This window comes from Plantactinospora sp. B24E8, from assembly GCF_039871735.1.
Classification (GTDB): domain Bacteria; phylum Actinomycetota; class Actinomycetes; order Mycobacteriales; family Micromonosporaceae; genus Plantactinospora.
Genome location: NZ_JBDPMH010000008.1, coordinates 171,745 through 269,520, shown reverse-complemented (window position 1 = coordinate 269,520; position 97,776 = coordinate 171,745). Strand labels below are relative to the sequence as shown.

Annotated in this window: 90 protein-coding genes and 4 pseudogenes (1 of these 94 only partly in view); 41 read left to right on the top strand and 53 right to left on the bottom strand. The window is 71.5% G+C overall.

Going from position 1 to position 97,776, the window contains the following annotated elements; all coding sequences use genetic code 11:
* Positions 1 to 120: 120 nt before the first annotated feature.
* Both ABGB21_RS15880 and ABGB21_RS15875 read right to left on the bottom strand, forming a co-directional pair.
* Entirely contained in the window at positions 121 to 792 is a 672-nt protein-coding gene (locus ABGB21_RS15880; protein WP_347652148.1) for a response regulator transcription factor, read from the bottom strand.
* Complete coding sequence (locus ABGB21_RS15875) at positions 789 to 1,925, bottom strand: sensor histidine kinase (protein WP_347678338.1); 1,137 nt, start codon at positions 1,923 to 1,925, stop codon at positions 789 to 791. Before ABGB21_RS15875 ends, ABGB21_RS15880 begins: the two co-directional genes overlap by 4 nt.
* Before the next feature lie 221 nt (positions 1,926 to 2,146).
* Here ABGB21_RS15875 and ABGB21_RS15870 point away from each other — a divergent pair, with 221 nt between their 5' ends.
* From ABGB21_RS15870 to ABGB21_RS15860, 3 genes are all read left to right on the top strand, one after another.
* Positions 2,147 to 2,461, top strand: a complete 315-nt coding sequence (locus ABGB21_RS15870) for a hypothetical protein (RefSeq protein WP_347678336.1) — start codon at positions 2,147 to 2,149, stop codon at positions 2,459 to 2,461.
* Positions 2,449 to 4,674, top strand: a complete 2,226-nt coding sequence (locus ABGB21_RS15865; RefSeq protein WP_347652151.1) for an MMPL family transporter — start codon at positions 2,449 to 2,451, stop codon at positions 4,672 to 4,674. Before ABGB21_RS15870 ends, ABGB21_RS15865 begins: the two co-directional genes overlap by 13 nt.
* Before the next feature lie 66 nt (positions 4,675 to 4,740).
* Entirely contained in the window at positions 4,741 to 5,790 is a 1,050-nt protein-coding gene (locus ABGB21_RS15860; protein WP_347678334.1) for an alpha/beta hydrolase, read from the top strand.
* Positions 5,791 to 5,934: 144 nt separating this feature from the next.
* Here ABGB21_RS15860 and ABGB21_RS15855 read toward each other — a convergent pair whose 3' ends face one another.
* The 3 genes from ABGB21_RS15855 to thyX form a co-directional block, all read right to left on the bottom strand.
* Positions 5,935 to 7,623 (bottom strand): ribonuclease J, encoded by a 1,689-nt coding sequence (locus ABGB21_RS15855; RefSeq protein ID WP_347652153.1) that lies wholly within the window; start codon positions 7,621 to 7,623, stop codon positions 5,935 to 5,937.
* A gap of 141 nt (positions 7,624 to 7,764) precedes the next feature.
* The gene (gene dapA / locus ABGB21_RS15850) at positions 7,765 to 8,691 is read right to left on the bottom strand and encodes a 4-hydroxy-tetrahydrodipicolinate synthase (RefSeq protein ID WP_347652154.1); all 927 of its coding nucleotides are present in this window, start codon (positions 8,689 to 8,691) and stop codon (positions 7,765 to 7,767) included.
* A 46-nt stretch (positions 8,692 to 8,737) separates the two neighbouring features.
* Positions 8,738 to 9,481: an FAD-dependent thymidylate synthase gene (gene thyX, locus ABGB21_RS15845; protein WP_347652247.1), complete on the bottom strand. Its 744-nt coding sequence runs from the start codon at positions 9,479 to 9,481 to the stop codon at positions 8,738 to 8,740.
* A gap of 172 nt (positions 9,482 to 9,653) precedes the next feature.
* Here thyX and ABGB21_RS15840 point away from each other — a divergent pair, with 172 nt between their 5' ends.
* From ABGB21_RS15840 to ABGB21_RS15830, 3 genes are all read left to right on the top strand, one after another.
* Positions 9,654 to 13,022, top strand: a complete 3,369-nt coding sequence (locus tag ABGB21_RS15840; protein WP_347678332.1) for a S8 family serine peptidase — start codon at positions 9,654 to 9,656, stop codon at positions 13,020 to 13,022.
* 186 nt (positions 13,023 to 13,208) lie between these two features.
* Positions 13,209 to 13,682 carry a DUF6153 family protein gene (locus tag ABGB21_RS15835; RefSeq protein WP_347652248.1) on the top strand — a complete coding sequence of 158 codons (474 nt, stop codon included), beginning with the start codon at positions 13,209 to 13,211 and terminating at the stop codon, positions 13,680 to 13,682.
* A 98-nt stretch (positions 13,683 to 13,780) separates the two neighbouring features.
* Positions 13,781 to 14,404 (top strand): DUF305 domain-containing protein, encoded by a 624-nt coding sequence (locus tag ABGB21_RS15830; protein WP_347652156.1) that lies wholly within the window; start codon positions 13,781 to 13,783, stop codon positions 14,402 to 14,404.
* A gap of 216 nt (positions 14,405 to 14,620) precedes the next feature.
* On the opposite strand, the gene ABGB21_RS15825 is transcribed toward ABGB21_RS15830, so the two are convergent.
* From ABGB21_RS15825 to ABGB21_RS15815, 3 genes are all read right to left on the bottom strand, one after another.
* Positions 14,621 to 15,250, bottom strand: coding sequence for a DUF2752 domain-containing protein (locus ABGB21_RS15825; RefSeq protein ID WP_347652157.1), 630 nt, complete (start codon positions 15,248 to 15,250; stop codon positions 14,621 to 14,623).
* 94 nt (positions 15,251 to 15,344) lie between these two features.
* Positions 15,345 to 16,574, bottom strand: coding sequence for a crosslink repair DNA glycosylase YcaQ family protein (locus tag ABGB21_RS15820; RefSeq protein WP_347652158.1), 1,230 nt, complete (start codon positions 16,572 to 16,574; stop codon positions 15,345 to 15,347).
* A 60-nt stretch (positions 16,575 to 16,634) separates the two neighbouring features.
* Positions 16,635 to 17,942 carry a glycosyltransferase 87 family protein gene (locus tag ABGB21_RS15815; RefSeq protein ID WP_347678330.1) on the bottom strand — a complete coding sequence of 436 codons (1,308 nt, stop codon included), beginning with the start codon at positions 17,940 to 17,942 and terminating at the stop codon, positions 16,635 to 16,637.
* Positions 17,943 to 17,977: 35 nt separating this feature from the next.
* Here ABGB21_RS15815 and ABGB21_RS15810 point away from each other — a divergent pair, with 35 nt between their 5' ends.
* On the top strand, positions 17,978 to 18,628 hold the full coding sequence (locus ABGB21_RS15810) for a GNAT family N-acetyltransferase (protein WP_347678328.1): 651 nt from the start codon (positions 17,978 to 17,980) through the stop codon (positions 18,626 to 18,628).
* Between the two features lie 156 nt (positions 18,629 to 18,784).
* Here ABGB21_RS15810 and dapB read toward each other — a convergent pair whose 3' ends face one another.
* The 6 genes from dapB to truB all read right to left on the bottom strand — a co-directional run bounded on the left by dapB (position 18,785) and on the right by truB (position 26,312).
* On the bottom strand, positions 18,785 to 19,555 hold the full coding sequence (gene dapB / locus ABGB21_RS15805; RefSeq protein WP_347678354.1) for a 4-hydroxy-tetrahydrodipicolinate reductase: 771 nt from the start codon (positions 19,553 to 19,555) through the stop codon (positions 18,785 to 18,787).
* A 179-nt stretch (positions 19,556 to 19,734) separates the two neighbouring features.
* Positions 19,735 to 21,090, bottom strand: coding sequence for a pitrilysin family protein (locus ABGB21_RS15800; RefSeq protein ID WP_347678326.1), 1,356 nt, complete (start codon positions 21,088 to 21,090; stop codon positions 19,735 to 19,737).
* A 116-nt stretch (positions 21,091 to 21,206) separates the two neighbouring features.
* Entirely contained in the window at positions 21,207 to 23,594 is a 2,388-nt protein-coding gene (locus ABGB21_RS15795; protein WP_347652162.1) for a polyribonucleotide nucleotidyltransferase, read from the bottom strand.
* 290 nt (positions 23,595 to 23,884) lie between these two features.
* Positions 23,885 to 24,154 (bottom strand): 30S ribosomal protein S15, encoded by a 270-nt coding sequence (rpsO, locus tag ABGB21_RS15790; protein ID WP_347652163.1) that lies wholly within the window; start codon positions 24,152 to 24,154, stop codon positions 23,885 to 23,887.
* Positions 24,155 to 24,403: 249 nt separating this feature from the next.
* Positions 24,404 to 25,351 carry a bifunctional riboflavin kinase/FAD synthetase gene (locus tag ABGB21_RS15785; RefSeq protein WP_347678324.1) on the bottom strand — a complete coding sequence of 316 codons (948 nt, stop codon included), beginning with the start codon at positions 25,349 to 25,351 and terminating at the stop codon, positions 24,404 to 24,406.
* Between the two features lie 55 nt (positions 25,352 to 25,406).
* Complete coding sequence (truB, locus tag ABGB21_RS15780) at positions 25,407 to 26,312, bottom strand: tRNA pseudouridine(55) synthase TruB (RefSeq protein WP_347652165.1); 906 nt, start codon at positions 26,310 to 26,312, stop codon at positions 25,407 to 25,409.
* A gap of 141 nt (positions 26,313 to 26,453) precedes the next feature.
* Here truB and ABGB21_RS15775 point away from each other — a divergent pair, with 141 nt between their 5' ends.
* The 3 genes from ABGB21_RS15775 to ABGB21_RS15765 all read left to right on the top strand — a co-directional run bounded on the left by ABGB21_RS15775 (position 26,454) and on the right by ABGB21_RS15765 (position 28,811).
* On the top strand, positions 26,454 to 26,900 hold the full coding sequence (locus tag ABGB21_RS15775; RefSeq protein ID WP_347652166.1) for a glutaredoxin domain-containing protein: 447 nt from the start codon (positions 26,454 to 26,456) through the stop codon (positions 26,898 to 26,900).
* A gap of 212 nt (positions 26,901 to 27,112) precedes the next feature.
* Positions 27,113 to 28,102: a PASTA domain-containing protein gene (locus tag ABGB21_RS15770; RefSeq protein WP_347652167.1), complete on the top strand. Its 990-nt coding sequence runs from the start codon at positions 27,113 to 27,115 to the stop codon at positions 28,100 to 28,102.
* Between the two features lie 127 nt (positions 28,103 to 28,229).
* The gene (locus ABGB21_RS15765) at positions 28,230 to 28,811 is read left to right on the top strand and encodes a Uma2 family endonuclease (RefSeq protein WP_347678322.1); all 582 of its coding nucleotides are present in this window, start codon (positions 28,230 to 28,232) and stop codon (positions 28,809 to 28,811) included.
* Between the two features lie 22 nt (positions 28,812 to 28,833).
* On the opposite strand, the gene ABGB21_RS15760 is transcribed toward ABGB21_RS15765, so the two are convergent.
* Positions 28,834 to 29,703 (bottom strand): hypothetical protein, encoded by an 870-nt coding sequence (locus tag ABGB21_RS15760; RefSeq protein ID WP_347678320.1) that lies wholly within the window; start codon positions 29,701 to 29,703, stop codon positions 28,834 to 28,836.
* Between the two features lie 228 nt (positions 29,704 to 29,931).
* Complete coding sequence (locus ABGB21_RS15755; RefSeq protein WP_347652170.1) at positions 29,932 to 30,237, bottom strand: hypothetical protein; 306 nt, start codon at positions 30,235 to 30,237, stop codon at positions 29,932 to 29,934.
* Between the two features lie 32 nt (positions 30,238 to 30,269).
* Between ABGB21_RS15755 and ABGB21_RS15750 the strand changes: the two are divergent.
* The 3 genes and pseudogenes from ABGB21_RS15750 to ABGB21_RS15740 all read left to right on the top strand — a co-directional run.
* Positions 30,270 to 30,428: pseudogene (locus tag ABGB21_RS15750) on the top strand (GntR family transcriptional regulator); the annotation flags it as partial.
* Between the two features lie 72 nt (positions 30,429 to 30,500).
* Entirely contained in the window at positions 30,501 to 30,629 is a 129-nt protein-coding gene (locus tag ABGB21_RS15745; protein ID WP_347678356.1) for a hypothetical protein, read from the top strand.
* A gap of 97 nt (positions 30,630 to 30,726) precedes the next feature.
* A complete protein-coding gene (locus ABGB21_RS15740; protein ID WP_347652172.1) occupies positions 30,727 to 31,014 on the top strand; it encodes a winged helix-turn-helix domain-containing protein in 288 nt (95 codons plus the stop codon).
* A gap of 359 nt (positions 31,015 to 31,373) precedes the next feature.
* Here ABGB21_RS15740 and ABGB21_RS15735 read toward each other — a convergent pair whose 3' ends face one another.
* Positions 31,374 to 32,432, bottom strand: coding sequence for a Glu/Leu/Phe/Val dehydrogenase dimerization domain-containing protein (locus ABGB21_RS15735; RefSeq protein WP_347652173.1), 1,059 nt, complete (start codon positions 32,430 to 32,432; stop codon positions 31,374 to 31,376).
* Positions 32,433 to 32,540: 108 nt separating this feature from the next.
* On the opposite strand from ABGB21_RS15735, the gene ABGB21_RS15730 reads away from it, so the two are divergent.
* Positions 32,541 to 32,999, top strand: coding sequence for an Lrp/AsnC family transcriptional regulator (locus ABGB21_RS15730; protein ID WP_347652174.1), 459 nt, complete (start codon positions 32,541 to 32,543; stop codon positions 32,997 to 32,999).
* Positions 33,000 to 33,149: 150 nt separating this feature from the next.
* On the opposite strand, the gene ABGB21_RS15725 is transcribed toward ABGB21_RS15730, so the two are convergent.
* The 3 genes from ABGB21_RS15725 to ABGB21_RS15715 form a co-directional block, all read right to left on the bottom strand.
* Entirely contained in the window at positions 33,150 to 34,109 is a 960-nt protein-coding gene (locus ABGB21_RS15725; protein ID WP_347652175.1) for a hypothetical protein, read from the bottom strand.
* The gene (locus ABGB21_RS15720; RefSeq protein WP_347652176.1) at positions 34,106 to 34,462 is read right to left on the bottom strand and encodes a PadR family transcriptional regulator; all 357 of its coding nucleotides are present in this window, start codon (positions 34,460 to 34,462) and stop codon (positions 34,106 to 34,108) included. Before ABGB21_RS15720 ends, ABGB21_RS15725 begins: the two co-directional genes overlap by 4 nt.
* A 101-nt stretch (positions 34,463 to 34,563) precedes the next feature.
* On the bottom strand, positions 34,564 to 35,766 hold the full coding sequence (locus ABGB21_RS15715; protein WP_347652177.1) for a right-handed parallel beta-helix repeat-containing protein: 1,203 nt from the start codon (positions 35,764 to 35,766) through the stop codon (positions 34,564 to 34,566).
* 143 nt (positions 35,767 to 35,909) lie between these two features.
* On the opposite strand from ABGB21_RS15715, the gene ABGB21_RS15710 reads away from it, so the two are divergent.
* A complete protein-coding gene (locus ABGB21_RS15710; RefSeq protein WP_347652178.1) occupies positions 35,910 to 36,275 on the top strand; it encodes a hypothetical protein in 366 nt (121 codons plus the stop codon).
* Between the two features lie 195 nt (positions 36,276 to 36,470).
* Positions 36,471 to 37,484, top strand: coding sequence for a DUF5954 family protein (locus tag ABGB21_RS15705; protein WP_347652179.1), 1,014 nt, complete (start codon positions 36,471 to 36,473; stop codon positions 37,482 to 37,484).
* An 86-nt stretch (positions 37,485 to 37,570) separates the two neighbouring features.
* Here ABGB21_RS15705 and ABGB21_RS15700 read toward each other — a convergent pair whose 3' ends face one another.
* From ABGB21_RS15700 to argG, 4 genes are all read right to left on the bottom strand, one after another.
* Positions 37,571 to 38,062 carry a hypothetical protein gene (locus ABGB21_RS15700; protein WP_347652180.1) on the bottom strand — a complete coding sequence of 164 codons (492 nt, stop codon included), beginning with the start codon at positions 38,060 to 38,062 and terminating at the stop codon, positions 37,571 to 37,573.
* Between the two features lie 95 nt (positions 38,063 to 38,157).
* Complete coding sequence (locus tag ABGB21_RS15695; protein WP_347652181.1) at positions 38,158 to 39,525, bottom strand: MATE family efflux transporter; 1,368 nt, start codon at positions 39,523 to 39,525, stop codon at positions 38,158 to 38,160.
* A gap of 168 nt (positions 39,526 to 39,693) precedes the next feature.
* Entirely contained in the window at positions 39,694 to 40,365 is a 672-nt protein-coding gene (locus tag ABGB21_RS15690; protein ID WP_347652182.1) for a trypsin-like serine protease, read from the bottom strand.
* A 341-nt stretch (positions 40,366 to 40,706) separates the two neighbouring features.
* Complete coding sequence (gene argG, locus ABGB21_RS15685; protein WP_347652183.1) at positions 40,707 to 42,158, bottom strand: argininosuccinate synthase; 1,452 nt, start codon at positions 42,156 to 42,158, stop codon at positions 40,707 to 40,709.
* 128 nt (positions 42,159 to 42,286) lie between these two features.
* On the opposite strand from argG, the gene ABGB21_RS15680 reads away from it, so the two are divergent.
* The gene (locus ABGB21_RS15680; RefSeq protein ID WP_347678317.1) at positions 42,287 to 44,716 is read left to right on the top strand and encodes a protein kinase; all 2,430 of its coding nucleotides are present in this window, start codon (positions 42,287 to 42,289) and stop codon (positions 44,714 to 44,716) included.
* A 63-nt stretch (positions 44,717 to 44,779) separates the two neighbouring features.
* Here ABGB21_RS15680 and ABGB21_RS15675 read toward each other — a convergent pair whose 3' ends face one another.
* The 3 genes from ABGB21_RS15675 to ABGB21_RS15665 all read right to left on the bottom strand — a co-directional run bounded on the left by ABGB21_RS15675 (position 44,780) and on the right by ABGB21_RS15665 (position 47,246).
* Positions 44,780 to 45,211, bottom strand: coding sequence for a hypothetical protein (locus ABGB21_RS15675; RefSeq protein ID WP_347652185.1), 432 nt, complete (start codon positions 45,209 to 45,211; stop codon positions 44,780 to 44,782).
* 89 nt (positions 45,212 to 45,300) lie between these two features.
* Positions 45,301 to 46,944: an alpha/beta hydrolase gene (locus ABGB21_RS15670; protein ID WP_347652186.1), complete on the bottom strand. Its 1,644-nt coding sequence runs from the start codon at positions 46,942 to 46,944 to the stop codon at positions 45,301 to 45,303.
* Complete coding sequence (locus ABGB21_RS15665; RefSeq protein WP_347652187.1) at positions 46,941 to 47,246, bottom strand: hypothetical protein; 306 nt, start codon at positions 47,244 to 47,246, stop codon at positions 46,941 to 46,943. The genes ABGB21_RS15670 and ABGB21_RS15665 overlap by 4 nt, the downstream gene beginning before the upstream one ends.
* An 885-nt stretch (positions 47,247 to 48,131) precedes the next feature.
* Between ABGB21_RS15665 and ABGB21_RS15660 the strand changes: the two genes are divergently transcribed.
* Positions 48,132 to 48,518 (top strand): hypothetical protein, encoded by a 387-nt coding sequence (locus ABGB21_RS15660; protein WP_347652188.1) that lies wholly within the window; start codon positions 48,132 to 48,134, stop codon positions 48,516 to 48,518.
* Positions 48,519 to 48,615: 97 nt separating this feature from the next.
* On the opposite strand, the gene ABGB21_RS15655 is transcribed toward ABGB21_RS15660, so the two are convergent.
* The 9 genes and pseudogenes from ABGB21_RS15655 to rimP form a co-directional block, all read right to left on the bottom strand.
* Positions 48,616 to 48,825: a DUF6186 family protein gene (locus ABGB21_RS15655; RefSeq protein ID WP_347652189.1), complete on the bottom strand. Its 210-nt coding sequence runs from the start codon at positions 48,823 to 48,825 to the stop codon at positions 48,616 to 48,618.
* Positions 48,822 to 49,229, bottom strand: a complete 408-nt coding sequence (locus ABGB21_RS15650; protein WP_347652190.1) for a hypothetical protein — start codon at positions 49,227 to 49,229, stop codon at positions 48,822 to 48,824. The genes ABGB21_RS15655 and ABGB21_RS15650 overlap by 4 nt, the downstream gene beginning before the upstream one ends.
* Positions 49,230 to 49,284: 55 nt before the next feature.
* On the bottom strand, positions 49,285 to 50,349 hold the full coding sequence (locus ABGB21_RS15645) for a bifunctional oligoribonuclease/PAP phosphatase NrnA (protein ID WP_347652250.1): 1,065 nt from the start codon (positions 50,347 to 50,349) through the stop codon (positions 49,285 to 49,287).
* Positions 50,350 to 50,372: 23 nt separating this feature from the next.
* Positions 50,373 to 50,885, bottom strand: a complete 513-nt coding sequence (gene rbfA, locus ABGB21_RS15640; RefSeq protein WP_347652191.1) for a 30S ribosome-binding factor RbfA — start codon at positions 50,883 to 50,885, stop codon at positions 50,373 to 50,375.
* 162 nt (positions 50,886 to 51,047) lie between these two features.
* Positions 51,048 to 51,341, bottom strand: a complete 294-nt coding sequence (locus ABGB21_RS15635; RefSeq protein ID WP_347678315.1) for a DUF503 domain-containing protein — start codon at positions 51,339 to 51,341, stop codon at positions 51,048 to 51,050.
* A gap of 131 nt (positions 51,342 to 51,472) precedes the next feature.
* Positions 51,473 to 54,481: a translation initiation factor IF-2 gene (infB, locus tag ABGB21_RS15630; RefSeq protein ID WP_347678313.1), complete on the bottom strand. Its 3,009-nt coding sequence runs from the start codon at positions 54,479 to 54,481 to the stop codon at positions 51,473 to 51,475.
* A gap of 93 nt (positions 54,482 to 54,574) precedes the next feature.
* Positions 54,575 to 54,920 (bottom strand): annotated as a pseudogene (locus tag ABGB21_RS15625) (YlxR family protein).
* A 15-nt stretch (positions 54,921 to 54,935) separates the two neighbouring features.
* Positions 54,936 to 55,991 carry a transcription termination factor NusA gene (gene nusA, locus ABGB21_RS15620; protein WP_347652194.1) on the bottom strand — a complete coding sequence of 352 codons (1,056 nt, stop codon included), beginning with the start codon at positions 55,989 to 55,991 and terminating at the stop codon, positions 54,936 to 54,938.
* Entirely contained in the window at positions 55,988 to 56,695 is a 708-nt protein-coding gene (gene rimP, locus ABGB21_RS15615) for a ribosome maturation factor RimP (protein WP_347652195.1), read from the bottom strand. The genes nusA and rimP overlap by 4 nt, the downstream gene beginning before the upstream one ends.
* A 239-nt stretch (positions 56,696 to 56,934) precedes the next feature.
* On the opposite strand from rimP, the gene ABGB21_RS15610 reads away from it, so the two are divergent.
* From ABGB21_RS15610 to ABGB21_RS15600, 3 genes are all read left to right on the top strand, one after another.
* A complete protein-coding gene (locus ABGB21_RS15610) occupies positions 56,935 to 57,450 on the top strand; it encodes a hypothetical protein (protein WP_347652196.1) in 516 nt (171 codons plus the stop codon).
* Positions 57,451 to 57,484: 34 nt separating this feature from the next.
* Positions 57,485 to 57,907 (top strand): ferritin-like domain-containing protein, encoded by a 423-nt coding sequence (locus ABGB21_RS15605; protein ID WP_347652197.1) that lies wholly within the window; start codon positions 57,485 to 57,487, stop codon positions 57,905 to 57,907.
* A gap of 114 nt (positions 57,908 to 58,021) precedes the next feature.
* Positions 58,022 to 58,504: a nitroreductase/quinone reductase family protein gene (locus tag ABGB21_RS15600; protein ID WP_347652251.1), complete on the top strand. Its 483-nt coding sequence runs from the start codon at positions 58,022 to 58,024 to the stop codon at positions 58,502 to 58,504.
* Positions 58,505 to 58,537: 33 nt separating this feature from the next.
* Here the strand turns inward: ABGB21_RS15600 and ABGB21_RS15595 are convergent, their stop codons facing one another.
* The 3 genes from ABGB21_RS15595 to ABGB21_RS15585 form a co-directional block, all read right to left on the bottom strand.
* Positions 58,538 to 59,248 (bottom strand): VIT1/CCC1 transporter family protein, encoded by a 711-nt coding sequence (locus ABGB21_RS15595; RefSeq protein WP_347652198.1) that lies wholly within the window; start codon positions 59,246 to 59,248, stop codon positions 58,538 to 58,540.
* On the bottom strand, positions 59,245 to 60,102 hold the full coding sequence (gene map, locus ABGB21_RS15590; RefSeq protein WP_347652199.1) for a type I methionyl aminopeptidase: 858 nt from the start codon (positions 60,100 to 60,102) through the stop codon (positions 59,245 to 59,247). The genes ABGB21_RS15595 and map overlap by 4 nt, the downstream gene beginning before the upstream one ends.
* Positions 60,103 to 60,194: 92 nt before the next feature.
* Positions 60,195 to 60,917: an SDR family oxidoreductase gene (locus tag ABGB21_RS15585; RefSeq protein ID WP_347678352.1), complete on the bottom strand. Its 723-nt coding sequence runs from the start codon at positions 60,915 to 60,917 to the stop codon at positions 60,195 to 60,197.
* Between the two features lie 218 nt (positions 60,918 to 61,135).
* Here ABGB21_RS15585 and ABGB21_RS15580 point away from each other — a divergent pair.
* Positions 61,136 to 61,420 (top strand): annotated as a pseudogene (locus ABGB21_RS15580) (metalloregulator ArsR/SmtB family transcription factor); the annotation flags it as partial.
* 158 nt (positions 61,421 to 61,578) lie between these two features.
* Positions 61,579 to 63,162 (top strand): SulP family inorganic anion transporter, encoded by a 1,584-nt coding sequence (locus tag ABGB21_RS15575; RefSeq protein WP_347678311.1) that lies wholly within the window; start codon positions 61,579 to 61,581, stop codon positions 63,160 to 63,162.
* 332 nt (positions 63,163 to 63,494) lie between these two features.
* Here ABGB21_RS15575 and ABGB21_RS15570 read toward each other — a convergent pair whose 3' ends face one another.
* Positions 63,495 to 63,791, bottom strand: a complete 297-nt coding sequence (locus ABGB21_RS15570) for a hypothetical protein (RefSeq protein ID WP_347652202.1) — start codon at positions 63,789 to 63,791, stop codon at positions 63,495 to 63,497.
* Between the two features lie 87 nt (positions 63,792 to 63,878).
* On the opposite strand from ABGB21_RS15570, the gene ABGB21_RS15565 reads away from it, so the two are divergent.
* Entirely contained in the window at positions 63,879 to 65,153 is a 1,275-nt protein-coding gene (locus ABGB21_RS15565; RefSeq protein WP_347652203.1) for a hypothetical protein, read from the top strand.
* A gap of 40 nt (positions 65,154 to 65,193) precedes the next feature.
* On the opposite strand, the gene ABGB21_RS15560 is transcribed toward ABGB21_RS15565, so the two are convergent.
* From ABGB21_RS15560 to ABGB21_RS15550, 3 genes and pseudogenes are all read right to left on the bottom strand, one after another.
* Positions 65,194 to 65,691 carry a DUF456 domain-containing protein gene (locus tag ABGB21_RS15560; protein WP_347652204.1) on the bottom strand — a complete coding sequence of 166 codons (498 nt, stop codon included), beginning with the start codon at positions 65,689 to 65,691 and terminating at the stop codon, positions 65,194 to 65,196.
* Between the two features lie 21 nt (positions 65,692 to 65,712).
* A pseudogene (locus ABGB21_RS15555) lies at positions 65,713 to 67,455 on the bottom strand (EAL domain-containing protein); the annotation flags it as partial.
* Between the two features lie 92 nt (positions 67,456 to 67,547).
* Positions 67,548 to 67,697: a hypothetical protein gene (locus ABGB21_RS15550; protein WP_347652255.1), complete on the bottom strand. Its 150-nt coding sequence runs from the start codon at positions 67,695 to 67,697 to the stop codon at positions 67,548 to 67,550.
* Between the two features lie 170 nt (positions 67,698 to 67,867).
* On the opposite strand from ABGB21_RS15550, the gene ABGB21_RS15545 reads away from it, so the two are divergent.
* Positions 67,868 to 68,758, top strand: coding sequence for a DUF998 domain-containing protein (locus ABGB21_RS15545; RefSeq protein WP_347678309.1), 891 nt, complete (start codon positions 67,868 to 67,870; stop codon positions 68,756 to 68,758).
* 290 nt (positions 68,759 to 69,048) lie between these two features.
* On the opposite strand, the gene ABGB21_RS15540 is transcribed toward ABGB21_RS15545, so the two are convergent.
* Complete coding sequence (locus tag ABGB21_RS15540; protein ID WP_347652206.1) at positions 69,049 to 69,183, bottom strand: hypothetical protein; 135 nt, start codon at positions 69,181 to 69,183, stop codon at positions 69,049 to 69,051.
* Positions 69,184 to 69,685: 502 nt separating this feature from the next.
* Between ABGB21_RS15540 and ABGB21_RS15535 the strand changes: the two genes are divergently transcribed.
* Positions 69,686 to 70,984: a dicarboxylate/amino acid:cation symporter gene (locus ABGB21_RS15535; RefSeq protein WP_347678350.1), complete on the top strand. Its 1,299-nt coding sequence runs from the start codon at positions 69,686 to 69,688 to the stop codon at positions 70,982 to 70,984.
* Positions 70,985 to 71,093: 109 nt separating this feature from the next.
* Positions 71,094 to 72,161: an NADH:flavin oxidoreductase/NADH oxidase gene (locus ABGB21_RS15530; RefSeq protein WP_347678307.1), complete on the top strand. Its 1,068-nt coding sequence runs from the start codon at positions 71,094 to 71,096 to the stop codon at positions 72,159 to 72,161.
* A gap of 21 nt (positions 72,162 to 72,182) precedes the next feature.
* Here ABGB21_RS15530 and ABGB21_RS15525 read toward each other — a convergent pair whose 3' ends face one another.
* Positions 72,183 to 73,022, bottom strand: a complete 840-nt coding sequence (locus ABGB21_RS15525) for a GNAT family N-acetyltransferase (protein ID WP_347678305.1) — start codon at positions 73,020 to 73,022, stop codon at positions 72,183 to 72,185.
* A 212-nt stretch (positions 73,023 to 73,234) separates the two neighbouring features.
* Between ABGB21_RS15525 and ABGB21_RS15520 the strand changes: the two genes are divergently transcribed.
* Entirely contained in the window at positions 73,235 to 74,749 is a 1,515-nt protein-coding gene (locus tag ABGB21_RS15520; protein ID WP_347678303.1) for a CehA/McbA family metallohydrolase, read from the top strand.
* A gap of 52 nt (positions 74,750 to 74,801) precedes the next feature.
* Here ABGB21_RS15520 and ABGB21_RS15515 read toward each other — a convergent pair whose 3' ends face one another.
* From ABGB21_RS15515 to ABGB21_RS15495, 5 genes are all read right to left on the bottom strand, one after another.
* Positions 74,802 to 76,034 (bottom strand): MFS transporter, encoded by a 1,233-nt coding sequence (locus tag ABGB21_RS15515; protein ID WP_347652210.1) that lies wholly within the window; start codon positions 76,032 to 76,034, stop codon positions 74,802 to 74,804.
* 61 nt (positions 76,035 to 76,095) lie between these two features.
* On the bottom strand, positions 76,096 to 77,124 hold the full coding sequence (locus ABGB21_RS15510; RefSeq protein WP_347678301.1) for a LacI family DNA-binding transcriptional regulator: 1,029 nt from the start codon (positions 77,122 to 77,124) through the stop codon (positions 76,096 to 76,098).
* A 93-nt stretch (positions 77,125 to 77,217) separates the two neighbouring features.
* Positions 77,218 to 78,129, bottom strand: coding sequence for a carbohydrate ABC transporter permease (locus tag ABGB21_RS15505; protein ID WP_347652212.1), 912 nt, complete (start codon positions 78,127 to 78,129; stop codon positions 77,218 to 77,220).
* Between the two features lies 1 nt (position 78,130).
* Positions 78,131 to 79,060 (bottom strand): sugar ABC transporter permease, encoded by a 930-nt coding sequence (locus ABGB21_RS15500; protein ID WP_347678299.1) that lies wholly within the window; start codon positions 79,058 to 79,060, stop codon positions 78,131 to 78,133.
* Positions 79,061 to 79,089: 29 nt separating this feature from the next.
* Entirely contained in the window at positions 79,090 to 80,388 is a 1,299-nt protein-coding gene (locus tag ABGB21_RS15495; protein ID WP_347678297.1) for an extracellular solute-binding protein, read from the bottom strand.
* A 184-nt stretch (positions 80,389 to 80,572) separates the two neighbouring features.
* Here ABGB21_RS15495 and ABGB21_RS15490 point away from each other — a divergent pair, with 184 nt between their 5' ends.
* Complete coding sequence (locus ABGB21_RS15490; RefSeq protein WP_347678295.1) at positions 80,573 to 82,630, top strand: beta-galactosidase; 2,058 nt, start codon at positions 80,573 to 80,575, stop codon at positions 82,628 to 82,630.
* Between the two features lie 137 nt (positions 82,631 to 82,767).
* Here the strand turns inward: ABGB21_RS15490 and sigJ are convergent, their stop codons facing one another.
* On the bottom strand, positions 82,768 to 83,706 hold the full coding sequence (gene sigJ / locus ABGB21_RS15485) for an RNA polymerase sigma factor SigJ (protein WP_347678293.1): 939 nt from the start codon (positions 83,704 to 83,706) through the stop codon (positions 82,768 to 82,770).
* 149 nt (positions 83,707 to 83,855) lie between these two features.
* Between sigJ and ABGB21_RS15480 the strand changes: the two genes are divergently transcribed.
* The 4 genes from ABGB21_RS15480 (at position 83,856) to ABGB21_RS15465 (ending at position 87,771) form a co-directional block, all read left to right on the top strand.
* Entirely contained in the window at positions 83,856 to 84,362 is a 507-nt protein-coding gene (locus ABGB21_RS15480; protein ID WP_347678291.1) for a carboxymuconolactone decarboxylase family protein, read from the top strand.
* A gap of 218 nt (positions 84,363 to 84,580) precedes the next feature.
* A complete protein-coding gene (locus ABGB21_RS15475; RefSeq protein WP_347678289.1) occupies positions 84,581 to 85,834 on the top strand; it encodes a hypothetical protein in 1,254 nt (417 codons plus the stop codon).
* 103 nt (positions 85,835 to 85,937) lie between these two features.
* Positions 85,938 to 86,732 (top strand): nucleotidyltransferase domain-containing protein, encoded by a 795-nt coding sequence (locus ABGB21_RS15470; protein WP_347678287.1) that lies wholly within the window; start codon positions 85,938 to 85,940, stop codon positions 86,730 to 86,732.
* Between the two features lie 91 nt (positions 86,733 to 86,823).
* The gene (locus ABGB21_RS15465; protein WP_347678285.1) at positions 86,824 to 87,771 is read left to right on the top strand and encodes a hypothetical protein; all 948 of its coding nucleotides are present in this window, start codon (positions 86,824 to 86,826) and stop codon (positions 87,769 to 87,771) included.
* Here ABGB21_RS15465 and ABGB21_RS15460 read toward each other — a convergent pair.
* Positions 87,765 to 88,697: a LysR family transcriptional regulator gene (locus ABGB21_RS15460; RefSeq protein WP_347678283.1), complete on the bottom strand. Its 933-nt coding sequence runs from the start codon at positions 88,695 to 88,697 to the stop codon at positions 87,765 to 87,767. The genes ABGB21_RS15465 and ABGB21_RS15460 overlap by 7 nt on opposite strands.
* Before the next feature lie 128 nt (positions 88,698 to 88,825).
* On the opposite strand from ABGB21_RS15460, the gene ABGB21_RS15455 reads away from it, so the two are divergent.
* Positions 88,826 to 89,434, top strand: coding sequence for a dihydrofolate reductase family protein (locus ABGB21_RS15455; protein WP_347678281.1), 609 nt, complete (start codon positions 88,826 to 88,828; stop codon positions 89,432 to 89,434).
* Between the two features lie 108 nt (positions 89,435 to 89,542).
* Here the strand turns inward: ABGB21_RS15455 and ABGB21_RS15450 are convergent, their stop codons facing one another.
* Positions 89,543 to 90,880 carry an XRE family transcriptional regulator gene (locus ABGB21_RS15450; protein ID WP_347678279.1) on the bottom strand — a complete coding sequence of 446 codons (1,338 nt, stop codon included), beginning with the start codon at positions 90,878 to 90,880 and terminating at the stop codon, positions 89,543 to 89,545.
* Positions 90,881 to 91,223: 343 nt separating this feature from the next.
* On the opposite strand from ABGB21_RS15450, the gene ABGB21_RS15445 reads away from it, so the two are divergent.
* The 7 genes from ABGB21_RS15445 to ABGB21_RS15415 form a co-directional block, all read left to right on the top strand.
* Positions 91,224 to 91,496, top strand: a complete 273-nt coding sequence (locus ABGB21_RS15445) for a hypothetical protein (protein WP_347678277.1) — start codon at positions 91,224 to 91,226, stop codon at positions 91,494 to 91,496.
* Positions 91,497 to 91,590: 94 nt separating this feature from the next.
* Positions 91,591 to 91,890 (top strand): hypothetical protein, encoded by a 300-nt coding sequence (locus tag ABGB21_RS15440; RefSeq protein ID WP_347653900.1) that lies wholly within the window; start codon positions 91,591 to 91,593, stop codon positions 91,888 to 91,890.
* A 301-nt stretch (positions 91,891 to 92,191) separates the two neighbouring features.
* Positions 92,192 to 93,799: an arabinogalactan endo-1,4-beta-galactosidase gene (locus ABGB21_RS15435; protein ID WP_347678275.1), complete on the top strand. Its 1,608-nt coding sequence runs from the start codon at positions 92,192 to 92,194 to the stop codon at positions 93,797 to 93,799.
* Positions 93,800 to 93,845: 46 nt separating this feature from the next.
* Positions 93,846 to 95,438: an arabinogalactan endo-1,4-beta-galactosidase gene (locus ABGB21_RS15430; RefSeq protein WP_347678273.1), complete on the top strand. Its 1,593-nt coding sequence runs from the start codon at positions 93,846 to 93,848 to the stop codon at positions 95,436 to 95,438.
* Between the two features lie 272 nt (positions 95,439 to 95,710).
* On the top strand, positions 95,711 to 96,316 hold the full coding sequence (locus ABGB21_RS15425) for a DUF4956 domain-containing protein (protein WP_347678271.1): 606 nt from the start codon (positions 95,711 to 95,713) through the stop codon (positions 96,314 to 96,316).
* The gene (locus tag ABGB21_RS15420; protein WP_347653895.1) at positions 96,313 to 97,251 is read left to right on the top strand and encodes a polyphosphate polymerase domain-containing protein; all 939 of its coding nucleotides are present in this window, start codon (positions 96,313 to 96,315) and stop codon (positions 97,249 to 97,251) included. Before ABGB21_RS15425 ends, ABGB21_RS15420 begins: the two co-directional genes overlap by 4 nt.
* A gap of 2 nt (positions 97,252 to 97,253) precedes the next feature.
* Positions 97,254 to 97,776 carry the beginning of a CotH kinase family protein gene (locus ABGB21_RS15415; protein WP_347678269.1) on the top strand. The gene runs 1,667 nt beyond the window's last position, so 523 of the gene's 2,190 nt are visible here — the first part of the coding sequence; the start codon lies at positions 97,254 to 97,256; its stop codon lies beyond the right edge, outside the window.

Below are 97,776 nucleotides of genomic sequence, written 5' to 3'. Positions count from 1 at the left end.
TACGCGACTTCGCAAGAGACTCCAGCAGTTCCCGCTGGCCGGGTTCGAGCACCAGTGGTGCGGCAGCACGTGTCACGTCTCGAGTCTACTCCAATGACTAGCTATTTACGAGACAGAACACTAGGTCGAGAGAGTGGCCGCCGGGGTGACGAGGCCGGTCTCGTAGGCGAGGACGACGAGCTGCGCCCGGTCGCGGGCCTGGAGCTTGGTCATCGCCCGGCTGATGTGGGTCTTGGCGGTGGCGACACTGATGACCATGTGGGCGGCGATCTCGTCGTTGGACATGCCCCGTGCGGCGAGCGCGACGACCTCCCGCTCGCGGTTGGTGAGGACCTCCAGCACGGTGGCGCGGCTGTGGTGCGGCGGTCGCGAGACGTACTCGCTGATGAGCTTGCGGGTGATGGCCGGCGACAGCAGGGCGTCGCCGCGGGCGGCAACACGGATGCCGTGCAGCAGATCGGCCGGCTCGGTGTCCTTGACGAGGAAGCCGGCGGCGCCGGTCCGCAGCGCGGCGTAGATGTGCTCGTCGAGGCCGTAGCTGGTGAGGATGACGACGCGCACGCCGGCCAGGGCCGGATCGGCGGCGATCCGACGCGTGGCCTGGATGCCGTCGAGAACGGGCATCTGGATGTCGATGAGCGCGACGTCGGGCAGGTGCTCCGCGGCGAGCGCGACCGCCTCCGTGCCGTCGCCGCCCTCCGCGACCACCATGAGGTCATCTTCGGCGTTGATGAGGGCGCGGAAGCCGGCCCGGATCAGGGCCTGGTCGTCGACGAGCAGTACGCGGATCACGAAGACCTCTCCAGCTGAGATGGCGGCCCGTCAAGAGCCGGGGACGGCCGCTCCAGCGGTAGGGTCGCCTGGACGGTGAACCCGCCGCCGTCGCGGTGGCCGGCGTGCAGTGACCCACCGAGGGCGGTGACCCGCTCCCGCATTCCGACCAGACCCGCACCCGGCATGGCGGCCGCCCGGCCGGTGGCAAGCCCGTCGTCATCGATGTGAACGGCCAACGCGTCGTCGCCGTAGCGGAGCCGGACCGAGGCGGTTGCCGGGCCTGCGTGGCGGGTCACATTGGTGAGGGCCTCCTGCACGATGCGGTACGCGGCGCGGTCGACCGGGGCCGGCAGGCTGCGAAGCCGGCCGGTGACGGTCACCGTGACCGGGATGCCCGCCCTGCGGGCGCCCTCGACGAGGCGGTCGAGGCGGTCGAGCCCACCTCCGGCCGGAGCGTCGTCGGTACGCATCACCTTGAGCGTCGCGCGGAGCTCCTGCAGCGCCTCGCGGCTGGCCTCCTGGATGGTGACCAGCGCCTCGGGGACCGGCTCGGCGCGCTTCTGGGCGAGGTGGACGGCGACGCTCGCCTGCAGGTTGATGAGCGAAATACTGTGGGTGAGGGAGTCGTGCAGGTCGCGGGCGATCCGTAGCCGCTCCTCCGTGGCGCGGCGGCGAGCGGTCTCCTCGCGCGTACGTTCGGCGTCGAGCGCACGCTGCTCGACGTGGGTGAGGTGGACGACGCGCTGGCGGGACAGCTCGCCTGCGACACAGGCGGCGACCATCCAGCCGATCAGTAGCAGCCAGCGCTGGACGACGTCGGGCGCCAGCCCCCCGGCGTCGACGCTCGCGAGTTCGTTGGCGGAACCGCCGACGAGGATGACGACGACGGCGGACCCGGCCGGCAACCGGTGCCCACCCTTCACGGCGGTGTAGAGAGCCACCATGACGGTCAGAGCGGGTGCGACACCGGGATAGCCGCGCAGCTGGTAGACAAGCACGCAGACGGTCGCGAGGCAGAGCACGACGAGGGGCAGCCGGCGCCGGGCGGCGGTCGCCATTGCCGGGACCACCAGCAGGAACGAGCTGACCAGGTCGAGCCGGATGCGCCCGGGCGGCGAGGTTACGGCGCTGGCGACGACCAGAACGGTCAAGCCGAACGCCATAGCCAGGGAACGCCCCGCACGGCCCCGCCCGCCGTCGTCGCCCATGCGCGCAATGATAGGCGACCCGGTCGCCTCGGACGTCAGCCCACGAGCGGAGCCGCCACTACCACCGTGGATGTAGCTTACGCCGGACTGCACCGTCGGAGGTATCGGCAGTTGACAACCCCGGCCTGACGACCGCGACCACCGCCGGGCGGCATCCTCATGCCGTGTCCATGGTCCGCACCGTCCGCACGCTCGCGCTGCTGTCGACCGGTCTGCTCGCCGGCGCGCTCGGCCACGGCGCCGTGAACGTCGTGGTGACGTTCAACGCCGTACCCCTCGATGTCCGCCTGACCTTCCACGCCGCGCTGATGCGGATGAACGGCCCGGTCGTCCAGACGGTGACGGCGTGCGCGGTGGTCGGTTCGGTGGCCTTCGCCGTCCTGGTCCGCGGGCGCGCCCACCTGCTCGCCGCCGACCGCGTCGGCGCGGCCGCGTCCCGCACCGCCCTCAACGAAAGGTCTGTCCCGTGGAGCGGATAACCCGCTGGATGCTCGCGCACCGGCTGCCGGTGGTCCTCGTCTGGGTGGCGCTCGCGCTGCTGGGAGGGGCGCTGTCGGGCAGCACGATCGACAGGCTCAGCTACGAGGCCCGGTTACCGGACCGTCCGGGCCAGCAGGCGAACGACGCCATCGCGCAACGATTCGGCGACACCGGTGGTCGTAACGCCCCACTGCTACTCGTGGTGACGGTGCCCGATGGCACGACCGTCGACAGGCCCGAGGTACGCCGGCAGTGGGACGCGCTACTGGAAAGCGTGACCCCGCCGGGCGGGCGGAGCGTCTCCTACGGCGGCCCCGGCAGTGAGTCGTTGGTGTCGGCGGACCGGCGCACCACCGTGGCGCTGGTCTACCCGCCAGCGACTCCCTCGAACGCTCCGTACGAGCGGTGGCTGCCTGACATCGAGACGGCGGTCGCGCAGGCCAGGATCGCGGACGCCCCGGTCGAGTTGACCGGTCAGCCGGTGCTGTCCGGACGCAACAGCGGCGCCCAGCGCAGCCCGATCTACGAGACGCTCATCGGCGCCGTAGGGGCGCTGTGCGTACTGATCCTGGTCTTCGGCAGTGGTCTCGCCATCGTGCCGGTGCTGATGGCCGCGGTGGCGATCCCGACGACGTTCCTGCTGGTGCGCGGGGTCACCGAGCTCACCGACGTCTCGTTCATCGTGCAGTTCCTGGTGACGCTCATCGGCCTCGGCGTGGCGATCGACTATGCACTGCTCGTCGTCACCCGCTGGCGGGAAGAGCGCGCCAAACCCGGCACCGACGGCCCCGAGCCCGAGGCGCGCCGGGAGGCGGTCATCAGGTCCCTGGCCAGCGCGGGCCGCGCGGTCGCGCTCAGCGGCGCCACGGTGGCTATCTCGCTTGCCGCACTTGTCGTTCTGCCGGTGCCGTTCCTGCGCAGCGTCGGCTACGCCGGGTTGCTTATCCCGCTGGTCAGCGTCGCCGTCGCCCTCACCCTCCTGCCCGTCCTGCTCTACTCGTGGGGCGACAAGCTGGACCGGCCGCGTCGTCAGCACCGCTCGGACAGCCGCATGTGGACCAGGATCGCCCGGGTCACCACCCGGCGCCCGGCACTCAGCGCGCTGGTCAGCGGACTGGTGCTGCTCGCCCTGGCCGCGCCCGTGCTGGCGCTGCAACTCGGGCAGCCGGCAACCTCGACGCTGGCCCAGGGGGGACAGCCCGCCCAGACCTTCCAACGGCTCGTCGACGCGGGCTTCGGCGAAGGCATCGCCCGCCCCGTCGAGGTCGTCGTCGCCGCCGACGCCACCGACGCCATGCAGGCCCGGCTCCGTCGCCTGGACGGCGTCGCGGGCAGCCTCGCCCCGCCGGGCTGGACGCGCGACGGTCACCAGGTCATCGACGTGTGGACCACGGAGGACCCGTCCAGCGGTGGCGGCCGGGCTGCGGTCTCGGACGTGCTGGACACCGCGCGGCAGGCTCCGGGTGTGCTGGCCGGTGGGAGTCCGGCAACCGATGCCGACTTCATCGAGGCCGTCTACGGCTCGGTCGAATTCATCCTGCTCTTCGTAGCCCTGCTCACGTTCATCGTGCTGGCCCGGACCCTGCGTTCGGTCGTCCTGCCGTTGAAAGCCCTGGCGCTCAACGCGCTGTCCACGTGCGCGGCGTACGGCGTCGTGGTGCTCATCTGGCAGCAGGGCCACGGCAGCGGGTTGCTGTTCGACTCGCCCGCCATCGGGGCGGTGACCATCTGGATCCCGATGGCGGTCTTCGCCTTCCTCTTCGGGCTGTCCATGGACTACGAGGTGTTCATCCTGCACCGCATCCGGGAAACGCACCTTGACCTGACCGCCGAGGGTGAACGGGACACCGTGGTGCCGTCCGTCGTTACGGGCATCAGCCGAACCGGACGGCTCGTCACCTCCGCCGCGCTCATCCTCTTCCTCGCCTTCACGGCGCTGGCCAGCATTCCGATCACCGACGTGAAGGTGTTCGCCACCGCGTTGGCGGCGGGCATCATCATTGACGCCACCCTGGTCCGCGGCATCCTCACCCCGGCGTTGGTCACGCTCCTCGGCCGTTCGAACTGGTGGTTCCCCCGCCCGTTGAGCCGGCTGCTCGCCGTGTCCCAGCACCGTCCTGGCGTAGGGGCAGCGGCCGTGACGGCCGATGGACAGAAGTCCGACCAGGCGATCGCCACGCCTGTGGTAACCGGCGCTGATCACTACCGCTGAACACGGCCTGAAGGTTCGGATGGTCCAGCCGGCTCTGTGACGCGGATCGAGCAATGTGGGGTGGAGATGACAGAACAGACACCGGCGCCGCGACGGCGGCGCCGCATTCGGAAGGCAATTCTTGTCACGGCGGGCGTGCTCATTGGTATTCCAGCGCTGCTTGCGACCGGCTTGACCGTGTGGGACGGCGGAGCCAACCTCGATCCGCAGCGGGAGCTGCTGCCGGGTGTCGCGATCAACCTGCGGACCGCCGAAACGGAACGAGGCCCGATTGAGTACGACCTGCACGGCACCGACGGTCCGGTCGTGCTGTCCGTGCATGCCGGGTTGGGTGGCGCCGATCAGGGCCGACTGTTCGCGAGCTGGCTGCAGGACGACGGGTATCGGATCCTCAGCCCGTCGCGTCCCGGGTACCTCGGCACTCCGTTGAGCAGCGGGCGGACCCTTGACGAGCAGGCCGATCTGCTGGCAGCCCTGCTTGACGAGCTTCACATCGACCGGGTCGGCGTCCTCGCCGTCTCGGCAGGCAGCCCGGTCGCGTACACCTTCGCCGCGCGCCATCCGGAGCGGGTGTGGGGACTGGTCTCGATCGGCGGCGTGAGCCTGCCCAACCCTGATGCCTCGGCCACCTCGCCGCTGCGGGCCGCCTTCGTGAACGCGATCGTCCAGAAGCTCGCCAAGCTGACCGCATCGGTCTCGCTTGAGTCGATCGTGTCCAGCACCCTGAACGAGACCAGCACGTTCACGGATGAACAGAAGGCGGAACGCGCTCGCTACATCATGGACACGAAGGATGTCCGGCTCTTCTTCGAGGCGATGTTCGAAACGACCTTCCCGTACGAGAAGAGAATGCCGGGCACCGCCAACGACTCGCTGCAGACGCGAGAGATGGGCATCGCGTTCGACCGCATCACCGCGCCGACGCTTATCCTCCACGGCACACAGGACGGCGACGTGCCGTTCGAGCACGGCGAGAACGCCGCCGCGCGGATCCCCGGCGCTCGGCACCACTGGATGCCGGACGAAGAGCATCTCGGGTTCTGGCTAAGCCCCCGGGCCGAGGACGCCCAGCGCGCCGCGAGGGCGTTCCTCCACGAGCACGCCCCGCGGAGATAGCGGCTTTCTCTGCCGCAGCGAGGGCCTTCCCGGCCGCGTCTACGAGGTCTACGTCAAGATGTCGACGGCGTGTGGCCACACGTGCACAAGGCGGCTCCCACGACCCTTGACCACCCAGCCCTCGCCCTAGCTGAACGGCGTTGGTTAGACCTCCACCACCGTCGGTACGATCATCGGCCGCCGCCGGTACGCGTCGTTGACCCAGCGCCCGACCGTGCGGCGGACGATCTGCTGCAACTGGTGCGGGTCGGTGATGCCGTCGGTGGCGGCCCGGCTGAGCGCCTCGGTGATCAGCGGGATCACCGGGTTGAACGCGTCCGGGTCGTCAGAGAAGCCCTTGGCGGAGACGGTGGGACCGCCGACGACCTTGCCGGTCACCGAGTCGACCACCACGGTCGCCGAGATGAACCCGCCGTCGCCGAGGATCCGGCGCTCGGTGAGTAGCGACTCGCCGACGTCGCCGACGGCCAGGCCGTCGACGTAGACGTACCGGCTCTTGACGTGTCCGACCACCCGGGCGTGCCCCTCGACCAGGTCGACGACATCGCCGTCCTCACAGAGCACCACCCGGTCGGGCGCCACCCCGGACTCGATGCCGAGTCGGGCGTGCGCCCGCAGGTGGCGCCACTCGCCGTGCACCGGCATCAGATTGCTCGGCCGGGTGACGTTGAGCAGGTAGAGCAGTTCGCCGGCCGGGGCGTGCCCGGAGACGTGCACCTTGGCGACGTCCTTGTGGATCACGGTCGCGCCGGCCCGGGAGAGCTGGTTGATCACCCGGTAGACCGAGGTCTCGTTGCCGGGGACGAGTGAGCTGGCCAGCACCACGGTGTCGCCCGGGGCGATCGTGATGTGCCGGTGGTCACCGGTCGCCATCCGGCCCAGTGCGCTCATCGGCTCGCCCTGCGAGCCGGTGGACATCAGCACGATCTGGTCCGGCGGCAACGCGGTCGCCTCGTCGAGCCCGACCACCAGGCCGGGCTGGATCCGGAGCAGGCCGAGATCACGGGCGATGCCCATGTTGCGGACCATCGACCGGCCGATGAAGGTCACCTTCCGGCCGTGCTCGGCCGCCGAGTCGAGGACCTGCTGCACCCGGTGCACGTGTGAGGCGAACGAGGCGACGATGATCCGGCCGCGCGCCTTGGCGAAGATCGAGTCGAGGACCGGCCCGATCTCGCGTTCCGGGGTGACAAAACCGGGGATCTCCGCGTTGGTCGAGTCGGAGAGCAGCAGGTCGACACCCTCGGCGCCGAGCCGGGCGAAGCCGGCCAGGTCGGTGATCCGGCCGTCCAGCGGCAGCTGGTCCATCTTGAAGTCGCCGGTGTGCAGGATCAGGCCGGCCGGGGTACGGATCGCCACCGCCAGCGCGTCCGGGATCGAGTGGTTGACCGCGAAGAACTCACACTCGAAGGGCCCCAGCCGCTCCCGACCGCCCTCCCGGACGGTCAGCGTGTACGGCTCGATCCGCCGTTCGGCGAGCTTCGCCTCGACCAGCGCCAGGGTGAACTGCGACCCGACGAGCGGAATGTCCGGCTTGTGGGCGAGCAGGTACGGCACCGCGCCGATGTGGTCCTCGTGCCCGTGGGTGAGCACGATCGCCTGGACGTCGGCGAGCCGGTCGAGGATCGGCGCGAAGTCCGGCAGGATCAGGTCGACGCCGGGTTGCTCGACGTCGGGGAAGAGCACCCCGCAGTCGACGACCAGCAGCTTGCCGCCGTACTCGAAAACCGTCATGTTGCGCCCGATGGCGCCCAACCCGCCCAGCGGGATGATCCGCAGGCCGCCCTCGGGCAGGTCGCCCGGCGGCTCCAGCTCGACACCCGGCTGGCTCATGCCCTCACTCCCACCCAGTTGTCCCCGTCCATGCTCGCCTGCCACCCGATTCCGATTCGCTCACTCATGCCGCCACCTCGCTGCGCTCGGCACCGGCATGAGCCGTCAACCTGAGCCAACCGATTCGCTCGCTCCGCTCGCTCATGCCGGCAGCTCCAGGCCGGCGGCGGCGCAGTCCTCGCGGAGCTGGGCGATCTCGGCCTCGGTGGCGTCCACCAGCGGCGGCCGTACCGGCCCGGCCGGCAGACCCTGCGCGGTGAGCGCCGCCTTGACCAGGATGGTGCCCTGGGTACGGAAGATGCCGGTGAACAGCGGCAGCAGCCGGCGGTGCAGGGCCAGCGCCTCGGCGGTCTCGCCCCGGTCGTACGCCTCGATCATCCGCTTGGTGAGCGCGCCGGTCAGGTGGGTGGAGGTGCCGACCAGCCCCACCCCGCCGATGCCGAGCGCGGCCAGGGTCAGCGCGTCCTCGCCGGAGTAGACGGCCAGGTCGGTCCGGCTGGTCACCCACGAGGTGGCGACCAGGTCGCCCTTGGCGTCCTTGACCGCCACGATCCGCTCGTGCTCGGCGAGCCGGACCAGCGTCTCGGTGGCGATCGCCACTCCGGAGCGGTGCGGGATGTCGTAGAGCATCACCGGCAGCCCGGTGGCGTCGGCGACCGCGGTGAAGTGCCGGACCAGCCCGGCCTGCGGCGGCTTGTTGTAGTACGGGGTGACCACCAGCAGCCCGTGCGCGCCGGCCTTCTCGGCGGCCCCGGCAAGCTCGATGGTGTGCCGGGTGTCGTTGGTGCCGACACCGGCGACCACCCGCGCCCGGTCACCGACCGCCTCGACCACGGTCCGGATCAGCCGTTCCTTCTCCGCGTCGGTCGTGGTGGGCGATTCGCCGGTGGTGCCGTTCACCACGAGCGCGTCGTTGCCCTGCTCGTCGACGAGGTGGGCGGCGAGTGCGGCCGCTCCGTCGAGGTCGAGCGAGCCGTCCGGGGTGAACGGGCTCACCATGGCGGTCAGCAGCCGCCCGAACGGACGGGGTGCCGCCCCGTCACCGGCGGCAGGGTGGTGGTGGGTCATGCGAACAACCTATCGGAATCGCGCCGCCGGGCCAGCAGGGAAGAGGTCAGGACAGCTGGGCGTACGGGCTGTCGGCGATCTCGGTGCCGTCCAGCAGGGTGCTGATGGTGAAGTCTGCGAAGACGTTCGGGGCGACCCGCTGCAGCTGGCGCAGGCACTCCACGGCGAGTTCGCGGATCTCCACGTCGGCACCCTCGGTGGCCCGCATCGCCACGAAGTGCCGCCAGGCCCGGTAGTTGCCGGTCACCACGATCCGGGTCTCGGTCGCGTTCGGCAGCACCGCGCGGGCGGCCTGCCGGGCCTGCTTGCGCCGCAACGTCGGGTTCTCGACGTCCGCGAACCGTCGCTCCAGCCCCTCCAGCAACTCGTTGTACGCCCGCAGGCTCGCCTCGGTCGCCTCGACGAACCGCTTGTGCAGTTCGGGGTCGTCGGCGATCACCGACGGCTCGACCATCGCGGCCTCCCGCTCCGGGACGTACCGCTGGGAGAGCTGTGAGTACGAGAAGTGCCGGTGCCGGACCAGTTCGTGGGTGAACGAGCGGGACACCCCGGTGAAGTAGACCGTGACGGTGCCGTGCTCGAGCACCGACAGGTGCCCGCTCTCCAGGATGTGGGTCAGATAACCCGCGTTGGTCGCGGTGGCCGGGTTGGGCTTGCGCCAGGACTGGTAGCAGGCCCGGCCGGCGAACTCGGCGAGCGCCTGGCCCCCCTCGGCGTCGGTCGACCAGGGTACGTCCTCCGGCGCCTCGAAGTGCGTCCACGCAATGACCTTGACCTGCGGCCCCACCATCTCCGGCATTCCTGCGACTGTAGTAGGCCGGCCCGGGCGGCCGGGACACCCTCCCCCCTCGGCGCGCCCGGTCGACGTCTCAATCTATGAGCGTCTATGTTGCCGACCCGTGGACTTTGTGTTTCGGTCATACCAGAGGTACCGGTTTGACCGGATCCAGGGGAGGTACACCATGAGTCCATATAGGAGGCTTCGGCACGGGCTACCCGGCGTCGTCCTGCTGCTCGCGATCGGCGTACCGGGCCCGGCCGGGACCGCGTCCGCCGCCCCGGCCGGCCCGGGCTCGACCGGCCCGACGACCCGGGCGGGTCTGACCGGGGACGGTCCGACCGCCGGCACCGGACCCCGGACCGTCACCCTGATCACCGGCGACCGGGTGACCGTCGTCGCCGGCGACAAGGCCAGCGTCGAACCCGGCCCCGGACGGGCGGAGATCCAGTTCCTGACCCGCCGGGTCGCCGAACGGCGGTACGTGATCCCGGTCGACGCCCTGTCCCTGCTGCGCGGCGGACAACTCGACGAACGGCTCTTCGACGTCACCACCCTGCTCGAGTTCGGCTACGACCGACGCACCGACCTGCCGCTGCTGGTCACGTACGCCGGAGCCGACGCCCGCAGTGCCGGGCAGCGCCAGGTGACGGCGGCCGGCGCCCGGGTGGTCCGCGACCTCCCGCCGGTGGACGGCCTCGCGATCACGGTCGACCGGACCGGACTCGCCGGCTTCTGGACCGGCCTGGCCGGCGGGCAACCGACCCGCCCCGCGCTGGCCGCCGAGGTCCGGACCGTCTGGCTCGACGGGCTGCGCCGACCGGCGCTCGCGGAGAGCGTCCCGCAGATCGGCGCGCCGACCGCCTGGGCCGCCGGCTACGACGGCACCGGGGTCACCGTCGCGGTACTCGACACCGGCATCGACGAGACCCATCCCGACCTGGTCGGACGGGTCGCCGGGCAGCGGAACCTCACCGAGGGGACCGAGGACGACCGGGACCTGGTCGGACACGGCACCCACGTCGCCTCCACCGTCGCCGGGACCGGCGCCGCCCGGTTCACCGGGGTCGCCCCCGGCGCGCGGCTGCTCGACGGCAAGGTCTGCGCCGGTGGTGGCTGCCCCGAGTCCTGGATCATCGCCGGCATGCAGTGGGCCGCCGAGCAGGACGCCCAGGTGGTGAACATGAGTCTCAGCGGGCCGGACAGCGTGGGCGAGGACCCGGTCGAGCAGGCCGTCCGACGGCTCACCGACGAACACGACACCCTTTTCGTGGTCGCCGCCGGCAACACCCCCGGCGCGGGCACGGTCGGCTCCCCCGCCACCGCCGACGCCGCACTCGCGGTCGGCGCCGTCTCCAAGTCCGACCGGCTGGCCGGCTTCTCCAGCCAGGGCCCCCGGATCGGCGACAACGCCATCAAACCCGACCTGACCGCGCCCGGTCTGGACATCGTCGCCGCCCGCAGCGCCGACTCCGGACCGGACGTGCCGGACGGCACCGGGATCAGCATGTCCGGCACCTCGATGGCGGCCCCGCACGTCGCCGGCGCCGCCGCGATCCTCGCCCAGCGCCGGCCGGACCTGCCGGCGGCCCAGCTGAAGGCCACGCTGATGGCCGCCGCCCGGCCCGCCACCGACCTCGACGTCTTCGCCCAGGGCGCCGGCCGGCTCGACGTGGCCCGGGCCATCGGCCAGCGGATCACCGCCGACCCGCCGAGTCTCGGGTTCGGCCGGCAGGTGTGGCCGCACGACGACAACACCCCGGTCAGCCGTACCGTCAGTTACCACAACCTCGGCGACACCCCGGTCACCCTGCGGCTCGCGGTCGACGCCACCGACCCGGCCGGCACCCCGGTGCCGGCCGGGATGTTCCAGGTCCGGCCGACCAGCGTCACCGTGCCGGCGGGCGGCACCGCCGAGGCGACGGTCACCGCCGACACGGCCGGCACCGGCGGGCCGCTCGGCCGGCTCACCGGCCAGCTCGTCGCCGCCCCGGACACCGACGAGGACAACGGCAGCATCGTGCTGACCCCGGTCGCGGTGGAACGGGAGGTGGAGAGCTACGACGTGACGGTGTCGCACCTCGGCCAGGACGGCGCACCGACCGACGGATACCTGAGCATGCTCGCCGGCCTGGACGGCACACACGCCGTCAGCGTGCCCGGCGCCGCGACCGGCAGCACCACCCTGCGGGTGCCGAAGGGCCGGTACGCGGTATTCGGCGCGATCACCAGCCCGGTCGACGGAACCTACCTGACCAGCATGGTGGCCCAGCCCGAACTGGACGTCGCCGCCGACCGGACGGTCACCCTCGACGCCCGGCTCGGCGCGCCGCTGTCCGTCACGGTCCCCCGCGACGACGCGAAACAGGTCTTCGCCGAACTCGCCGCCTCGGTGCTGGCCGCCGGACGCACCGTCGAGGTCGGCACCCTCGGCGGCACCTTCGACCGGATGCGGGTCGGCCGGATCGGACCCGACGTCGCGGTCGACGGCTTCGTCTCCCGGATCACCGCCACCCTCGGTCCCGCCGACCCGGCCGACACCTCGTACGCGTACCAGCTCTGCTGGCTCACCGAGCAACGGATGCCGACCGGGTTCACCCGGCAGGTGACCGAGACCGACCTGGCCACCGTCCGGGCCGACCACGGGCACGAGTCGTCCGGCAGCACCGGACGGAAGCTCGCCTGGGCAGTGCTGCCGGAGTCGACGATGGGCGGCTTCGCGCACGCGATGACCTTCCCGCTGCCGTCCACCCGGATCGAGTACTACACCACCGGAGGACGTGGCCAGTGGTTCCGGTCGGTCGACGAGATGACCGGGACCGGTGACCAGCAGGCGTACCTGACCAGCCTGGTGGCGCCGCCGCTGGCGTACCGGGCCGGGGAGTCGTACCAGGAACAGTGGAGTCGGGGCGTCTTCGGGCCGACGGTGGCCGCGCCGCCGTACGAGCACCAGTGGGTGACCCGGGGCGGCGACACCCTGCAGATCCAGACCCCGCTCTACGGCGACGGCTTCGGCCGGGCCGGCTTCTCGTCGATCGCCACCGGCCGGATAACCCTGGAGTCCGGGGGCCGCCCGCTGGCCGAACTCGACGGGCTGAACGGCACCGTCGAGGTACCGCCGGAGGAGGCGGACTACCGGCTGACCATGACCGCGGAGCGCGGCGGCCCGGCGACGCTCTCCACCCGGGTCGAGGTGACCTGGACGTTCCGGTCCGGCCACGTGCCCGGGGAGAGCCCGGTCCGGCTGCCGGTCTCCACGGTGCGGTTCGCGCCCCGGGTCGACAACGACAACACCGCGCCGGCCGGGCAGACCGGGACCGTGCCGGTCACCGTCACCGCCCAGCCGGACTCGCCGGCCGGGGCCAACCAGAGCCTGACCGTCGAGGTGTCGTACGACGACGGGAAGACCTGGGCGCCGGTGGAGGTCACCGCCGGTCAGGTGGTCCTGCGGCACCCGGAGGACGCCGGCTACGTGTCGTTGCGGGCGAACGCCACCGACACCGCCGGCAACACGGTCAGTCAGACGGTGATCCGGGCGTACCGGATCGGCTAGACGGCCCGTTTCGGCGGCGTACCCGGATCTCGGGTGCGCCGCCGGACCCGCCGCCCTCCGGGTTCTCCGCCCGCACCCTGCACGGCCCTCAACGGCGCGGTGCGGCCCACTGTCCTCGGGACGCCGGTGCAACCACGGTTGGTGGGCGGAGCGAGTGACCCGCCCGGTGATCCTCCGGTGGCTACCATGGCGTTGATGACAGCCGCCATTCGTGTCCAACTGCGCCGATCGCTCACCGTGATCCGCGTGGTGGCGGTACTGGTCGGGCTCGTCGGGCTGATCTTCATGCACCAACTCGTCGGTACCCCGATCATGGATGGTCACCACCCGTCGCCTGCGGCGGGTGCGGAGATGAACGATGCCGGGCTCCAGGTGGCGGGTCTGGACCCGGCGAGTGCGGTGCTCGCCGGCCCGGACACACACTGTCCGCCCGGGGATTCCCACTGCCCGGGCCTGCCACACGGGCACCCGGGGCAGGTATGCCGGGCCACCATGCCGGGTCATGGGCCGGTTGCGCCGGCGCCGGCTCTTCTCCCGGTTCCTGGCGCGCTGCCGCTGCCGGTCGCTGTGTTGTCTCCACAGACGGCGGCGAACGAGGCGGCCGACGGCAGCGGCTGTGGTCCTCCGTCGCTGTTTGAACTGTCTGTCTGGCGCGTCTAGGCCGACTCCCGGCCCGGTTACCGATCCCACCTGCTCAGCAGGCGGGGCGTCGGGCATCTCGTCGTGAACTCGAACGGCTATCAGGGAGTCGATAACCCATGCGTATCAACCGAACCATCATTCGATCCGTCGTGCTGACGGCTGCCGCGATCGGCGCCGTCACCGTCACCGCCGCCTGCGGTGGTGACGGGCACGGCAGCGGTCACACCGCCGAGCAGCCGGCCACCGCGACCAGCGCACCGGTCTCCACGGCCGGACACAACCAGGCGGACATCGCCTTCGCCCAGGGCATGGTCCCGCACCACCAGCAGGCCGTACAGATGGCCGAGATGGCGGAAAGCCGAGCCAGCGATCCGCAGGTCAAGTCCCTGGCCAGCAAGATCAGGACGGCTCAGCAGCCGGAGATCGACCAGATGACGGCCTGGCTGCGGGAGTGGGGAGCGGCGACGGCGTCCGCGTCCGCGGGCGGGCACGGCATGCACGGCGGCATGCCCGGGATGATGACCGATCAAGACATGGCCGCCATGGAACGGGCCAACGGTGACGAGTTCGACCGGATGTTCCTGGAGATGATGATCCGTCACCACCAGGGCGCGGTGCAGATGGCCAGCACCGAAGCGCAGCAGGGCCAGAACCCGGCGGCGAGGAGCCTCGCGGAGAAGATCAAGGCAGACCAGACGGCGGAGATCAGCCAGATGCAGAGCCTGCTCAACAACCGGTAGGACGGCACGGTCCGGCGTGCCGGTTCGCGGCGCGCCGGACCGCTACACCCGACACGCTGCCGGCGCTCGCCGTCGATGCCGACACGACGAGGGGTGTCCCGGCACCAGGTCGTGCCCGGGACACCCCTCGTCCCCGGGTTAGAGGACCCGCCTGACCGGGCTGGCCAGGGTCGGCTGGACGCTGGACCAGGTCGCCCAGTCAGACGTGTCGCCCAGTCAGACGTAGAGCGAGTCGAACGGGGCCCAGGGCAGGTTGCGGACCACCGAGAAGACCATCCAGACGGCGAGGAAGATGCCGATCATCTTGGGTGTGATCTGCAGCTGCGGCAGCCGCCAGCCGAACGCCAGCCGACCGGCCCAGGCGACGTAGAGGTAGAGCAGGAACGGCACCGCGAAAACGAACAGCAGGTGGTGGCGGGCGGCGGCCGGCAGGTCGGCGTGCAACAGGTACCAGGCGGCCCGGGTGCCGCCGCAGCCGGGACAGTCCAGGCCGGTGGTGAGCTTGAGAATGCAGGAGGGGATGGCATCGGGGGCGCTGCGCGCCGGGTCGGCCCAGAGGGTGTAGCCGACCGCTCCGGCGATGCAGCCGAGCGCGGCCAGCGGCGCGGCCCAACGCGGCAACCGGGCCTGCAGCCGGTTGACAAAACGGGTGATCCGGTCCGGCTCCGGCATCGGATACGGCGGCAGCGGATACGGGTACGCCCCCACCGGGTGACCGTGGCCGTCGTACGTCCCCGGCTGCCCGGGGTGACCCGCCGGCGACTGATCGGCGTGGCCCACCGGCGACACCGTGTCGGCCACCACCGGACCGGCCTCGCCGGAGCGGCTCTCGTCGCTGCCCGTCATCACATCCCACCCGTCCGTCGAGGCGCCGCTGGTCGCCGTACCCGAGGTGTCGCCGGTCGGCCCAGTATGCCGGGGCGCGGTCCGCCGGCTGGTCTCACCGTACCCCGACCACGCCGGCGAGGGCGGCGGCGAGCGGCCCGGCGAGATCGCCACCGGTCGGCGCCGCCACCGCCGCCAGACCGAGCCAGCCGGCAAGTCGGTACAGCTCGGCGGCGAGCGCGGTGGCTGTCTCCGCCCGATCGACGCCCGGCTCGACCCAGGCGGCCGGCACCAGGAGTACGCCGTTGCGGCGGTCCGCCTTCAGGTCGACCCGGGCGACGAACCGGTCCCCGAGCAGGAACGGCAGCACGTAGTAGCCGTACACCCGCTGCGGCGCCGGCACGTAGATCTCGATCCGGTAGCCGAAGCCGAACAGCCGCTCCGTCCGGGCCCGTTCCCAGATCAGCGGGTCGAAGGGGCTGACCAGGGTGGCGGCCCGGATCCACCGGGGCAGCCGCGCCCCGGCGTGCAGATAGGCCGGCAGGCGCCACCCCTGCACGGCGACCGGCCGCAGCTCGCCCGTCTCCACCAGCTCGGCGATCGCCCTCCGGGCGGCGGCGACCGGCAGCCGGAAGTAGTCCCGTAGCTCCGGCTCGGCCGCCACGCCGAGCGACCGGGCCGCGACGCCGACCAGTCGCCGGTACGCCTCCGGCCCGTCCGGGGTCGGCGTGGCCAACACCTCCGCCGGCAGCACCCGCTCCGGTACGTCGTACACCCGGGCGAACGAGCTGTTCCGGGCGGCGGCGGTCAGCTCGCCAGCCCAGAAGAGGTACTCGCAGGCCTGTTTCACCGACGACCAGTTCCAGCCCCAGTTACCGGTCCGCCGGGGCGCGTCGTGCTCGATCTCGGCGGCGGTCATCGGGCCGTTGGCGTGTACCTCGGCCAGCACCCGGGCGACCAGTTCCGGCTGCTCGACGGCGATCCGGCGCATCCCGCCCCAGGCGTCGCTGTGCGCGGCGGCCATCCGCCAGCGCAGGGCCGGCTGCAGCTCGACCGGGATCAGCGACGCCTCGTGGCCCCAGTACTCGAAGAGGTCCCGGGGCCGCCGGTAGGCCGCCCGGTCGAGCAGCTCGGTCGGGTACGACCCGAGCCGGCTGTACAACGGCAGGTAGTGGGCCCGCTGCAGGACGTTGACCGAGTCCATCTGGAGCAGTCCGACCCGGTCGAGCACCCGACGCAGGTGACGGCGGGTCGGCACGGCGGTCGGCACGGGATCGGCGAAACCCTGGGCGGCGAGCGCGATGCGCCGGGCCTGGGCCAGGGACAACGAGTCGGGAACAGCCATCGGCGACGACCCTAACCCATCTCACCGACAGCCCCGGGCGCCAGGAAGGGCGCCTTGCTATCAGCCCTCGGCGGTCAACTCGAGCGGCCGGGGCGACGGCCGGCGCCGGGGCGGCTCGGGTTCCGTCGCCGGCCCCGGTTCCGTCGCCGGCTCGGTGCCGACGCCCCGGGCCGGTCCCCGCAGCGGCAGCGCCAGCAGCAGCGCGAGACTGATCCAGACATAGAAGTTGCTGCCGAGGAAACCGAGTACGCCGTCGAACCGGCGTTCCCAGATCCAGACCAGTCGACTGATCAGCACCAGGTACGCGAAGATCGCGAAGCCCAGCAGGGTACGCCGCCGCCGACTCCCGGCCGGCGCCCGGTACGCGTTGTCGACCAGCAGGATGAGCGCCGGGATCAACCAGACCAGGTGGTGTACCCAGGTCACCGGGCTGATCAGGCTCTGCACCACGCCGGTCAGGGCCAGCCCGGTCGCCTCGTCACCGGCGGACGCGGCGGGACGTACCCGCCAGATCCAGACCCCGACGGTCGCCGCCACCAGCAGCAGCCAGGCCAGGGTGCTCGGGTGGGCCGGGTCGAGCCGGGCGACCACCCCCTGCCACGACTGGTTGGAGATGAACGACAGACTGCCGACCCGGTCGGTGTCCCAGAGCGCGGTGGTCCAGAACTCCCGCGACGCGTCGGGGGCCACCGCGGCGGCGAGCAGGGTGACGGCGGTCGCCGTACCGCTGGCCACCAGTGCGGCCCGCCAGCGTCCGGTGACCAGCAGGTAGACGATGAAGATGCCCGGGGTCAGCTTGATCGCGGTGGCCACCCCGATGCCCACCCCGGCGAACCGCCGGTAGCGGGCCGGCAGCCGCCGGCCGAACGGGGTCACCGGCGCGACCAGCCAGAGCAGGTCGGCGCCGACCAGGAAGAGCAGCAGCATGTTGACCTGGCCGAAGTTGATCGTCTCGCGCATCGGCTCGAAGGCCGCCGCCAGGCAGAGCGCGACGGCCAGGGTGAACCAGCGGGTCCAGCCGGTACGGCGGGCGATCGGGTCGACCAGCCACCAGATCAGCAGCGTGCTCGCCAGCACGCTGAGGGTCACGTGGATCACGATCGCCGTGTGCCAGCCCAGGTACGCCATCGGGTACATCAGCAGGGCGGCGAAGGGTGGGTAGGTGAAGCCGTACTTGCTGTCCGGCATCAGCCAGTCGTAGATCTGCCCGTCGGCCCGGACCCAGTGGTGTACGGCACCCCAGTACACGGCGAGGTCGAAGAAGCCGTGCCGGACGGCGGCCACCGAGAGGAATCCGGTGACCAGTACGGCCAGCGCGACCACGAAGGGCACCTGGAACCTGGCCCGGGAGAAGGCACCCTGCGCCACTACCGTCCCTCTCCCCTTGCGTAGGCTCACCACTCATGGCTCTCGGGTACGTCCGCCCGGCGCGTCCGGAGGACGTCGCCGAGATCGCCCGCATCCAGCTCGCGACCTGGCGGGTCGCGTACCGGCGGATGCTTCCCAAGCATGTGCTCGACAACCTGGACGAGGCCTGGTTGGCGCGCAACTGGAGTGCGGCGGTCGAGGCTCCGCCCTCGGAACGGCACCGCGTCCTGGTCGCCGTCGAGCAGGCCGAACAATCGTATCTGGTGGGATTTGCCGCTTCCGGGCCCCCCGACGAGCAGGCGCTGGCGCCGAACGAACCGGCGGAGGCGCTCGGTCCGACAGTGGTCGCGGTGACCGACCTGCTGGTCGAGCCCCGATGGGGGCGGCGGGGCCACGGCAGCCGACTGCTCGCCGCCGCCGTCGACCTGTGGCGCTCCGACGGCTTCGACACGGCGGTGGCCTGGACCTTCGACGGGGACGCGGCAACCCGGAAGTTCCTCGCCGGAGCCGGTTGGGAGCCGGACGGCGCCGCCCGGGCGCTGGACGTCGACGACATGCTGGTCCCCCAGCTCCGTCTGCACGTCTCACTGGAGGCCGAACCGGACATCCCGCCGCAGACGGAACCGGGCGCCCGCCAGTCCGCGCCGACCTCCCCGGCCCAGCCGGAGCCGGGGCTACCCCGTTAGGTGTGAGGGCCGAAGTCGGCAGCCGGCGTACGGCGCACCTGCCCGGCGGCCGGGGCCGGCCGGACCATCGGCACGTTGTGCCCTGACGTACGCCAGGGCACATCCTGCCGCGCTACCCGCCGAACGGGTCGCCGGACGATCGGTCGAGCGGGGCGATCAGTCGAGCAGGGCGTCGATGCCGACGGTGAGGCCGGGGCGTCGCGGCGCCTCCCGGACGGCCAGCAGCACGCCGGGCATGAACGAGGCCCGGTCGAACGAGTCGTGCCGGATGGTGAGCGTCTCCCCGGTCGTACCGAAGAGCACCTCCTGGTGCGCGACCAGACCGGCGGCCCGTACCGAGTGCACCCGTACCCCGTCGACCTCGGCCCCGCGCGCGCCCGGCATCTCGTCCTTCGTGGCATCCGGTGCCGGTCCGAGGCCGGCGTCGGCGCGCGCCTGGGCGATCAGCCGGGCGGTGTGCGTCGCGGTGCCGCTCGGCGCGTCCAGCTTCCTCGGGTGGTGCTGCTCGATGACCTCGACCGACTCGAAGAACCGGGCCGCCCGCGCCGCGAACTGCATCATCAGCACGGCACCGATGCCGAAGTTGGGGGCGATCACCACACCGACTCCGGGCTGCCGGGACAGCAGCGTACGCACCTCGTCCAGCCGCTGTGCGCTGAAACCGCTGGTGCCGACGACCACGTGGATGCCCCGGTCGACGCACCAGTTCAGGTTCTCCATCACCGCGTCCGGGGTGGTGAAGTCGACGACCACCTCGGCTCCGGCGTCGGAGACGGTGGAGAGCGGGTCGTCCTGGTCGACAGTGGCCACCAGTTCCAGGTCGGCGGCGGCCTCCACCGCCTTGCACACCTCGGTGCCCATCCGGCCCCGGGCGCCCAGCACACCGACCCGGAGCGGGGTGCCGGACCGGTCCCCCGACGGCCGCACGACCGTGGCCTCCGGCCCGCCACCCGGGGCGGCGCCCGACGACTCGGTCGACGTGTTGTTCACCGGTTCACGCTCGTCGCTCACGCGCCACAACCTATCCCAACGCGGAGAGTCGTCCGCACGCGGCATTCGTCCCGGTCAGCCACCCCGCCGCGCGGCCAGTCCGGTGGCCGGCCGAGCTAGTTGGCGAAGTCGTCGGCGTCGAACGGGCCGACCACGGCGAGCGACATCGGTCGGGCCAGCAGGTCGGCGGCGAGCGCGTTGACCTCGTCGGCACCGACCGCGTCGATCCGGGACAGCAGGGCGTCGACCGGGAGCAGGTCGCCGTAGAGGAGTTCACCCTTGGCCAGCCGGCTCATCCGGGAACCGGTGTCCTCCAGGTTGAGCACGTACGACCCCTTCGCCATCCCCTTGCCCCGGGCGAGTTCCGCCTCGGTGATGCCGTGCGCGGCGACCTGGGCCAGTTCGGCGCGGATCAGGTCCAGCACCTCGTCGACCTTGCCCGGGGCGCAGCCGGCGTAGACCGCGAACAGGCCGGTGTCGGCGTACTGGCTGGAGTAGGAGTAGACCGAGTAGGCCAGACCGCGCCGTTCACGGATCTCCTGGAAGAGCCGGCTCGACATGCCGCCGCCGAGCACGTTGTTGAGGACGCCCAGCGCGAAGCGCCGGTCGTCGAGCCGGCCGATGCCCGGGCAGCCGAGCACCACGTGCGCCTGCTCGGTCTCCTTGTGCTCGACGAGGCTGCCCGGTTTGCGGGGGCGTACCGTCGGCTCGGCCGGGCGCAGCGGTGCCGGCGGCGCGGCGTCGGTGTCGAGCGGGGTGCCCTGCAGCGCCTGCCGGACCTGCCTGACCACGGTGGCGTGGTCGAGGTTGCCGGCGGCGGAGATGACGATCGACGACGGGGTGTAGCGCCGCCGGTAGAAGCTCTGGATCTGCCGACGGGACATCGGCGTGATGGTCTCCTCGGTGCCGGAGATCAACCGGCCCAGCGGATGGTCGCCGTAGATCGCCCGGGAGAGCAGGTCGTGCACCTCGTCACCGGGCTCGTCGTCGTGCATGGCGATCTCTTCGAGGATGACGCCCCGCTCGGTCTCCACGTCGGCGGGGTCCAGCACCGAGTCGGCGACCAGGTCGCACATCACGTCGACGGCCAGCGGCAGGTCCTGGTCGAGCACCCGCGCGTAGTAGCAGGTGTACTCCTTGGTGGTGAAGGCGTTCGTCTCGCCGCCCACCGCCTCGATCGCCGCCGAGATGTCCAGCGCACCCCGCTTGTGGGTGCCCTTGAAGAGCAGGTGTTCCAGGAAGTGCGACACCCCGGACTGGGGGCGGGTCTCGTCCCGGGAGCCGACGGCGACCCAGATGCCGAACGAGACGCTGCGCATCGTGGGGATCGCCTCGGTCAGCACCCGCAGCCCGCTGGGCAGCACGGTACGTCGTACGGTGCCGCCGAGCGGGTCACTGTTGACCACCCGGGTGACCGCCCGGGCCGCCCCGCCACCAACGGCTACGGGGTTCGTTCGTTTCGCCCGGCTCACGGGACCACGGCTCCTCGGTGACGGGATCGGCGGGTCCGTACGCGTACCGCGCCGCGCCGAGCTGTCCGGCGCGGCGCGGTACGTACGGCAACCCTGTCGGGGAAATCCCCCGTGGATCAGCTGTGCCGGTTCCGACGACGACGCGGCTCGCCGCCGCCCTCGCCGCCACCCTCGCCGGCCTCCCGCTCGCCCCGGCTCGGGCCACGGTCGCCCCGGTCCCGGTCGCCCCGGTCGCGCGGGCCACGGTCGCCCCGGTCCCGACCGGCCGGCCGCTCACCGGCAGCGGCGTCCGGCGCCGCCGGGGCCTCCTCGCCCTCCGGCCGCACCTTGTCCAGGTAGATCTTGCCCCGGGCGTCGATGTCGGCGATCTGCACCTCGACCTTGTCGCCGACGTTGAGGAAGTCCTCGACCCGCTCGACCCGCTTGCCGTCGCCGACCTTGGAGATGTGCAGCAGGCCGTCGCGGCCGGGCAGCAGCGAGATGAAGGCACCGAACGCGGCGGTCTTGACCACCGTGCCGAGGAACTTGTCGCCGACCTTCGGCAGGGTCGGGTTGGCGATCGCGTTGATCCGCTCGACGGCGGCCTCGGCCGACGGGCCGTTGGTGGCGCCGACGTAGATCGTGCCGTCGTCCTCGATCGAGATCTCGGCGCCGGTCTCGTCCTGGATGGCGTTGATGGTCTGGCCCTTCGGCCCGATCACCATGCCGATCTTGTCGACCGGGATCTTCACCGTGGTCACCCGCGGCGCGTAGTCCGACATCGTCGCCGGGCCCTCGATCGCCTCCTGCATCACGCCGAGGATGACCTGCCGGGCCTCGTACGCCTGCTGCAGCGCCGCCGCCAGCACGTCCGACGGGATGCCGTCGAGCTTGGTGTCGAGCTGGAGCGCGGTCACGAAGTCCTTGGTGCCGGCGACCTTGAAGTCCATGTCACCGAAGGCGTCCTCGGCACCGAGGATGTCAGTAAGCGTCACGTACTCGGTCTTGCCGTCGACCTCGTCCGAGATCAGGCCCATCGCGATGCCGGCCACCGGCGCCTTCAGCGGCACACCGGCGCTCAGCAGCGCGAGGGTGGAGGCGCAGACCGACCCCATCGAGGTGGAGCCGTTCGAGCCGAGCGCCTCGGAGACCTGACGGATCGCGTACGGGAACTCCTCGCGGCTCGGCAGCACCGGGATCAGGGCCCGCTCGGCGAGCGCGCCGTGCCCGATCTCCCGCCGCTTCGGCGCACCGACCCGGCCGGTCTCACCCGTCGAGTACGGCGGGAAGTTGTAGTTGTGCATGTAGCGCTTGGACTTCTCCGGGGAGAGGGTGTCCAGCGCCTGCTCCATGCGGAGCATGTTGAGCGTGGTGACGCCGAGGATCTGGGTCTCGCCGCGCTCGAAGAGGGCCGAGCCGTGCACCCGGGGCAGAACCGCGATCTCGGCGCTCAACGGCCGGATGTCACGGACGCCGCGGCCGTCGATCCGGACCTGCTCGCGCAGCACCCGGGCCCGGACCTCGGCCTTGTTCAGCGAGCGGAACGCCGCGCTGATCTCCTTCTCCCGGCCCTCGAAGCTCGGCGCGAGCTGCTCGACGACCCGCTCCTTGACCCGGTCCAGGGCCTCCTCGCGGTCGGCCTTACCGGCGATCTTGAGCGCCTCGGCGACCTCGCCCCGACCCGCCTCGACAACCGCCTGGTAGACGTCGTCCTGGTAGTCCAGGAAGACCGGGAACTCGGTGACCGGCTTGGCGGCCACCTCGGCCAGCTCGCTCTGCGCCCGGCACAGCTCCCGGATGGCCGGCTTCGCGGCCTCCAGACCGCTCGCCACGACCTCCTCGGTCGGCGCCGGCGAGCCGCCGGCGACCAGCGCCACGGTGTGCTCGGTGGCCTCCGCCTCGACCATCATGATCGCGACGTCGCCGTCCGGCAGGGCCCGGCCGGCGACCACCATGTCGAAGGTGGCCCGGGCCAGCTCCTCGTGGGTCGGGAAGGCGACCCACTGGCCGTCCACGTGCGCCATCCGGGTCGCCCCGATCGGGCCGGAGAACGGCAGTCCGGAGAGCTTGGTGGACATCGACGCGGCGTTGATCGCGACCACGTCGTACGGGTGCTGCGGGTCGAGCGCCAGCACGGTCTCGACCACCTGGACCTCGTTGCGCAGGCCCTTGACGAACGACGGGCGCAGCGGCCGGTCGATCAGCCGGCAGGTGAGGATCGCGTCCTCGCTGGGCCGGCCCTCGCGACGGAAGAACGAACCGGGGATCCGGCCCGCGGCGTACATCCGCTCCTCGACGTCGACGGTGAGCGGGAAGAAGTCGAACTGCTCCTTCGGCTGCTTGCTCGCGGTCGTGGTGGAGAGGACCACGGTCTCGCCGAGCTGGGCGAGGACGGAGCCGGCGGCCTGCCGGGCGAGACGCCCGGTCGAGAAGGTGATCTCACGGGTGCCGAAGGACCCGTTGTCGATCACCGCGGTGCGGTGCTGGTTGCCCAGCGTGGTGGTGGCGTTGGAGGTTTCGGTCATGGTGCGGTAGCACTCCTTCGATCGGGGGCCCACGACTGCCCTTGCGTCGTACGTTCCGACGCGAGACCGCGGCCGGAGAGCTGCTCTGACGGCCGGTCTTCGATCGAAGCGCCCGGGGTGCCGTGGTGTCGGCCGGCCCGGGGGCCACTACCGAGGACCGGTGCGTCGACCGGCTCCCGCAGGGTGGTCGCGCTGGCCCCTGGTTGGGGGTGGTGAAACGAGGCGGGTGGAGCGGCTGCCCCGGTGTCGACGCTCAGCGCGCCGGCGGACGGCCGCTCCGCCCGCTCATCTCACCTCCGCAGGCCGAGCCGCTCGATGAGCGACCGGTAGCGGTTGATGTCCTTCTTCTGCAGGTAGTTGAGCAGCCGGCGGCGGCGGCCGACCAGCAGCAGCAGACCACGACGGCTGTGGTGGTCGTGCTTGTGCACCTTCAGGTGCTCGGTGAGGTCGGCGATCCGCTTGGTCAGGACGGCCACCTGCACCTCGGGCGAACCGGTGTCGCCCTCGACGGTCGCGTACTCCTGCCGGATCTTGCTCTTGGATTCCTGGTCGAGCGCCATGTCTCCCTGTTTCCTGGATTGTCACGTCCGCCCGCGCCACCGGTCCTGAGTCCCGGCCGGTCGCGGACGGCCCCGCACCCGCGGCGTCGTGCAGGCAGGCGGGGCCACGCCGGTAACCCGACGTCCCGGTCAGATTACCAGCCTGCCACCCCTCGGCCGAGTCAAGGGCGCGGCACGGCGGTTCGCCGAGCCGTCCGGGCCGACGTAACCGCAGCTCAGCGCGGTCACGGAAGCAAGATCGACAAGGGCTCAGCCGAGCAGCGCACGCCGGGTCTGGGCCACGTCCTCGGCAATCTGCACGACGAGCGGTTCGACGCCGTCGAACCGCCGGGTCTCCCGCAGGTACGCCACGAAGTCCAGGCTGAGCCGCTCCCCGTAGAGATCCTCCGAGAAGTCCAGGACGTACGCCTCGATCCGCCGCTCCTTGCCGGAGAACGTGGGATTCGTCCCGATCGAGACCGCGGCCGGCAGCCGTTCGCCCCGCTCCCCGGTCCGGCCGCCCCGGCGGATCAGCCAGGCCGCGTAGATGCCGTCGGCCGGCACCGCCGCGTACCGGTGGCAGAGCAGGTTGGCGGTCGGGAAGCCGATCTCCCGGCCGCGCTGGTCGCCCCGGACCACCACCCCCTCCAGCCGGTGCGGACGCCCGAGCGCCGCCGCCGCCGCGCGCACGTCCCCGGCCGCGACGCAGGCCCGGATGTACGTCGAGGAGAAGACGGTGTCGTCGGAGGCGACCAGCGGCGCACCCTCGACCGCGAAGCCGAAGGTACGGCCGAGCCGCTCCAGCAGCGCCACGTCACCGGCGGCCCGGTGCCCGAACCGGAAGTTCTCCCCCACCACCACCAGCGCCGCGTGCAACTGCTCGACGAGGACGTCGTGCACGAACGCCTCCGGCGACAGCCGGGAGAAGTCCGGGGTGAACGGCACCACGCAGAGCACGTCCACGCCGAGCGCCTCGATCAGTTCCGCCTTACGGGCCGGCTCGGTCAGCACCGCCGGATGCGAGCCGGGGCGGACCACCTCGGCCGGGTGCGGGTCGAAGGTGACCACCACCGACTGCACCCCGAGGTCCCGGGCCCGCTTCACGGCGTGCCCGATCATCGCCTGGTGTCCGGTGTGCAGACCGTCGAAGACGCCGATGGTGACCACCGAACGGCCCCAGCCGACCGGCACCCCGTGGTACCCCCGCCACCGCTGCATTCCGACTACTTCCTCTCCTGTCCGCCCTACCGACCCTGCCATCACGTCGCCCAGGTCAGGCCGGGGCGAGCACGATCTCCGCCCGGGCCCGCCCACCGCGCTCGCTGACGATCGCGATCAGCCCACCCTCCGGCCCGAAGACCGCGTACGGCCCGACGATGCCGGCCGGGTCCAGCGGACCACCGTGCGAGAGGACCTTCGCCTCGTCGGCGCTCGCCTGCCGCTGCGGGAAGAACCGCCGGGCCGCCCCGTCGAGCGGCAGGTTCACCACCTCCGGGGCCCGTTCCTCCAGTGTCGGCAGGGTCGACGCCTCGGCCAGAGTGAACCCGCCCACAGCGGTACGCCGCAGCGCGGTGAGGTGCCCGCCGACCCCGAGCGTCGCGCCGAGGTCCCGGGCCAGCGCCCGGATGTACGTCCCGGAGGAGCAGTCCACCGCCACGTCCACGTCGAGAACGGCCGACCCGTCGACGGTCTCCCGGCGGAAGTCCAGCACGTCGAACCGGGAGACGGTGACCCGGCGCGCGGCCAACTCGACCGCCTCGCCGTCCCGTACCCGTTTGTAGGCCCGCTGGCCGTCGATCTTGATCGCGCTGACCGCGCTCGGCACCTGGTCGATCTCACCGGTCAGCGGCAGCACGGCGGCGCGTACCGCCTCCTCGGTGACCCCGGCGGCGTCGGCGGTGCCGACCACCTCGCCCTCCGCGTCGTCGGTCACCGTCGACCGGCCGAGCCGGATCGTCGCGGTGTAGCCCTTGCCGGCCCCGATCACGTACGTCAGCAGCCGGGTGGCCCGGCCGACCCCGATGATCAGCACTCCGGTGGCCATCGGGTCGAGGGTGCCACCGTGGCCGACCCGGCGGGTCCGGGCCAGTCGGCGGATCCGGGCGACCACGTCGTGCGACGTCATGCCGCCGGGCTTGTCGACCACGATCAGACCGTCGGCGCCTGCGGGAGGGTTCACGGGCAACCAGCCTGCCAGATACCGCCACGATCGGCTGCGGCGCCCACGCCGGTGCGTCCCCGGCCACGGGGTGACGGTGACCGGCCCAGGTGTCCTGACCTGCTGCGTCGGAACCGGCGCGGCCGGGTAAGGTGCGGCGTCATGCTGCGCCGTTGGCAATTTGCCGGTCTCATGCTCGTCTGCGGTGCGCTGCTGTCGGCGGTGCCCTTCACCGACCACTCCCCGGTGGTCGGCGTCGCCGTGCTGGTGGTCTTCTGCGCGCTGGCCGTACGGGTGTCGCCGCTGGTCTTCCCCCGCCCGACGAGCGCCGCCGAGGCACAGGCACGCAGTGCGGACGACGGCCGGCCGATCGTCTACTGGCGGCCGGGCTGTCGCTACTGCCTGCGGCTCCGTTCCCGGCTCGGGCGCCAGGCCCGACAGGCGTACTGGGTGGACATCTGGCGCGACCCGGCCGGCGCCGCCGCCGTACGGGCCGTGACCGGGGGTGACGAGACGGTGCCGACGGTCGCCTTCCGGGGCGAGTCGTTCGTCAATCCCGATCCCGGCTGGCTGCGGCAGCAACTGCTGCTGACGACGTCGGACGGCTGAGTACCGACGCGTACAGCGGGACGGAACTGTCCGCCGCCGGCGCGGCGGCGCCGGTCGTGGTCCAGCTCATCGGGGGAAGGTCTGGCCAACCGGCGGTCAGCGGTGAGCCACCCTACGGAGGAGCCGCCGCAAGATCATCCGTGCCAGACTTCGGCGTCGCGGGCCGGAGGTCGACCGCGACCCACCGGTCAGGTACGAGGAGACGCGGCACCATGGCGCAGAGCGGTACGACAAAAAACGGGGCCGCCAAACTCGCGATCCTCCTCGTCGGCCTCGCGGTGGCGCTGCTGCTCCTGCCCGTCGCCGGGGTCGGGTGGGGTCTCTGGGTCATCGGCACCGCCATCGCCCGCCGTGGCACCGACCGCGCGCCGGGTTCCGGCCGGGTCGCCCTCGGCGCGCTCTCCGTCGTGGCCTCGATCTGCCTGGGCGCCGCCCTGTATCCGGCGGTCTTCGCGGATCGACCACCGACCACGACGGTGCCGGCCTTCGCTCTCGCCACCACACCGCCGGCCGTCCTGCGGACAGCCCAGCCGGCACCGGTGGTGGTCGTACCCGACGTCGTGGGGCAGACCCTGCCCAGCGCCGACAACGCCATCCGTGCCGCCGAGCTGCGGTCGGAGTCAGCGGACGCGTCGCCGCTGGCCAGGAACATCTTCGCCCGGGGCAACTGGACCGTCATCGCGACGAACCCGCCCGCCGGCACCAGTGTCCCGGCGAAGCGGAGCCTCTCCCTGCTCGTGCTGAAGAACGGCGAGGCCGCCTGGTTCGCCGCCCACCCCACGATGCCCAAACTGCGGAAGGGCATGCCGGCGGATGAGCTGACCGACGACGACGGCCCCCTGGCCGGCCTGCGGGAACTCGTCCTGCTCCGCTACGCCAAGGGCAAGGCACCGGAGGACGCGCTGACCCCCGACGAGCACCCGGGCCTCCGCGACGGCTTCGAGCCGGCGGACGAGCTTGCGGCGAGGGCCGGTCTGAAGGACGCGTACTGGTTCGACTCCAAGGTCGTGGGCAGCATTCCGGCGGCGGGGCAGGAGGTACGCCCCGGGCGGTTTGTCGTCGTGACGGTGGAGCGGGGGAAGCAGCCGGATCCCCCGACCGGCTCCGACGGCGGTTCGGTGCCGATTCCGCGGCTGCCCGACAACGATGACGATGACGACGTCAACATTCCCGGCTGGCTCTGCCCCACCCGCTTCTGCTGACCGGCCGACGGTCCGATGCGGTCGGCCACCGGCGTAAGGACGGGCTGCCGTGCCGCAGCACCACGCCGGGGAGGCACTCCTCGTTATGCTGAGCGTCACGGACAGGTCGACCGCAGGGGGTGAGGCGATGAGTGCCGAGCCGGTGTACGAGCGGTTCCGTCCGCCGCCCGGTGGTTTCACCGCCGATGATCTCGACCGGATCCCCGATCTTCCCCCGCACACCGAGCTCATCGACGGGAGCCTCGTCTTCGTGAGCCCGCAGAAGCTCTTCCACATGAAGGTGCTCCGGTTGTTGGAGCAGACGCTGGCCCTCGCCGCGCCGACGGACCGGTTCCGGGTCCGGCGGGAGATGTCGGTGGTGCTCGGGCCGCAGCAGCGCCCCGAGCCGGACCTGATCGTGGTGCACGCGGACGCGGACGTCGACAACGACCAGACCTGGTATCCGGCGGACGCGGTGGTGCTCGCGGTGGAGGTGGTCTCGCCCGACTCCGTCCTGCGCGACCGGGAACGCAAGCCGCAGATCTACGCCCAGGCCGGCATCCCGCACTTCTGGCGGATCGAGGACAGCTCCGGGCAACCCACCGTCTATGTCCACGCCCTGAGGGCGGCGTCCCGCGCCTACCGACCGATCGGCATCTTCCACGGCCGCCTGAAGCTTTCCGAGCCCTTCGAGCTGGACGTCGACCTCACCGAGATCGACCGGCTCTGACCCCGGGCGGCCGGGTCGGACGTCAGCCGCCCGGGGTCAGGCCGAGGGCGCCGATCGCGGCGGGCAGGGTGGCGGCGGTGACGAGCGGGCGTACGCCGTCGGGTTCACGGAGCACGATCTCGCAGGTGGTGGTGTCGGCTTCCCGCAGGCTGGTGTGCCACCACCGGCCGTCGCGCCAGATCGCCTGGGCGCCGGCGGTCGGTTCGCCGCTGCGCACGCCGACGCAGTCGGCGAGGATCCGGCGTTCGAGCTGGTCGAGGTCGACCATGGTGGGGCCGGCCGGCGGCAGGTCGGGGCAGTTCAACCGGTATGCCGGCACGGTGCGTCCGGATTCCTCCAGCCCGTAGATGGTGTCAAGCTCGCTGATGCTGATGATCGCGGTCGTCAGGTTGTCGGCGTGGCCGCGCGGGTCGGTCGGGACGGGGCTGCCGGGCAGCTCGTAGCCCAGGTGCCAGCTGAGGCTGCCGCCGCGCTGGCGGCGGGCCTCGACCACCAGGTCGAGGCAGAGCAGGTCGGCGAGGCGGCAGCGTCGGGCCAGCTCGACCGCCGGGTCGTCGGGTGGTCGGCTCGCGGTCCGGCCGAGGTAGAGCAGCCAGGCGTCGTTCGAGTGTGCGGCGATCGCCTCCGCTTCGAGCAGTTTCCGGTCGGTCGGGCAGAGGTCCGGCCGCCAGCGTGGCGGCAGCAGGATCAGCGGCCCGTCCGGCGGGCCGGGCTGGCGTACGTCGGTCCAGGAGCCGGCCGCCGACGTCGGCGGCCGGCTCGCGCAGCAGCGGGGCGAGCGGCAGATACCAGCTCGTGGTGTCGTGTGGCCAGCGCGCCGGTTCCACCACCCCGGGTACGACGTTGACCGAGGCGAGGGTGCCGGTGTCGAGGTTGGCCATGGTGAGGACAAGCTGGGCGCGGCGGCGGCCGGTCTGCCGGCAGACGTGGCACGGCCGCCCGACGGTGCCGACCCCGTCACATTCGAGGCAGTTGTGGTAGGGCTCCCCCGGTGTCCGGTCCTCCTCGCTGACCAGCAGTTTGTCTCCGTAGTAGGTGCAGCGGCACGGGACGAGGCAGAAACTCATGCCGTCGCACTCGCGGCAGAGCAGCACCGGCGGCCCGGCCGGCACGGTCCCGGTCACCGCGCCGACTCCACCTGGTCTGCCGGATCGGTCCCGTCCGCCTCCGGTTCGTCGGGGGTCGGGACCGCCGCGCACGGGGTCTCGTGTTCGGCGCGCAGCGCGCACCGCCGGCCGCCGCCGAGCAGCCGGTCACAGAAGAGCCGGGACTGCACCCCCTGGTTGTCCTCGGCCGAGACGGTCGCCTCGGCGACGTCGACCTGCGGCAACCGGGCGAGGCTGCGGGCCGCCGTCCGGGCGAGCATCCGGGCGACCGTCGGGTCCGGCGCGGCGAAGGGCACGTGTACGACGTACCGCTCGGACATCAGCGCCCCGCCAGTTCGCGGGCGGTCGGCGCCTGCCGGGACTGCCACTGCCGCAACGCGTTTACGAAGCGGGAGCGCCGCTACCGAGCGAGGTCACCCTCTCGAAGGGGTACGGCGTAGGCAGGGACGCAGTCCGCCAGGCACTCGCCGTGCTCCGCGGGGAAGGACTCGTAAGCACCGAACGGGGAGAACGTTCGCGGGTGCGGCTACCACCTGAGCGTGTCTCGATCGAGCTTCCACCGGGCGGCAGGGCAGTCGCGCGCATGCCAGCCGACCCGGAGCGCGTCGAACGCAACCTGGACGAAGGCGTACCCGTTTTCGAGGTCTTCCGCCCCGACGGCACCACCGAGATCCACCCGGTTGACAAAACGGAGCTGACCCGACCGGCTTGAGCTGGAGCATTACCAGTAATACAGCGCGGTCTTCGATCCAGCGGCTGACCGCAAGGGCGGCGATGGTCAGATCCACGCCTCGATCGAGGGAGCGCCGATGGCTATACCGCTGCACCAACAGGTCGCCAACGACATCGCTGAGCAGATCCGGAGCGGGGTGCTCAAGCCAGGTGACCGGCTGCCCACTACTCGCCAGCTCATGGAGCGCTACGAGGTGAGTGAGACTGTAATCTGGTTCGTCATGATCCAACTCAAAACCGAACGGCTTGGCTACGGTCAGCAGGGCCGAGGCGTCTACGTGGGCCAGGAACCCAGATCGAGCTGGCGCCGCGTGTCGCAACCCCGGTCGCACCGCTCGGCCGGCTCTCAAGATCTCAAGCCGTGAACAGAAACCGTCGCAGTCACGACGGTTTCTGTTCAAGATCCGAGATCTTGAAACGGTGACACTCCCCCCTGCTCGGCCTGCTTCAGCCCGGTCTTCGATGATCAAACGGGACGGCGAGCCTTGTCCGTCTCGGATAGTGTCCAGGCAGCCACGCATTGGCGATGTGCCCCAGCGGGTCATCACAGGTCAGATCCTCACTCAGCGACCGAGTCGTACTCCTCCCGCGCCTCCGCCAGCCGTTCCCTTGTCGGCACGCCAGCGGCGGCGGTACCTCCGGCGTCGGTCTCTCCAACCGCTGCCTGAACGAGTCGAGCTCCCCGGATCTTCGACGCTCAGAATGTGCTGAACGGCGGCAGGGGTCAGTGGTGGCCGTTGCGGATGAGTTGACGGGCGCGGGAACGGGCGGCGTCGGCCGGGGTCGAGCCGGCGGCCCGGGCGGTACGCAGGATGCCGGTGAGGGTGTCGGCGATGCCCCGGACCCGGGCGGTGGCCTGGGCGGAGGTCTCGTGGTGCAGTTCGACGGCGGTGGCGTGGATGATGCCGCCGGCGCTCACCACGACGTCCGGTGCCCAGAGGATGCCCCGCTGGTGCAGCAGTTCGGCGGTGGCCGGCGTGTCGAGTTGGTTGTTGGCCGGTCCGGCGATCGCGGCACAGCGCAGGGTCGGCACCGTGTCCGGGGTGAACAGGCCGCCGAGCGCGGCCGGGACGAGCACGTCCACCTCGGCGGTCAGGCACTCTTCCGGGTTCGCCCAGGTGGCACCGGCGGCCTCGGCGACCGTACGACGGCTGCCGTCGACGTCGCTCGCGGTAAGCGTCGCGCCGGCCTCGGCGAGCATCCGCAGCAGGTGGCCGCCGACCCGGCCGAGACCGAGTACGCCGAAACTGCGTGCGGAGAGGTCGGCCGAACCGAACCGCTCGGCACACAGGGCGTGCAGTGCGGCGACGACGCCGACGGCGGTGTGCGCCGACGAGTCACCGCTGCCACCGGCGCCGACCGGTCGGCAGAACACGTACGGCGTCCGCTCGGCGATCGTGACCATGTCGTCCGGGCCGGTGCCGACGTCGGGGCCGGTCGCGTAGCTGCCGTCCAGGCCGGCGATCACGTCGCCCACGTCGTGCAGCACGGCCCGACGTGCGTCCGGATCGAGCGCCCGCCCCGGAGGCAGCGCGACGACGGTCTTGCCACCGCCGTTCGGCAGCCCGGCCAGCGCGCACTTCTCCGACATCGCGGCCGAGAGTCGTAGCGCGTCCGCCAGGCCGTCCCGCCAGTCCGGGTAGTGCGCCAGCCGGCATCCGCCGATGGCCTGGCCGAGTGCGGTGGAGTGCACCGCGACGACGATCGGCAGACCCGACCGTACGCCCCGCCTGACGACGACGTGTTCGGGCACGGTCTCGGTGCTGACATCGGTCATGACCATGGTCGTTCCTCCCCCTCTGTTCGCCGAACCGGGCTGACAGTAGGCACCCAACCGGCCCCGAGCAGCCCACCGCGAACATCGTTCGGAGAAACTGGCAACATCTCGGCCGTGGACGAACTTGATTCGGCGATAGTGCGGCATCTGCAGACGGATGCGCGGCAGACCAACCGCGAACTGGCCCGCGCGGTCGGCATCGCGCCGTCGACCTGCCTGGAGCGCGTACGCGCACTACGGGAGCGGGGCGTTATCGCCGGATACCACGCCGAGGTCGACCTGACCGCCCTCAACCGTGGGGTCCAGGCCCTGCTGCACGTCCAGGTCCGGCCGCTGAGCCGCACCGTCATCGACAACTTCAAGACGTACGCGATGGGGCTGCCCGAGGTGCTGTCGGTTTTTGTCGTGGCGGGCGGCGACGACTTCCTCGTCCACGTCGCCGTGCCCAGCGTGGACAGCCTGCACGCCTTCCTGATGGACAAGTTCAGTGGGCGCCGCGAGATCGTCGGGTTCCGCAGCTCGGTGATCTACCAACATGCCCGGAAACAGGTCATCGAACCACTCGACCTGTGAACGGGCGCGATCCGAGCAGCCCGGATCCCCCGTACCCCGGCGGAAGGAACACGATCGACGACGCCGGCAAGGTGGCACGGCCCGACACGGACACGGTGCCGGCCGCCGCGCAGTCGCCTTGACGAAGGCGCTGCGCGGCGGCCGGGCCAGCTACAGGGCGACCTGCCGACGCATGCCCCTCCGGCTGATCATCAGCGTGACCGCGAGCATGGCGACCATCGCCGCGAGGAGGACACCCTGGTCGCCGAGCCACCAGGCGGCGTCCCGCTGACGGCGCACCAACTCGTAGGCAAGAGTGGTGAGGATCGGCACCAGCAGAAGCACACTGGCCACGATCGACACCCGTACGTCAAGTGCCGCGCCCACGACGACTGCCACGAGCCAGGCGGCCACGATGACCGTCTGCCCGAACCCGCCGGCCCAGCCGTTGAGCGGGTTGGGGGTCATGACCGCGACCACCACGGCCGCGCCGACCAGCCAGGTCCAGGGCCGGGCGACCCGGGGCTGCCCCGTGGCGAGCAGCGGCAGCATCGCCAGTACGGCCAACACAGCTGCCCAGGTCGAAGCGTCCAGGGCCCGGTGGACGACCACTTGGAGCACGGTCCCGCTCACCTCGGTCCCCGTCCACTGCTCCACGTACAACCGGTTGTGCACCACGGCCTGCGAGAGGTCGATGACGAGCGCGCCGATGGTCGCGGCGAACGCGAGACGGTAGCGGGCCCACGCCGCGGCGGCCAGTGCGAGCAGCCACATCACCGGCGTGACCAGGCTTCCGGCGACAATCGCGGTGGCGGCGGTGCCGGGCAGCAGCAGCCACAGGCGCCACATGACGGGCGTGGCGGTGAGGGCGATGCCGCAGACGAGCAGGGACAGTACGGTCAACCGCAGCGTCGAGTGCCGCAAGGCGGCCCGGGAGCGGAGCCGGTCCACGCCGGCGCGGGCCCGCAGCCCGCCCACCAGGAGCGCCAGGGACTCCCGGAGGTTCGGGTGCCGCCGGTCCGTCTCACCTGCGGCCAGCAGCGTTTCCAGCATCTCGTCGGCCCGGTACTGCCGGTAGGCCCGGGGGTACGCGCGCAGCAGCCACCGGTAGCGGCGCTCCAGGCCGGTCACGCCAGCACCGTCCGCGCCGTCGCCGCCTTCGGCGCCACGGACCGGGTCTGGACGACCCGGGCTGCGGTCGCCATCCGCGCCGCCTCCGCCTGCAGCGCGGCCAGGCCGTGTCCGGTCAACTCGTACGTACGGCGGGCGCGGCCGTTGACCACCGTCTCCTCGGCCACCCGCACCATCTCCTCGCCGGTGAGCCGGTCCAAGGCGGCGTACAGGGTGCCGGTGGTCAGCCGTACCCGCCCGTCGGACAGCTCCTGCGCCCGCTTGACGATCGCGTAGCCGTGCAACGCCCCGTCCTGCAGGGCGGCCAGGATGAAGTACGTGGGTTCGCGCATCGCCGGTACCGGTTTAGTCATGTCATCTACATAAGCAGATGATCGACCTATGCGTCAATCGGTTCGCTTCCCGGCCAGCCGTCAGCGTCCGGCGGCCCCGGTAGGGCCGCCGGGCGCACCAGTCAGTGGGCGTTGCCCGCCGTGATCAGGCGCGCCTCACCCGCCGGCAGGGCCGGACAGACCGGAGCCCCCTTGTACGTCGCACCGTCCGGAGTGATCAGCCATGCCGGCAGGTTGTCGGTGCTGCCGATCAGATAGGTGCCGAGGTCGTTGTAGGCAAACCGGACGTGGTACGACGCGCACTCGTCCGCAGCCTCGTTGAGCTCCTCGCGGTAGTGGACCATGGACGGCGAGGAGCGGAGGAACCCGTTGGCGCCGAACACGTTCTGCTCGAACGTGTTGAAGTTGCTGCCGTCGCGCACCTTGATCGGCTCGCTGCTCACCCCGGTCACCTGGTTGCTCACGAACCGGTTGCGGTTGCTCTTGTGGGTCACGTAGATGGCGTGGATGTAGCTGTTCTCGGAGTTCCGCAGGTCCACGAAGTGGTTGTTCTCGATGCGGTTGTCGGACGACTCGGTGAGCACGATCCCGCCGTAGCCGCACCGCAGGAAGTCGGGGTTGTCGCACGAACCGCCGGTGTAGGCGTTGCCGATCTTCGTGAAGAGCATCCCGAAGACGGTGTTGCCGTCCAGTCCCCGGGCCGAGGGCAGGCCCGGCGCCGACGTGCGCTGGTAGCCCCCGCCGCACGACCCCGCCGAGCCGTCCAGCGAGATGGCCGAGGCGGCGTAGTACTCCACCTGCAGGTAGTAGAACCGCAACCCGGACGTCCCGCCCTCCGTGAGAGGCTGGCCGGGATTACCGGGACAGGCATAGAACCACGGCCCGTCGATGTACCGGCCCGACCCGCTGGCCCGCCGGTTCTGGAAGACCGGCCGCGCCGCGATCCCGCCGATGCCCTCGCCGTACTCGTAGTCGTCCGGCATGAACGAGATCGTGTGGCCCGGACGGTAGGTCTGCCAGACGATGCCCTGGGCCACGTACGTGCCGGCGTGGATGCGTACCTCGACATCCATGTCGAGCGGGCCGGCGGCGACGAGCTGCTGCACCCGTACCAGACTCTGGACCGCGGTGGCCGGCGTCGCGCCGTCCCGGGCGTCGTCGCCGGCCGCGTTCAGATAAATGGTCTGGACGCCCTCGGCAGAGCTGGCCTGGACGTCCTCGGCCGAGCTGGCCTGGACGTTCTCCGCAGCGGCGGGCGACGTGCCCACCACCACCGCGGACAGCCCGAGAACCATCACCGCAAACAGATGTCTGAGACTTCTCACCGACGCTCCCTCCCCGTACGCGGACCCGTCGACCGTCCGGGCGGACCGACGGAGATCGATCTCCGCCCGGTCATGATGTCATGCGCGCCCTGGGGGTATGCGCCCACGACACCTGACGACCACCAAAGTCTGTGATCGTTTTCGTGATCGACAGCGCAGACGCACCCACCTACGATCCTCCGGTGTCGATCAGCCACCAGGAATTCGAGCTTGTCCGCCAGAAGTCCGCGTACCGGGCGGCGATCTGGATTGCCCGCGCTCTGTTGCTGTTGGCGGCGCCCCTGCTGATACTGCAACTCACCGGTGCTCTCGACGCGGTGCCGGCAGCGGTCGTCGCAGCCCTCTGGGCCGTGTGCTGTGCTCTGGTCATCGCGGAATGGGTTCTCTTCCACCGGGCGGGTGTCCCACTTCTCGCTGACGGTCTCCCGGGTGGCGAAGGCGTGCCGCTGAGAAGAACCCTCTACCTGGATACTCTCGGCCTCAACCGGACCCCGAGGCCGCGCCCCTGACCCGTAGCGTGCGGACCTGACGCGAGCGCAGCACTGATCCGATCGGTCGGAGATGCCGCACGGACCGTCCGACGCGGCAGCGGCCGCCTCCCTGTCGAGATCTGTGGACCGTTGTGGCGACGGCACTGACATCTGTGGACAAACTGTGGTGGTGGCGGGGCTGCGGTTCGGCGGCCGAGACAACACAATGCGTACATGACCAATCACGACAAGTCCGTACCTGATCACCTGCTGATCAAAATCGAGCAGCGGGACGACCCCGTATCGATGATCTCCGAGGACGACGCCCGACGTCGCTCGCTCGCCTACCCCAAGACCATGTGGGGCGCCCCGATCTTCGGCCTGGCCGAGGAGTTGGCCGACGGCCGGTGGCGCATCATCCGACTCGACGGCGAAGAGCCGCAGTACGCCCGGGACAGTCTCGCCCACCACCTCCGCACCCGGCACAGCGAGACACCGGACACCCCCGAGAACGCCACCGAGCGGGCCGAGTGCGAGGCCGCCTACGAACTGCTCGACTGGGAACCCGTCAACGACGTCACCGTCCACGGCTGTCGATACCGGATCATCCGCGCCCAGCCGTTCATCCGGATGGGGCCGGACGGACCCGAGCCGCCCCGGCCCACCGACCCCGACCCGTATCCGCCCGGTCAGACGGAGAAGGCCCCGTCGCAGCTGGACGGATTCATCATCGACCCGACCGCCAGCACCGGACTCACCGACGGCATCGTCCGGATCGAGATGACCTCCGCGGCGCACCGGGCACGAACCGTGCCCGCGCAGGTACGCAAGGACTCCTACCGGGCCATGGACACCCACCCCAACGTGGTGCTGCTCCCCGTCGGCTTCACCATCGGCGGGTACGTCGACGGCAGTTGGCGACCCAAGTCGTTCGACACGTACCCGACCCCGCAAGCCGCCCGGGACGCCGGCTCCTTCTCCATCGGGCACATCCCGCTGGACGACAACACGCCGATGGAGGAGTTCATGACGGCGTACCAGCGCGCCAAGGCGGCGCACAAACCGCCGACAACCGACGAGTTCGAGATGCACGGCGTGCGGTGCCGGGTCACCCGGGTCGAAACCTTCGTCCGGGTCGGCCCCGACGGACCGGAAGGACCCCGCCCCTCCGACCACGACTCCCAGCCACCGCCGGCCCGACACGTCGCCGACCTGCGCGCCCAGGGCCTGATGCCCGACCCCGACTGACCCGACGACGGGCGGGTGCGGGTACGCCGTCAGCCGTACCCCACCCGGCCGCCATCAGTTACTGTCCGCCGGTGCAGGCCGACGTCCTAACCGCAGTGGATCGGTCCCCACCGCTCCTCGGACAGGTTGCGGTACACCACGTACACGAGGATGCAGTGACCGGCGGTCCCGGTGATCTGCGCCGGGCCGGCGTAGTACTGGAAGTTGCCGTAGTCACGGTCGAAGACCAGCGGCTCACACGGGTAGCCCGGGTTGCCGGTGGCACAGCGACCGACGAAGACCTCCATGTGCTCGGACCGGTCGCGGTTGAGGTTCTTCTGCGCCCAGACGCAGTTCGTCCCGCCGTTCGCGCTGGAGTAGGAGACGAAGACCGAGATCGCCCCGCCGTAGGCGTCCCGGTGCGGCGACAGCTCCGTACCGGAGCAGGTCGCCCGGGGGCTCAGCTTGACGTGCGCGGACGCCGGCGATCCGGTCGCCAGCAGGGACGCCGCCACCACCAGCACCGTCGCCAGGAACGCGCCGACCAGGGCCCGCTTCCGTGACCAGTACGTCGTCGGAGCCATGAGATTCCTTCCCATCGGGAGCAGTTTGCCCACAACGTACCTGTCCCGCACTCCGTACGCCGATTCGACCGATGTCGGCGCTCCTACGGTGCGGGGGCGACGGACGGCACTCAGCGGATGGCGCCGAGCACCAGCCAGCGTCCGGAGCGCATCCGCAGCAGCAGGCCGACCAGCCGGATCACGATGAACAGGGTCAGCCCGGCCCAGATCCCACCGAGCCCGAGGGCGAGCAGGTAACTGAGCCAGATCGCCGGTAGGAACCCGCCGAGGGCGGCGACGATGGTGAGATCCCGCATGTAACGGACGTCACCGGCGCCGATCAGCACCCCGTCGAGCGCGAACACCACCCCGGCGAGCGGCTGCATGAGGACAAACCAGGGCCAGGCCCGCAGTGCCTGGTCGTGCACCTGCGGGTCGGCGCTGAACCAGGACGGGATGATGGTGGCACCGGCACCGACCAGCACGGCGAAGCCGACCCCGCAGATTCCGCCGACCACCGCGACCCGGCGGGCCAGCAGCCGGGCGGTCCCCGCGTCACCGGCCCCGAGCGCCGCCCCGACCAGCGACTGGGCGGCGATGGCCAGCGCGTCGAGCAGTAGCGCGGTGAAGAACCACAGTTGCAGGGCGATCTGGTGGGCGCCGACCGCAGCCACCCCGAACCGGGCCGCCACGCTGGTCGCCGACAGGAAGCTGACCTGGAACGCGGCACCCCGGATCAACAGGTCCCGGCCGAGGGCAAGCTGCTGTCCGATCACCCGGAACCGTGGGGCCAGCGGCACCCGCTCGGCGACCAGGGCACCGGCGAAGAGCAGTCCGCAGAGCACCTGCGCGGTCGCGTTCGCGATCGCCGAGCCGACCAGACCCAGCCCGGCCGGATAGACCAGTACCGGGCAGAGGACCGCGGAGAGCAGGTTGGGTCCGAGCACGAACCAGAGCGGACGTCGGGTGTCCTGCACCCCGCGCATCCAGCCGTTGCCGGCGGCGGCAAGCAGCAGCCCGGGGGCGCCGATCGCCGCGATCCGCAGCCAGAGTGTCGCGCCGTCGACCACCTCGGCGGATTCGCCTCCGGCGAGGGTACGCGCCAACGGGCCGGCCGCGAACTGCAGGACGATCGCCATCAGCAGTCCGGTGCCGAGGGCGAGCCAGGACGACTGCACGCCCTCGGCGATCGCGGCGGCCCGGTCGCCGTACCCGAAGCGGCGGGCCGCCCGCCCGGTGGTGCCGTACGCCGTCACGGTGCCGATCCAGGCGACCAAGGTCATCACCGGCCCGCCGACCGCGAGTGCGGCCAGCGGCACCGCGCCGAGGTGCCCGAGTACGGCGGTGTCGACCAGCACGTAGAGCGGTTCGGCGGCGAGCACCACCAGGGCGGGCAGGGCCAGCCCGGCGATCCGCCGCGCGGACGCCTCGACCGGTTTGCCGGACGACGCCTCGACGGGCTTACCGGAGACGGCTTCCGACTTGACTGTCTCACTCATCGCCGGCGATCGTGCCACGCGCTACGTAAGGACCGCAACCTCTCTCCTCACTTACATCTGTAGGCAGGGGGAACACGCGAACCGGGGCGGCGCCGTCGACCTGCTGTCGGTGGCACCGCCCCGGTCAGGGCGCAAGGAGCGCGATCGATCCGCCGGTCAGACTCCTGGTCAGACTCCGGCGACCGAGGTGATCCAACTACGGTTGGCCGCGACCGATCCGTAGTTCTGGTACGACGAACCGTTGCCCGTCGAGCAGACGCCGACCTGCTGGCCGTTGTAGAACTGCGGTCCACCGGAGTCGCCCCGCCAGGCGACACCGTTGCCGGGGCCGCTGCGGATCGCCGGGCCGCCGTACGCGTCCGTGGCGCTCAGGCTGGTCACCGTGACCGTGGCGGACTTCAGCTGGCTCGAGGCGGGGCAGTTGGTGCAGGTACGGCCCCAGCCGTAGATGGTGTTCGTCGAGCCGACCGGCGGGTTGCTGCTGGCCAGCGTCACGTACGTGGTGCTCACCGCGCTGTTGAGGTAGAGCAGCGCCAGGTCGTTGCGGGTCTGCCGGGACTGGACGTTGCGGGTGACGCCGCCGGAGGCGTAGTAGACGCTGCCGACCCGGACGGTCATCGTGCCGCCGACGCAGTGCGCCGCGGTCAGCACCCACCGGGAGGCGATGATCGAGCCGGAGCAGGCGAACGAGCCGTTCTGGAAGACGGCCGCCGCCCAGGGAGCGGACGAGACGGTGCCGCCGCCGATGATCGGCGCCGGGGCGGCCGCCGCCACCGAGGGTACGGCGAGGGCGCCGGTGAGTGCGGTGGCGATCGCCGCCAGCGCGAGACGGATGCGCAAAGGGGGGCTCCTTCCGAGGGGGTTACCCGGGGATTCCCGGGCCGGTCGGGCCGGTGCGCGACGGTGCTGGTCGCCCGTCGTCCGCACCACTGTTGCGGACCATCCACAGTGAACCTTGTTCCACCTGAACCGCGTGGCGTTTGCGCCCCGACCTCCCCCTGCGGCCACGACGGACCGCAGGGGGAGGTGGAAAAGGTTCAATGGATGCCAAACGAACGGCCGAGGCGCGGCCGTCCGTTTGACGAATCAGGCTAGGTCCTCCGTCTGCGGCACACAAGCCTTACCGAGTGACCACCCTCGATCAGAAACATCGATCAAGGAAGATGCGTAACCGAAACCGGTCAGTCGGTGCCGGCCTCCATCGCCGCGTGGTCGAGCAGCGCGTCCGCCTCGGAGACCTCACCCCGGGAGGCGATCGCCTCGGCACCGCCCTCGGACATCGTGCCGATCAGCCCGGTCGAGGCCGGCTGGGTGTCACCGAGCAGCGCCGGGTGCGGGGTGCCGCCGACCATGCCGAGCCGGGCGTACTGCTCGAGCTTGGCCCGGGAGTCGGCGATGTCGAGGTTGCGCATGGTCAGCTGACCGATCCGGTCGACCGGGCCGAACGCCGAGTCCTCGGTCCGCTCCATCGACAGCTTGTCCGGGTGGTAGCTGAACGCCGGCCCGGTGGTGTCGATGATCGAGTAGTCCTCGCCGCGCCGCAGCCGCAGGGTCACCTCACCGGTGACCGCCGAGCCGACCCAGCGCTGCAACGACTCGCGCAGCATCAGCGCCTGCGGGTCCAGCCAGCGGCCCTCGTACATCAGCCGGCCCAGCTTCCGCCCCTCGACGTGGTAGCTGGCCAGGGTGTCCTCGTTGTGGATCGCGTTGACCAGCCGCTCGTACGCGGCGTGCAGCAGCGCCATCCCCGGCGCCTCGTAGACGCCACGGCTCTTGGCCTCGATGATCCGGTTCTCGATCTGGTCGGACATGCCCAGCCCGTGCCGGCCGCCGATGGCGTTCGCCTCCAGCACCAGGTCGACGGCGGAGGCGAACTCCTTGCCGTTGATCATCACCGGTCGTCCCTGCTCGAACCGGACCGAGACGTCCTCGGTGTCGATCTCGACCGTCGGGTCCCAGAACCGTACGCCCATGATCGGCTCGACGATCTCGATGCCGGTGTCGAGGTGTTCCAGGGACTTCGCCTCGTGCGTCGCACCCCAGATGTTCGCGTCGGTCGAGTACGCCTTCTCCACGCTGTCCCGGTAGGGCAGGCCGTGGGCGAGCAGCCACTCCGACATCTCCTTGCGGCCGCCGAGTTCGGTGACGAAGTCGGCGTCCAGCCACGGCTTGTAGATCCGCAGCGAAGGGTTGGCGAGCAGCCCGTACCGGTAGAACCGCTCGATGTCGTTGCCCTTGAAGGTGGAGCCGTCGCCCCAGATCTGCACCCCGTCGTCGAGCATCGCGCGGACCAGCAGGGTGCCGGTGACGGCCCGGCCGAGCGGGGTGGTGTTGAAGTAGGTGCGGCCGCCGGACCGGATGTGGAAGGCACCGCAGGCCAGCGCCGCCAGTCCCTCCTCCACCAACGCCGCCCGGCAGTCGACCAGTCGGGCGACCTCGGCGCCGTACGCCATCGCGCGGCCGGGCACCGAGGCGATGTCCGGCTCGTCGTACTGGCCGATCTCAGCCGTGTACGTGCACGGCACGGCACCCTTGTCGCGCATCCACGCGACCGCTACCGAGGTGTCGAGGCCGCCAGAGAAGGCGATGCCGACACGTTCACCGACAGGCAGGGAGGTAAGGACCTTGGACACGGTCATAGTATATGCATACGACTGCATGATCATTCAAGACGGGTGGCCGACTCGCCGCCCTCCCTACCGGGCGAGGTTCTGGGTTACCGTCGGAACTCTCGCCCGGGCAGTCCCCAAAGGGAGGGTTTGTGACACTGGAGCAGGGGTCGGTCTTCGCTGGTTACTCCATCGAGCGGCTCATCGGGTCGGGTGCCACCACCGAGGTGTACGCCGCGCGGCATCCACGACTGCCACGCAGTGACGCACTCAAGATCCTGCCCCTGACCGGCGATGACGGATCCGGCTACCCGCAACGGTTCACGGACGCGGTCGACGCCGCCGCCCGACTGCGGCACCCGAACATCGTGGCGGTCCACGATCGCGGCGAGTTCGACGGACGACTCTGGTACGCGATGGACCTCGTCGACGGTCCGGCGCTGTCCGACCTGCTCCACAGTACGCCCGCCGGACTCCCCCCGGCACAGGTCGGCACCATCACCGCGGCGCTGGCCAACGCCCTGGACTACATCCACAGCTCCGGCCTGCTCCACCGCGACGTCACCCCCACCAACATCCTGGTCAACTCGCGGGGCCAGGTGGCGCTGACCGATGTCGGCATCTCCCGGCTGGGCTCCGCCGGGACGGACCCGGCTGGCGCCGGCGTGACCCTGGACGCTGTCCGCCACACCTCGCCCGAGCAGCTCCAGGACGGCCACCTCGACGGGCGGTCCGACCAGTACTCCCTGGCCTGTACGGTGTTCCGGCTGCTCACCGGCCACGACCCGTACGAGGGTGGCAACCCGGTGGCGGTCATCGCCGCACATCTCGGAGCGCCGGTGCCGTCCGTCCGACGGTTCCATCCGCACCTCGCCCCGGCGGTCGACGCGGTTGTCGGACGCGCGATGGCCAAGGATCCGGCCTACCGCTACCCGTCCTGCGGCGAGTTCGCCAACGCCCTCTCCGCGAGCCTCGCGATCGGCGGCGTTCCCGCCCCCGCACCAACCGCACCGCCACAACCAACCGGACCCACGCCGCCACAACCAGCGGGACCCACGCCGGTAACGGCCCACCCCGTCGCCGCCGCCCACCAGCCGGGACACCCGAACCAGGCGGGACACCCGAGCCAGCCGGGCGAACCGGGCCACCCCGGTCAACCTGCGTACCCGGGCCCGCTGACGCACCCCGGCCATCCGGGCTCCCGGGCGCGTCTCCGGCAGGTGGTCGCCGCCGCGCTGCTGGCGGCGTTCGTCGTCCTGGCGGTGACGGCGGTCTTCGTCATCAGGCTGACAACCGGCCAGCAGGACCTGACGGCCTGGGACGACAAGCTGTACCCGGAGGAGATCCCGTCGATCTTCCGGGTGTCGTTGCGCGACGAACTCCTCCGGTTGACGTCCCAGCCGCCGGCACCGGTGTGGACCGCCCGGGTTCAGGGCAGTCAGCCCACCGTCCTCGGTGGTGACTCCACCATCGTCCTGCTCCGCTCCGGGACATCCCTGGTCGGCCTCGACATGCGTACCGGCGACGAACGCTGGTCCCGCGTCGACCTGACCGGCCCTGTCACGTCATGCGCCGTACGGGAGAACCGGATCGGCTGTGTCGCGGGTGCCGGCAACGGCGCCGACTCCACGGTCGTCTTCCTGGACACCGACACCGGCGAGACCGTGCAGACCGTGAAGGCACCCAATCGGGAACTCACCTCGATGGTGGTCGCCGACGACCGTTTTGTCGCCCTGGGGACCCGGGCGGAGGAGGGCGGATTCGCCGCCGGATACACCACCGAGGGCGACCCGGTCTGGACCCGCGAGGGCCACGACGACATGTACGTCGCACCCACCGAGGGGCTGCTTGTCGACACCAGGTTCGACGCCGACGAGGTCGTCTTCGTCGACACCGCGGACGGCCGTGAGGTGCTCCGGTCCGCCCGGGTCAGCAAGGAACGCGATCTGACCTGGAACGTCTTCCGCGGTGGCATCGCCATCCAGAACCAGGACTGGACCGGCACCGACATCTACGACCTGGACGGCACCAGGAAGTCCTCCGTTGCCGGCTGGGAGCCGGCGGCCTACCAGAACCGGTACGCGCCGACCTCACCACTGCCGCTGCTCGTCCGACTCGGCGGCCCGGCTCCGCACCACCCGGCCCGGGACACGGTCGCCGCGGCGAACCCGAACACCGGCCACCTGCTGTGGCGGATCTCGGGGCCGGAGCTCTCCACCCGGATGGCGACGGTGGGCGAGTACCTCGTCATGAACGTCGCCGCCCCGGGAACCTCCGGCGACTCGGAACGGACCGATCAGAGCTTCGTCCGGGTGTACAACTGCGTCACCGGCGAACCCCTCTCCCCGCCGATCGACATGGCGGGGCGGAACGCGGTGGAGCCGTACTGGATCGAGTCGGACGGCTCCCGGCTCGTCTACAGCCAGATCACCGACAACGCACAGTCGCCGTACATCACGATCGGGTACGACATCTCGTCGGGACAGCGGGACTGGGAGCTACCGATGACAACCCGCCCCGAGTACGTCGGCGGTGGGATCGTCGCCGGCACCGGCCGCGCGGCGGTCAGCCTGTTCCGCTGAGGCCGGGCGGCCGTCCACGACGGCCGGGCTGCGACGGCGCACAACGGACGGCCGGCTCCCCGGTCACTGCGGGTCCGGGGTGCCGTGCTCCCAGACGCAGGGTGAGCCACCCGTGAGGTAGATGTCGACCGCACCGGAGTCGCGGTTCCACACCGCGACGGTGACCCGGAACCCGTCCTCGGGGTGCTCGACGCTGAGTCGCGGGTCACTGCGGTCGCTCAGGTCGTTGACGATCGTGTAGTTGTGCCGTCGCCAGTGGTCGGCCAGCATCGGCAGCGCCTGGTCCGCCGGCCAGTCCGCCGGGAAGACCACCTCGTACCGCTTCTCGTAGAAGACGCGACCGGCCGGACCGCCGTCGGTCGGGTCGTCACACGGCAGCGTGCCCGCGACGCCGAAGAGCTCCAGCCGCGCCCCGGGCGGAAGCTGCCCGTACGTCTCCTGGAGAAGCTCCTCCACCCGTTGCGCCGCCTGCTCGGCGGTGATGGTCGGTTGCATGCCCGGTTCCTCCTGACACCCCGCGACGGCGGGGCCGGCGACGACGACCGTCGCCACCAGCGCCACCCTCCGCCAGCCCCGTACGTCCGTCAACTGACCTTGCCCGTCTGACCCGTGACGATCAGGGCGATGTTCTCCCGGGCCAGGTTGGCCTCGTCCCAGTACGCCGAGTGGGTCTTTCCCTCGTTGTCCGGGTCGCCCGGATCACTGGTGAAGACCCGCCCGCCGAAGTCCTCCCGGGTCGGGTCGTTGCCGTGCGCGATGTCCCAGTCCGGCACCCGCCTGATGACGTCGTGTTCGGCCCGGGTGGCCCACACCTCGGAGGTCGGCACGCCCCTGAGGTCGCTCGCCGAGTTGGTGTCGACGCCGGGCGAGCCGACGAAGACCAGGGCGTCGGCGTTGATGCCGTTCCCCTGCTGGGCGGTGTGCCCGATCACCGTCGAACCGTAGCTGTGCCCGAGCACCACGTTGCGGGACGGCTCACCGTCGTGGGTGACCCGCAGCCCGTCCTGGAACCGGTCCAGGTGTGGGGCGCCGCCCTCGGCGGAGCCGTCGAACGGCGCGTTCCAGGCGATCGAGTCCGGCGCGTCGTAGCCGAGCCACATGATCGATGCGGTCTCCGCCGACGGGTCGGCCACCCGCGCGTCGGCGGCCATGTGGTCGTTCCGGTTGAGCTCGCCCCCGACTTTCGACAGCTCCACCCCGGTCCCCGGCACGTACGTCAGCACGTTGTCGGCGGCGTCCGGATTGCCCACCGACACGATCGCCCGTCCGTCGTCGGCCGTGGAGAGTCCGATCAGGTACGCCCGTGGCCGGTCCGGGTCCTCCAGCCGGTCGGTGATCCTGTCCAGGCCGCGCAGGTTGCGGTCGATCCGCTCCCGCTCCTCCCGGATCCGGTCGAGTTCCGTCAGCGCCGCACCGACCTTGTTCGACTCGCCCGGATACAGCTCCGCGCCCCGCCCCTGCTCGACCATCGACCGGATGTACGCCTCGCGGTTGTCGAGTTCGTCGCGTCGGGCGGTGAGCGCGTCCTGCTCCCGGTCCAGCACGATCCGGTTGGCCACGTCGCGGCTGGCCACCGGTACGCCGTCCAGCGCCCCGACCAGCTCGGGGTACTCGGCGGTCACGTACCGCCGCTGCGCCGGGGTCAACGAGTCCCACCAGCGCTTCACCTCGGCCGGGTCGGTCCCCTTGCCGGGCACCGTCGACCGGTCGACCTTCGACATCGGAGTGCCGGAGGCGGTCGCGGTGTTCTCCGCGATGGCCCGCGCGGCCCGCCCGTCCAGCTCCGCGGCCTGCCGCAGCAGCGCGTCCCGTTGCCAGACGAGTTGCGACATCGCGCGGGCGGTCCACTCGTTGGCGTGCGCCGGGTCCATCGTCATCGACCCGTCGGGGTTGATCGTGACGTGTGCCGCCCGCCCCTGTGTCACCAGGTCCTGTGCCCGGGTGCGCAGTTCCGAGACGTCGTTGGCGTGCTGCGCCAGCGTCTGCGCGATCGTCGACACCGGCGGGAACACGGTCTCCAGCTCCTTGCGCAGCCCGTCGCAGTGCTGCTGGGCAGCGCTCGCCGCCGGGCCGGACTCCCAGACGTCCGGGATCCGCCGTGCCGAGCTGGCGTAGTCGTCCGACCGGTCGTCGGCGCGGCGACCGAGCTGGTCCCAGCCCTGCGCCGCCCGGCGCCACACCTCCGGATCGGCGTTCAGCAGCATCTCGAAGGTGATTCCGCCGCTCATCGGGCGCGTACCCGACCCTGCCGCTGTCCCGCTCGGTCGTCCGAGGCCGTGTAGTTGTTCGCCGCGTCGATCAGCGACTGGCCGGACGCCTCGATCCGGCCGCCGAGACCGTTGAGGTACGACTCCCAGCCGTCCGCGGCCCGTTGGGTCGCCTCCGCGGTCGCCCAGCCGGCTCCGCCGGCCCCGGGCACCAGCCGGCCCTCCACCGACCTGACGTCGGATCTCAACTCGGTGCCGTGACCGACGATCTCACCGCCGAGTGAGCGCAGGCCGGGCACGTTCACCCTTACCGGTTGACTCATGTCGCCTCCCCGCAAGGCCCGCGACCGGGGTCATCCGGTCACGTTGGTCTCCCGGGGACGGAATATACCAACGTCGAACCCTTGGCGATCACCATCCGTACGGACGGTGCCGACACCACCGGACGACGTCGGGTTCGGTGCACCCCGGCCGGCGCGCAAGCCGGCGCGGGCGGCCGTCGTCCCGCCGCGGTGCGGTGCGGTGCGGACGGACGGACGGGTCGACGAGTCTGGATCGTGGATCCCGTCGTCGCAGGGCGACGACGCCCTGAGGCCCGTCCGTCAGCCCACCTCGACACCGGTCACTGACGGGTGTCCATGGAGATCTGGAGGGCGCGCCGGGCCTGCTCGCGGGCCTCGTCGGTGTTGTCGGGCTTGGGCTTGCTGGGCTTTGCCGCCATGGGATGGCTCCTTCCAGGGCACGTGGCGCGGCGTCTGCCGCACCCGCTGCGGCGGGGTCTGCTGTGGCGCCTCGGCAGCGGGTCCGGGATCGCCGGACGGTCGCCAGGCCAGGGCAGCGTGAGCCCGGGTCGGTTGACCCTGGAGGGCGGACGGTGTGCGTGGTCGTCGGGTGACCAGCTCGGGTGGAGCGCGCAACCCGACCCTAGGTATCGTTCAGTTCCACTACCCAAGTTATCGTTCAGGTCCACATCCTGTACACCATTCCCGCGATCCGGGACGCCAGTTGACCGTAACCGCAGTTCAGCGGACTCCCCTACAACGGCACCGGGCGGAGATCGGGTACGGCGCCCGTCGTACGCCGGGCTCCCGCCGGCCGCGGCGCCCCACCCGGCACCCACCGCCGGCCCGGGTCGGCCAGAATGTCCGGCAGCCACCACCGGGCCGAACCGCCCGGCCGGTCGAGGGAGGGAGGGAGGGAGGGACGACGTGTCGGAGGCGTGGGAGCGACTCGGACGGTTCGTCGGCGCGGTACGGGACAGTGCCCGGACCACCCGGGACCGGGCCCGCGAGCTGCGCGACGAGTTCCGGACGAGTGACGAGCCCGACACCCACCTGCACCTGCTGCGGATGGGGCTCCGTCCTCCCGAGGGGCGGCCGGACCGACGCCGCCCCCGGCTGCTGTGGAGCGTGGCACGCAGCCGGGCGGCCCGGATCGACTCCGAGCACGGCAGCACCCGGCTGGTGCGGTTCCCGTCCACCATCGTCTTCGACGACGGGTCGTGGATCCGGATCGTCAACCCGGCGCCCCGTGGCGACCAGGCCCGGTTCCTGGCCGCGGTCCGCGAGCTCCCCGGCCGTCGGCCGACGCTCTGACCCGGGTGCCACCCCGCCGGGGACGGACCGGGTTCGGCGCGCCCTTCGTCAGGCAGGCCCGGCGCCCCGGCAACCGTCATCACAACCGGGCGTCACGTCAGCGGGCGAAGAAATGCCAGCCCATCCACCACCAGAAGCCGATCACGGCGATCCGGCCGACCGGCACCGGGCCGACCTCGTACCGCATCACGTAGGCACAGACGTCGCCGAGGGTGGGAATCCGGGACCCTTCGCGCCGGGCCGTCCACTCCACCACGACAAGCAGCACCAGGGCGCCGACGAAGCCGGCGATCGCGAGTTGCCTCATCGGCGCACCAGCCCCCAGAACGCCGAGAGCCACGCGAAGTACGCCGCGGACCGGGCGAGCGAGTCCTCCAGCAGCGGGTCGGCGAGCTTGGAGAAGGTCGGGAAGTCGTCCCGAGAGCCGAGCATGAAGGTCGCCGCCTCGAAGACCCCGAAGATCAGGATCGGCAGCAGCCACCAGCGGGCGCCCGGTCCCAGCCGTGCCGGCACCGCCCGGCGGGGGATCCGGGGAGACAGACCCACCCAGGCCAGCGCCCCACCCAGCCCGATCGAGTAGAGGTTGGCCGCGGCCGAGAAGGAGGCGAACTGGCCTCCGATCAGCGAGAGGAAGACGAGGATCGGAACCGAGAAGACCGGTCGGTCCCAGGCCCGGGGCACATCGGCGGAGAGCTCCGGTTGCTGTTCCATGAGCCGATTGTCCCCGGGCCGGCGCCGAGCGGGAAGCGCGACGCCAGCCCCGCCACTACTGATCTTGCAGGTCAGTCCCGGTCCGCCCCGGATCGCCCGTACCCCGGGCCAACTCGGCCCGGATCGTGTCGACCACGTCCGGCACCGACCCGTACGCGGTGAACCCGGCCGCCAGCCGGTGACCGCCACCGCCGAGCGCGACCGCGACCCGGCTCACGTCCGTGGCGCCCTTGCTGCGCATCGAGACCGCCCACTCGGCCTCGGCGACCTGCTTCAGGACGAAGCTCACGTCGGCCTCGGCGGTGCAGCGCACCGAGTCGATCAGGGGTTCGAGCGTGTACGGGCGCTGCCCGTGCCGGGCCAGGTCCTCCAGCGTGGCGTACGTCCAGACCAGTCCCAGGCCGCCGACCGCCAGCGGTTCGAGCTGGGCACGCGCCAGCACGTCACCGTAGAGCCGGACGGCCCCGTACGGTCGGGTGTCGAAGATCCGCTGGGAGATCTCCCCGGGTCGCAGGCCGGTGGCGAGCAGCCGGGCGGCCATCTCGTGCACGGCCGGGGTGGTCATGTCGAAGCGGAACGAGCCGGTGTCGGTGGCGAGCGCGATGTAGAGGCACTCGGCGATCTCCCGGTCCAGCGGCGCGCCGAGCCGGTCGAGCAGCTGCTCCACCACCACCGAGGTGGCCGCGGCGAACGGGTCGACCAGGTTGGTCCGGCCGAACCGGGTGTTCGAGGCGTGGTGGTCGAGGACCAGCGACGTACCGGCCCGGTCGAGCCGGTCGACCAGGTCGCCGAGGCGGGAGACCGCCGCGATGTCGAAGCAGATCACCAGGTCCGGATCCGGGTACGCCTCGGTCGCCGGGACCAGCAGGTCCAGCCCGGGCATGCTCCGGAACGGTTCCGGCACCTCCGGTCGGCCCGGGAAGGTCGCCTGGAGTTGTCGTACGCCGAGTCGGCGCAGCCCGAGTCCGAAGCCGAGCATGCTGCCCAGCGCGTCCCCGTCCGGGTTGACGTGGCAGACCAGCAGGATCCGGCCGTCGCCGGCCAGCAGGCGGCCGACCGCGTCGACCGCCGCCGCCCACTCGGCCTCGGTCGGCTGCGGCGCCGTCGGGGTGGCTGCCACGTCAGCGAGCAGGGCGCCGCCGCTCACCGCCGGTCACCGGCACCGTCGGCGGGCGGCGGGGCGGCGGCGGTGCCCCGCTCGCCGTCCACGGTCTCGTCGCCCTCGTCCGTCTCGTCGTCCTCGTCGACCCGGTACGGCTGCGGCTCGCCCGCGTACTCCGCCTGGGCCGCCAGCCGCTGCACCTCCGCGTCCGCGTTGCGGGCCGCCGCCAGCAGGTCGTCGATGTGCTTGACCTGGTCCTGCACGTTGTCGAGGACAAACGCCAGGGTCGGCGAGTGGCGCAGCCCGAGGGCCTTGCCCACGGTGCTGCGCAGCAAACCCTTGGCGCTCTCCAGCGCGGCGGCGGTGGACGCCTGCTCGGCGGCGTCGCCGAGCACGGTGTAGTAGACCGTCGCCTCCCGCAGGTCGGGCGTGATCCGCGCGTCGGTGATGGTGATCATGCCGAGTCGGGGATCCTTGATCTGGGTACGCACCACCGAAGCCACCAGCTCCCGCACGCGCTCCGCGTGCCGGCGCACCTTGGCCGGGTCCGTCATCTCCGCACCTCCACGGCGTCCTGCTCCCGGGCCGGACCGGCGGCGCGCCAGGCGCCGCGGCCGGACCGGCCGACCTGGTGAACACTACCCGCGTGGCCGGGGGCCGCGTCGCCGCCGTCGGCATCCGCGACCCCCGCCGGCTTCGGCCCCGGGTACGACGGGTCAGTCATCTTCGCCGTGCAACCGCCGGCGCACGGAGAGCAACTCGACCTCCGGTCGTCCGGCGACCAGACGCTCGCAGGCGTCGAGCACCTCGCCGACGTGGTGTGCCTCGGAGGCGACCAGGGCGACCGCGATCCGGGCCCGGCCGTGCAGGTCGACATCACCCACCTCGGCCGCCGAGACCTCGAACCGGCGCAGGGCGGCGACAATGGGACGAACATAGGACCTCTTCGCCTTCAACGAGCGTGAGTCGCCGGGCAGGAGGACGTCAAAAACGGCGGTTCCGGTGTACACGGCGGGAACAGTACGGCATCGACCGCCCCGTGATCTCCACCTTTTCGGTGGCCCCGGGTACGCCGCGACCGGGCGTGGAAACACCGGTGGCCGGGGCCCGTACGGGTCCCGGCCACCGGTGTCGACATCGATCAGGCGCGCGGCTTCTCGCGCATCTCGAACGTCTCGATGATGTCACCGACCTGGACGTTGTTGAAGTTGCTCAACGTCAGACCGCACTCGAAGCCCTCGCGGACCTCGGTGGCGTCGTCCTTGAACCGCTTGAGCGAGCTGATCGTGACGTTGTCGGCCACGACCGCCCCGTCGCGCAGCAGCCGCGCCTTGGCGTTGCGGCGGATGACACCCGACCGGACGATACAACCGGCGATATTGCCGATCTTGGACGAGCGGAACACGTCGCGGATCTCCGCGGTGCCCAGCTCGACCTCCTCGAACTCCGGCTTGAGCAGACCCTTGAGGGCCGCGTCGATCTCCTCCAGGGCCTGGTAGATGACCGTGTAGTACCGGATCTCCACACCCTCGCGGTCGGCGATCTCCCGGACCTTGTTGGAGGCCCGGACGTTGAACCCGATGATGGTCACCGCCTCGGACGAGGCACTGGCCAGCATCACGTCGCTCTCGGTGATCGCACCGACACCCCGGTGGATGATCCGCAGCTGGACCTCCTCCGGAATGTCGAGCTTGAACAGCGCGTCCTCCAGGGCCTCCACCGAACCGGAGCCGTCGCCCTTGAGCACCAGGTTGAGCGAGGTCTTCTCGCCCTCCTTGAGCTGCTCCATGATCGTCTCGAGGCTGGGCCGCCGGTGGGAGTTGGCGAACGCCGCCGCCCTCCGTCGGGCCTGCCGCTGCTCGGCGATCTGCCGGACCGTGCGGTCGTCCTCGGCGGCCAGGAAGGTGTCACCCGCTCCCGGTACCGCGGTCAGACCGAGCACCATGACCGGACGTGCCGGACCGGCCTCGGGGACCGGCTTGCCGTTCTCGTCCAGCATGGCCCGGACCCGGCCGTGCGCCCCACCGGCGACGATCGAGTCGCCGGCCCGCAGGGTGCCCTTCTGCACCAGCACCGTGGCCACCGCGCCGCGCCCCTTGTCGAGGTGCGCCTCGATCGCCACGCCCTGGGCCGGCCCGTCGATCGGAGCGGTCAGCTCCAGCGACGCGTCGGCGGTGAGCAGGACGGCCTCGAGCAGGTCCTCGATGCCGATGCCGGGCTTGGCCGCCACGTTGACGAACATGGTGTCGCCGCCGTACTCCTCGGCGACCAGACCGTATTCGGTCAACTGCTGGCGGACCTTGTCCGGGTTGGCGTCGGGCTTGTCGACCTTGTTGACCGCCACCACGATCGGTACGTCGGCCGCCTTGGCGTGGTTGAGCGCCTCGATCGTCTGCGGCATGACGCCGTCGTCGGCGGCAACCACCAGGATGACGATGTCGGTCACCTGGGCACCACGGGCACGCATGGCGGTGAACGCCTCGTGACCCGGGGTGTCGATGAAGGTGATCGCCCGTTCCTCGCCCTCGTGCGGCACGTGCACCTGGTAGGCACCGATGTGCTGGGTGATGCCACCGGCCTCGCCCTCGACCACGTTCGCCTTGCGGATCGCGTCGAGCAGCTTGGTCTTACCGTGGTCGACGTGACCCATCACGGTCACCACCGGCGGACGGCTGACCAGCCGGTCCGAGGCGACCTCGGCGTCCAGGTCGATGTTGAACTGGGCCAGCAGCTCACGGTCCTCGTCCTCGGGGCTGACGATCTGGATGTCGAAGCCGAGGTGCTCGCCGAGAATCTGCAGGGTGTCGTCCGAGCACGACTGGGTCGCGGTGACCATCTCGCCCAGGTTGAACATCTCCTGGACCAGCGAACCGGGGTTCGCGTTGATCTTGTCTGCGACATCGGACAACGACGCACCACGCGGCAGCCGGATGACCTGGCCCTGGCCGCGCGGAGCGCCCGAGCTCATGGTCGGCGCCGACAGGTTGTCGAATTCCTGTCTGCGCTGCTTCTTGGACTTCCGACCCCGGGTCGGCCGGCCACCCGGACGCCCGAAGGCACCCGCGGCACCGCCGCCACGACCACGGCCGCCGCCACCGGGACGTCCTCCGCCACCGGCCGGTGCGCCACCGCCACCGGGACCACCCCGGAAACCACCGCCGGCACCGCCGGCGCCCCCACCGGGACCGCCACGGAAGCCGCCACCGGCACCGCCGCCGCCACCGGGACCGCCACGGAAGCCACCGCCACCGCCGCCGCCACCGGGACCGCCACGGAAGCCACCGCCACCGCCACCGGGACGACCGGCACCGCCACCGGGACCACCGGGACGGCCGGGGCCGCCACCGGGGCGACCCGGACGCTGCGTCGGCATCGACGCCGGGCTGGGCCGCGGCGGCATCGACGCCGGGCTGGGCCGCGGCGGCATGTTCGCCGGGTTGGGCCGGGGACCGCCGGAGGCGGCCGGACGCTGCCCACCCGGCGTGATGCCGAACGGGTTGTTGCCGCCGCTACGGGCCGGCGGGCGGGCACCGGGCCGGCCGGGGCCGGGGGTCGGCGCGCCGGGTGCCGTCGGACGCCCCGCGGCCGGGGAACCCGGCCGGGGCGGCATGGCGCCCGGTCCCGGCTTCGGCCGGGCCGTGCCGGTGCCACCGTCGGCCGGACGCTCCGGCCGGGCGGTGTCACCACGCTGCTGCTGTTGCTGCCGAGCCGCCTGGGCGGCCTTGACGGTCGCCTCCTGCTCGGCCTTCAGGGCGGCCGCACGCGCCTCGGCGGCGGCAACCTCGATGTCGTGCGCGCTCGCCGGCTTGGCTACCGGGGCTGCCGGCTGCGGCGGGCCCGGAACCGGACCCTTCGGCTTGGCCGCCGGCGGCACCATCCGACGCGGCGGCGCCGGCTTGGCGGAGATCCTGGGCTCGCCACCACCCGGCGTCGGGGGCGCCTTCGGCGTCGGCGGGGCCGGCGTGGCCGTGGGGGCCGCCGACTCCTGGGACGCGACGAAGGCGCCGCGCAGCCGACGGGCCACCGGGGCCTCGACGGTGCTCGACGCGGACTTGACGAACTCGCCCATCTCCTTCAACTTGGCGAGAACGGTCTTGCTTTCGACCCCGAGCTCCTTAGCCAGCTCGTGTACGCGGGCCTTGCCTGCCACTGCACTCCTCACTCCGAGGTCGTGCGGGCAGCACCCGCAGCGACCTCACTCGTGCACTTGAAGCCTGGTCATTTCTGGGACTTCATCGTGTGCTCATGTCGGTCGTCCTACCTTGCTTGCGGTCCGTTGCGTCGGTCCCGCCCGGTCGGGTGACCGGTCGGGGTGTGTCGACGCCATGGAGATGCTCGGCCAACTCACTCGCGTCGGGTACGCCAGCGATACGCAGTGCCCGCCCGAAGGCGCGACGCCGCAGTGCCAGCGTCAGGCAAGCCGGGTCAGGATGCAGATGCGCTCCCCGTCCCGGTAGCCTACGGGCCGGATCGGGTCGGAGGCTGTGATCAGCCTCATCGCCGACCGCGACGATCCGCAGCAGCTGGCCGGCAGGCGCCCGTTGCCGGCAACCCACACAGGTGCGTTCCGGCCACGCGCGTCGTACCACTGAGAAAGTCTACCCCTACCCGGCCGAGATCGCTCCGTCCGCCTCTGCCCGGTGATCAGCACCGCCCTGCCGACCGGCCGGAGCCGGACTCGGCACCGGTTCGGTGTCGGGGCGGATGTCGATGCGCCAACCGGTGAGACGGGCAGCAAGTCGGGCATTCTGCCCTTCCCGCCCGATCGCCAGGGAAAGCTGGAAATCCGGCACGGTGACCCGGGCGGTCCGGGTCGCCGCGTCGACCACCTCGACCCGCAGCGCCCTGGCCGGGGAGAGCGCGTTGCCGACAAACGCCGCCGGGTCGTCCGACCAGTCGATGATATCGATCTTCTCGCCGTGCAGTTCGCTCATCACCGCGCGGACCCGCTGCCCCATCGGACCGATGCAGGCGCCCTTGGCGTTCACCCCGGGCACCGTCGACCGAACCGCGATCTTGGTCCGGTGACCGGCCTCCCGGGCGATCGCGGCGATCTCCACCGTGCCGTCGGCGATCTCCGGCACCTCGAGCGCGAAGAGCCGCTTCACCAGGTTCGGGTGGGAACGGGACAGGGTGATCTGCGGACCCCGGAAGGTCTTCACCACGTGCACCACCACGCACCGCAGCCGCTGGCCGTGCTCGTACAGCTCGCCGGGGACCTGCTCGGCCTGTGGCAGGACCGCCTCGACCTTGCCCAGGTCGACCGAGACGATGCCCTTCTCGGCCCGCGCCTCGTGCGCCTGCACGATGCCGGTGACCAGGTCACCGTCCCGGCCGGCGTACTCGCCGAAGTGCACCTCGTCGGTGGCCTCCCGGAGCCGCTGCAGGATCACCTGCTTGGCGGTCATCGCGGCGATCCGCCCGAAGTCGTGCGGAGTGTCGTCCACCTCCCGCAGCACGGTGCCCTCGTCGTCCAGCTCCTGGGCGTAGACGGAGGCCGCCCCGGTCCGGCGGTCGATCTCGACCCGGGCATGCGCCTGGGCCCCCTCGGTGTGCCGGTACGCGGTCAGCAACGCGGTCTCGATCGCCGCGAGGATCGTGTCGAACGGGATCTCCCGCTCGCGTTCCAGGGCGCGCAACGCCGCGAGGTCGATGTTCACCGCTCCTCGCCCTCCACATCTTCGTCGTCGCCGCCGTCGACGTCTTCGGCATCGACGCCGTCGTCATAGTCATCGTCGTCGCCCTCGTCGAACAGATCGTCGTCCGCGATCTCGTCGAGTCGGTTGAATTCCACCTGGACCCGGCCCGGGCCGAGGGCGGGGTACGCCCACTCGGCCTGGCCGTCGTCGGTCCGCAGCACCACCCGGTGCTCGTCCGCCTCGACCACCCGTCCGGTCAGCTGCCGGGCCCGCCGCTCGGTCCCCTCGGTCTCCGTACCGCCCTCTCCGGCGGCACCGGACGGGTTCACCGTCACCTTGACCAGGCGTCCGACATTGCGTCGCCAGTGCCGGGGCAGGGTCAGCGGCCGGTCGACGCCGGGTGAGCTGACCTCGAGCTGGTATTCGCCGGCGACCAGGTCGCCACCGCTCTCCTCCGCCTGGTCGAGCGCCTTGGACAGTGCCCGGGAGACATCCGCCACCGCGTCCAGGTCGATCCCGCCGTCGTGGTCGACGACCACCCGGACCACGAACCGTCGTCCGGCCCGGGACACCGAGAGGTCCTCCAGGTCGTAGCCGGCGGCGGAGACCACCGGTTCGATCACGGCACGGAGCCGGAGTCGGCGGGCGGACGCGTCGTCACGGGGGCGCCCAGGGGCGCGCTGGCCCGTCCTCGGCCGGCCTGCGACACGGCCACGCTGCGTCATCTCCGCCTCCTCTCCTCACCACCGGCCACGTTCCGGTAGCCATACCAGCGTGCCACCGGACGGAAGCGTCCGGCGGCTGCGCAGAGCGTAACGCGCTGGCCCGCCCGGGGCCCGGGCGGCGCACCGACGACGGGCCTGCGCCACCAGCCCGGGCGGGGCCGAGGGGCGATCCGGGCGCCCGGCACCGACCATGACGGTGCCGACCACACCGGCGGCACCGATGGTGTTGACTGGGCCGCGTGCGGAGCACAGACACGAACCAGGACACCGGCCTGCCCGGGCGGTCCCGACGCGAGCTGCTGCGGTCGGTCGCCCTGGTGGCGCTGGTCGGCGCCACCGGCGCGCTGACCGGCTGCGGGCTCTTCGAGGGTGAGCCCGAACCCCCGCCCGCACCCGACCCGCTCGAGCCGATGATGGCCGGAGCCCTGGACCTCGCCGCCCGCTACGAGGCGGCGATCGCCGCCTTCCCCGAGCTGGCCGACCGGCTGCGCCCGGTCGCCGAGGCGCACCGGGCGCACGCCACCGAACTGGCCCGGGTGATCGGCGCCACACCGCCGCCCGCGACCGCCGCCCCCTCACCGGCCTCGATCGGCGGCGGCACCAGCGACGCCGACGTGCTGCGGGAACTGCGCAAGGCCGAGCAGGAGGGCCGCGACGCGGCGAAGAAGGCCTGCACCGAGGCGCCGGCCGACCGGGCCGCGCTGGTCGGTTCGATCGCCGCCGCCCGGGCCACCCACCTGGAGGTGGTCCGGTGACCGGACGCACCGGCCGACCGGCGGGGAGGGCCTGATGTCGGAGGAGTTGGCGGCGGCGCTCGCCGCCGAACACGCGGCGGTATACGCGTACGGGCCGATCGGGGTACGCCTCAAGGGCAAGGCGGTCGACCAGGCCCGGGACGCCGAGGCGGCGCACCGGAGTCGACGCGACAGCCTGGTCCTGCTGCTCACCGCGAAGGGCGTGGACGTGCCACCGGCCGCCGCCGCGTACGCCCTGCCGTTCCCGGTCACCGACGAGGCGAGCGCGCTCCGGTTGGCGGTCGAGGTCGAGGAGCGGACCGCGGGGGTCTGGCGGGCCGCGCTGCCGGCCACCGAGGGACCGGAGCGGACCCGGGTCCTGGACGGGCTGACCGACGCGGCGGTCCGGGCCACCCGGTGGCGGCGGCGGGCCGGGATCACCCCGGCCACCGTGCCGTTCCCGGGGCGGGCCACCTGACCCGGTCCGGATGACGCGGGCGGTACGCCGAGGTCCACGGCCGGCCCCTCGGCCCGGTACCGGCTACCGAACGTGAGCCGGCACACTATGACGATGCCCGCCCTGGAAAGACCGGTGCCCGGGTTCGGCCGTCTCATCCGCCGGATCGGGCACAGCCGCTGGTTCGCGGCCTGCACCCCGCTGGTGGTCCCGGCCGACCGGCTCGTCGCCCGGCTGACCCGGGGGCGGGTGATCGCCCTCGGCATGGTGCCGTCGCTGCTGCTCACCACCACGGGACGGCGGTCCGGACAGCCACGCAGCACCCCCCTGCTCGCGGTACCCGACGGAGACGCGTACGTGGTCGTCGGCTCGAACTGGGGCCGCACCACGCACCCGGCGTGGACGGTGAACCTGCTCGCCGACCCGGCCGCGACGGTGACCGTGCGGGGCCGGGAGATCCCGGTCCACGGCCGGCTGGCCGAGGGCGCGGAACGGGACCGGCTGTGGCGGCTGCTGGTCGGCGAGTGGCCGGCGTACCAGACGTACGTGCACCGGGCCGGCGGACGTGACCTGCGGGTGTTCCGACTCGAACCGCGGCGGCCGACGGCGTCGGACTGACGGACTCCCGGTCCGGCAGCCGGTCCGGGCGGCTCAGACGGTGCCGACGCCGATCAGCCGTCCGACCAGGTACGTCGCCGCGGTGGCCGCGCCGCCGAGCAGCAACTGCCGTCCGCCGCTGATCCACCACCTCCGGTTGGTGAACCGGGCGACGACCGCACCGGCGACGAACAGGCCGAAGCCGCCCACGCCGAGCGCCAGCCACAGGCTGTCGAAGCCGAGCAGGTAGGTGATCAGCGGGATCACCGCGCCGACGGAGAAGCAGACGAAGGACGAGAACGCGGCGGTCCACGGGCTGGGCCGGTCGTCGGCGTCGACGCCGAGTTCCTCCCGTACGTGCACCCGCAACGCCTCCTCCGGGTTGCGGCGCAGCGCCTCCGCCACCTGCTCGGCGAGGTCACGGGGCAACCCACGGTCCACCCACACGTCGGCCAGTTCGCGGGCCTCCCCCGCGGGGTTCCGCTCCAGTTCCCGACGTTCCTTGTCGACCTCGGCCGCGACCTGCTCGTTCTGCGACCGGACGCTGGTGTACTCGCCGAGGCCCATCGAGATCGCGCCGGCGACCAGGCCGGCGAAGCCGGTCAGCACGATGTTGCGGGGCGCCACCCCACCGCCACCCACCCCGGCGATCAGCGCGATGTTGGTGACGAGTCCGTCCATGGCGCCGAAGACGGCGGGGCGCAGCCAGCCGCCGGAGACGTCGGCGTGGTGGTGTTCGCTGACCGGGGTCGTGGCGTCGGTCACGGCAGCGTGAGGATCTCGTGCCCGTCCTCGGTCACCACGATGGTGTGCTCGAACTGGGCGGTCCAGCGCCGGTCCTTCGTCACCACGGTCCAGCCGTCGGCCCAGACGTCGTACTCGTGGGTGCCGAGGGTGATCATCGGCTCGATGGTGAAGGTCATCCCCGGTTCCATCACGTCGGTCGGGCGGGGGCTGTCGTAGTGCGGGATGTAGAGGCCGCTGTGGAAGGTCTCCCCGATGCCGTGCCCGGTGAAGTCGCGGACCACCCCGTAGCCGAACCGCTTGGCGTACGACTCGATGACCCGGCCGATCACGTTGATCTGGCGTCCCGGGGCGACCGCCCGGATGCCGCGCATCATCGCCTCGTGGGTCCGCTCCACCAGCAGTCGGGCCTCGTCGGAGACCTCGCCGACGCAGAACGTGGCGTCGGTGTCCCCGTGCACCCCGTCGAGGTACGCGGTGACGTCGACGTTGATGATGTCGCCGTCCATCAGCACCGTGGAGTCGGGGATGCCGTGGCAGATCACCTCGTTGAGGCTGGTGCAGCAGGACTTGGGGAAGCCCTTGTAGCCGAGCGTGGACGGGTAGGCGCCGTGGTCGACCAGGAACTCGTGCACCACCTTGTCGATCTCGTCGGTGGTGACACCCGGCTTGCAGTACTCCCCGGCGAGCTGGGTGGCCTGGGCGGCGAGCCGGCCGGCGACCCGCATCTTCTCGATCGTCTCGGCGGACTGCACGTGTGAGCCGCGGTGCTCCTTCGGCCGCTTCTTGCCGACGTACTCGGGGCGGACGATGTGCGGCGGCACCTGGCGCCACGGAGACTGGGTGCCGGGGGTCAGCGGCGCGCGGACGGTCATGACCTCCAGCCTATCGCCGCTGACCGGCCCGGTACGCCGGTGGTGACGCCGGGGCCGCTGCGCCGGCCGGTCACTCCGGGGGCGGGTACGCCTCACTGCGGGACGGGGTACGCCCCGCCGGCCCCGCCGTCGACCGCGAACCGGGCGGCGGTGACGAACGAAGCGTCGTCACTGGCCAGGAAGGCGATCGCGGCGGCGATCTCGGCCGGTTCGCCGAGCCGCCCCATCGGCACGCCGGACAGGTCCCGAACCACCTGCGCCGGGTCGGCCGCGAACAGCTCCGACAGCGCCGGGGTGGCGACCGGACCCGGGCAGACCGCGTTGACCCGGATCCCCTGCCGGGCGAGCTCGACGCCGAGTTCCCGGGTCAACGCCAGCACCCCGCCCTTTCGCCCACCGTGGTCGGGGCGGCTGCCGGCCGATCCGGTCGGCGTCGGGGTCGGGACGGTGTTGACGATCGACCCACGGCCCTGTCGGCGCATGTGCGGGATGACGTACCGGCAGCAGAGCTGGACGCCGGTGGTGTTGACCTCGTCGTCCGGCGCCGAGACGCCGGCGGTGTTGACGGCGATGTCGATCCGCCCGTGCCGGGCCGCGACCCCGTCGAGGAGTTCGCGTACGGCGGTCTCGTCGGTGACGTCGCACTCGACGAAGTCCCCGTCCACCTCCCAGGCGGCGGCCCGCCCCTCCTCGGCCGCGATGTCGACACAGACCACCCGGGCTCCCTCGACGGCGAGTCGACGTACCGTCGCAAGCCCGATGCCGCTGCCGGCGCCGGTCACCACCGCCACCCGGCCGGCCAGTCGCGCACCCATCGCCACCGCAGCCACCCCTCTCGATCTCCCACGTCCTGCCGGCATCCTCCCCGACGTACCGGGGCGTGGTCGAGACGTGTCGTCGCGCCGGGTGCTGGACCGCGTTCGCCGACGGCGACCGGCGCCAGGCAGCCGCCGGTGGACGCACCGGAGTGAGCTGGATCACGAAAACCCGACCGGCGACAATCCGGCAATTGAAAGAGTCTTCAATTGCTCACATGCAGGTTCCGCTCTACCAGGCCAAGGCCGAGTTCTTCCGGATGCTCGGGCATCCGGTCCGGATCCGGGTACTCGAACTGCTCGGCGAGGGCCCGAGACCGGTACGGGACCTGCTCACCGAGACCGGGGTGGAGGCGTCGAACCTCTCCCAGCAGCTCGCGGTGCTGCGTCGGGCCGGGATCGTGGTCTCCACCCGGGACGGTGCCAACGTCGTCTACGCGCTGGCCGGACCGGACGTGGCGGACCTGATGCGGGCGGCCCGACGCATCCTCACCGAGATGCTGCAGGGCCAGGCCCAACTGCTCGCCTCGCTGACCGTCGAGCCGACGCCGGGTCCGACCGTCGAGCCGACGCCGGGTCCGACCGTCGAGCCGACGCCGGGTCCGACCGTCGAGCCGACAGCAGGCCTGACGGTCGACGCGGCGCCAGGACCGTCCGCCGCGTGAGCCACCTCGACCTGCTGCCCGGCCGGGCCGACCTGGCCGCCGTACGGCGTAATCCCCGCGCCGACCTGCTCGCCGGCCTCACCGTCGCGGTGGTGGCCCTGCCGTTGGCCCTCGGTTTCGGCGTCGCCTCCGGACTCGGCGCCGCCGCCGGGCTGGTCACCGCGGTCGTGGCCGGCGCGCTCGCCGCCGTCTTCGGCGGCTCCAACCTGCAGGTCTCCGGTCCCACCGGGGCGATGACCGTCGTCCTGGTGCCGATCGTGGCCCAGTACGGGCCCGGCGGGGTGCTCACCGTCGGCCTGCTCGCCGGACTGATCCTGGTCGGTCTCGCGATCGCCCGGGCCGGCAGGTACGCCGAACTCGTACCGGCGCCGGTGGTCGAGGGCTTCACCGCCGGCATCGCCGTCATCATCTTTCTCCAGCAGGTGCCGGCGGCGCTGGGCGTCACGGCACACGGCGAGAAGGTGCTCCCGGTCGCCTGGCGGGCCGTACGCGGATTTGTCGCCGCCCCCGACTGGCCGGCCCTCGGTCTCTCCCTCGGCGTCGCCGCGGCGGTCCTCGTCCTGCTGGCCTGGCGCCCCCGGCTGCCCGCGTCACTGCTCGCGGTCGGCGCGGCGACCGTCGGCGCGCACCTGGCGGGCCTCGACGTGGCCCGGATCGGCGCACTGCCGGCGACCCTGCCGGAACCGTCGTTGGCCTTCCTCCAATGGGACGCGCTCGGCACGCTGCTCCCCCCGGCGATCGCCGTCGCCGCGCTGGCCGCGCTGGAGTCCCTGCTCTCCGCCACCGTCGCCGACGCGATGCGCCGAGGTGAGCGCCACCACCCGGACCGGGAACTCTTCGGGCAGGGCATCGCCAACATCGTGACCCCGCTCTTCGGCGGGGTGCCGGCCACCGCCGCGATCGCCCGGACCGCGGTGAACGTCCGGTCCGGAGCGGTCTCCCGGCTCGCCGCGCTGATCCACGCGGTGATCCTCGCGGTGCTCATGCTCGCCGCCGCTCCCCTGGTCGCCGGCATCCCGCTCGCCGCGCTCGCCGGAGTGCTGCTGGCGACCGCGCTGCGGATGGTGCAACTCGGTGTGCTGCGGGCGATCACCCGGGCCAGCCGGTCCGACGCGCTGGTCCTGGTCGTCACCGCCGGGGCGACCGTCCTGCTGGACCTGGTGGCGGCGGTACTGATCGGCCTGGTCGTCGCCGGCGCGCTGGCGCTGCGCAAGGTCGCCAACTCGCTGCGGGTCGACGAGATCCCGCACGACGAGCCGACGCCGAGGCTGACCGTGTACCGGCCGAGCGGTCCGCTCTTCTTCGCCGCCGCGCACCAGCTCCGCCGGGCGCTGTCCATCGTGGACCGCGTCGACGTCGTCCTGCTCCGCCTCTCCGGGGTCACCGCGATCGACGCCTCCGGCGCGCTCGCACTCCGGGAGGCGATCGAGGAACTGCACGACCGGAACATCACCGTGCACCTCGCCGGCATCCGCCCCGAACACCGGCGGGCGCTGACCGCGGTGGGCGTACTGGACCTGGTGGCCGACCGGGTGCACGTCGACGCCCCGGCCGCCATCGCCGCCCTCCGTACCAGCTAGGACGCAGCTGGCCAGGACTAATTGTCTTGCCTCACCGGCGCGCACGGCGCATGCTCGTAGGCGTGACAGGGCGGACGTTCCACACCGCGCGCCGTGGCCGACGACGGCGCGCAGGGTCCGACGCCTGACCGGATCTCTCCGCGCCGACGGGCGCGGTACGGGGCCGGCGAGCGCCGGACCCGGGGCCCGGAAGCGGGCCCGAGCCGGGTCCTCGGACGACCCGGCGATCGCGGCGGCGCGGGGCGCGGTCACCTCTCTCACCCCCGGTACGGGTTCCCCGTGCCAGCGCCCGCCCCGCGCCGCCGCACACCCGCACCCTGGCCCGCCTCCGGTCAGAGTTCGACGACCAGGCCCGCCTCGGCGACCGCGACCGGTCCGGCGAACCCCGCCCGCGCCGCCGTGACGAAGGCGGCCGGTTCGACCCGTGGCCAGAGGTGGGTCAGCAGGACCCGGTGCGCCGACGTCTCGGCGAGCAGCCGGGGCAGCACGGCGTAACCGGGGTCGACCAGCAGCTGGAAGCCGTCCCGTTCCACCAGGTACCCGCTGCACCCGACGTCGGCGGTCGGATACGCGGCGTGGCCACCGAAGACCGTGATCCGCACCTCGTCACCCAAGGCCATCAGGTCCACGCGACCGGGGTATACCGACCAATGTCGACCTACCGGACATCGCACCTGTGCCGATACCGTGGCTATCGGCGGGACGGAGGAGGAGCGGTGGGAACCTCGAAAATCATGGTCGATCCGGCGATCGTCGCGGCACTCGGCCCTGACGAACTCGCGACACTGAAGGCCAACCTCTGGCCGCTCGACTGTCAGACCTGTGGAAGACGGTTCCGACGATGGGACACGCCCGCACTGGTCGTACAGGCCGAGGGTGACCTGGCGGACGCGTCGCTGCACCACCGGCGCTGCCACGCCTCCGGCTGGTTCGACCGTCCGATCGTGCCGCTGACCGAGCGCCCGCATCTCACCTGGCGGGCGGGCACCTGCGTCCTGCCCAGCAGCGGGTTGCCGATGTTCCTGGTCAATCCGTCGTACGAGGCGGCGCGGCTGCGCCAGATGGCTGACGGCTGGCGGCTGTGGACCCTGGAGCACTTCGTCGACCTGGGGTTCTCCCTGGAGACGGCGCCCGAGCCCGCCGATCCGATCCCGACCCTCGTCGCAGAACTCGACCGGGACCGGATCTCCGTCGAGGTCCGGACCGACGGGGTCGTCGGGCATGCCTGGCGTGAGCTGCCCATCTCCCCCGCGACGTTCCACCGGATCTCGGCCTCCTACCAGGTCATGGTCGGGGTGACCACCTTCGAGGACGTCCACCGCCCACTCACCGAGGAGCAGATCACGGGGCTGCTGCGGCACCGCCGGATGGCTCTCGCCTCGGCCCGGATCAGCTCCTTCGCCGGCCCAGCGCAGCCACTGCGGGCCAGCGACTTCGACCGGGACATCCGCGCCGAGACCATCGCACTGACCTTCGAACTGGTCCGGCGCCTCCTGGGGATCACGGCCACCGACGCCCACCTCGACGTCTCGATCAGGCTCCTGAACGGCGAGGACAGACCGGTCCTGGCGCTGGACGGCCCTGACCGGGTCCTGGCGGTGCTCCCGGTCGTCCTGCTCTACGCGGCCCGGACGCACGACAGCTCGGGGCGGCCGGCCCCGCAGCGCGGGGTGCACGTGATGACGCCGGACACCCGGAGCGCCGACGAGTACCAAGACATGATCACGCCGATCGCCGAGGGGTTCGACCGTACGGTCGGACGCCTGGGCGCCGCGCCGTCGTCGCCGGAGGGCGCCGAGGCGTACCTGGCCGACATCGTCGTCGGTACGAGTGAACAGTTCAGCGCCGCCCACCGCTACTACCGGGACGCCGGCGCCGGGTGGAGCGGGCACGCCAGCCGGGGTGAGGTGGCCGTCATCACCGGCGACGACCCCCTGCGGGTGATGAGCGCCGACTTCGTCCGGCACTACCCGAGGGTGACCGCCGGCTGATCCGGCTACGCTGTACGGGGCCGACCGACCGGCGGGCGGCTCAGGTGACGACCAGGCCGACCAGCCAGATGCCGGTGACGATCAGCGCCGCCGCCAACTCGACGAGCAGGGCGAGCCCGACCGCCTGCAGGGCCTGCTTGGTGGAGGGCCAGGCCAGTCGCGGCTCCCGGAGCCGGGCCAGCTCGGCGAGCCAGAGCCCGAGCACAAAACCGAGGATCAACCCGATCACCGGTACGACAAAAAAGCCGACGATGCCGAGCACGCCACCGGCGAGCAGGGAGAGGTTCGACACCCCGCCCCGCCTCAGGTTGCGCCCCGGCCAGAGGTACTTCACCAGGCTGCCGAGCAGGGTGACCAGGGTCGCCAACCCCAGTACGATCCACGGTCCGACACCCGCGCCGTCGCCGAAGATCGACCACACCAGTACGCCGAGCCAGCACAGGATCAACCCGGGCACGATCGGCACGATCACCCCGACGACACCGACCACGATGGTCACGCCGCAGAGGATTGTCACGAGTCCTTCGGTGTCCGTCATGTCCACAGCGTCAAGCCTGCCCTACCGGGGCACGTCCGCACGCCGCCGGGCGGCCTGTTCGGCGAGCCGGGCGGTGACGGTCTGCTCCGGGCCCGGTGCGCCGAAGTAACGGCCCTGGGCGGCGTCGCAGCCCAGCGCGGTCAGCTGGTCGGCCTGCCCGGCTGTCTCCACCGCCTCGGCGGTCACCGACAGACCCAACGCGTGCGCGAGCCGGACCAGCGCGTCGACGATCCGGCCGTCGACCAGACCCTGCCGGTCGCTGGTCCGGATCCCGTCGACGAACGGGCCGGCGAGTTTCAGCCCGTGGATCGGCAGCCGGCGCAGGTACGCCAGATTGGAGTAACCGGTGCCGAAGTCGTCGATCGCCAGTCGTACGCCGAGCGCGGCCAGCCGGCGCAGCGCGGGCAGCGGCTCCCCGGCGGTGGCCATCAGCGCGCTCTCGGTCAGTTCGAGTTGCAGCAGTTCGGCCGGCAGACCGGTCTGCCGCAGCACCTCGGACACGGTCCCGACGATGTCGGGGTCGCGGGCCTGTCGGGCGGCCAGGTTGACGCTGATCACCAACCGGGCGTCGGGGAAGTCGCGGAGCCAGCGGGCGGCGGCCTCGCAGGCCCGCAGCAGCACGAAACGGCCGAGCGGAACGATCAGCCCGGTCTGCTCGGCGAGGCCGATGAACTCGTCCGGGCCGACCAGACCCCGTTCCGGGTGCCGCCACCGGACCAGCGCCTCGGCCGCCCGGATCGAACCGTCGGCGAGGTGCACGATCGGTTGGTAGTCCACGATGAACTCACCACGCTCGAGCCCGGCCGACATGCCGGCGACCAACTCCTCGTCGGCCTGTTCCCGGGCCCGCCGCTGCGGGTCGTAGCTGGCCACCCGACCGCGCCCGTCCGCCTTGGCCCAGTAGAGGGTGACGTCGGCGGCCTTCATCAGGTCCGCGACGCTGGTCTCACCGACCGGCCGCGAGACGACGCCGATGCTCGCCGAGACCGAGAACCGCCGTTCGCCGATCCGGACCGGCTCGGCGATCGCGGCCAGCGCCGCCTCGGCCACCTGCCGGACCTCCCGACATCCGGCGTCCCGGTCGAGCAGGATCACGAACTCGTCGCCGCCCATCCGGGCGACCAGGTGCCCCTGCCCGGCGACGTGGTCGGCGAGCCGGCCGGCGACCGTCACCAGCAACTGGTCGCCGAGGTCGTGCCCGAGGCTGTCGTTGATCGCCTTGAAGCCGTCGAGGTCGAGGAAGCAGACGCCGACCCGGTCGGTCGGCCGGGCGGTGGCGAAGACCCCGCCGAGCCGGTCGAGGAACAGGGTCCGGTTCGCCAGCCCGGTCAGCGGGTCGTGCGACGCCTGGTGAGCGAGCCGCTGCTGCAGTTCGTGACGTTCGGTGATGTCGTGCACCATGGCGACGGTGAACCGGGGACGGCCGTCGTCGTGCCGGATCAGCGAGACCGCGAGATCGGTCCAGACCGCGCTGCCGTCCCTGCGCCGGTAGCGCTTCTCCAGTCGTACGCTGTCCCGCCGGCCCTCGATCAGCTCCTGGTACAGGTCCCGCGTCCCGGCCGCGTCGTCCGGGTGGAACAACGCGGCGACGTTCAGCTCACGCAACTCGCTGACTGGATAGCCGAGCAGGTCGGCGAAGGCCGGGTTGACGTCGAGGATCTGCCCGTCGAGGTCGGCGATGCCGATCCCGGTCGCCGCACCGGTGAAGATCGCCCGGAACCGCGCCTCGCTGTCCCGCAGCGCCTGTTCGACCTGGTTCCGGGCGGCCCCGCCGAACCGGCAGGACGCCTCGGTGCAGGCCTCCGGCGGGTGCTCCGCGTCCACGCCGGTGCGCGGCGGGGTGGAGGCGGACACGCTCAGTCCGCGCGGCCGTCGTTCCGGCCCACCGCGCCGAGTTGCCGGTCGCGCTCGACGTGGTGTCCCCCGCCGAGGACGTGGTCGTGGACCCGGGCGGCGCCGGGCCGGCTCAGGTCGGTCTCCGCGGGTGGCCCGTCCGGCAGTCGCATGTCCCCGCCCCAGCTCGTCACTGCGGCCTGTGGGCCGCCGGTCGGCACGACCGTTCGCGCACGGGTGGGCGCCGCCGACTCCACGCGCGGGTCGTGGTGATCGCACACACTCTAGGGCCTGCCCACCGGATCTTCTACCGGCCGTTCCGGCCCGGGATAGGTTTGGCCGCATGGGGTCGGCACAGGTCCGCCGGAACGCCGGCGGCGCGGCGGTGCCGGCCGTACCGCACCGGGAACGGGTCGTCCGGGCGACCGCCGCCTTCGCCGCCGCGGCCTGCACGATCGCCGGTACGGTCGCGGTCCTGCTCGCCGTCCGGGCCGGTCCCGACCCGGGGTTCGGCGGGTACGTCAGCGAGGCCGGTACCGGCACCGCCGACGCGGCGTCGACCTACCGGCTCGGGGTCTTCGGGGTCGCCGCCGGTCTGGTCCTGCTCGCCGTCGCGCTGCCGTCGACGGCGCGGATCGCGGCCGCGCTGCTCGGCACCGGTGCCGCCGGGACCGTCGTCTCCGGGGCGGTGCCCTGCACCGACGGGTGTCCGCTGCCGCCGTACGAGTCGGTCGGGCTGGCCGACCTGGTGCACGGCGGCGCGAGCATCGGCGCGGTCGCCGCCGGGGTGTTCGCCATGCTGGCGCTGTGCCGGTCGGTCGGCGTCTCCCGGGCGGTACGGCGGGTCGCCGCGGTCGCCGCCGTGGTGTCGCTGCCGCTGTCCGCGATCATCGGGCTGGGCATGCTCGTGGTCGGCCGGGGCCTGCTGGTCGGGGTGGTGGAGCGGCTGCTGCTCGGCGTCGGTGTGCTCTGGCTCGGTACGACGGCGCTGCGGTTCGGCGTGGACCTGCTGCTGCGGCGGCCGTCCCGCGACGCACCCGCCGGACGGCGGCTACCCTGCCGCACCGTTTCCGGCCGGCCCTGGCACGGCCGTGCCGGCGGGACCGGTTTCCCGGTCGGCGTGCCGGCCGCGGAGCGCGGCGACCGCCCCGAACCCGACCAGGACCGCCAGTACGGCGACGAGGACACCGGGCCCGAGCCGGGGGACCACCATCGGCACCGGCCCACTGAATAGCGCGGACGAGTTGTCGTAGCCGAGGGCGACCAGGACCGCCGACCCGGTAGCGACGCCACCCGCGACCAGCGCTGCCGCGACCGGGACCCGGCGCCGCCCGGGTGCGGTGCGCAGGGTCCAGAGCACCGCCGCGTGGAACGCCAGCACAGCGCCCAGGTGCAGGCCCCAGTTCGGCAGCCGGTACAGCCGGATGGTGGTGCCGCCGTACCAGGCCCAGGGAAGGACGAGCAGGGAGAGCAGGCTGAGCCCGATGGCGACCTGGGCCGCAACGGTGCCCACCTTGGTGGTTTTCATCTTCCGGCCTCCTCACCACCGGTGTTGTCCGCTCCCGGGATTCCGGTGGACCGGACGACCCTCGTTGTCTCCACACCCTGGCGTACGCCCTTGCCGTCCCCGAAGTCCCACTGCATGTAGGCGTTGGTCACCTGGGTCCGGCAACGGTTCGGGAAACTCCGCGCCACGGTCCGCCATACCCACCCATTGGCGGGTCACGATGGGAATGACCCTAAAGAGAATCGCCGTGACAAATCTGTGAGCTGATTCACTCCCGACCATCGGCAGATTCTCACTATGCGCCGGGACGGCGGCGCGCCGAACCGGGACCCGCCCGGTACGGCGGCGCGCCGAACCGGGACCCGCCCGGAAGCCGGCCGTCGCCACCCGGTACGCCGGACTGTAAGGAGTCTCACGGAGCCCCACCTTTCGCGCCGGCCGCAGATCTCGTACCGTCGACCCGCGATGAACAACGTCTGGTTCCTGACCGTCCGCCTGTATGTCGATCTGCGACTGCAGGCCAGCGCCGGCTGTCGCGGCTGACCGCGTCCCCTCGACCGTCAGACCGCCATCCGGCCGCGTCCACGGACGCCCGACCCCGGCCCCACCGGGCCCGGCCGGACCAGACCATTGGACTCCCCTGTGCCTGCTGTCCTGCGTAAGATCCCCTTCTCCGTCCAGATCCTGCTCGGGCTGGTACTCGGCGTCGCCCTGGGCTACCTGGCCCGCGCCGGCGACGTCTCCTGGCTCGGCACCACCCTCAACACCATCGGCAGCCTCTTCGTGCAGCTGCTCCGGGTCGCCGTACCGCCGCTGGTCTTCACCGCCATCGTGGTCAGCGTGGTCAGCCTGCGCGGGGTGGCCAACGCCGCCCGGCTGGCGCTGAAGACCCTGCTCTGGTTCGGCATCACCGCGCTGATCTCGGTCGGCGTCGGCATCGGCCTCGGCCTGCTGACCAACCCGGGCCGGGGCGTCACCCTCGACCTCGGCGCCGCCACGGAACCGCAGCGGACCGGCTCGTGGACCGACTTCCTCACCGGGATCGTGCCGAAGAACGTCTTCGGCGCGTTCACCGAGAACAACGTGCTGCAGATCGTCTTCCTCGCCGTGGTCGTCGGCATCGCCGCGCTGCTGGTCGGTGCCGCCGCCGAGCCGTTCGTCGAGCTGAACCGCTCGATCCTGGCGATCGTGCAGAAGGCGCTCTGGTGGCTGATCCGGCTCGCCCCGCTCGGCACCCTCGGCCTGATCGGCCACGCCGTCGAGGCGTACGGCTGGGACCTGCTGGCGCCGCTGGCCAAGTTCACCACCGCGGTCTACGTCGGCTGCGCGATCGTGCTGCTGGTGGTCTACCCGCTGGTGCTGGTCCTCGGCGGCAGGCTGAACCCGCTGCGCTTCTACGCCGGCACCTGGCCGGCGATCGAACTCGCCTTCGTCTCCCGCTCGTCGGTCGGCACCATGCCGGTGACCCAGCGGGCCGTCGAGCGGATCGGCGTGCCGCGCGAGTACGCCTCGTTCGCCGTGCCGTTCGGCGCGACCACGAAGATGGACGGCTGCGCCGCGATCTACCCGGCGCTGGCCGCGATCTTCGTGGCCCAGGTCTTCGGGGTCAGCCTCAGCCCGCTCGACTACCTGCTGATCGCGTTCGTCTCGGTGGTCGGCTCCGCCGCGACCGCTGGACTGACCGGGGCGCTGGTGATGCTGACCCTGACCCTGAGCACCCTCGGACTGCCGCTGGCCGGCGCCGGTCTGTTGCTCGCCATCGACCCGATCCTGGACATGATCCGCACCGCGACCAACGTCGCCGGCCAGGCGCTGGTGCCGACCGTGGTCGCCGCCCGGGAGGGTGTCCTGGACCGGGCCGCGTACGACGCCGCCGGTCGGCACGACCTGACCGAGGAGGCGCCGGCCGAGACCCCGGCCCGCCGCGAGGACCCCGCCCCGGTCCCCGCCTGAGACGGTGCGGAGGGGCCCTTACCATCGCAGGGCGGTGGTAAGGGCCCCTTCCCGCACCTCTGAGCGCGCGTCCACCGCCCCACACCTCCCCCAGTCGAAGGAGTCCGAGATGACCGGGCTGTTCAGTCCGTTGACGCTGCGTGGCGCGACGCTCCGGAACCGGATCGCGATGGCGCCGATGTGCCAGTACTCGGCCGGCCCGGACGGGCTGCCGACCGAGTGGCACCGGGTGCACCTCGGCTCGCGGGCGCTCGGCGGGGTCGGTCTGGTGATCAGCGAGGCGACCGCGGTCGTACCGGAGGGGCGGATCAGCCCCCGGGACACCGGCCTCTGGTCGGACGCCCACGTCGAGGCGTGGCGGCCGGTCACCGCGTTCGTCGCCGAGGCCGGGGCGCTGCCGGCGGTGCAGCTCGCGCACGCCGGCTTCAAGGCGTCGACGTACTGGCCGTGGTCGCCGGTGGCCGGTGGGGTGCCGGACGACGAGGGCGGTTGGACGCCGGTCGGGCCGGGCGACGAGCCGTTCCTGCCGACGTTCCGGACGCCGAAGGCGCTGGACCTCGCGGAGATCGACCGGGTGGTCGAGGCGTTCGCCGTCGCCGCGTCGCGGGCGCTGGCGGCGGGTTTCCGCGCCGTCGAGGTGCACGCCGCGCACGGTTACCTGCTGCACGAGTTCCTTTCCCCGCTGACCAACCACCGTACCGACGGCTACGGCGGGGACCGGGCCGGCCGCAGCCGGCTCGCCCTGGAGGTCACCCGGGCGGTCCGGGCGGTGGTCGGCGACGACGTACCGGTGCTGGTCCGGATCTCGGCCACCGACTGGGTGCCCGACGGTTGGACGCCGGCGGACAGTGTGGCGCTGGCCCGGGAGTTGGCCGCCGCCGGCGCCGACCTGGTCGACTGCTCGTCCGGCGGTGCCGCGCCGAACGTCGAGGTTCCGGCCAAGCCCGGCTACCAGGTGCCGCTGGCCGCCGAGGTCCGCCGGAAGACCGGGGTGCCGACCGGCGCGGTCGGGCTGATCACCGAACCGGAGCACGCGGCGGCGATCGTCGCCGACGGCGAGGCCGACCTGGTGCTGCTCGGCCGGGAACTGCTCCGCGACCCGTACTGGCCGCGCCGGGCGGCGGCGGAACTCGGGGTCGCCCTCGACGCCCCGGCCCAGTACCGACGCGCCTGGTAGCAACAACCGGACGAAACCACCTCAGAAGAGGACGGTGGCGAAGGTGCCGACGGTGCGGAACCCACACCGTTCGTAGACCCGGCGGGCCGGGATGTTGTAGTCGTTGACGTAGAGGCTGACCGACGGGGCGACCCGGGCCAGCGCGTCGCGGACCACGGCAGCCATCGCGGCGGCGGCGATGCCCTGACCGCGCCAGGTCGGGTCCACCCAGACCCCCTGGATCTGGGCGGTACGCCGGGTGACGACCGCGAGTTCGGCCTTGAAGACCACCTGGCCGTCGACGAACTTGCCGTACGCCCGCCGGGTCCGGACCAGTTCGGCGACCCGCTGCCGGTACGCCCGACCGCCGTCCTCGGCCAGTGGCGAGACGCCGACCTCCTCGGTGTACATCGCCACCGCCGCCGGGAAGAGCAGGTCGACCTCGTCGGTGCGGACCGGGCGTACGTCGGGGTCCGGGTCGACCGGCGGCACCGTCTCGGTCGCCAGCAACGGCTGGTTGGGGCGTACGTCCCGGGCCGGTCCCCACTGTCCGGAGAGTCGTTCCCAGAGTCCGAGCACGCCGTCGGCGCGTCCGACGATCGACGAGCAGAGCCGTTCCTCGGCGCTGAGGGTCTCGGCGAAGGCGGTGATCGCGGCCTGGTGGGCGCAGACCGGGGTGAGCTGGCCACCGAGCCAGCAGAGTGCCTCGATCCGGTCGCGGGCCCCGTAGCCGAGCACCCGGCCGTCGGCCCGCCACCACGAGAGGCCGTTGGTGGCGACGCGTTCGGCCACCTGGGCGGCGGCGTACGGATCGAGGTCGAGGATCCGTTCCACCGTGCCACGCTCGGCCTCACCGAGCTGGCGTACCGGGACCATCAGCACGTCTACCAGCGTGCCAGATCGTCGGCCGGGTGGCGGGCCGGATCACCGCGCTGGTCGCCCCAGGTTGACAGATGCCACTTGAGCTGCTGATTCACTGTCGATCCCCAAGATCGACACGACACGTAACGCACGGTCACTGTTCATCGTGCGGTGGTTTGGTTGTCCGCTTGACCCGCTTAGCGTCTGGATCGATCACCTATCCGGAGGCAAGCATGTCCAGTACAGATCTGACCCGGCGCAACCTGCTCCGGGTGGGCGGGGTCGTGGCCGCCGGTGCCGCGGTCAACCTCCTGCCCGCCGTGGCGTTCGCCGAACCGGCGTCGTCCGGTGACGGCCAGCAGACCAAAACGGTCACCGGCACCTTCACCCCGAGCATCGCCGACTGGTACTACCTGCCCGTCCAGGTGCCGAAGGGCGTCAACAGGATCGAGGTCAGCTACACGTACGACAAGCCGGCCGTACCGGGTGGCACCCGGGGCAACGCCTGCGACATCGGGATGTTCGGCCCGGAAGGGCACGACCTCGGCAACGCCAGGGGCTTCCGGGGCTGGTCGGGCGGCTTCCGGAACTCGTTCTCGATCAGCGCCACCGAGGCGACCCCCGGCTACCTGGCCGGTCCGATCAAGCCGGGCACCTGGCACGTGGTCCTCGGCCCGTACACGGTGGCGCCGCAGGGTCTCAACTACTCCGTCACCATCACTCTGCACTTCGGCCCGCAGGGTACGCCGTTCCGGGCCAATCCCGCGCCGACCACCGCCCCGGCCCGGCAGCGCGGGCGGGCCTGGTACCGCGGCGACTGCCACCTGCACACCGTGCACTCCGACGGCCGTCGTACGCCGGACCAACTCGTCGCCGACGCGCGGGCCGCCGGGCTCGACTTCATCGTCTCCACCGAGCACAACACGCCCAGCGCGCACCTGCAGTGGGGCAACCACGCCACCAACGACCTGCTGATCCTCAACGGCGAGGAGGTCACCACCCGGTCCGGGCACTGGCCGGCGATCGGCCTGCCGGCCGGCGAGTGGATCGACTGGCGCTACCGGGCCGGCGACCCCGCCGACTTCCGGCACTTCGTCGACCGGGTACACAAGCTCGGCGGTCTGGTGACGGCCGCACACCCGTTCGCCAACTGCTTCGGCTGCACCTACGAGTTCGCGTACGAGCTCGCCGACCTGGTCGAGGTGTGGGGCGGACCGTGGACCGACGACGACCAGGCGTCGGTCACCCACTGGGACGGGCTGCTGCGCGGCGGGAAGTTCATCCCGGCGATCGGCAACTCGGACGCGCACAACCCGGACCAGGTCGTGGCCAAGCCGCACACCGTGGTCCTCGCCGACAGTCTGCGTAAGGAGCACCTGCTCGCCGGGCTGAAGGCCGGCCGGTCCTGGCTGGCCGAGTCGTCCGCCGTGCAGCTCTCCTTCACCGCGAGCGTGCCCGGCCGGACCGCCGAGATCGGTGGCCGGTTGCCGGCGGAGATCGGCACCCCGGTCACCGTCACCGCCGTGGTCGGCGGGGTGCCCGGCACCACCGTGACGATCCTCGACCAGCTCGGCCCGGAGTACAGCCAGACGGTGCCGGAGTCGGGTGTGGCGACGGTGAGCTGGACGACCTACCCGCGCTACAGCCGCTGGGTCCGCGCCGAGGTGCGCCGCCCCACCGCCGGGTCGACCCCGCTCACCGCGCCGATGGTGGCGATGACCAACCCGATCTTCCTCGGTCGGGACTGAACACCACCCCGGGCGGTGTCCCTACCCCGGCAGGGACACCGCCCGGGGAGCTTCAGACCGCCGCAGCCGGAGACGGGACGGTCTCCTGTTCCACCGGACGGGTCCGGGCCGCCCAGCGAACCACCGGTGGCACCAGGGCCCCGAGTACGACGAACAGCACCCCCAGCACCAGCCAGCCCGGTACGCCCCAGCCGATCGCCAGGCTTGTCACCACCGCCGGGGCGAGCATGCCGCCGACCTGCATCCCCATCCCGTACGCGCCCTGGTACTGCCCCTGGGCGTGGGCCGGGGCGAGCCCGAACGAGATCCCCCAACCGGCCGCCGAGTGCCACAGTTCGCCGATCACGTGCACCAGCGCCCCGAGCAGCAGCAGGACGACCGCGCCGGCGGTGGGCAGGTCGCCGCTGACCGCGAAGAGCAGGCAGGCCAGGGCGATCGCCAGTCCGGCCCGGCGGGCGGCCCGGGCGGCGCCGCCGAGGTCCTCGGTGCCCCGGGAGGCGCGGACCTGGAAGAGCACCACCATCGTGGTGTTGACCAGGAACAGTGCCGAGACGAGCCAGCGCGGTGCCGTGGTGTGTCCGACGACCCAGAGCGGCAGTGCGATGTTGAGCAGCCCGAAGTGCATCGACATCAGCCCGTCGAGGGCGGTGAAGGCGAGGAACGGCCGGTCCCGCAGGGCGACGAGCCGGGGCCCGGTGGCCGGTGCCGGGACCGGTGGCAGCGGGGCGAGCCGGGTGGTGATCGCGGCCGCCGCGAGGTAGCTGACCGCGTCGACCAGGATCAGGGCGACGTAGCCGGTCCGGGTGTCGACGGCGATGCCGACGCCGGCGGCGACGGTGCCGACCGAGATGCCGACGTTTGTGGTGGCCCGCAGGTAGGCGCGGGTGCGTACCCGCTGGTCGGGCGGGACGGATCCGGCGATGAGCGCACCCCGGGCGCCCCGGCTGGCCGCGTCGGTGAGCGCGGCGGCGGCGCCGACCAGCAGGAACTGCGGGAAGGACCGGACGACGACGAGCGCGACACTGCACCCGGCGGAGGCGAGCAGGGCGGTGATCTGGAGGCCGCGCGGGCCGTACCGGTCGGCGAGGTAGCCCATCGGGGTGCTGGCGAGCAGGCCGATCGCGGCGGTGATGGTGAGCCCGAGGCCGACCTGGGCCACCGAGAGTCCGACCGAGCGGGTCAGGAAGAGCGCGCTGGCGGTGAGCCAGATGCCGCGCCCGGTGGTGTTGACCAGGGTGGCGAGGGTGAGGATCCGGGCCGCGCCCGGGGCGGGAAGGAGCTGCACAGCCCTGATCTAACAGTACGTACGTACGGTTTGTTAACCGGATGTACCCGGGGTCACACCCCTACGCGGAGTCCCGGACCACCAGCTCGGTGGGGAGGATGACCGCCGCGTGCGCGTCCCCGGCCAGGTGGTTCAGCAGCAGCCGGACCATCTCGGCGCTGAGCCGGGGCCAGGGCTGCCGGATCGTGGTCAGCCGGGGCACCGAGGTGCTCGCCACCTTCGAGTCGTCGAAGCCGCCGACCGCGACGTCGTCCGGCACCCGGCGCCCGGCCCGGTGCAACGCCGCGATCGCGCCGACCGCCATCAGGTCCGAGGCGACAAAAACCGCGTCCAGGTCCGGCACCTGACGCAGCAGCCGGGCCATCGCCTCCGCCCCGCCGTCGTGGCTGTAGTCCGCGGTCACCACCAGGCGCGGGTCGACCTCGCCCAGCACGTCCCGGTAGCCGGCCAGCCGGTCCACCCCGCCGGAGGTGTCCAGCGGCCCGGTGATGGTGGCGATCCGCTGCCGCCCCTGCGACCGCAGGTAGCTCACCATCTGCCGGGCGCCACCCCGGTCGTCCGCCGCGACGTAGCTGACGTTGCGGTCCCGGCCCAGTGGCCGGCCGCAGGCCACGAAGGGCAGCCCGCGGGCCTCCAGGTCGTCCAGCAGTGGACTACCGGCGTGACTGGAGATCACCAGGGCGCCGTCGACATGGCCGGCGGTGACGTACCGGCCGACCCGCTTGCGGTCCTCCGAGGTGCCGGCGATGGTCAGCAGCAGCGTGATGTCGTGCTCGGCCAACTCCTGGGTGCAGCCCCGGAGCAGGATGTTGAAGTTCGGATCCTCGAAGAGCCGGTCCTGCGGTTCGGAGAGGATGAACGCCACCGAGTCCGAGCGCTGGGTCACCAGGCTGCGGGCGTGCTGGTTGACCACGTACCCGGTCTTGCGGATCGCCCGGCGCACCGCGTCCAGGGCCGGACCGCTGACGTTGTGCCCGCCGTTGAGGACCCGGGAGACGGTGCCCCGGGAGACCCCGGCCACCGCCGCCACGTCGTCCATGGTGGGGCGGGGCCGGACACGGCGGGCACGGTTGCGTTCGGGCGCGGTCACGCTGTCATTGTCCCCGGGCCGGCCGGCGACGGTGTTCTCCACCCGTGTGACACACCTCGCCCGTCCCGCCGTCCCGCCGCAGACCGTCGACCGTTACGCCTTCACCGAACCGGAGAGCAGGTCGATCCGCCAGTACCGCTGCATCGACAGGAAGAGCGCCACCAGCGGGATGATCGACAGCAGCGAGCCGGTGATCACCAGCCGGTACAGCGCCGGCGTGGTCGAGCCCTGGTTGAGCAGCGTGTAGAGGCCGAGGGTGACCGGGAACTTGTCATCGTCGGCAAGCATGATGAACGGCAGCAGGAAGTTGTTCCAGATGGCCACGAACTGGAACAGGAAGACCGTGATCAGCCCCGGCACCATCATCGGCAGCGCCACCCGGCGGAAGATGCCGAGTTCGCCGGCGCCGTCGACCCGGGCCGCCTCGATCACCGAGTCCGGCACCGCCGCCGCCGCGTAGATCCGGGCCAGGTAGATCCCGTACGGGCTGACGATGCTCGGCAACAGCACCGACCAGTACGTGTCGGTCAACCCGACCTTGGCCAGCAGCAGGTACTGCGGTACGGCGAGCGTGATGCCCGGCACCAGCACCCCGGCGAGCAGCACGTTGAACACCACCGACCGTCCGGCGAACCGGAACTTCGCCAGCGTGTACCCGCTCAGCCCGGAGACCATCGCGCTCAGCGCCGCCCCGACCCCGGCGTAGAGCGCGGTGTTCAGCATCCACCGCCAGAACAGCCCGTCGCCGTACGTCGACAGGTCGGTCAGGTTCGTGACCAGCGAGTCGCCGGGGGCGAAGGTGAAGCTGGTGAAGAGCGTCGACCCGCTCTTGGTCGAGGCGACCACCACCCAGAGCACCGGGAGCAGGCAGTACACCGCCCCGATCAGCAGGACCACGGTCGGCACCAGCCGCGACCAGAGCGGCCCGGTCGGTCGGCCGCCGCCGCTGTCGCCGTGCGCCGCCTCTCCCGTCGGGGCGGCGGTGACCAGACTGCCGGTGACCATCTCAACGCTCCTGTCCGAAGGCCCGGTTCTGCACCAACCGCAGGAAGCCGAAGGAGAGGACCAGGGTGATCGCGGCGATCAGCACCGAGGTGGCCGCCGCCGCGTACGGGTCGTTGGTGTCGAACGCGTCCCGGTAGACCTTCATCAGCGGGGTCCAGGTCGACGAGATCGAGTTGCTCAGTGGGGAGAGGGCGAGCGGTTCGACGAACACCTGCAGGGTGGCGATCATGCTGAACACCGTCGTCATCACCAGCGCCGGCAGCAGCAGCGGGATCTTGATCCGCAGCGCGATCTGCACCTCGGAGCAACCGTCGAGCCGGGCCGACTCGTAGAGTTCCGGCGGGATCGCCCGCAGCGCGGTGTAGAGCACGATCATGTTGAACCCGACGCCACCCCAGAGCGCGATGTTGACCACCGCGAAGAAGACGCTGCCCTCGCCGAGCAGGTCCGGTTCGGGCAGCCCCAGCCAGGCCGCCACGTCGTTGACCGGGCTGGTCGCCGGCAGGTAGAGGAAACCCCAGAGCAGGCTGGCGATGATCGCCGGCACCGCGTACGGCAGGAAGATCGAGGTACGGGCGAACCGGCCGAACCGGGCCCGGGGCCGGTCCAGCAGCAGGGCGAACAGCAACGCCAGGCCGAGCATGGTCGGCACCAGCAGCGCGCCGTAGCCGAGCACCCGCAGCCCGCCGGACCAGAGCTCCGGGTCGCCGATCGCGGCCCGGTAGTTCTCCAGCCCGGCGAAGATCTCGGTCCGGGCGCCCCGGCCCAGCCCGAGCCCGGAGACGCGGACCTTGCGCAGGCTGAGATATCCGGCGTATCCGATCGGCACGATGATGAAGAGCACGAAGAGGATCACCGCCGGGGCGAGGAAGGCGTACGGTGCGCCCGTACGCCTACCCCGGCGGCCGACCCGGGTGGTGGCCGTGGACATCAACTCTCCGTTCCGAGGGGTCCCGCCGCTCAGCCGGCGATGGCGAAGCCGTTCTTGCGCATGTCGTCCACGGTGGCCGTCTGCATCGCGTCGACCGCCGCGCTGAACGGGGTCTGCTGGCTGATCGCCCTGGCGAACTCGTCCTGGTAGACCTGGTAGGTCACGTTGACGTTCGGCCCCCAGGTGACCCCGGCCGCGGTCTCGGCGATCTGCTTGGTCAGCGGATAGAAGTCGGCCTGGTTGGCGAGGAACGCCGGCGGCTCGGCGAGCGCCGGTCCGGTCTGGGCGTCCCGGGCGGCCGGATAGACCGCAGCCTCCCGGACCAGCAGGCTGGTCGCGGTCGGGTCGGTGTTGAGCCAGGTGGCGAACTTGACCGCCGCCGTCCTGTGCTTCGACGCGGCGGTGACCCCGGTCGACGAGCCGCCCCAGTTGCCGGTCCGGTTCTCCCCGGCGGTCCACTGTGGCAGCGGCGCCATCGCCCACCTGCCTTTCGTGTCGGGTGCGTTGCCGGCCAGCACGCCCGGCGCCCAGACCGCGCTGGGCCAGGCGAGCAGGGTGCCGTCGTTGAGCGCCTTGTTCCACTCCGGGGTGTACATCGGCTTGCCGTCGACGACCCCCTCGGCGACCAGGCCGCCCCAGTAGTCGGCGACCTTCTTCGTCGCCGCGTCGTTGACGGTGACCCGCCAGGACTCGCCCTCGATCCCCCACCAGGCGGCCCCGGCCTGCTGGGTCAGACCGGCGAACCACCCCGGGTCGGTGGCGGAGAACGTGGTCAGCCAGTGCTTGGTGGTCCTGCCGCGCAGCGTACGGGCGGTCTGGGCGAACTCGTCCCAGGTCTTCGGCACGGTCAGGCCGAACCGTTCGAACAGGTCGGTGCGGTAGTAGAGCATCATCGGCGCGGCGTCCTGCGGGATGGCGTACACCGCGTCGGTGCCGAGCGTGACCTGCTGCCAGGTCCCCTCGGCGAACCGGTCCTTGACCGGGTTGGCCTGGCCGGCGATGTCGGCGAGTACGTCGTTGCTGACCAGCGTCGGCAGTGCCTGGTACTCGACCTGGGCCAGGTCCGGCGGGTTACCGGCCTTGGCGGCGGTGAGCAGCTTGGTGACCATGTCCGCGCCGCCGGCCTGCTTGCTCAGCGTCACCTTCATCTCGGGGTTGTCGGCGTTCCACCGGTCGACGACCTTCTCGATGTTCGGTGCCCAGGACCAGAAGCTCAGCTCGACCGGGCCGGTCGGCTCCTCGGGCTCGTCTGACGTGGAGGTGCAGGCGGCGACCAGGCTGACGGTGAGCGCCAACGTCAGGATCTTCCCGCCGAGCGAACGGGTCATCTCAACCTCTCGGTTTCCGGGGGGTGTCATCGGGTGGTGATCGACCAGAAACATCTGTGAGCGCTCACAGTGTTCGGCTCACGATCTCTCGTGTCAAGAGAGTCATCAGGGCTTGGTTGGCTTGTAGATCCGTGTGACATCATGCGCTCTACCGTTGGGAGCGCGCACAGTTCGGAGATCCCGTATGAGTCAGACCCCGCATCTGGTGGCCGCCACCGGAGCTGTTCCGGCCCCCGCCGGGCCGCTGCCCCGGCTGGACCGCCTGGCGTACGGCGGCGACTACAACCCGGAGCAGTGGCCGGAGCACGTCTGGGCCGAGGACGTCGAACTGATGCGGGCCGCCGGGGTCAACCTGGTCAGCGTCGGGATCTTCTCCTGGGCGCTGCTGGAACCGGCCGAAGGACACTTCGAGTTCGGCTGGCTCGACCGGCTGCTCTACCTGCTGCACGCCGGCGGGATCGCGGTCGACCTGGCCACCCCGACCGCCGTACCACCGGCCTGGTTCCGCCGGCGGTATCCCCAGGCCCGGCTGGTCGGCGCGGACGGCACGGTGCTCGGCGGCGGCGCACGGCAGTCGTTCTGCCCCAGCTCACCGGCGTACGCCGAGGCGAGCGCCCGGATCACCGAACAACTCGCCCGCCGCTACGCCGACCACCCGGCGCTGGTGCTGTGGCACTCGCACAACGAGTACGGCGGCGTCAACGCGGCCTGCTACTGCACCACCTCGGCGGCGGCGTTCCGGGACTGGCTGCGCCAGCGGTACGCCGACGACCTGGACCGGCTCAACGATGCCTGGGGCACCACCTTCTGGGGCCAGCGGTACGGCGACTGGGCCGAGATCGAACCGCCGATGACCGCCCCGACCGCGGTCAACCCGACGCAGCAGCTCGACTTCCTGCGCTTCTCCTCCGACGCGCACCTGGCCAACTTCCGCCGCGAGCGGGACATCCTGCACGAGTTGGCGCCCGGCATCCCGGTGACCACCAACTTCATGCTCGCCAACTGCAAGTGGATGGACTACTGGCGCTGGGCGGCCGAGGTCGACGTGGTCTCCAACGACCACTACCTGCGGGCCGAGGAGCCGGACAACCACATCGAGCTGGCGATGTGCGCCGACCTGACCCGGGCGGTCGCCGGCCGCCGGCCCTGGCTGCTGATGGAACACTCCACCTCGGCGGTCAACTGGCAGCCGCGCAACCTCGCCAAACGCCCCGGCGAGCTGCGCCGCAACAGCCTGGCGCACCTGGCCCGGGGCGCCGAGTCGGTGCTCTTCTTCCAGTGGCGGGCGGCCCGGTTCGGCGCGGAGAAGTTCCACTCGGCGATGCTGCCGCACGGCGGCACCCACACCCGGGTCTGGCGGGAGGTGGTGGCGCTCGGCGCCGAACTGCCCCGGCTGGAGCCGCTGCGCGGCACCCAGGTCCTGGCCGACGTCGCGGTGCTCTGGGACTGGGAGTCCTGGTGGGCGCTGGAACTCGACTGGCGTCCGTCGGTCGACCTCGACCACCGGGAACGGATGGCGGCGTACTACGAGCGGCTGTGGCGGGACAACGTCACCGTCGACTTCGCCCACCCGGAGGGGGCGCTCGACGACTACCGGCTGGTCGTCGTACCGAACCTGTACCTGACCACGCCGGCCGCCGCGGAGAACCTCCGCCGGTACGTCGCCGCCGGCGGGACGGTGCTGGTCTCGTACTTCTCCGGAATCGTGGACGGCAACGACGCGGTGCACCCGGGCGGGTTCCCGGGCGCGCTGCGGGAGCTGCTGGGGCTGACGGTCGAGGAGTTCCTGCCGCTGCGGGCCGGTGAGACGGTACGCCTCGGCTCCCCTGAGGTGGGCGGTGAGCTGGTCGGGGACGTCTGGACCGAGGCGGTCGTACCGCAGGGGGCCGAGCCGGTGCTCTCCTACCTGGACGGTCCGGCTGCCGGCCGACCGGCGGTCACCCGGCACGTGCTCGGCGCCGGCTCCGCCTGGTACGTCTCCACCCGGCTCGACGCGGCCAACCTGGCACCGGTGCTGCGGGCGGCGTACCGGGACGCCGGCATCGTCGGCCCGGACGGGGTGCCGGACGGGGTGGAGGTCGTCCGCCGCGAGGGCGCCGACGGCAGCCGGTTCCTGGTTGCCGTCAACCACACCAACGAGGACGTCGAGCTGCCGGTGACCGGCACCGACCTGGTCGACAACACCGGGTACGACGGTCTGCTGCGCCTGCCGGCCGGGGAGGTACGGGTGCTGCGCACCTGACGGGGGCGGCCACCAGAGCGGCGGCCTCCGGAAGGGCGGCCGCCGCACCCCCCGGTTCACCGGTGCAGGACTCGGGTCCGAAGTTGCCCGGCTCACTCCCGACGTGGGCCGTGGACGCCCGCCCGTGGACCGCCAGGCTACTGACCCGCCGTCCACGACCGGAGCTTCTCCGGGTTCCGTACCGCCCAGATATGCCTGATCCGGTCGCCCGCGACCTCGAAGGCCAGCACGGTCACGGTGACGCCGTCCTGCTGGACGACCAGACCGGGTTGGCCGTTGACCGTGCGCTCCAGAATCGTCAGCCGGGGTGCCAGGCCGGCAACCTCGACGAGGCCACGTGCGATCCGCTCGGCGCCGTCGACCGGGTCGAGCACGGCGTTGACCAGTCCGCCGCCGTCGGCGGTCGCGGTGGCATCGGGGTCGAGCAGGCCGATGAGGGCGTTGATGTCCCTGGCCTGCCAGGCCCGCTTGAAGTTCCTGACCAGGCCGGCCTGCTGGGCGGTCGGGGCCGCGGGCGCCTGCGACTCGCGGATCCGGCGGCGGGCGGAGGTCGCCAACTGGCGACAGGCCGCCGGGGTACGACCGACGATCTCCGCGACTTCGGCGAAGGGGTACCGGAAGACGTCGTGCAGGACGAACGCGACGCGCTCGGCCGGGGTCATCGTTTCGAGTACGACGAGGAAGGCCATGCTGACCGACTCGTCGAGGGTCACCCGGTCGGCCGGATCGGCGCTGCTGGCACCCGGGCGTCCGCGGATCAGCTCGGTACGGTCGGGCAGCGGCTCCGGGATCCACTCGCCCACGTACCGTTCCCGCCGGACCCGTGCCGAGCCCAACAGGTCGAGGCAGATCCGGCTGGCGACCTTCGTGAACCACGCCCCGGGGATCTCGACGGCGTCCCGCTCCTGCGGCGACATCGCGTACCAGCGGGTGTAGGTCTCCTGGGCGACGTCCTCGGCTTCGGCGAGCGAGCCGAGAAGCCGGTACGCCAGGTTGATCAGTTGACGCCGCTCGCGGACGATCACGCTCAGGGTCGGATCGGGCCGGCCGTCTCCCGGCTCGGACTGGGTGGTCATGGTGTCGACGGCTCCCTCGGCTGCGGCTGTTCCCACCGTTGCCGACGAAACAGCCCCTCGGATTGTGAGGTGGGCGGGTCACCTCACATTTCCGCCGGCCGTCTCGTCGGACCACCGAGACACCATCCACCGGACAGGAAGGTTCGACCATGGCCACGTCCACCACTACCACCCAGGACAACCTCCGATCGCGGCTGCCCGACCCCGCCCCGCTCTTCCCGGAGTTGGTGACGATGGCCGGCACCATGACCAGGGCCATCCAGAACGGCTCGGTCCCGAAGACCACCATCCACCTGGTGCAGCTGCGTGCCGGACAGCTCGTCGGCAGCACCTACCACACGGTCCGGCAGAGCGGCGAACTCCGCCAGGCCGGGGAAACCGAGGAGCGGATCACCGCCGTCGCGTCGTGGCGGGACGCCCCGTACTTCACCGAGGCGGAGCGGGTCGCGCTGGAGCTCGTGGAGGCGGTCCTCACCCCGAACCCGTCCGGGGAGCGCGTCCCCGACGAGCTGTTCGCCAGGGCGGCCGGCCACTACGACGACAGGGCGATGTGGACGCTCACCCTGGTGATCAGTCAGATCTGCTACTTCATCCCGGTCGCGCTCGTCGCCAAGCCGATCCCCGGCGCGCCCCTCGGAGAGAACTACCGCAGGTAACGGCCGACTCCGGGGCATCGACGCGTACGGGAACGTCGTGCAGGTCGGTGGCCACTCCGGTGGCCACCGACCTGCGGCCCGGTCGACACCTGAACGGCAGCACCGCGTCTGACCGCTCTGCTTCGGCTGCCGACCGGAAAGATGAACGGGTACGGACCTGACCGGGAGCGGCCGTCGCCGCTGACCTCCGTTCCGGAAACCACTCGTATGCTGGTCCGATGCCTGGGGATGGAGGTGTTCCCGGTCGGTTGGGGCGGATCGCCGGGAAATTGTCCGCCGCGCGGGCCACGCCGCCATCCTGGACGGCCTTCGGCGCTCGGGAGCACCGGTTCGAACTCCGCGCGCCGTTGTCCGAGGACGTGGTGGCCGAGTTCGAGGCGCGGCACGACGTCGCGCTCCCGCCGGAATACCGAATCTTCCTGACCGAACTGGGCGACGGTGGCGCCGGGCCGGGCTACGGTCTGCGCCCACTCGCCGACTCGTGCGGCCCGTCCTGCCGGCCGGGGCACCTGGCACAGGCCAGCCCCTACCTGCCCGGCCCGCGTTACCTGGATGACTGGGAGCAGCGGTACGAGGAGCCGCCCGGACCGGACCGGACCTTTCTGCGAGGCACCCTGCGGATCGCCGACCACGGGTGCTCGCTCTTCACCCAGCTCGTCGTGACGGGGCCGGCACGCGGCAGGCTGTTCAACCTCGACGACGAGGGACCGGTCGGACCGTACGTGGTGGAGGACGCCGACTTCCTGGCCTGGTACGAGCGGTGGCTGGACGAGACCGTCGCCGGGTACGACACCGGCTGGTTCGGTGAGCGTTTGCCGCTGGACGAGCTGGCGCTGCTCGCCGCGCTCGCCGCCGATCCGTCGCCGGAGCGGCGGGCCCGGGCCGGGACGTCGCTGCTCATGCTGTCGGTTGTCAGCGACGCCGCATGGGCGGCGCTGGCACGTGCCGTGGCCACCGACAGCGACGCGGGCGTGCGGGCAGAGTTGCTCGACGCACTGATTGGGCAGGGACGTGACCCCCGCCCGGCACACCCCGGGGCGGCCGGGGACGAGGTCGCCCGGTACGCCAGGTCGTCCGCCCCGGTCGACCTCCGAGCGTTGGCCCTGCTGCGCAGGCTCACCCTCGACGATCTCCTGCCGGAACTCGCAAATCACGATCCCGAACGGCGGCGGCGAGCGGCCTACCTGCTTGCCTGGGATTCCTCGGAGATCAGACGCAGGCAGCCGCCGCGAGGGCTGCTCGACGGTGTGGTCCGGCGGCTTCTCGACGCCCCGGACCCGCTGCTCCGGTCCCACGGCGTCGCGGTGGTCCGCTGGTTCGGCCTCACCCACCTGCACTCCGTGCTCCACGATCTGCGGGGCCGGGAACAGGATTTTTGGGTTCTGCACCATCTCAGGTGGTGCCTGGCCGAGCCGTCACGTCCGACAGCGGACGGGTACGACGATCCGTGGGCGTCGGCACCGCCGTTCTGAGGCCGTAGCGGTGGCGCCGTCGTCGCTGCCAATCACCTCGTCCGGCGTCGGCACCGGAAAACGGGTCCATGGAGTGGCGGCGTGGAGTGTCAGAATCACCCACGTGATCAGCGAGTTGACCCGGACCTACCTCGACGCGGTCGACCGGGCGCTGCCCGGATACGTACGCGGTCTCTACCTGGTCGGGTCCGCCGTGCTCGACGCCTGGCAGCCCGGGGTCAGCGACGTCGACACGGTGATCCTGACCTCGCGTCCGGCCGGCACAAACGACTGTGCCGCGCTCGCCGACGTGCACGCCGGGATGCCGGACTCCCCGCACTTCGACGGGGTCTATCTGGATCCGGCGTCGGCCCGGTCGTGGCCGGACGACCAGCGGGTGGTGCCACACGCCGTCAACGGGACGTTCACCGCCGACCGACCCTGCGGCGAACTCACCCCCGTGCTGTGGCTGACCCTGCACCGGTACGGCGTACCGGTGCGCGGCCCGGCAATCGCCGACCTGGGCGTACGGGTCGACCCGGAGGCGGTACGCCGCTACAACCTCGACAACCTGCGGACGTACTGGCAGTCGTCGGCGGCGACGGTCCGGGCAGCGATGACCGGGCTGCCCGCCGACGAGACCGTGGACGCCGGTTTGGTGAGCTGGTACGCGCTCGGCCCGGCACGCCTGCACCACACGCTCGCCCACGGGGACGTCATCTCGAAGGCCGCCGCCGGGTTGTACCTCGCGACGCTGTTTCCCGGGTACGCGGACCTCGCGCACCGCGCCATCCGCTGGCGTACCGGCGCGCCGGAACGCTTCACCGCCGCAGACCTCTCCGCCGCGCTCGACAGCGTCGACCAGGTGGCCGACGACGCCTGGCGCCGCTTCGGTACGGGGTTGTCCACCTCGCGGTAACTGACTCGATCGCGAGCAGACCCGGCCATAGACTTACCACTATCGGTTGGCTCGCTCGCGGCCGGTGCCGGTGACGGCGCGGGGAGGTGTCATGTCGGTTACCCAACAGCCACGACGCTCCTGGGCCAGGTCGATCTGGGGATGGATCGTCACCCTGGTGTCGACGGCCGTCGCCCTCTGGATCGTGGTGCAGGTGCTACCGGACTTCGAGCTGACCGGGTCCGGCACGGCGCAGGTGTTGACACTCGTGCTCATCACCGTCGTCTTCCTCGCCGGCGTCGGGCTGTTGCCGCTGCCTCTCTACCGGTTGTTGGGGCTGCGGGCACGGCGGACCATCCGCGAGATGGCGCAGGAGCCTGACCTCGACGCCTCGGAGCGGGAGTTCTTCGCGCCGTTCCGCCGGATGATGGTGCTGTCCGGAGTGAGCACCGTCGTCGGCATCACGGTCGCTCTGGCGCTGGCCCCCGTTGTCCTGTGGCTGTCCGTGCGGCTGTGCGAGGCCCTCGGGCTGCCGGTACGGCTCTCCGGTTTCTGGCCGACCGTCTTGGCGGCGGTTCTTGTCTCGCTCATCTCGACGACGGTCGGAGACCTGCTCCGATTGCCGACAGGCCGCCTCAGGATCCTGCGTACGCTGCGTTTCCTCGCCAGGTACCTGCTGCCCATGGCCGGCCTGTGGCTCACCGTGACCTGGCTCGACAACGCCACCCTGGGCGCGGGCGACGGTCAGCAGCAACTGTCTGTCCTGGTCGTACTCGCGGTGCTGTTCGCGCGTCTTGCCTTCGAGGTGAGCGCGCCCCTGGTCACGCTGGTCCTCATGCTGGTCATCAACGTGTTCAAGCTGTGGCTCCTCAGCTGGCTGAGCGGCTGGATGATCCATTCCCTTCAGATCAGCGGCTTCTGGACCTTCGTGCTCGCCGCCCTGATCGTCACGATCGTGACGCTGCCGAACGAGTGGTTGAAGCCGCGCCGGCCGCCCGAGCCGCCGATGCACGACCCGCTCATGGACCCGATGCACACCCCGACCACGCCGTACTACTGAGCCTCGTTCTCACCACCGGTCGAGGACGTGCCGGTGACCGCGGCGCCTCCGGGCGATGCCGTCGAACTGGTCACTTTGGTGAGTGCCGCCAGTACGGCGGCGACGGCGGGCGGGTCGGGTGGGTCGCCGTAGGTGGCGGCGTGGAGCTGGCGGCGGAAGCCGACAATCTCGGTGATGTGGACGTCGGGTCGGCGATGGGCCTGGAGCGCGAGGCCGGGCAGCATGGTCACGCCCATGCCGGCGGCCACCAGGGATTGCACGACGACCATGTCGTCGCTGAGTGAGCCGATGCGGGGGGTGAAGCCTTGCCGTCGACACGCGGCGAACAGCTCTGCCTGGCACCGGTCGCCCCCGCCGATCCAGGCGGAGTGGCGATGGTTCGCGAGGCTGTCGTCGGGTCGCCGGCTGACGAGGTAGATCGGGTCGTCGCCGATGTGAAGGAGCCGGAATCCCTCGTCCTCGACCGGAGCGTCGGCGTGTCGGAACACGAGGGCGACGTCGATCTCGCCGTGGCGCAGCAACTGTAGTGCCTCGACCGGGTGGCGCTCGATCAGGCTCAGCTCGATTCCCGGGTACGTCTGTGCCAACGCGCCGGCCATTCGGGGCACGATCGTGCTCAGCGCCGAGGCGTTGGCGGCCAACCGGACCCGCCCCGACTGCAGGCCGACCTGTGCCGCGAGTTCGCTGGTCGCCGCGTCGACCCGTCCCACGATCTCGGCGGCCCGGTTGGCCAGTAGCCGCCCTTCCGGCGTCAGCCGGATCCCCCGACCGACCCGCTGCACGAGCTTGACACCGGTGGCCGCTTCCAGACGGGACAGGTGATGGCTCACCGACGGCTGTGAATAGTGCAGCTCTCTCGCCGCTCCGGTCACCGACCCGTGCCGGGCCACCGACGCCAGAACCATGAGCTGGACCAGGTTGAGCACAGATCGAAGATATCAATGGGTTCGACACAGAATTGGCATTGGACGTCATGCTTCGTCCATCGCATGCTGATCCCCGACAAAAAGCTCACCGCAACGACGACGACGGTCACCACGAGGAGAAGCAACGCATGGGCAAGGTCATCTGCGACATCACGATCTCGGTCGACGGGTACTCGGCCGGGCACAATCAGAGCGAGGAACGCCCGTTCGGCGACGACGGCGGCGACGGCTCCGGCAGCATGCTGCACGCCTGGCTGTTCGACACTCCCGACGAAAACCGGGCCGAGCTCGACCGGTGGGCCACCGCCAAGGCCTTCATCATGGGACGCAACATGTTCGGCCCCGTGCGCGGCGGGTGGGATCGGCAGTGGAACGGTTGGTGGGGCGACAACCCGCCGTTCCACACGCCGGTATTCGTCCTCACCCACCACCCGCGCGACCCACAACCGATGGCCGGCGGTACGACGTTCCACTTCGTCACCGACGGAATCGAGTCGGCGCTGGCCCAGGCGCGTGCGGCGGCTGGCGACGGCGATGTCACGGTCACTGGCGGCGCGACGACGATCAACCAGTACCTCGCCGCCGGCCTGGTCGACGAGCTGCGGCTGCACATCGTGCCGGTCACGCTCGGTTCCGGCACGCGACTGTTCGAGGGCGTCCCCGCGCTGAAACTCGAGCAGGTCGAGTCGCGGGCAGCGAGCCTGGTGACCCATGTGACCTATCGCGTGTTGTCCTGACCTCGTGGGTGGTGTCAGCCGCGACTACCGCCGTGACACCACCACAGCGGGCGCCCCGTACGCGGAGTCACCAGGCAGTCCTGCCGTCCTGCCGTCCGCAGGTCTTGATCATTGTCCTCGCGACAGGATGGCACTGCGATGCTGCCAGGCCAGGTGCATGCATGCCGCGCCACTGGGTGCCATCGATCCCGAGTCGAGTAGACGCTCCACCGTGGGCCCGTCGAAGGCGAGTTCCTCGGAGGCCAGCTCGCCCTCGTCGTTTCTGTCGACCAGACCGTCGAAGATCCGGTCGAAGACGTCGGCCTCGAACACCGCGACCGTCAGGAGATCACCCACATAGTTGAGGGCGTCCACCCCGATGCCGAGGCAGTAGACGTTGATGGCGCCGCGCCGGCGTGCGGCGTCCAGTGACCGGAACGGCTCCTCGTTCTCGTAGTCGACCGGCGCCCCTCCCCCGTCGTGTTCCGGGTTGCCGAGGAACTCCTCGCTGTACTCCCGCATCACGTTGCGCCACAAATCGAAGTCCGGGGAGTGGGGGGCGCGCAGGACCGAGGCGGGCTGGAATACGCCGGTGGGGAAGACGCTGAGCATGCCACCGGCGATCGCGACCTTTCCGGGATCTCTCCGCAACAGGAAGAAACTCGCCCCGGAATCGCTACGTCGGATCGTCAGGGTGCTCACGGAGGTCAGCAACGGATAGTCGGTGAGCGCGAACGGGTCCCTGAGAAGTCGACGGAAGGGCAGGTTCTGCCACACGATCCGATCGGGCGTCAGGTTCCCATGCTGATCGACGCCGACAAGCGCTGCCTCGTGGGCGAGCGACTCCCCGACATCGATCATGTCGAAGTAACACATCTCGCCGAGTGTCACGGCCATGGCGGACGGACTCGCCGGCTCACCTGGCAGGACGTCGAGTAGTCGATAACAGAGCCGGTTCTCGAACAGTCGTGGCCTGGCAAGGTCACGCATCGCCCGGTGGTATCGATCGTATTCTCGGCCGGAGTCGGCGATCGGCCGCAGCCGCCGCGTCTCCCGTTCGCCACCGGTCGCCCTCGGACGGTCGGCGTCGTCCCGCCAGTTCAGTTCCACCTCGCCCAGATCAATCGGTCTGGTGAGCCGCCACTCCGGCGGCATGAGCACACCGGTTTGCCCGAGGCGGATCGGTTCCGGGTAGAGCCGACTGACCTGGCGGGTCAGCTCAGCGCGGTGGCTCCCGAGGAACCGCCGCGTCCTCAACCAGCTCCGTCGGCTCCTGCCGATCGCCGAGTCCGGTTCGTCCCTGCCAGCGCCGTCGTTGCTGCCAGCGCCGTCGTTGCTTCCCATCAAGCCGAGCATCTGACGGGGGATACCCAGACCGTCAGCGAAGCGCTCGAAAGAGGCCGAGCGTAAGGACCCTCCGCCCACCCCGTTCCAACTCGCTGATGTGTGGCTGAGGCATACCGACAAGCATCCCCACGTCATTCTGGCTCGCGCCGGTCCACCGGCGGAATATGCGGGACACGGCACCCATGTCCCGCTCCGCAAGCGCGTGGACCATTTCGGGCCGATCCCAGAGCCCGGGCGGAACGACGGGTGGCGTCCACGGCTTCATGTCCAGACCCTACCGAGCACCCGCATACCTGGGCGGTATACGCGCGCTGGCTGTCCGACAACGACCCGCGCGGGTTTGCTGATGGAAAGCCTGGCCAGGCCTGCACTGCCACTGTCACCAGTTCGACGCACCACCGGATACCTCCGGTCCCTATTGGCCGGCGCCGGCGGTCGTCACCCGACAACCGCGAGGTGAGGCATGGGTTTGTGGGCTCGATGGCGGCGACGGCGGCTGACGTCGTTGTTCCGGCGACATGCCGCCGACGTGCTGGCGGCGGCCCGGGCCGCTGACGCTGCCGAGGCGGAGGCCGCACGACAGCGCGTACTGGAACTGGCCCGTCGACAACGCCGAGACGTCGACACCGAACAGGTCGACCGGAACTGGAACGGCCCGACCCGGATCGACGGCCTGCCGCTGCTGACGTACGGCCAACAGTGGCAGTACGGGACCGGGCGGGTCGAGCCGTGGTGATCCGGATCTGGAGATGGTTGCGTCGGCGCCGCCAGGCCAGCCGGGTGGCGGACCGTCGGCGCAACGACTGGCGCTGGCACCGGGCGGGGCGGCGATGAACGAACGACCACCGCATCTGGTCAGCCCGTCGATCCCGGACCTGCCGGACGGCACGCTGCTACGCCTCGCGCCGGGCGAATGGTCGCACTGTCGTACGGTGCCGGACGGCAGCCCGCTGAACGTGACCGTGTGCCGGGTGCACCGCAACGTGACCCGGCAGGACGGGGCCGATTTGTGGGTCTGGATCGTCGGCCACGAACATCCATCGTGCACCTGGCCGCACGTCGAGTCGCACCCACCCTGTCTGCAGCTGATGGTGCGGGTCGACGTACTGGCCCGAGTGGTCGAACCGTGAGCATGGTCGGGACTGGACGATGACGTCGGTAGTGCCTGGTGCCTGAGAGTCACCACGGTGACTCTCAGGCACGTCGTCCAAGCCGAGCATGGGTGCACCGCCGACAAGCGGCGGGACCTCGGGCGAACGTTCGGAACGCGCGGGCACCCGGCGCGACCCCCTTGACATCGCCGTACGTGGATGATTCTGTGAGCGCTCACAGCAGTAGTTTCCAGACCGGAAGCCATGAACGTATATCACCGCAGCTAGATGTCGATTTTTGTGGGCTGTAAGCGCTCCCAGGTAAGGAGGAATGTTCCCGATGCGGCACAGGAGGGTCAGGTTCGCAGCGGTCGTGCTGGCTGCGGTCGCCGCCGTGGCCGTCGTACCCGGTCTCGCTGGACCGGCGGCCGCCGGAAGCGGGCGGTCGGGGGCCGGCGGTGCCGCAGCCCTGGCCAACCCGGGCTTCGAGGCCGCCGGTTCGGACGGTTCACCGACCGGCTGGTCCGAACGCGGTCAGACGGCGGCGAGCTACGTCGAGCCGGGCGGGCGGTCCGGCGCGAACCGGCTCACCCACGCCGCCGAGCAGCCGTACCAGGTCCAGACCCGGCAGCGGGTCACCGGCCTGGGCCGGGGCGGGCACACGCTGCGGGTCGCGGTCCGGGCCAGCGGCGGCCAGCGAAAGGCGTACGTCGCGCTCACCGACTGCGGCGGGCCGGAGCGTCGGCTCGACCTGCCCCGGACCGGAGCCGAGTGGTGGGTCGAGGTCGCTCTCACCACCCGGGTCAGCACCGGACGCTGCACCATCGTGCTCGGCTCCGACGGCGACGCCGGCCAGTGGGCGCACTTCGACGACCTGACCCTCACCCCGACCACCGGGGAATCCGGGCCGGCACTGGCGATCGCCGGCGCCGACGTCTCGCACCTGACGAAGAACGAACACCACGGCGCGGTGTACCGGGACCGGACCGGCCCGCCCCGGGACGCGCTGCGGATCCTGCGTGCCAACGACGTCAACTACGCCCGGCTCAAGGTCTGGGTCGACCCGGCCGACGGGTTCAGCGACAAGGCGGACGTGCTGGCCAAGGCACGCCGGGCGCACGCCCTCGGAATGGGCCTGCTGATCGACTTCCACTACTCCGACACCTGGGCCGACCCCGGCAAGCAGTTCAAGCCGGCCGCCTGGGCGGACCTGCCGTTCGACCAGCTCCGGCAGGCGGTGTACGACCACACCCACGACGTCGTCTCCGCACTGCGCCGACAGGGCACTCCGGCCGACATGGTGCAGGTCGGCAACGAGATCAACGGCGGCATGCTCTGGCCCGACGGGCGGTGGGACAACTGGGACCGGCTGGCCACCCTGCTCACCGCCGGCAGTACCGCCGTCACCGACGCCTCGCCGCGTACCAGGGTCGTGCTGCACCTGGCCGAGGGCGGCGACAACGGCGGCCACCGCTGGTGGTTCGACAACGCGGTCGCCCGGGGTGTGCCGTTCGACGTCATCGCCGTCTCGCACTACACGTACTGGCACGGACCGCTCGGCGCGCTGCAGGCCAACCTGCTCGACCTCACCTCCCGGTACGGCAAGCCGGTGGTGGTCACCGAGACCGCGTACGGCTTCACCCTCGCCGAATCCGATCACGAGACGAACATCTTCAACGCCGCACTCCAGCAGGTCGGCGGCTATCCGGCGACACCCGCCGGGCAGGCCGAGGCGGTCCGGGACATGATCACCACCGTGTCGGCCGTACCCGGCGCGCTCGGGATCTTCTACTGGGAACCCACCTGGACGGCGGTGGACGGCGCCGGCTGGGATCCGGCCGACCCGACCTCCGGCGACGGCTGGGAGAACCAGGCGCTCTTCGACTACGCCGGTCGGGCCCTGCCCGCGCTGCGGGTGCTCGGCGACGCCGCGAAGCACAAACGGTAGGCAGGCAGCGTCCGGCGCTCCAACCCCTCCGACGGAAGGAACCCCCATGCGCGGTTCGTCCCGACCGCTGCGCAGCATCGCCGCCGTCACCGGCACGATCATGCTGCTCGCCGCCGGCCTGCTCACCGGGACCGGCGTTCCCGCGTCCGCCGCCACCACCATCACCAACCCGGGCTTCGAGTCCTCCGGCGGCACCCAGAGTCCGACCGGCTGGTCCGAGTCGTCCGGCACCGGGCAGCAGAGCGCCAGCTTCACCGAGGCCGGCGGACGCTCCGGCAACTACCGGCTGTCGCACTGGGCCTCGTCGGCGTACCAGGTGGAGACGTACCAGCAGTTGACCGGGCTGAGCGCCGGGTCGTACACGTTCCGGGCCTGGGTCCGCTCCGGCGGCGGCCAGGTCGCCACGTACCTGGTGCTGCGCGGCTGCGGTGGCGCCGAGCAGCGGGCCAGCATCCCGACCACCTCGACCTGGACGCAGGTTTCGGTGACCAGCCAGGTCACGGCGGGGGTCTGTACCGCCGGCATCGTCTCCAACGCCCAGGCCGGAAACTGGATCAACGTGGACGACGTGGAGTTCGTCGGCAACGGCGGCGGCAATCCCAACCCCAGCCCGAACCTGATCCGGGGCGTGGACATCTCGACGTTGAAGAAGAGTGAGGACCGGGGCGGGGTCTACCGGGACGCCGCCGGCAACCAACGTGACGCCCTGCAACTGCTCCGCTCCGCCGGCGCCAACTACGCCCGGCTGAAGGTCTGGGTCAACCCGGCCGACGGCTACAACAACCGGGCCCGGGTGCTGCAGATGGCCACCCGGATCAAGGCGCAGGGGATGAAGCTGCTTGTCGACTTCCACTACTCCGACACCTGGGCCGATCCCGGCAAGCAGTACAAGCCGGCCGCGTGGAACGGCTACAGCTTCACCCAGCTGCGCGACGCGGTCTACCACCACACGTACGACGTGCTCAACGCCCTGAAGGCGCAGGGTACGACGGCCGACATGGTGCAGGTCGGCAACGAGATCAACGACGGGATGCTCTGGCCGGACGGCCGCAGCTCCAACTGGGCCAACCTGGCCGCCCTGCTCACCGCCGGCAGCAACGCGGTGAAGGCGGTGAACAGTTCGACCCAGGTGATGCTGCACCTGGCCGAGGGCGGCAACAACAGTCAGCACCGGTGGTGGTTCGACCAGGCGACCTCGCACGGGGTGCCGTTCGACGTGATCGGGGTGTCGCACTACCTCTACTGGCACGGGTCGCTCGGCAGTCTGCAGAACAACCTCAACGACCTGGCGTCCCGGTACGGCCGGCCGGTGGTGGTCGCCGAGACCGCGTACGGCTTCACGCTGAACGCCGACGACGCCGAGCCGAACATCTTCAACTCCTCCCTGCAGCAGGCCGGTGGTTATCCGGCCACCCCGCAGGGGCAGGCCGACGCGCTGCGGGCGGTCTTCAGCGTGGTCAAGTCGGTGCCGAACGGGCGTGGTCTGGGTGTCTTCTACTGGGAGCCGACCTGGACGGCGGTCCCGGGCAACGGCTGGGATCCGGATAATCCGTCGTCGGGCAACGGCTGGGAGAACCAGGCGCTCTTCGACTACGCCGACCGGGCGCTGCCCGGCCTGTCCGTCCTCGGCACTGCCTGAGCCCGTCTGACCGGTTCCTGTCCCCCAGCAGACGGATCACGAAACACCACGGGCCCGACCTGGAAGACCAGGTCGGGCCCGTGCCGTCGACGCCGTCGGCCGCGGGGCGCGACACCACCGGAACGCCCAACCCTGCATTGATCGTGGTAAATCAGACACGAAACGAACTGTTAGCACGGGACAGGGGAACACATTCACAGTCTTCGATGTAACCTGGACGTCGGTAGCCGTTCACCCAGCGGCCACCGGATGATATCCAGGAGGACCCGCACATGCCGCAGCCCGCCCTGTTCGCGATCGACATCGTCGCCGTGATCCTGCTCGTGTTCGGGCTCTACTTCCCCCGGCACCGCCGGCGCGACCTGGTCGCCGCGTACCTCGGCGTCAACGTCGGGGTGATGGCGGTCGCGAGTTCGCTCAGCACCAGCAGCGCCGGCACCGGGCTCGGCCTCGGGCTGGCCCTGTTCGGCGTGCTCTCCATCATCCGGCTGCGCTCCACCGAACTCGACCAGCACGAGGTCGCGTACTACTTCTGCGCCCTCGCGCTCGGCATCCTCTCCGCCCTCGGCGGCGGGGCCGCGTGGCACATCCCGGCGATGATGGCGCTGATCCTCCTGGTCATGTTCATCGGCGACCACCCCCGACTGTTCCGCAGCTACCGCCGACAGAGTTTGCTGCTCGACTCGGCCATCACCGACCAGGTCGCGCTCGTCGCCCACCTGGAGCAACTCCTCGGCGCCCGGGTGCACTCCGCCGCCATCCAGCGGATCGACCTGGTCAACGACACCACGCTTGTCGACGTCCGCTACTCGCTGCCGGGCGGGTCCGGCGCGGGACTGCGGGTCGCCGCCACCACGACGGGAGGAGCACGCCGTTGACCACCTCGGTGACCTGCGCGCCGCTGGCCGGCCTCGAGTCGATCGGGTTGGCGGAACTCGTCGAACGGGCTGCCCTGCAGACTCGGGTGGACCGCAAGTACCTGCTGCCCGTCGACGTGATGTGGGCCGTCCTGGACCAGGTCGACCCGACCACCCGGGTGCTGGAGATCGACGGGGCACGGTCGTTCGCCTACCAGTCGACGTACTTCGACACCCCGGACCTGACCAGCTACCTGCTGACCGCCCAGCGCCGACGCCGACGGTTCAAGATCAGGACGCGGACGTACCTCGACTCGGCGCTCTGCTGGCTCGAGGTCAAGACCCAGGGCGGCCGGGGCAACACGGTCAAGAACCGGCTGCCGTACCAGCCCGACCACGAACACGTCCTCACTCCCGGGCTGGAGTTCGTCGAGGACGTGCTCGCCCGGGAGTCGATCCCGCTGGCCGGACCGGCGGAGTTCGTACCGACCCTGGTCACCCGGTACCGGCGCAGCACCCTGTTCCTGCCGGCCACCACCAGCCGGGTCACCGTGGACACCGAACTGGTCTGGCAGGACACCGGCTCCGCCGCGCTGCGGCTGCCCGGCCTGGCGGTGGTCGAGACCAAGACCGGCTCCACCGCGTCCGCCGTCGACCGGCTGCTCTGGGCGCGCGGCCACCGTCCGATCCGGATCTCCAAGTACGCCACCGGGCTCGCCGCGCTCCGGCCGGAACTGCCGGCGGCCCCGTGGCGGCGCACCCTGCGCCGGCACTTCGTGCCGTTCACCGCCGACCACCGGCACCCCCGCCCGTCCCCGTCCCCGTCCCCATCCGCGTCCCCACCGCCATCCCCACCGCCGTCCGACGGTCGCCACGCCGCCTCCGTACCGCCGTCGGCCGTCTGCCACCCGAGCGTGGCAGGCCCGGCCCGTCCCCTCGAACCGGAAACGGAGTGACCGTGCGCAGAATCTCGTACTACCTGGTCGGCGTCCTCACCGTCGCCGCCATCGGCGTGGACCTCGAGCCACCGTCGGCCCCGGCCGCCGCCAGTCTGAAGCCGGCCGCCGCCAGTCTGAATCCGGCAGCCGTCGTCGACACCGGGTTCGGTGGCGGCCGGCCCGCGCAGCAGGTCACCGAGCCGAGCGCCGAACAGGTCGCCGCCGCAGCCGCCGAACTGGCCGGGGACATCACCTTCTCGGTGCCGAGCGGCACCTTCCAGAACGAGGTGTCGATCTCGCTCAGCACCACGATCGCCGGCGCGACGATCCGGTACAGCACGGACAACCAGCCGCCGACCGAGGCCTCGCCGGCCTACTCCGGTACGCCGCTGCGGTTCACCCGGACCACCCAGTTGCGCGCGCAGGCGTACGTGAACGGCGCCGCCACCGGCGAACCCGGCACCGCGATCTACGTGGCCCGGGGCGCCGTCGCCACCAACCACGACCTGCCGGTCCTGCTGCTCGACGCGTACGGGCAGGGTG

Excerpts from the sequence above, each read along its gene's own strand:
- ABGB21_RS15860 (WP_347678334.1), top strand. The coding sequence starts at position 4,741 with ATGACAGAACAGACACCGGCGCCGCGACGGCGGCGCCGCATTCGGAAG.
- ABGB21_RS15855 (WP_347652153.1), bottom strand. The coding sequence starts at position 7,623 with ATGAGCCAGCCGGGTGTCGAGCTGGAGCCGCCGGGCGACCTGCCCGAG.
- dapA (WP_347652154.1), bottom strand. The coding sequence starts at position 8,691 with ATGACCCACCACCACCCTGCCGCCGGTGACGGGGCGGCACCCCGTCCG.
- thyX (WP_347652247.1), bottom strand. The coding sequence starts at position 9,481 with ATGGTGGGGCCGCAGGTCAAGGTCATTGCGTGGACGCACTTCGAGGCG.
- ABGB21_RS15840 (WP_347678332.1), top strand. The coding sequence starts at position 9,654 with ATGAGTCCATATAGGAGGCTTCGGCACGGGCTACCCGGCGTCGTCCTG.
- ABGB21_RS15835 (WP_347652248.1), top strand. The coding sequence starts at position 13,209 with ATGGCGTTGATGACAGCCGCCATTCGTGTCCAACTGCGCCGATCGCTC.
- ABGB21_RS15830 (WP_347652156.1), top strand. The coding sequence starts at position 13,781 with ATGCGTATCAACCGAACCATCATTCGATCCGTCGTGCTGACGGCTGCC.
- ABGB21_RS15825 (WP_347652157.1), bottom strand. The coding sequence starts at position 15,250 with ATGACGGGCAGCGACGAGAGCCGCTCCGGCGAGGCCGGTCCGGTGGTG.
- ABGB21_RS15820 (WP_347652158.1), bottom strand. The coding sequence starts at position 16,574 with ATGGCTGTTCCCGACTCGTTGTCCCTGGCCCAGGCCCGGCGCATCGCG.
- ABGB21_RS15810 (WP_347678328.1), top strand. The coding sequence starts at position 17,978 with ATGGCTCTCGGGTACGTCCGCCCGGCGCGTCCGGAGGACGTCGCCGAG.
- ABGB21_RS15795 (WP_347652162.1), bottom strand. The coding sequence starts at position 23,594 with ATGACCGAAACCTCCAACGCCACCACCACGCTGGGCAACCAGCACCGC.
- rpsO (WP_347652163.1), bottom strand. The coding sequence starts at position 24,154 with ATGGCGCTCGACCAGGAATCCAAGAGCAAGATCCGGCAGGAGTACGCG.
- ABGB21_RS15785 (WP_347678324.1), bottom strand. The coding sequence starts at position 25,351 with ATGCAGCGGTGGCGGGGGTACCACGGGGTGCCGGTCGGCTGGGGCCGT.
- ABGB21_RS15775 (WP_347652166.1), top strand. The coding sequence starts at position 26,454 with ATGCTGCGCCGTTGGCAATTTGCCGGTCTCATGCTCGTCTGCGGTGCG.
- ABGB21_RS15770 (WP_347652167.1), top strand. The coding sequence starts at position 27,113 with ATGGCGCAGAGCGGTACGACAAAAAACGGGGCCGCCAAACTCGCGATC.
- ABGB21_RS15765 (WP_347678322.1), top strand. The coding sequence starts at position 28,230 with ATGAGTGCCGAGCCGGTGTACGAGCGGTTCCGTCCGCCGCCCGGTGGT.
- ABGB21_RS15755 (WP_347652170.1), bottom strand. The coding sequence starts at position 30,237 with ATGTCCGAGCGGTACGTCGTACACGTGCCCTTCGCCGCGCCGGACCCG.
- ABGB21_RS15745 (WP_347678356.1), top strand. The coding sequence starts at position 30,501 with ATGCCAGCCGACCCGGAGCGCGTCGAACGCAACCTGGACGAAGGCGTA.
- ABGB21_RS15740 (WP_347652172.1), top strand. The coding sequence starts at position 30,727 with ATGGCTATACCGCTGCACCAACAGGTCGCCAACGACATCGCTGAGCAG.
- ABGB21_RS15735 (WP_347652173.1), bottom strand. The coding sequence starts at position 32,432 with ATGGTCATGACCGATGTCAGCACCGAGACCGTGCCCGAACACGTCGTC.
- ABGB21_RS15720 (WP_347652176.1), bottom strand. The coding sequence starts at position 34,462 with ATGACTAAACCGGTACCGGCGATGCGCGAACCCACGTACTTCATCCTG.
- ABGB21_RS15705 (WP_347652179.1), top strand. The coding sequence starts at position 36,471 with ATGACCAATCACGACAAGTCCGTACCTGATCACCTGCTGATCAAAATC.
- ABGB21_RS15700 (WP_347652180.1), bottom strand. The coding sequence starts at position 38,062 with ATGGGAAGGAATCTCATGGCTCCGACGACGTACTGGTCACGGAAGCGG.
- ABGB21_RS15695 (WP_347652181.1), bottom strand. The coding sequence starts at position 39,525 with ATGAGTGAGACAGTCAAGTCGGAAGCCGTCTCCGGTAAGCCCGTCGAG.
- ABGB21_RS15675 (WP_347652185.1), bottom strand. The coding sequence starts at position 45,211 with ATGCAACCGACCATCACCGCCGAGCAGGCGGCGCAACGGGTGGAGGAG.
- ABGB21_RS15670 (WP_347652186.1), bottom strand. The coding sequence starts at position 46,944 with ATGAGCGGCGGAATCACCTTCGAGATGCTGCTGAACGCCGATCCGGAG.
- ABGB21_RS15665 (WP_347652187.1), bottom strand. The coding sequence starts at position 47,246 with ATGAGTCAACCGGTAAGGGTGAACGTGCCCGGCCTGCGCTCACTCGGC.
- ABGB21_RS15655 (WP_347652189.1), bottom strand. The coding sequence starts at position 48,825 with ATGAGGCAACTCGCGATCGCCGGCTTCGTCGGCGCCCTGGTGCTGCTT.
- ABGB21_RS15650 (WP_347652190.1), bottom strand. The coding sequence starts at position 49,229 with ATGGAACAGCAACCGGAGCTCTCCGCCGATGTGCCCCGGGCCTGGGAC.
- rbfA (WP_347652191.1), bottom strand. The coding sequence starts at position 50,885 with ATGACGGACCCGGCCAAGGTGCGCCGGCACGCGGAGCGCGTGCGGGAG.
- rimP (WP_347652195.1), bottom strand. The coding sequence starts at position 56,695 with ATGACGCAGCGTGGCCGTGTCGCAGGCCGGCCGAGGACGGGCCAGCGC.
- ABGB21_RS15605 (WP_347652197.1), top strand. The coding sequence starts at position 57,485 with ATGTCGGAGGAGTTGGCGGCGGCGCTCGCCGCCGAACACGCGGCGGTA.
- map (WP_347652199.1), bottom strand. The coding sequence starts at position 60,102 with ATGACCGTCCGCGCGCCGCTGACCCCCGGCACCCAGTCTCCGTGGCGC.
- ABGB21_RS15585 (WP_347678352.1), bottom strand. The coding sequence starts at position 60,917 with ATGGGTGCGCGACTGGCCGGCCGGGTGGCGGTGGTGACCGGCGCCGGC.
- ABGB21_RS15560 (WP_347652204.1), bottom strand. The coding sequence starts at position 65,691 with ATGACGGACACCGAAGGACTCGTGACAATCCTCTGCGGCGTGACCATC.
- ABGB21_RS15550 (WP_347652255.1), bottom strand. The coding sequence starts at position 67,697 with ATGCGACTGCCGGACGGGCCACCCGCGGAGACCGACCTGAGCCGGCCC.
- ABGB21_RS15545 (WP_347678309.1), top strand. The coding sequence starts at position 67,868 with ATGGGGTCGGCACAGGTCCGCCGGAACGCCGGCGGCGCGGCGGTGCCG.
- ABGB21_RS15530 (WP_347678307.1), top strand. The coding sequence starts at position 71,094 with ATGACCGGGCTGTTCAGTCCGTTGACGCTGCGTGGCGCGACGCTCCGG.
- ABGB21_RS15520 (WP_347678303.1), top strand. The coding sequence starts at position 73,235 with ATGTCCAGTACAGATCTGACCCGGCGCAACCTGCTCCGGGTGGGCGGG.
- ABGB21_RS15505 (WP_347652212.1), bottom strand. The coding sequence starts at position 78,129 with ATGGTCACCGGCAGTCTGGTCACCGCCGCCCCGACGGGAGAGGCGGCG.
- ABGB21_RS15500 (WP_347678299.1), bottom strand. The coding sequence starts at position 79,060 with ATGTCCACGGCCACCACCCGGGTCGGCCGCCGGGGTAGGCGTACGGGC.
- ABGB21_RS15495 (WP_347678297.1), bottom strand. The coding sequence starts at position 80,388 with ATGACCCGTTCGCTCGGCGGGAAGATCCTGACGTTGGCGCTCACCGTC.
- ABGB21_RS15490 (WP_347678295.1), top strand. The coding sequence starts at position 80,573 with ATGAGTCAGACCCCGCATCTGGTGGCCGCCACCGGAGCTGTTCCGGCC.
- sigJ (WP_347678293.1), bottom strand. The coding sequence starts at position 83,706 with ATGACCACCCAGTCCGAGCCGGGAGACGGCCGGCCCGATCCGACCCTG.
- ABGB21_RS15480 (WP_347678291.1), top strand. The coding sequence starts at position 83,856 with ATGGCCACGTCCACCACTACCACCCAGGACAACCTCCGATCGCGGCTG.
- ABGB21_RS15475 (WP_347678289.1), top strand. The coding sequence starts at position 84,581 with ATGCCTGGGGATGGAGGTGTTCCCGGTCGGTTGGGGCGGATCGCCGGG.
- ABGB21_RS15465 (WP_347678285.1), top strand. The coding sequence starts at position 86,824 with ATGTCGGTTACCCAACAGCCACGACGCTCCTGGGCCAGGTCGATCTGG.
- ABGB21_RS15455 (WP_347678281.1), top strand. The coding sequence starts at position 88,826 with ATGGGCAAGGTCATCTGCGACATCACGATCTCGGTCGACGGGTACTCG.
- ABGB21_RS15445 (WP_347678277.1), top strand. The coding sequence starts at position 91,224 with ATGGGTTTGTGGGCTCGATGGCGGCGACGGCGGCTGACGTCGTTGTTC.
- ABGB21_RS15440 (WP_347653900.1), top strand. The coding sequence starts at position 91,591 with ATGAACGAACGACCACCGCATCTGGTCAGCCCGTCGATCCCGGACCTG.
- ABGB21_RS15435 (WP_347678275.1), top strand. The coding sequence starts at position 92,192 with ATGCGGCACAGGAGGGTCAGGTTCGCAGCGGTCGTGCTGGCTGCGGTC.
- ABGB21_RS15430 (WP_347678273.1), top strand. The coding sequence starts at position 93,846 with ATGCGCGGTTCGTCCCGACCGCTGCGCAGCATCGCCGCCGTCACCGGC.
- ABGB21_RS15425 (WP_347678271.1), top strand. The coding sequence starts at position 95,711 with ATGCCGCAGCCCGCCCTGTTCGCGATCGACATCGTCGCCGTGATCCTG.